A 115,343-nucleotide genomic window follows, 5' to 3' on the forward strand; every position below is an offset into this window, starting at 1 on the left:
ACCGCGGCAAAAGACTAGGCTTAAGATTTAATTTAATTGCTGGAATCTATAACATGGAGCTGAGTAAAAAATGACTTATGAAAGAACTCTAATATACAAATGTAAATTTTCGGGATTGTAACAGCTTTGGCATTACTTTTATTCAAAATATGTATTAGGTTTTACTACCGCTGTTTTTCTATCTATACATCAATTAAATTGGCTCATGTATTTAGTTAAATAATTTCATTAACAATAAAAAAACCCTGCTTACGCAGGGTTTTTTTGAATTAGTTCAGTGCTTATGCAGAGAATTGGTTCATTGTATTTTTCGCATCGTCACCCGCTTTAAGCGCGTTGTCGCCAGCGAAGATTTCTTTATGGTCATCACCGATGTCTGAACCAGCCATTGCTTGATGTTTAACACAAGCGATACCGCCACGGATTTCTTTACGTTGTACACCAGCAACATAAGCCAACATACCTTCAGAACCGAAGTAACCTTCTGCAAGCTCATGTGTAGAAAGCGCAGCAGTGTGGTAAGTCGGAAGTGTAATCAAATGATGGAATACACCTGCTTCACGAGAAGCATCAGCTTGGAACGTACGGATCTTCGCATCAGCATCAGCAGCTAATTCAGTATTGTCATACTCAGCGCTCATTAACTTAGCACGGTCGTAAGCAGATACGTCTTTACCTTCAGCAACCCAACGGTCGTAAGCTTGTTGACGGAAGTTTAACGTCCAATTGAATGATGGTGAGTTGTTATAAACAAGTTTTGCATTTGGCACAACTTCACGTACACGGTTCACCATGTGAGCGATTTCTTCAACGTTTGGCGTTGCAGTTTCGATCCAAAGAAGGTCAGCACCGTTCTGTAAGCTTGTTACACAGTCAAGTACAACACGGTCAATTTGAGTACCTTCACGGAATTGATATAGACCAGAAGCTAAACGCTTAGGTCGGTGTAATTTACCATCACGTTTGATTAGGATTTCGTCTTCTTGCGCTTCTGAAATATCAATTTCAGTAGTGTCTAAGTAGCTGATGTATTGAGAAGCGATATCGCCTGGCTCTTTAACCACTGGGATTTTTTGAGTCAAGTCAGCGCCTTCAGAGTCAGTACGTGCAACGATGATACCGTCGTCAAGACCCATTTCTAAGAATGCATAGCGAAGTGCATGGATTTTCGCAATGAAGTCTTCGTGTGGAACAGTTACTTTACCTGCTTGGTGACCACATTGTTTCGCGTCAGAAACTTGGTTTTCGATTTGAAGTGCACATGCACCCGCTTCGATCATTTTCTTCGCAAGTAAGTAAGTTGCTTCTTCGTTACCGAAACCAGCATCGATGTCGGCAATAATTGGCACAACGTGAGTTTGGAAGTTGTCGATTTGTGAAGTGATTTCAGCAGCTTTAGCAGTATCACCCGCTTCTTGCGCTTTTTTAAGTGCACGGAATAAGTCGTTTAATTCTTTTGCGTCTGCTTGACGTAAGAATGTGTAGATTTCCTCGATCAATGCAGGAACTGAAGTTTTTTCGTGCATAGATTGGTCAGGAAGTGGACCAAACTCAGAACGAAGTGCAGCAACCATCCAACCAGAAAGGTAGATGTAACGGCGTTCAGTAGTGCCGAAGTATTTTTTGTTCGCAATCATTTTTTGTTGTGCGATGAAACCATGCCAGCAACCCAAAGATTGAGTATATTTGCTAGAATCAGCATCATAAGCAGCCATATCACGACGCATAATCGCAGCTGTGTATTTCGCAATATCTAAACCAGTCTTGAAACGGTTTTGAAGTTGCATACGTGCAGCATCTTCAGGACTGATGTCTGCCCAAGTGTTGCCGAATTTTGCTTTTAATTCGCGGATTGCATCAATCGCTGTTTGGTATGTAGTCATGATATTTTACCCTGTATATAATTTTAGGATTTATCAATCGAAGGACTAAATCTACTCGGTATTAATTGTTCAGATTTAGAGCGCTTCGTTGCTATGGACTTAGCTTAGATTGACTCTAGAAATTAATCCAATATTTTCGTTTAATTCTCAGTATTTATTTAAAAAATATGTAGATTAAAGTCGTAATATAAATGAAATACCATCCTATAAATTATTGATTTTAATCAAATTTATAAAATAAGTATTTGTACACTTTTAACACAATTTGAGTAATTCTTATTCATTAGACTTAAGTATCAAGCTCAAAATTACGTTTAATTTTTCTTCAAACATCTTTAGATATTAACCTTCAATTGACTTTTCTGACAGAGCCTCGCTATTAAACTGTTAGTTTTAAATGAATATTTTTTAAACTGTGAACCATATTGATGGAATTACCAATAAAGCATTTAAATTGAGATAAACCTAAAAAAAATTTAGAACATAGCATGGTAATTTCAAAAACAACTAAAGCCCTATTTCTTAAATAAATGTATAGGGTCTGTCTTATGACAAAAAAACGTAAATTTGATGAATATATGTTAAATTCTGCTGAAAAAATCAGCATAAAAACACACAAACCTAAGCGCTTATGGCATAATTCCCCACGATTTCAAAAATTTATTTTCGGTATTTTTTTTATGAATCTTGAGCGGGTTGATCTCAATCTCTTAATTTACTTAGATGTTCTTTTGCGAGAGAAGAATGTTACACGTGCAGCAGAACAATTGGGTGTTACTCAGCCTGCAATGAGTAATATTTTACGTCGTCTTCGTAACTTATTTAATGATCCGCTTTTAATTCGCTCTTCTGAAGGAATGACTCCTACAGAAAGGGCTTTAGAACTACAGCCTCGTATTCGTGATGCCCTTTCTGATCTATCTATGATCTTAGAACCACGAACAGAATTTAGACCTTATACGTCAAATCGTGTTTTCCGCATCATGACTTCAGATTATGCTGAAGCTACACTTGTGCCTCGCTTAGTTAAGGCTCTGCGTTCAGAAGCACCAAATGTTGTTTTAGATTTTCTAACACCGAGTGATGTATCTTATCGTGATATGGAACAAGGTAAAGTTGATCTTGCCATCAACCGTTTCAACGAAATACCACAAAGTTTTCATCAGGTTCTGGTGTGGCGTGACAGCTTTTCATGCTTACTGAATAATAAGCATCCTGCCGTCAATAATTTGAATCTTAAAAGTTATCTAGATGCGCAACATATCTGGGTTTCTAAAACTGGGATGGGTGTAGGATTTGGTGTTAACCCAGAGAAACAAGCTGGTTTAGGTTGGATTGATCAAGCTTTAGAACGTATTGGTCAAAAACGCAAAATTTCGGTATTTACACGTCATTATCAAATGCCAGGTTTATTAGCGTCTAATGTCGATCTCATTGCGACATTACCGACGAAAATCGCTCGCCTACAAGCTAAAAGTCAAAACTTGATGCTCAAAGACCCTCCATTTTACATTCCTGAATTTGAACTCAAAATGGCGTGGTGCCCTCTATTACATCATCATCCTGCTCATCGTTGGTTACGTCAGTTGATTTTATATGTTGCTCGTCAAATGACTGAGGAAGAAAATCGTGAATTTCTTTCAAATAACAATACCCACTTCTCACAATTTTGATTGAGTAGAGCTGATTTAAATCAATACTTTAAAATTTTTTACTCAATAACTATGATATTGAGGTAGTGTAAAAATTCACTACCTCTATGTTTTTTGTGATAAAACTTTCCTCATAAATAATTTAAAAACAAAGGTGTTCGTGTGAGCCTCTTTCAGAATTTCGTGATCATTATGATTTTGATTGCTGGAGCTGGATTCTTATCATTAAGTGAAATCGCACTTGCAGGATCACGTAAAGTGAAACTGAAAATTTTGGCTGAGTCTGGTGATGATCGTGCACAAAAAGTGCTTACGCTTCAAGAGAATTCAGCTGATTTCTTTGCTGCCTCTCAAATCGGCTTAAATGCTATTGCAATTTTGGGGGGGATTTTAGGTGAAGCTGCATTTAGACCTTATTTTGTGATTTTGGTCGATCGTTTCTATGATGGTCCTTGGTCACAATCAATTGGTTTTGCATTGTCATTTACTTTAGTGACATCACTGTTTATTTTATTTGCTGATCTTATGCCTAAACGATTGGCAATGATTGCACCTGAAAAAATCGCTGTCTCTTTAATTAATCCTATTCAGGTATTCATTACTGTTTGTCGTCCATTAGCTTGGTTTATCAATGCAATTGCCAACCTATTATTCCGTTTATTCAAAGTAAATACTACTCGTGATGATAATATCACCTTTGATGATATTTCTGCGGTAATGGATGCAGGGGCACAAGCAGGTGTCTTACAAAAACAAGAACATCACTTTATTGAAAATGTATTTGAGCTTGAAGAGCGAAATGTTCCTTCGAGTATGACTACACGTGAAAACGTGGTTTTCTTTACCATCAATGAATCAGAAGAAAGTATTCGTCAAAAACTGGCTGAATTTCCCTATTCAAAATATTTAGTCTGCAATGAAAATATTGATCAAGTGATTGGCTATGTTGATGCTAAAGATATCTTGATTCGTATTTTAAATAATCAAAAATTTAATCAGTTGAATGAATCCACTATCCGTAATGTATTAACGATTCCAGATACACTTACACTATCAGAATTACTTGATCGCTTCAGATCTAGTAAAGAAAAGTTTGCCGTAGTCATCAATGAATATGCCTTGGTGGTTGGTGTTATTACCCTATCTGATATTATGATTACCGTGATGGGTGACTGGGTTACGCCAACGGATGAAGATCTTCAAATTATCAAGCGGGATGATCATTCTTGGCTGATTGAAGGCAGTACACCTATTGAAGATGTCAAGCATGCATTAGAAATTGATGAAATGCCTGATGATGAAAACTATGAAACTTTAGCTGGGTTTATGATGTTTAAACTTCGTAAGATTCCACGTCCTGCTGATAGTGTGGTATTTAATGGTTACAAATTTGAGGTGGTCGATGTTGACCATTTTAAAATTGACCAACTACTCGTGACCAGATTACTTGATGAAAAAGCAGAATTAGAATCAACTGTTGAATAAGACACTATCCACCACTCAGGTGGATTTTTTTATTCAGTTTATCTAATTAAACTTGAGATTTTTCACCTTCAAAAATTATTAAAATTAGAATTTATACTCAATTTTTATTACAACTATCACACTTAAAAATCATGTTTAATGTCTCCAATCACAAAATATAAATTCTAAACTTATGAATTTTAACTACTATTTTTTATAAAAATTATGGTTATTTTAATATTTTCTAAACAATATTTAGTTTAATCATAAATTTCTCTAAGATGGTCGGCGTTTTCGAAGATAACAAATACTGTAATAGAAACAATATTGATTAAAACGCTAATCTAAGGATAGATCCATGTTGACCTTGCTTGGTTTGGGCATGATTTTGTGCTTTATGTACCTCATTATGTCTAGACGTATGACTCCCCTCGTCGCACTCACGCTTATTCCCGTTCTTTTTGCGCTAATTGCATATGGATTAGGTTTTTTTGTAGATAGTTTGAACCATATTCAACTTAATGAACTTGGTGAAATGATGTTAGATGGTGTTAAAAAGTTAGCACCTACCGGCGTCATGTTGCTATTTGCTATCTTGTATTTTGCCATCATGATTGATACAGGTTTATTCGATCCATCAGTGAAATTTATTCTCAGATTGGTAAAAGGTGATCCCCTCAAAGTAGTATTAGGTACGATTACCTTAACATTGATCGTGTCTTTAGATGGTGATGGCTCTACCACTTATATGATCTGTGTTGCTGCCATGTTACCGCTTTACAAGCGATTAGGCATGAGCCCTTTAATTATGGCCTGTCTCATGATGTTAGCCAGTGGAATCATGAATTTAACGCCATGGGGTGGACCTACTGCACGTGCGGCAAGTGCACTCCATGTAGATCCTAGCGATGTGTTTGTTCCTATGATTTTACCGATGCTGTTCGCCATTGGTTGGTTGTACTTTTTAGGAACCATGTATGGCCGAATGGAGCGAAAAAGATTAGGCATCATGGAATTGGATATTAGCCATGGCGACAATATTCAAATTTCATCAAACCCAGAGGCAAATCGAGCGCATTTGAGATGGTTCAATGGATTATTGACTCTTGCACTGATGGCCAGCCTAGTCATGGGTATTTTGCCTATGCCTATTTTATTTATGATTGCATTGTGTATTGCTTTAGTCGTGAACTATCGTGATATTGATATGCAAAAAAGCTTAGTCGCTCATCATGCTGGTAGTGCTTTAAATGTCGTTGGTATTATTTTTGCCGCTGGTATTTTTACAGGTTTACTCACTGGCACGGGTATGGTCGATGCCATGTCAAAAGAGTTAGTAGCGATTATTCCAGATAGTATGGGTCCATATTTGGCACCAATCACAGCCGTTTTAAGCATGCCTTTAACGTTCTTTATGTCAAATGATGCTTTTTACTATGGTGTTCTGCCCATCTTATCTGAAGCTGCAGCACATTATGGCATCTCTCCTGTGGAAATGGCTCGTGCATCGATTGTTGGTCAACCCGTTCATCTGCTCTCACCCTTAGTTCCATCTACCTTTTTACTCTGCGGGCTTGCTGGGATTGAGTTTGGTCAACACCAAAAATTTACCATTAAATGGGCGATTATTACGTGCTTAGTGATGCTTGCAAGTGGATTAATATTTGGGATGTTCCCATTCTATTCTGCTATTTAATCGTATCTCTAGTTTCGGAGTGATTTTTTGATCACTCCAATCTCTTATTTATAAAGGCTTATTGAGCTTGAGTCTCATTCCAAATATTCAAGTTCCCCATGTTAGATAGAAGTTGATACCTCACCACTAAAAACTCTGTCAACAAGGTGGAATAATTCATTTTTGCTTCATTCAACACATTCTGAGCATTAAGCACTTCGAGTAAATTTCCTACACCCGCTTTATAACGTCCTTGGGCGGCTTCATAGGCTTCTGAAGCACTTTGATTCAATATCGTTAGCGCCTTAATATTGTCATGGATTGCATTTAGCTCATTATAGCTTTTCCAGATTTCAGCATTAATTTCAAGCTTCAATCTTTCTTGCTCTAATTGCTTTAATTTTAGGTTTTCTTGAGCAACGACAATTTGATTTTTTCGATTATAACCATCAAACAATGGGAAATTGACTTGCACACCCGCTTGTAGAGATTGGCTGTCACTGCCATAACTGTCACTCGTTTGTTTTTGCTGATCATAAATACCGTTAAAACTAACAGATGGATATCTAGACCGCTGTATTGCCTTAATTTTATTTTCAGCTGCGAGTGAATCATACTGTGCAGCTTTAAACTTTGGATGCATTTTTTCAGCATCCTGAATGAGCATTTCAATCGGTTTAAGATCTAGCTCTTTTGGAATTTTTAACTGATTATTAATTTTGAAATTTTGGTATGCAGGCTCACCTATTAATGATGCTAAAAGTCCTTTTGCAATTTTTAAATCACCTAAAAATTTAGTTTGATCTGACTTTGCTTTCGCCAAATTTGCGGACATTTGTAATGCATCTGATTTGATACCTACACCTGCACGATATCGAGCATTTGCAATTTCATAGTTTTTTTCTGCAAGTACAACCAACTCATTAATATTGTTTAATTTTAACTCAGCCTGAATAATTTGATAATAAGTCGAAATCGTTTTGATGATCATATTTTGCAAAGCAACATCATGCTGTGCCAAAGACATCGCTAATAATTTTTCGGCTTCTTCTGCTTGATAAAATCGACTACCAAAATCATAAAGTAGCCAATTGGCTCTTATTCCAAGTCCGTAACGGCGTAAGTCAGTGTCATAACTCAAAACAGGACGATCTTTTACTTGATTATCATCACGTGACCAATCGTAATTCAAGGTGCTATTCACTTGAGGATAATAATTTGCTTTAGAGATTTTAAGCTGAGCAGCTTGAATACGCGTTTGTACCCAAGCACTTTTTGTCTCAGGATTACGACAAACTGCACGTTCAATGGCATCAATGAGTTCTATTGGCTGTTCATTCTTGAGACTATTTTGAGATAAACAATGTTGAGGTTGACTTAACATTTTCTGATTTTGAAGATCAAGTGACACACTTTGATTGAGTTGTTGTTCTATTTGCTTACGTTTTGTCTCATTCTCGCGGGCTTTACGCTGAGCCGTGAGCTCATCAAACCATAAAGTCTCGCGTTGTTTTTTTTGATTTGGAGTCAGTTTTGACAACCAACTCTCTGCATAAGCCAACGAACTATGTCCGAATAGCGACCCAGCAACAACAATGAAAGCGATGTATGTAATTTTCATTTAGGTTGCAAATCCTTGGTCAACATATCACGGACGATCACGCCATCTTGTAAAGCGATAATCCGCTCAGCAGATGAAATCGTTTCTGGACGATGTGCAATAATCAATTTGGTAATATTCAAATGCTTGAGGTTTGCATTGACCTCTTGTTCTTTTAATACGTCTAAACTACTGGTCGCCTCATCCATAAATAAAATCTTTGGTTTTTTATAGATAGCACGAGCCAATAAAATTCGTTGTTTTTGTCCTCCTGACAACATATTACCAATATCCCCCACTAGGGTTTGATATCCCATTGGCATACGGCTAATGTCATCATGAATTGCGGCATAGGCTGCACATTCTTGTACCCATTGCATGTCAGGATTTGAATCAAAAAAACAAATGTTTTCTGCGATTGAACCAGCAAATAGAATGTCATCTTGTAACACTGTGGCAACTTGATCTCGTACAGCATTTAATCCTAATTGTTCAAAATCACGCCCCATAATTTTGACTTCACCTTCATTCTGTTTAAATACACCTAACAGAACATGTAGCAATGTGGTCTTACCGCAACCTGTTGCCCCCACAATGGCGACAGATTGATTTTGGGGTATCTTGAAACTAATCCCCTTGAGTACATAAGGGTCATTTTCTGAATATTTAAAGTGCAGATTTTCGACCTCAATTGCATTCTCAACCTGATCTACATTTGTGATTTCAGCATCGCCGTATAATTTTTCTTGTTCTGTTAACACAATATCGGATAAACGCTCTACATCAATTTGAAGCATTTTAACTTCGATAAACTTATCGATTAAACCTGCGACTCGGCCATCAAACTGACTTTTATAGGCCATAAAAGCCATCAGTACACCGACTGTAAAATTACCCTCCAATACCAATGTGGCACCTAACCAAATAATTAGAATGTTCTGAATACCAAATAAGACTCCATTTGCCAATGAGAAACCTAAACCTAACTTTTGGGTCGTTAATCCAGCATTAACTTGATTGACCATAAGATTTAACCATGTCGAACGGCGAACATCTTGTCGTTGGAACAGTTTTATGGTTTTTGCCCCACGCACGGTTTCCATAAAATGACTGCTTTGCTTCGCCGCATGAATAATTTGCGCCTCCGTCGCTCGTTTTAAAGGTGCATACCAAATCCATCTGATTAAGGCATACAAGCCCATCGTAAAAATTGCAATCCAAGCTAACTTTGGACTGTATATAAACATTAAAATCAACGTAAATACTGTCATTAATCCATCAAGAATCGCAGCTAAGAACGTTGTGGTGAGTGTGGTTTGAATGTTACCAATTGATCCAAATCGCGAAACAATGTCACCCAGGGATCGTCTTTCAAAATAAGATACAGGAACATTAATCATGTGATTAAAGACATTGGCTTGCCACTGCACACTTAAATGCGTGCTCATATACATCATGATCCAGGAACGGAGTAACCCGATAAACTGCTGAAGTAACATCAGCATGCCAAAGCCAATAGCTAGAATCGTTAAGAGATCTCGATCTGCAGATACGATCACATGGTCTATCACCCATTGCATAAAGAATGGGCTAATTAATGAAAAAACTTCCAAAGCTAAGGCCAAAATTAAAATTTGCCCGAGAGACTTCCATAAACCACGAACATGACCGATTAGACCTTTAAGCTGAATCTGATTTTTATCTTCCTTTTTTTCAAATTCAGTATCTGGCCAAAGCTCTAATGCAACACCCGTAAAATGTTCAGATACCTCATTGAGTGTCAGTACACGTTTACCAAATGCTGGATCTAAAATCGTGACTTTATTGGCACTGACTTCTTGCAATACCACAAAGTGGTTGAAATCCCAATGTAAAATACACGGGGTTTTAAGCTGATCTAAATCTTCTAAATCCAGCTTTAATGGGCGTGTTACCATTTTCAACTGATTACTAATTTTGATCAGCTGATTGAGATTTGAACCCTTTTGAGAAACTGAAAAACGACGTCTTAACGTTAATAAATCAGACTCATAGCCATAATAATGCGCAATCATCGCAATACAGGCTAATCCACATTCTGTCGCTTCCGTCTGTAAAATGGTTGGAATTTTCCGTCCAAATCCAAGAGAAATTTTGTCTAATATCTGCATGTTATTTCTTCTTATATCTTGCCAGTGATGCTATATAACGGTTCGAGTACCCATTCATATAGTTTTCTTTTTTCTTGCATGATATCTGCATCAAAGGCCATGCCCACTTTAAGAGGCTTACTTTCACCATAGGCTTTTACAAACTGTTGTTCTAATTTGACTTTGACTAAATACACAGGTTCACTTTGGTTAAGTGTTACACCCTGACTTAACTCGCCTAAATTGGTCAGTTCTTGTGGGTTCATCGTCGTCGCTGAGATTGAATGAATCACACCTTCACCTTGACCAAATTTTTGGTAAGGATAGGCTTGAAAACGAAGTTTTACGGTTTGACCAGTCCTTATAAATCCAATTGCTGAACTGGATACAAAAAGATGTGCTTCTAAATAAGAAGGCGTCGGAACAATATTCATGACAGGAATATTAGGAGAAATAAACTGACCAACCTCTGCATTAATCGATGCTATTTTTCCTGTCGCATTGGCTTGTAATAGCAAACTATCCCGCGCTTTATTTTCTAAAAATTCTTGCTGATTCGAAGCTAATTGACGATCGACCAAAGTCAGCTCACTTTCCAACTTCGATGCTAGTCCTTGCTGAGCCAATAATTTATTTTCTAATTCAGCTTGTTTAGTATTTTTTTCTCGCTCATAGCTCTGTAAAGCAACTTTTAGGCTGATATAGTTATCTTGCTTCAGTTGATATTCTTCAATCGAAATATATTCTTTATCTTTTAAATCTCGATAACGATGTGCATTTTCTTGTGCAAGTGCTAGACGTTGGCGTTGCTCGGCAATTAAGCCATCTAATTTTATTAAATCTAAACGTATAGATTGAATTTCTGCATTTAATTGTTGAACATTATTTAAATGTAAGTCTTTTAGTTTATTTTTTTCAGTATCTAAACTTTGTTTTTTTAACTCAATTTGTTTTTGTACAGACTCATTATAGTTACCTGTACTATTATAACGCGTCATTTTTAATGTAATTAATGGTGTCCCTTTCTCCACTAATTGACCTTCTTTGACGAATTTTTCACTGACTGTACCCCCTTCAGCACTATAAACTCGGATTAAACCTGTATTAGGAATCAATAATCCTTTAACACTCGTCCTCTTCGTATAGCTTCCAAAAAAAATAAAACTCACTAATAAAACAGTAAAAATGGCGACAACAATCGTGAGTACCGTAAATGAAAATGGTCGAATCAAAATGACTTCACCAATCCACTTTGACTTTTGTGCATCAATCGCTTTGTCTCTAAACAGCTTATTTGTCATATATATTTGTAATTAATTTTTCAAGTACGGGTTTTTATATTGAATTTTCATCAAGTTGACTACATTTCAACAGCGTGCTTAAAAGAGACAAACACAAACCAAAAGTTTTCAATAAAATAGTCATGATCTGTGTTGTCTCCTGTTCTATCCCACACTTCGCTCAGCTAAATCTGCTTTGAATAAACTCAGTTGGATACTGATTTCAATAGATTAAAAACGAAGCGTTCATCTTGTTTTATTTCAAAACTCGATTGACTAAAGGTGCTGTGAACAAAGCATGAGGATCATATTGCTTTAAAATATGACTACTCGACTGAATGGTTAAATGATTAGATTGACCCTGAGCATGGACGCGTGGAATTTCGTAATCGATATAAGTTGAACTATCCCAAGCTTTTTGATTGGTATAGCCCCACCCTTTAGACCATTCTGGTCGCATCAAAGAATCACCTTGATAACGTTGTGACATCCACTCCTCAACTTCTGTGTAAAATTGCGCTGAGAATGGCGTACCTGGCAAGGTTAAAATATCAAACCAAACGGCACAGTCCCATTCAGGATGATCAGGACAAGGTTTAATGGCTGATAATGCTGCTGTTTGAGCGCCGTGAACAATTGAATCTTCTGGATGATCCAAGCCCGTAACTCGAATTTCAACAGGTCCATTCATTGGGAAACGACCCATTTTTTGATATTGCTTCATCTTAATGCCGTAATAATCACAAAAATCAGCAATAACCCGTTGAACGTTTGCACGACTGGTAATGACAGCATAGCCATTTGCAGTAACACGCAAAGTTGTTGGTTTGACATACAGTAAAACGTTTTTTGACGTCCCCCATAAATCATAAGTTTGAGTAGAAGCCAAACCACCAGTCAAAATCGTCGTGATTCCAGATAATGGCGTACCATTTAAACCTAGTTTAGAGATTTCATACTGAGTAAAACCGAAGGTTGGCGTGAGATAAGTACTTTTATTGACGATGATTTTATGAATCAAATCAGTAATAGGTTTGATCAAATTATCTGAGAACCAATAATTGAATGGTTTGACTGTCTGTCGAGCAGTCAAAGGACGATACGGAGTAACAGTCCAAACTTTTAACCAAGGATAATCGGTGAATGGAAACCAAATTGCTTCTGCACGACCAGATTTATCCAGAAAATGAGAGAAGGTACGTCCAGCATGCTTATCTTGAGCGAATAGCTCATTGATATGAATGTCGGTATAGCTTTCACAACGAATATATTGATTTTTTGACGTTTGTAATTGTGCAGATAAAATAAATGCACGACCTATATGAACTAAAAATGCACGAATTTCTGGATCATTTCGCAGGAAGGTTTTCGCAACATATCGACCTTCTCGTTGGTCGAAAACAGCAGCAGTGATCGATACCACTAAATTACTGATCGAACCATAAGTTTGACCTTCTTGTTTTATTTCCCCTACGGCAGGTACACCTGTGCCATGACCATCAATGGCCAACACACCACCCAAAGTTAAATCTCCAGGTGCTGGTACTGCCACAAATCCACGATTACGGTATTCCATTGCGGTTAACAATGCTTCCATTTGAATGCCTGCTTCGGCAGTCACAATACCTTTTGCATCAATACTGACTTTGTTGATATGCGTTGGCATATCAATCAATAAAATTTTAGTAATCTTGTCTTGATCATCCAACAATAAAGGTGACCAATTATGTGACATCCCTTTGGGTCTGACTTTATAGCCATTTTGATAAGCCCAGTTAATGGCTTTTAAAACTTGTTCTTGATTTCTCGGTGATGCTGTCCATGCATTTTCATAACGAGATTCCCCAGACCAATTTTCATATTTCTGTTTAAAAATTGAGATTTCAGTTGGGAAATTTACTAATCTTTCTTGTAAAGGAAAAAACCAAGCTTCTGCCTTTTGTGTTGGAAGCCATGCTGAAACAGCACCAACAGCAGCTAAGCTACCCATTGTTTTTAGAAAGTTTCTTTTATCGTGATCTATTTGTTCTGATGAATTCTGCATTGTTATAGCCACCAAAAGTTTAGCTTTATTATTTCTGTTACTGAAAGCAGACCAGTACTCATGACCAGTCTGCCTTTAACACTTTATTTAAAACTTATGAAAGCCAAGCACGAACGCCATTTAAAGTCGGAAGAAGTTTATATTGACCTTCTGCCTTTTCTTTTTCGTAATGGTTTGGAGTTTCAGCTACATCGCCACCAAGTGCACGACCAAGACCAATTAATGTTTTTGATGCCACTAAACCAGTAGTATCAGCAGCTTGGTGTACTAGCCCTAAACCTACTGCACTGAATACAACACCAACTGATGAAATCAGTTTTGAATTAAGTGTTTGATTGAATAAGTTCACACCGTGGATGATTGAGTCACCAATCAATGTTCCAGCACCAGATACTTCATTGATTTCTTCTTGCTTTAATTCTACTAAGCTCATGATTAAAACCTCGTTATAAAGAATTTATGTTAGATACACCTAACTTTTGTTAAGCACTTTTAATATACAGAATGAATTGTGTATCAATAATGAAAAATGTAGGACACTATTTAATTATTTTGTGATTTAGTTAACATTAATTTTAATAATTCGAGTGACTCAATATTCTTGAAAATAACAGCCCAATTTCAAATAATAGATAGATCATTGTGCCCCCAATCGCCATTGATAATATGTCTGGCGGCGTTACAAACATGGCAATAAAAAAACAAAAGATAAAAATGTAAGGTCTATTTTTTTGGATGGTCTCAATGTCTACTAATCCAAAATACACCGTGATCATAATGACCAATGGCACTTGAAAAATCAGCCCTAAGACGAAGAAAAACTTAATACAAAACAATAAGTATTGTTGTATATCTGTCATAGGGGTCACACTATCTGGAGAAACTCCAATAAAGAATCCCAATACAGCGGGCAGAATAAAAAAGTATCCCAGTGCAATGCCCGAGTAAAACAACACAATACTTGATGGAAAAAAGAAAAAGAAAATTTTACGTTCTTTCAGATAAAGCGCATGTTTTAAAAAAACATATAATTTATAAAAAATAAAAGGAAAAAGGATGATCAGCGTGACAAAAAATACCAACTTAATGGGTGCTACAAATGTACTGGTAATATCTGTCGCAATCATATGCGCATTTGCAGGTAATTTAGCTTGTAGAGGCAGTGCGATTGCGTTATAAATTTTGTTCGCGAATGGCACTAATCCAACAAAAATAACTAAAAAGCCGATAACGACATGAATTAAATTTCGCCTAAATTCTTCAAAATAATCAGAAAAATGACTCAGTGTTTTTTTGAGGTCGGAAGTTTCAGACATATCTCACTCCCATTACATGTATATCAACACACGACCAATGCGCTAAATGAGTCATTAGAAAATCTGTTTTATAAGGTGCTGGCACATAAAACTTTTGGATTGGGAAATATTGTTTTTGTTTCTGATCAATTTGATCATCTAGATGCGCGAAATATTCCTGCATTTGAGTTTCAAGCTGTTTAACATTCTGAATTTCGTCTTTTAATTCTTCACGAAGTTGATGAAGCTCAAGTTCAAGATCTACTTTCTGTTTAATATCGGATTTTATTTCACTTATTTTTTTCAAGCTTCGAAGCGCAAAACGAATCGCATCGGGTAAACGATCAGGACCCAAGACCACAATTACAATCAGTCCAAGAAAGAGTAGTTCTCCAAACCCAACATCAAACATAGGTTAAAACACCACAATATTGCTTTGAATATCGTTTAAAAAAGATTATTGATGAGTGTCTTTTTTATCTTCGCGAACAGCATCTTTAAAATCTTTTACAGCGCCGCCGACATCTTTGCCAAAATTCTTTAATTTAGCTGTACCGAAAATGACCAAAATAATTATGGCAAACAGTGCGATATGACCAATTGAAAGACCCATCATTATAGTTATCCTTATTTTTTAATATTGCTTAATACTAACAGACCAACAATGCATAGAACTCTTGAAATGTCTAACAATCTCAGCATATATATTTGAGTCTGTTTAGATTTTTTATTCTGCTTTCAAAATATAAGCTACTGATAAAAATAAAAAAACCGATTTAAGCCTTTGCTTAAATCGGTTTTCAGTCACTTGGTTCGCTGAACTACGTTTTCAATTCTTTGTTTAACTTGAATAATAAAGGATTAACGACCATAGATTTCTAAAAGTTTATCTAAGGTTGCTTGATAATGAATATCGATATCTTCAGCTAAAATAGCATACGCATTATCTAACTGAACCATTGGCCAGCCTTCTTTCCAAAACGGAAAAATATTGTGTAGATCATGCGTTACGATTGCTTCTTCGCGTGTAATCGCCTGTGCAACCTGCGATAAAACTTGCGCTGTTTCAGCACCATCAATCTCTAGATAATCAATACCACGCGCTTTAAGAATACGAATTCTGTCTTTTTTATATTTAATTTTTTTTGCTTGTGCTTCATTTAAACCTAAAGCAAGTGTCACTGCTTCAACAAACTTTTCTTCAAAAGATTGATGTAATGCAACCAAGGCTTTTTTATGTGCTTCCTGACGCCCCTCTTTACCACCACTACGAATCAATTTATTCGCCTCAACATTAAGTTCGTCAGATTTCATAGACTGTAAAATATCTAAAATTTCGATATCACTTAAAGATTCAGCATTGTGGTGTGTCATGGGAGTACTTCAATTCAACTTAATCTTGCATTTTCTCATAATTCAACACAAATACATAATCTAATTCAAATTGAATCGATAAGCTTTCAAATGATTCTAAATATTTGGAATTATACTTCTGAGTTTTAGTGCAATATGTAAGTCAAAACGATGGGTAGTGTGATTGCAGCACCGATAATTTGCAGACTAATTACGCCAGCCATTAATTGACTGTCACCACCCAATACTTTTGTCAGAATATAAGCAGCTGAAGCCGTTGGTAATGCAAAATATAAAATAAAGATTTGCGTCTCTAAAGCATTGAAGCCCAGCATTTTACAGCCCAGCCAAGCCAAAATCGGCATTAAACATAAACGCGATAGCGTGTTGATCATTAGAGGAAATGATTCTTTTTTAAGAGCCACAAATTGCAATGCAGCACCGACACACATTAGTCCCATAGGTAAGCTACATATCGCAAGTTGGTAAATTAATGACTCTGCACCTTTCCATAATGGTAGCCCGGATACATTGTAGAGCACACCAACCAGGCAACCCAAAATTAAAGGATTTTTGAGTAACGATATAATCACTGCTCGAAAATTCATATTTTCATGATCGGTCAGTGCCAATACCGAGATGATATTCACAACAGGAATACTGATCGCCAACAGCAATGCAAAAATTGTCATGCCTTCTGCTGGAAAAAGCGAAGCAACTACTGCTAAACCAATATAGGTATTAAAACGTACATTGCTTTGAACATAGACTCCAAATCTTCGTGTTGGGGTCTGAAAAATTCTTTTTAGAATATATAAAACTGCACAAGCAATTGGAAAGACCACGAGTAAAATGACTAAAATTTTACTCACCATCTCCATATGAATATCAGCTTGAGCCAAATTACCAAAAAGCATGGCAGGAAAAAACACAAAATAGTTAAGTTTCTCTGCACCCGCCCAAAACTCGTCAGTTAAATATGATTTCTGTTTAAGAAAATATCCAATTAAAATGAGCCCTATCAGCGGCACTAAGGATAAAACAATGCTGTACATAAATGATGAGCCTAATCGAGTGCAGATCGCTCAGTCCTAATACGCTCAATCAACCACAGTGGTTTATTGCATGCATTTTGAACTGATCATTTTATATTACACTGCATCAAGCTGATCGTCTCAAAAATTCATCATTTACATCATGCATTGACTTGTTTTATATACGCTAAAATTTCAGGCAAAGTCTGGATTGTTTTATTTAACGGCGGTTGATGTTCAGCTAAGGATTGGTGAAACCCCGCCAAATATAGTCCATCTAATCCAGCCTGAGTAGCACCCCAATAATCATTCACTGGATGATCACCAACATAAAGACAATGGTCAGGTGCAATTCCTAATTGTTGACAAGTCATATGAAATATTTCTGCTTGAGGCTTTGACACACCTGCCTTCTCAGAACTCATGATCACATCAAAATGATGCGCGATTCCTAGACCTTCGATAATTTTATGTCGAGTGAAATGTCCTCCATTCGAAATGATTGCCAACTTAAATCCTTCGCTTCTAAGCTGATCAAGCGTCTGAATAGCATTTGGCATCATGACTGCGTTTAGTCCAAATTGATTAAACCAATAGTCACTTAATTCATCTAATTCTGGTGCTTTTTTCCATTTCAACTGCTTGAGTAATGCATGAGCGACTGAACCACCAATGGTAGGTTCAGTCATTCTTTCTCGGATGGGATAGCCACCATGATCAATATATCGAATCGTTTCGAGAATCTCAGCTTGCGCAGACGAGGCAGATTGATCGATTTGCTGTTTATAAGTATTAAATAATGCCCGACTAAAAGTTTGAACACTTAAATCTCGGTGTGTCAGTGTATTGTCCAAATCAAAAATAACAGCTTGAATTTTCATAGTGCTTAGAGGAGTGTATTCATTTGCCCATGCTATCAACTCTCCGCAATCTCGATTATTCATTTTTATTTCATCCTAAGCATGAAAATGAATAAAAGATAGATTACAGACTAATTCCATTGATGTTTGTTTTGAGCTGTATACCGACTCCATACTAAAATCGGTATGAACAAAAATAATCCTAATATACAGATCAAAATGAGATACGAGGTATAACCGAGCCAATCGCCTAATATGCCACTCAAGGTATACAGTGCTCCCGCAATGGAAGCCATCAATGCGACTTGGAAAGTAAAATCTGTTCCTGCAAATTCTTTCCGACTGTATTGCATCACCAAGGTTAGAATAATCACCAATAACATCGCAGCGAACATATCTTCTAAAGCATTGATGATATAGATCCACACGACGTTCAATTCAGAAGGTCGCGCCTCATAATGCGATAACCATGCAAATCCAATGAGACTCAATAATTTAAGCAGTGAAAAAGTAATTAAAGCACTTTCACGCGAATAAAACCTAAGTAGCCAACCTGCAATACCTGCTCCGATCAAAGCAGCAAATGCTCCAAGCATGGTCACATTGACACCAATTTGCGTCTTAGATAGTCCTAAATCGACCAACAATGGTTTAAGAATAGGTCCAGACAATCCATCCGTCACTTTAATGCTACACAATACAAAAAACCAAAGTCTGAGTTCTCGATTTTGAAAAAAATATTTTAAGTAATGACTTAAAGCTTTCACGAAACTTTGAGTTTTAGATGATGAATCATCATCTTGATGATTATTGATGCTTTGTGAAGCATGTTGAGGCTCACGATACAATAATACGGGTAGCGTATTAAATGCCACCAAAATAGCCAAGCATAAAAAAGTGGTTTGCCAAGTCAATGCATCTAATACCCACAATATCGCACCGCCTCCCACAATAAAGCCCAACCTTGAACCAATCACTTGGAACATATTGCCTAGATGCTGTTGTTCACCTTTTAGAATATTCACAGCTAAGCCATCGGTTGCTATATCTTGAGTCGCTCCGATACTATTCATCATCAACAATGCCACGAAAAATCCAAAGAGATATTGAGGTTGGTTCAGTGATTGAATGGGGATAAACGATAAGATTATCAACGTAATCATTGTGAGTAACTGAGTAGGTATAATCCAACTGCGGTAATGCCCTTGATTGAACAAATGATAGCGATCAACCAATGGAGCCCATAAAACTTTGAGTGCCCACGGAGCCATCAGCAATCCAAATCCACCAATATGCGTTAAGGAAACACCTTCAGCACGCAGAATCACGGGCAAAGCATGTGTCATAAATCCTACTGGCAATCCTTGCGCCCAATAGAGTGAAAATAAAAGCACATACATTTTGGTATTTGGTGACATGAAAGAGGTGTCCTGCAACTGATATCTTCTTAATCAATTCGTATTTAGATGTCCTTGTCACTTGATTCTTATTCTGCCAATGTATCTCATACACAAGGTCTTTATAATAAGTTTAAAAAGCAATTATACAACGCACAATGAACAATAGATTTCCAAAATTACCATCACAAGTTCCTCAACGCGGTTCAAAGTTGAGTCGAGCAGCGTTCAAACAGCTTTATCTTCGACAAGGCTGGTCTTTTGAAGGAGAATTTCCAAATTTCCCCAAAGCTGTCGCAATTGTGTCCCCGCATACATCAAATTATGATGGACTGTATGCCTTTCTCGCGATGCTTGGCATTGGCATTGAAGTCACAATCTTTGGAAAAGATAGTCTGTTCAAATCTCCACTCAAACATTTACTCAAATGGATCGGGGTGATTCCGGTAAAACGCGATACCCCCCAAGGCTTGACTCAACAAATTGTTCAAGCCATTCATGAACGAGATAAAATTTGGGTCGCAATGGCACCTGAAGGTACACGAAAAAGTGCTGAAAAGATTCGCAGCGGTTTTTATCACATTGCCTTAGGTGCAAATATACCAGTGGTAATGTTTGCATTTGATTATGATCATAAAGTCATTCGATGTTTAGGAAGCCTCGAAATGACGGGAGACTATGAATCTGATCTGCACAAAATATTAGAATATTATCGTGGAAAAATTTCTCCTAAAAATATGAGTCGTTTAGCATTACCCTTTAAAGAACTTTTGTAAAAATGCTAGAAAAATAGACAGCAATCTGTTGAGATATGCCTAAAATTTTGACACTTTTTAGCAGATTAATGTCTATGTCATTGCTCCTCAATCTTCCCAAAATCAGCTTCATTGGTCTGAGTTTATTGGCACTATCAGGCTGTAACTCTACTGTAAAAAATCCTACACAATCCACTCAAATTCAAGCACGCGAGCCAGTGATCGCCATTGCTCTAGGCGGTGGTGGTGCAAAAGGTTTTGCGCATATTGGTGTATTAAAGGTTTTAGAATCTCATGGTATAAAGCCCAAAATTGTTACGGGTACAAGTGCTGGAAGTTTTGTCGGTAGTATTTACGCTTCAGGCAAATCTCCCTATCAACTACAGCAAATTGCACTTCAACTGAAAGAGTCCGATATTCGTGATTTAACTTTAAATCGACAGGGTGTGGTCCTCGGTCAAAAGCTCCAAGATTATGTCAATCGACAGGTTGGGAACAAACCGATAGAACAATTCCCGATTCGATTTGCTGCAGTTGCCACACGTTTAGATAATGGTAAACGCGCTGATTTCGTCAAAGGTAATACAGGTCAAGCCGTAAGAGCGTCATGTAGTATCCCTAACGTCTTTGTTCCAACAACGATTGGCAAAACCAAATATGTTGATGGTGGACTCGTGAGTCCAATTCCAGTTCAAACTGCCAAAAATATGGGTGCAGATATTGTGATAGCAGTTGATATTTCTGCACGCCCTGCAGGCAATAAGCCGATGAGCATGTGGGGACTGTTGGATCAAACGATTAATATTATGGGTCAACAAAGTATCAATACTGAACTCAATGCAGCTACAGTCGTGATTCAGCCAAAAGTTGGCCATTTAGGAACTTTGGATTTGAAAGCCAGCAATGAGGCAATACTTGAAGGTGAGAAAGCAGCGCAACTGAAAATTAAATCAATAGATACCGCAATTGCCAATTTCAAAAAATCTCCTGCTGCTTTCAAACCTGCACCAACAGCTCGCTTTTAAGCATTTTTTATAGGCTTCTCTGCCCTAGTCTGTTATCTTGATATAGATGTTTTCGTCTATAACAAGATAACGATTAGAGTAGATGTATGGACTTATTGATTGAACCTTGGCATTGGTTTGTATTAGGTATTTTGCTCATCCTGTCTGAGCTCATTTTACCGGCCTTTGCTGCACTGTGGTTTGGTATAGCTGCTGTCATTATTAGCATACTGGTGTGGCTATTTCCTTCTATGGGGCTTCCAACTCAAATTATTTTATGGGTTGTCCTATCGATTTCATGTACGGTGGTTTGGTTTAAATTTATTAAACCACTTTCCGTTGATAAGACTAAAGCGGGTCTCTCACGTGAAGCGACCATCGGACAAGTTGGGATGGTGATTCAAATTGGTCATGAACCTGAATTAGTCAAAGTTCGTTTTCAGCTTCCAGTTCTAGGCTCTGACGAATGGAATTGCAGAACACTGAGCCCTGTTCAGGTCGGTGATCGTGTCAGAGTTACAGATATTTTAGGTAATGAGCTGGTCGTTCAAGCGCACAATAACCTCAACTCACCGTTATAAACAATAATTCTTAAAGGAGTAGAAATGTCTGGTTCAATTATTGCCATCGCATTTTTGGCATTCGTCGGGATCACTATTTTTAAAGGGGTTCGTATTGTTCCTCAAGGCTATAAATGGATCGTACAACGTCTGGGTAAATACCATACAACCTTAAGTCCAGGTCTAAACTTTGTGATTCCTTATGTTGATGAAGTCGCATATAAAGTCACGACAAAAGATATCGTTCTCGATATTCCATCTCAGGAAGTGATTACAAGAGATAACGCAGTTCTTTTAATGAACGCTGTTGCCTATATCAACATTACTACACCAGAAAAAGCAGTCTACGGTATCGAAAACTATACTTGGGCAATCCAAAACCTTGTCCAAACTTCTTTACGTTCAATCGTAGGTGAAATGGACTTGGATGATGCTTTATCTTCACGTGATCATATTAAAGCGAAGCTGAAAGCAGCAATTTCTGATGATATTTCAGATTGGGGAATTACGCTTAAGACGGTTGAAATCCAAGATATTCAACCATCAAGTACAATGCAATCTGCAATGGAAGCCCAAGCCGCAGCTGAACGTCAACGTCGTGCGACAGTGACACGTGCTGATGGTGAAAAACAAGCTGCGATTCTTGAAGCTGAAGGTCGTCTTGAAGCATCACGTCGCGATGCTGAGGCTCAAGTTGTACTCGCTGAAGCTTCAGAAAAAGCCATTAATATGGTTACCAATGCTGTAGGCGACAAAGAGATTCCTGTCGCTTATCTACTTGGTGAACAATATGTAAAAGCAATGCAGGATATGGCTAAATCTAATAATGCTAAAACTGTGGTATTGCCTGCTGACATCATGAATACGATTCGTGGGGTAATGGGTCGTAATAATCCTTAAATCGCTCAGACACTCTTCAAAATTTATAAGGCAGCTTCGGCTGCCTTTGTTATTGATATGACTCGAGATTCAATTCTTCAGCATTTATTTTAAATTTATGGTTAAATTTCGCATCCTGAAAGATTGCATGAAAACAATCTATCGTCTAACTGCATCATGGAAATTGTATGAGCACCTTTGATCCCACCTTAATCACTTTCTTGTTCTATATTGTCGCCATGGTTGTGATTGGTTTAATCGCGTATCGAGCGACCACGAACTTTTCAGATTATATTTTGGGTGGACGACGCTTGGGAAGTTTTGTAACAGCCCTTTCAGCTGGTGCTTCTGACATGAGTGGCTGGTTACTTATGGGTTTGCCAGGTGCTATTTATCTTTCTGGTCTATCAGAAATGTGGATTGCAATTGGTTTAATTATTGGTGCATGGCTCAACTGGCTGTTAGTGGCAGGACGTCTCAGAGTTCATACTGAAGTTCAACACAATGCCCTCACACTCCCAGATTACTTTTCCAATCGTTTTAATGATCAGAAAAAAATTCTACGAATCGTTTCTGCATTTGTCATTTTAATCTTCTTTGCCATTTATTGTGCTTCAGGCATGGTGGCAGGCGCTCGATTATTTGAAAGTATGTTTGATCTTTCTTACAGCACTGCCCTTTGGATTAGTGCAATTGCAACGATCAGTTACGTTTTTATTGGTGGGTTCTTGGCTGTTTCTTGGACAGACACCATCCAAGCGGGATTAATGATTTTTGCCTTATTGCTTACCCCCATCGTGGCTTTACTGACTTTTTCCGATTTATCTCAAGTGAATTTAGCACTTGAAGCAGCACGACCAGAAGCAAGCAGTTTAATAGGTAATTTAAGTACCGTCGCAATTATTTCATTACTGGCCTGGGGTTTAGGCTATTTCGGACAACCTCATATTCTTGTACGTTTTATGGCTGCTGATTCAGTTAAATCGATTCCTAATGCTCGTCGTATTGGTATGACTTGGATGATTCTGTGCCTTGGTGGTGCAGTGGCTGCTGGATATGTCGGTATTGCTTATTTTCAGCAAAATCCACAGTTCGCTAATATTGTGAATGCTAACCCTGAAACTGTATTTATGGAGTTAACGAAAGTTCTATTTAACCCATGGATCGCCGGCATTGTATTAGCTGCCATTTTGGCTGCGGTAATGAGTACATTGAGTTGTCAACTTCTTGTTTGTTCAAGCACTTTAACCGAAGATTTTTATAAATCTTTCATCCGTAAAACTGCTTCTCAAAAAGAACTGGTTTGGGTGGGTCGCTTGATGGTGCTACTGATTGCTTTACTTGCGATTGTTTTAGCGTCAAACCCTGAATCTAAAGTACTTGGTCTAGTTGCCTACGCTTGGGCAGGCTTTGGGGCAGCATTTGGCCCGCTCATTATTCTGTCTTTATTCTGGAAACGCATGACATTAAATGGCGCTTTGGCGGGGATGATCATTGGTGCAGTGACCGTTATTGTATGGAAAAATATTTGGGCTGATACTGGAATCTATGAAATCATTCCTGGCTTTATTTGCTCTCTCATCGCAATCATTGTTGTGAGTTTATTAGGTAAGCAACCGAACTCAGATGTTACTGACCGATTTGACGAAGCAGACCGATTATATAAAGCGACAAAATAACAAATGAAAAAGAGGACTTTCTGTCCTCTTTTTTTAACTCTTTCGAGCAAGTAAAAAAGCTGAAATTTGTTTAAGTTCAGATGCTGAATCACCAAAATAATCTAAAGCACTAATGGCTTGCTGATGAAGCTTATTTGCATATTCTTTTGCAGCATCTAAACCCAATAAAGCTGGGTATGTTGATTTTTCTACAAGTTCATCTTTTCCAGCGGTCTTTCCAAGCGTTTCGGTATCCGAAACTATATCTAAAATATCATCTTGTACTTGAAATGCTAAACCTAATACTTGACCAAATTCACGCAATTTCGGTATTCCTGCATCTACACCGTCCATCACTGTCACTGCTGACATCATGATTGCCGCCTGAATCAGTGCACCAGTTTTATTACGATGAATATTTTCCAATGCTTCCTGATCAATTTTCTTGCCTTCTGCTTGCAAATCTAGGACTTGACCACAAACCATCTTAGAAGATGATGTCGCCAATATCTGCATTTGCTTCAACACAATAGAAGGGTCTACAGTCACTTGTGTATCAAAAAGTCGACTTCCTAAAACCTCAAATGCCATCGACTGCAAGATATCTCCCGCAAGTAGTGCTGTATCTTCACCATATGCAACATGGCAAGTGGGTTGACCACGACGCAACAAATCATTATCCATACATGGTAAGTCGTCATGAGCAAGTGAATAGCAATGAATTAACTCGACTGCAACTGCTGCACGTCGCACAGCAGCAAAATTTTTATGATCTTCACTTAATTCTGCTGTTGCATACGCTAAAGCTGGACGAACCCGTTTTCCACCTAACATGACTGCATGATTTACAGCACTTTTCAAAGGCTCTGGAATGAAAAATGCATCTAGTGCAATTTTCAGATCCTGTTGGATTTGCTGTTGAGCACGTTGTAATACTTCACTATTCACAGAGATATGTACTGTCACTGCCGTCTTTGAACCTCAAGTTATACCGTTTCAAGTCGGTATATATAAAATTGTCCTTATTCTACAACCAATTGTGATTGCTACAAAACACAATGCTGATTTGTTTTATTTAGTGATAGATTTAAATGAAGAGTGACTATTCATCTAACACATGAATCGAGTTTCGACCCAATACATGTGCAATGTCAACCGCACGATCTAAGGTTTCTAATATTTGCTTTTCTGAGTACATTTTCTGGCAATTAGGATGAAAAATCCCAATCGCACACGTGAGTACCTCATCCTCTTGAGGATCGAAATAAATTTTTTCACGGACCAAGGTTTGTTTTAGGCGTTCAGCAATGGTGAGAATTTTCCAAGGAGTCGATTCTTGAATCACCAAGATAAAACTTGCAGAGTTCAAACGATAGACTTCTGCTAAATCTTGATTCAACTCCTCTTTAATCAGAGATCCAATACGACTCAAAATTTCATCACCAATGGTATAACTATTGAGCTGATTAAACTTTTTAAAATTTTCGACTTCAAACTTGATAAAAGAATAATTTTTACGCTCTTGAATAAGGAAGCGATCTTTTAAAAACTGTTCAAATGCCAGCTTATTGTTCATCCCAGTCACAGGGTCCAAATATAGCTCTTCAAACAACCTTTTATTATTTTGGATCAAGACACGTTCACGTCTTTTCAATTTTGTTATATCTGCACATACGATCAACACGCAATCCAAAGAGGATGATTTATCTCTTAAAGCACTAAAATAAATTTGAAAAAAATGCCCTTTTGAATAGAACTCATTTTCAATTTTGTATAAACGTGAATCATTTCGAAACAATTGCAGCGCATCTTGAAATAATTGGTAAACCGTCGTTGATACGAAACCTAATTTCTTTCCGAGTAAATAGAGTGCATCACTCTCATAGATATCAGCAAATAATTGATTTGCACTAATAAATACACCATCATGCTGAACTAGCGCCACAGGCACAGGGATTTTGGCAATCACAGATACCAAATCTAATTTATTTGTAGCATGAATTTGGTTTAGAAACTCTTGATCAATCTTGGGCGTATCCTGCTCAAAATTATTATCCTTCTTCATTGGTCTTTCTCATTTTAATTATTCGTGGAGCGAAGGCTATTCAGCAACTTAATTTTATGAATTCGGTGAATATAATCACGTTGACTTATTTCCTTAATATAACATGTCAAAATTGACATAGTCTCAATTATTTATGAGTGAATCGTACTGTTAGTAATGCTTTCAGGCTAATTTAGTATACTTATCACATATTTTAAGCGCGTAAAAAAACCACTCGAAAGTGGTTTTTTTATCTTAAACCGTATCGCCAGGAATTCGCACCCATCCTTCCATGAGTACTCGAGCACTGCGACTCATAATGGCCTTTTTTACCGTCCATTGGTCATTAATTTTTTCCGCTTCAGCGCCCACTCTGAGTGTTCCAGAAGGATGCCCAAATCTGACTGATTTTTTTTCACCACCACCTGAGGCTAAATTGACTAATGTTCCAGGAATTGCAGCGGCGGTTCCAATCGCTACAGCTGCGGTTCCCATCATTGCATGGTGTAGTTTACCCATAGATAAAGCACGAACCGTCAAGTCGATCTCATCAGCGTGTACTGCTTTTCCGCTAGATGAAATGTAATTTTTAGGCGCAGATACAAATGCAATTTTAGGTGTATGCTGACGTTGAACCGCTTCATCAATATGCTGAATAATACCCATCTTTACAGCACCATAAGCACGAATTTTTTCAAACTTGGCCAAGGCCTCGACATCATTATTGATATGATCCTGAAGTTCAGTTCCTTCATACCCCAAGTCTGAAGCACACATAAAAATGGTTGGAATACCCGCATTAATCAGCGTCACCTGAAAGCGACCAATATCTGGGACTTCCAGCTCATCAACCACATTTCCTGTGGGAAACATGGCAGCCCCATCCTCTCCATCATCTGCGGGATCTAAAAATTCTATTTGCACCTCTGCAGCTGGAAATGTTACCCCATCAAGCTCGAAATCACCTGTTTCCTGAACCTGACCATTTGTAATTGGGACATGCGCAATAATCGTTTTCTGAATATTGACCTGCCAAATCTTTACCGTACAAATTCCATTCTCTGGAATCTTTTCTGCACTCACGAGACCATTTGAAATCGCAAATGAGCCTACTGCTGCCGTAAGATTGCCACAGTTGCCACTCCAATCGACGAATGGTCGATCAATTGCAACCTGTCCAAAAAGATAATCTACATCATGATCAGATTGAGCGCTTTTAGAGAGAATGACTGTCTTACTGGTACTAGATGAAGCACCACCCATTCCATCAATTTGTTTGCCATAAGGATCAGGGCTTCCTATCACACGTAATAAGATTTGATCTCTTGCTTTACCTGGAACTTGAGCTTCTTTGGGTAAATCATTTAAGTTAAAGAAAACACCTTTACTCGTTCCTCCACGCATATAAGTGGCTGGAATTTTAATTTGTGGTGTTGAACTCATAGCTCATTCCTTCTCTTTTAATATTTGTTATCAATCGTGATTTTTAGTTCAACACAGTATAAATGATTTTTTATGTGAACATGAGCACTTAACACTATGGTATGAATTTCCATCAATTACGATAGATTAAATTTAATTCACTCTAACAAAAATAAACTCTAATAAAATTAAATGATTGATTAAAAAATAATTAAATCATTTTTCTATAATAATTTTATTTTATTTAAATCATAAAAAACATTCATGAACGCTGACGTACTAGGCTAATGCAATTTGATCTATTACAATCTTGTAACTTATTTCAATCGTCGGGCTGAATACTTTGAATAACAAGTCTTCACAACTTCAGCGTGGCTTAAAGAATCGTCATATCCAATTAATCGCTATGGGTGGTGCAATTGGTACAGGCTTATTTTTAGGTTCCGCACACGTGATCCAATCTGCCGGCCCATCTATTATTTTGGGTTATGCAATTGGTGGTTTAATCGCTTTTTTAATTATGCGCCAATTAGGCGAAATGATTGTTCATGAACCTGTTGCAGGATCATTTAGTCATTTTGCAAATAAATATTGGGGTAAGTTTCCTGGATTCCTAGCAGGTTGGAACTATTGGATTCTTTATATTTTGGTCGCGATGACCGAATTAACAGCTGTTGCAAAATATATTAACTATTGGTGGCCTCACATTCCTGCTTGGTCATCAGTTCTTTTCTTCTTTATTATCATTACCTTAGTTAACCTCTGTAATGTTAAATTTTATGGAGAATCAGAGTTTTGGCTGTCTATTATTAAAGTAGCAGCTGTCGTGTCGATGATTATCTTCGGTTTATTCTTGTTGTTTACAGCAGGATCTGACTCTACTGCATCATTCAGTAATCTTTGGACTCATGGTGGTTTCTTCCCTCATGGATTCGAAGGTTTATTCTTCATGTTGGCATTCCTGATGTTCGCCTTTGGTGGTATTGAACTGATTGGTATGGCGGCAGCTGAGGCTGAAAATCCAGAGAAAACGATTCCTAAAGCAATTAATCAAGTTGTTTTCCGTATTCTGATTTTCTATGTTGGGTCGCTTACAATTCTTCTTTCTTTAGTTCCATGGAATCAACTGCAACTTGGTGGTCTAGATAAAAGCCCATTCGTAATGATCTTCAGTCAACTGGGTATTGATTGGGCTGCTCACCTGCTCAACTTTATTATTTTGACTGCTGCGCTATCGGTATATAACAGTGGAATGTACGCGAATAGCCGTATGCTTTTTGGTTTAGCAAAACAAGGTAATGCCCCTAAAATTTTTGAAAAAACCAATAAACAAGGTGTACCTGTTCCAGCAGTATTGTTGTCAGCGGTGTTAATTTTCGGATGTGTTTTATTAAACTATTTTGCACCTGAAGATGCTTTAAGTAATTTAATTTATATTGTTGTTGGTGCTCTAGTACTTAACTGGGCGATGATTGCGTTGACTCACTTGAAATTTAAACAAGCGATGAAACTGTCAAATACCACTTCAAAATTTCCTGCTCTATGGTCACCAGCCAGTAACTATTTGGTTCTTGGGTTTATTATTGTCGTGCTTTACATCATGTGGACTCAGGGCTTAAGCGGTGCTGTGATCATGATTCCGATCTGGATTATCCTGATGTTGGTATTATTTAAATTACTTTACCGAAAATAGTAAGACGCATTAAAAAAGTTATTGCTAAGCAATAACTTTTTTTCAAAAATTTTTTGATCAGATTAGTATGCGTCCTTAGCTTAACTGGATAGAGCAGTTGCCTCCTAAGTGACCGGCGTGGGTTCGAGTCCCGCAGGGCGCACCATTTTCTTAGATTAATACACTTATCAACAAATTGACCCAAAATAAAAAAAATAATGTCATTTCAGTCAAATTTTTGTTGCATCTCATTACCTTTATGATATGTTGTTTGTAGAGCAAAAAATAAACATTTAAGCATAAATCGTTTATTTATCAGCTCTTAAGGAAATAACTAAAAAAATTCTATTAAATTAAAAATTCAAATTATCTAAGGATAGATAACATGAAATTAAAAACCATCAGTGCATCTGTATTATTTGCTTTATTACCGATTTCTGGGGCTTATGCAGCCGCTATGGATCGCTCAGGTCAATCGATAGGAGCATTTTTACAACCAAATAACTACTTTGAAGCAGGTATCTCCATTATTGACCCTGATGTATCTGGAAAAAATCAATTGGGTCCAATTAGTGATATGGCTGAGGATTATTACTTCCCAAGTGCTGCATTAAAACTGCAATTAAATGAAAAATTCTCTTTCGGCTTACTCTATGATCAACCCTTTGGAGCATCAGCCTATTACACAGATGGATTACTTCCAGGATTACTGCCAGATAGTACACTTCCTCTCTCTTCAACAGAGGTTAAAGTAAATTCAAATAACATATCAGCTATTGTTGGGTTTCAACCTAATGAAAATTTGAATATTTATGGCGGTGGTGTATATCAGGATGTGAGAGGTAATTTAACTTTATCTAGTTTAGCGAATTATCAGGCTCATTTTAAAAGAGATGAAGGTTATGGTTGGTTAGCTGGTGTTGCATATCAAATCCCTGAAATAGCGTTAAAAGCATCCTTAACATATAGATCTGAAATTGACCATAGTTTGGAAACTACGGAAGATGCCAATGGTTTGATAAACGCTTATTCAAGTTATTTTGGTTATCCTAGTTTTATTGTTGAGAGCATAGTTGGACCTCAAGTAGCTCAAGTACTAACTAATCTTAAAAATTTAGATTCGAGTGGGGCATTAAATACACCTTCTCAGAATACTAAAATCAGCACTCCACAATCAGTTAATTTAGACTTTCAAACAGGCATCATGGCAAACACCGTTGCTTTTGCAAATGTTCGATGGGTTGAATGGGGAGGTCTAAAAATTGATATTGATAAATTTAGATTGTTAACACAAGCTGTTACTGGTCAAGGACAAAATATTATTGAATATGATAAAGATCAATGGTCTGCAACGGTTGGCGTTGGTCGTAAGATTAATGAAAAATGGGGCGGTGCATTATCCGCAGGTTGGGATTCTGGAGCTGGGAATCCAGTAACCGCACTTGGACCAACAGAAGGCTACTGGAATCTAGGTTTGAGTGCTCAGTTTAGCCCTACTCCTGCAACCTTTATCGGTGGCGGTGTAAAATATTTTTGGTTAGGAGATGCTGATGGTCGATCTGTTGGTCGTGAAGTGGGTAAGTTTGAAGATAACAATGCTTGGGCATATGGTCTAAAAATAGGTTATCGTTTCTAAATGCCATTTATTTTTCAAAAGAGCACTTTTGTGCTCTTTTTTTATTTAATCATGAATGCCATTGACTGACTGTATAGTTCATTTAAGTATTAACGATAAGATAGTGTCATTCAAAATTAAATCACACATAAATTCAATAATTTATATAATAATAAAATTCCTATTATTTTTATCAGAATTAAAATTCAATTATAAATTTATTTCCTTAGAGTATTTACTCTGATTCTTAATGTGTTATTTTGTGAACATAAGATTTAGGATCAGTTTAAGATAACTAATCCTCAATTCAATTGGAAAATACAAAATAATTCATTGAAGAAGATCAGGGAAAATTCAAGTGAAATTAACAAAATTATCAGCTGCTGTATTATTCGGTTTAGCATCATCAGGCACTTTTGCTGCTGCATTAGATCGTTCTGGACAATCTATTTCATCATTCCTTCAACCAGGAAATTACTTCGAAGCTGGCATCTCAATTTTAGATCCATCTGTCTCTGGTAAAGACTTATCTGGTAATTACACTGGTGATATGGCTGGTGATTACTACTTTCCTTCTGCAGCATTAAAAATTCAAGCGACTGATAAAATCTCATTTGGTTTGATTTATGACCAGCCTTTCGGTGCTGATGCAGCATATAAAGGTAACAATAATTTTACCACACAAGGTTCTGATACAATTTTAGGCGCACTCCCAGTTTACCTTGGTGAAAAGCCAGCAAGTGCTCCTATAGGTGTAGGTTTAAATACTGGTGTAACAGGTGGCACATCAGTCGAAGTAGATACACAAAATATTTCCGCTATTATCGGCTTCCAACCTAACGAAAATTTTAATTTCTATGGCGGAGCTGTTTATCAGACTGTTAAAGGAAATGTAAAATTAAGAGGATCGACGTATAGTATCTTTAATGGATACGATGCTGATATTAAAGAAGACGGCGACTTCGGTTGGTTAGTCGGTGCAGCTTATCAAATTCCTGAAATCGCTTTAAAAGCCTCTTTAACATATAGATCTGAAATTAGTCATGACGTTGAAGTAAATGAAAGTATTCCTGCTGCAACCGCATTAGCAAATCCAGCAAATGCTCCTCAATTGATTAACCTCATTACAACTTTGACTGCACTTGGACAAATCGATCAAGATACAGCAGGTAGCCTACAAGGAGCAATCGGTGCTTTAGGTGCTGGCTTCAAACCTGGATCTACAAATGTTACTACTCCACAATCTGTCAACTTAGATCTACAAAGTGGCATTATGGCGAACACCGTAGCATTTGCAAACATACGTTGGGTGGATTGGTCTAGTTTCTCAATTAAGCCTAATAATTTCGGTCAATTGGCTGATGCACTTGGTAGTGCCGGACTTATCCCTGGCAAACCTAATGGATTTAACCTAGTTGATTATTCTAAAGATCAATGGTCTGTAACAACAGGTGTAGGTCGTAAATTTAACGAGCAATGGGCTGGTAATGTTTCAGTTGGATGGGATTCCGGTGCAGGCAATCCTGTAACGACACTTGGACCAACAGAAGGTTATTGGAACGTAGGTTTAGGTCTTCAATATAGCCCTACTCCAGCTACGTTTATTGCAGGTGGTGTTAAATACTTCTGGTTAGGTGATGCTGATGCTCAGACAGGTGCACATAGTGCAGCAGGCAAGTTTGAAGACAATGACGCTTTAGCTTACGGTCTTAAAATCGGCTATAAATTCTAATCATTCGTAAATAAAAAAGACCACATGATTGTGGTCTTTTTTTATTTTTATACAAGTATAAATTAATTGTTTGTTATATCATCATTTAAAATAAGAAAACGACTCAAACTACAATTCCTTTTTTGCTCAATAATACTTTTTAAAAACATGGACATAATTATTTAGCCTCATAATTTGATAATGAAGTAATATAAAATTGATTATATTTCAACCACTTCTGAGTATTTACTCTTTTTTTATTTGTGTTATTTTTCATGCAATTTTTTCGCCATATGGCATTCATGGATGAACATCATGAAATTTAAAGTACTTTCATACTCAGTCTTATTGTCTACGCTCCCATTAAGCTCAATTTACGCCGCAGGATTAGATCGTTCAGGTCAGTCGATTTCAGCATTTCTCCAATCAGGTAATTATGCAGAAGCTGGCATTTCTGTTTTAGATCCCACTGTTAAAGGTTCTTCCACAGTGATTAATAAAATCACTGGTCAGGATTTAACAGGCGAAAAAATTACAGATATGGGCAGTGATTATTATTTTGTAAACACTGCTCTTAAACTACAGGTTACTGACCAAGTTTCTTTAGGTTTAATTTACGATCAGCCTTTTGGTGCAGATGCATTATACGATGCTAAAAATCAATCATTTGGCAATAGTTTAAGTGGTACATCAGTTGAAGTTAAGACACAAAATTTAACTGCACTCATTGGTTATCAACCCACTGAAAATTGGAATTTTTATGCTGGTCCAGTATGGCAAACAGTTGAAGCTGATATCAATTTAAAAGGTAGTGCATACCAAGTCTTAAATGGCTATAACATCCATGTAGACCAAAAAGAAGCTTACGGCTGGATTGCAGGTACTGCATACCAAATTCCAAAAATTGCATTAAAAGCATCTATCACTTATCGCTCTGAGATTAAACACAAAGCTCAGTCGAATGAAACCTCGCTCCTTCCACTTTATGCCGATGCATTAAAAAAGCCTGAGTTTAATAGATTAGATAAGATCGCTGCAGTAACTGAAGCAGTTACTCCACAATCTGTAAATATTGATTTACAGTCTGGAATTGCAACAAACACTTTGGCGTTTGCTAACCTGCGTTGGGTTCATTGGGATCAATTTACGGTTACACCTAAATTACTTGGATTAGTTGGACAGGACCTCATTTCGTATTCTGATGATCAGTACTCTGCAACCGTAGGTGTTGCACATAAATTTAATGATCAATGGGCAGCAACCACAACTGTAGGCTATGACTCTGGAGCTGGAAACCCTGTAACCACTTTAGGTCCAACTGAAGGTTATTGGAGTGTAGGCTTAGGTGGTCAATTCAACCCATCACAGCAAAGCTTTATTCAAGCTGGTGTTAAATATTTCTGGTTAGGCGATGCAACTGCTCAAACGGGTGGCATAAATGTTGGAGAATTCAGCAACAATTATGCATTAGGTTATGGCATGAAAATCGGGTATCGATTCTAACAATTGTTATAAAAAAAGGACGCTAAAGCGTCCTTTTTTCAAAGTAATAACTTAGGCTGGAATATCACGTACAGAAGCGTTGCGGATCGCTTCTTTCAATGCAGCATAACCATTAATCGCAGGAAATTGTGGGAATTCTGCAATTACATTATCCGGCGCATCAAATAAGAAACCTTGATCTGCTTCACCGAGCATCGTAGTATCGTTGTACGAGTCGCCAGCAGCAATTACACGGAAATTTAAACCGTGTAAAGCTTGCACTGCTTTACGTTTTTGATCAGGTTGACGTAGTTTATAATTTGTAATCATACCATTTTCGTCAGTTTCTAATTTGTGACAGAAAATCGTAGGCCAACCTAACTGCTTCATCAATGGATGAGCAAATTCATAGAATGTGTCTGATAAAATGATGAGTTGGAAATGAGTACGTACCCACTCGACAAACTCCTTAGCGCCTTCAAACGGCCCCATATCTGCAATAACAGCTTGAATGTCATTTAAACCTAAACCATGCTGTTTAAGAATATTTAAACGCTGAGTCATGAGCACATCGTAGTCTGGAATATCTCGAGTTGTTGCTTCAAGCTCTTTAATTCCTGTTTTTTTTGCAAAATTAATCCAAATTTCAGGAACCAAAACGCCTTCAAGATCTAGACAAACGATTTCCATGATACTGCCCTCAGCATTAATAAAATTTGCAATATCATAGCCGAAGATTGTTGAATATCGATGTAATTTTTTAAATCTATTTTATTCATAAGTATTTATTTTTATTTCATAAGATAAATCTCTGAATTCAACTAAAATATACATCAAATATTTTAATATAGGACTTGTTGTTTCCAAGCCTATATCGCCAGGATTCTCATGACTACCATTCCAAGCATAGATTTAATTGATGCACTTGCATCAGAGTATGAAGATAAATCCCCTTCGGAAATTATAGCCTTAGCTTTAAATCAAACAGGTGAAATTGCCATTTCATTTTCAGGTGCTGAAGATGTTGTATTGATTGATATGGCTGCAAATTTAGGTAAACCTTTTCGCGTGTTTAGTCTAGATACAGGTCGCTTGCATTCAGAAACTTATCAATTTATTGAGACTGTTCGTAAGCACTATAATATCAACATTGAAATATGTTTCCCGGAAGCTGAAGCTGTTCAGAATCTAGTCAACGAAAAAGGACTGTTTAGCTTTTATCAAGATGATCATAAAGAGTGTTGTGGTATCCGTAAGGTTCAACCTCTTCGTAAAAAGTTAGCAACACTTGATGGTTGGATCACGGGTCAACGTAAAGATCAAAGTCCGGGTACACGTACTGAAATTCCAGTCATTCAAGCTGATCTAGGTTTTTCAGGTGAAGGTAAACAACTCATTAAATACAACCCTTTGGCGAATTGGACGAGTGCTGACGTTTGGAATTATATTCGCATGATGGAAATTCCATATAATCCATTGCATGAAAAAGGTTTTATTTCAATTGGATGTGAACCATGCACGCGTCCAGTACTTCCAAATCAGCACGAGCGTGAAGGTCGTTGGTGGTGGGAAGAAGCAACGCATAAAGAATGTGGTTTACATTCAGGTAATTTAAAAAAGTAAAAACTGTCTCACAAAGTTTTAAGCCACTGATTTAAAGTGGCTTTTTTGTACTGACCATTCATTAAAAAAATTTATGCCCCCTCCAACAAATACGTCTATACTGATCTCTTGGATTGATAATTCTAAAAAACAATTTTAGAAATTTGCAGTGAGGCAAACCTAGACTATGCGCCCATTACACCCGCTTGATTTTATTTTCTTATCTTTGGAAAAAAGACAACAGCCCATGCATGTTGGCGGATTATTTTTATTTGAAATTCCAGAAGATGCACCACCAACCTTTATTCAAGATTTAGTGGCAGATATTCGCAACTCAAAATCTATCCCAATTCCACCGTTTAATAATAAATTAAACGGACTGTTTTGGGACACAGACACTGAATTCGATCTTGATCATCACTTCAGACATATTGCTCTACCACATCCTGGTCGTATTCGTGAGCTACTCACCTACATTTCCCAAGAGCACAGTTCATTAATTGATCGAGCTAAGCCATTATGGATGTGTCATATCATTGAGGGCATTGAAGGCAATCGTTTCGCCATGTATTTCAAAATACATCATGGGATGGTCGATGGTATTGCAGGCATGCGTTTAATTGAAAAATCACTCTCTCATGATCCAAATGCAAGAAGTATCGTTCCGCCATGGTGTGTCGAAGGTCCGCGTGCTAAGCGACTTAAAACACCTAAAGTAAGCCGTGCAAAACAAATCTTGTCTAATTTGAAAGGTCAAGTGCAGTCTACACCAGGTGTATTCAAAGTGCTGTCTGAAACTGTCTTTAAAGATATGGGACGTAATCCGGACTATGTATCCAGTTTCCAAGCCCCAAGTAGTATTCTGAATCAAAAAGTCAGCTCATCGCGTCGTTTCGCTGCTCAGTCATATGAGTTTAAGCGCCTCAACCATATTTCAAAATCATTGGGTGTGACCATTAACGATATTGTTCTCGCGATTTGCTCTGGTGCTTTGCGTGAATACTTAATCAGTCAAAGTGCTTTACCTGAGAAACCATTAATCGCTATGGTTCCTGTCTCCGTTCGTACGGATGATTCAGACATGTCAAATCGTATTACGATGATTCTGGCGAACTTAGCGACACATAAAGCCGATCCATTAGAGCGACTCGATCTTATTCGTCGTAGCGTAATGAATGCGAAACAAAAATTCAAACGCATGACTTCAGATCAGATTCTCAACTATAGTGCCTTCGTATATGGTCCTGCAGGTTTAAATATCATCTCTGGTTTAGCACCTAAACGTCAGGCATTTAACCTCGTTATTTCTAACGTACCAGGACCTAAAGAGCCGCTATATTGGAACGGAGCACGTTTGGACGCACTTTACCCTGCTTCTATCGTACTTGATGGTCAAGCGTTGAATATCACAATGACCAGTTATATGGATAAATTAGAAGTCGGTTTAACCGCATGTCGAAATGCTTTGCCTAAGATGCAAAATTTATTGACCCATTTAGAAGATGAGATTCAACGATTTGAAAAAATTGTGGGTCTACCTGAAGATGACAAACCGCAGATTATGAAAAAGGCTACTAAGCGTAGTGCAGCAAAGAAACAAGTAGTAGCGGATATAGAAATTGCGAATGAAAAACCAGCTTAAGGTTGTATATTTCGATATTTACAAAAAAATTAAGGGGCTTTAAAAAGGCCCCTTAATTTTTAATATTACGACACTGCTTGATTAATTGCTGACAGAGAGAAACGACCATCGCTTGTGTAACTCGAACTTCTTGACCTTGATCGTTGAGCATCAAGCAAGCGCTTTTGTTTGAATCCACAATTTGACGATGGCTACCCGCTAATTGTTCCGTTAAATTCATACCCACTTTGACCTCACTTTGCTAAGACAACATCGCTGTCTTTGGCTATTCGATTTGATTTCTTAAGTATTGAGAAATCGAGATCGAATGTAAAATCTCAGTTGTAACAAGTGTTTAACGATATTCTGTTACAATTTCAATTCAAAATGATATCGTATTGCTCTTGCGTGTATAAATTTTCGACTTGGAACTTAATGACACGTTTCACAAAATGCTCTAAATCAGAGACGGCCGCAGCTTCTACGGTTAATAATCGATCCACAACCGATGGATGCGCAACGACAGTAAAGTCAGTCTGAGACTCAAAATCTCGAGCATATCTTAAGATCTCTCGAAAGATTTCGTAACAAACAGTCTCGGCACTTTTCACATAACCACGTCCCTGACACGTCGGACAAGACTCACATAACAAATGCTCAAGTGATTCACGCGTCCGTTTACGCGTCATTTCTACCAAGCCAAGCTCAGACACTTGGGTGATTTTAGTTTTTGCATGGTCACGTTCTAAGACTTTTTCAAATTGCTTAAGCACTTCATCACGGTGTGAGGCCTCTTGCATATCAATGAAGTCAATAATGATAATTCCACCTAAGTTGCGCAGTCTGAGTTGACGCACAATGACTTGTGTCGCTTCCATGTTGGTCTTAAAGACGGTGTCCTCAAGAGAGCGTCCACCTACATATGAGCCTGTATTGACGTCAATAGTGGTCATGGCCTCCGTCTGATCAATCATCAGATAACCACCAGACTTTAAAGCAACACGTGTTTGCAGTGCTTTTTGAATATCTGTTTCAACATTGTATAAGTCGAATATCGGACACTCACCAGGGTAATGTTTCAGACGATCAACCATATTTGGTACAAACTCAGCCACAAACTCTTGTAGCTTGCCAAACACTTCTCTTGAATCGACTTGAATTTTTACCGTATCTTCATTTGCCAGATCACGGATGATACGTTGAGGAAGTGGTAGCTCTTCAAAAATAAGAGATGGAACCACGACACTTTTTTGTTTGCGCTGAATAAATTCCCAAAGTTTTGCCAAATACGCCATATCTTGCGCAATAGCGGCCTCTTCGATCCCCTCTGCTGCAGTTCGGACAATGACAGAACCAGGTAACTTATGTTCAGCTTGAATCCGCTCAATGATCGAACGTAAACGATCACGCTCTTCTTCTGATTCGATTCGCTGCGACACGCCAGTATGATGTCCATAAGGCATCATCACCAAATAGCGAGAAGGAATGGAAAGATCAGTACTTAGACGCGCACCTTTTGTGCCTAACATATCTTTCATCACCTGCACTGTCAGAATCTGACCTGGTTGCAGAAGATCAAAGACATTTGGCGTCGGTTGATTACGAGGCCAAATCATGTCATTGATATGTAAAAAAGCAGTACGAGATAAGCCAATGTCTACAAATGCCGCTTGCATACCAGGCAATACACGTACAACTTTGGCTTTATAAATATTCCCGACTAAACCACGTTTAGCGTTGCGTTCAACAAATAGTTCGTTGACCGTCCCATTTTCAACTAACGCCACCCGACACTCCATTGGGGTGACGTTAATCAACAACTCGTCAGACATAAAAAACACTCAAAACATTATAAAAATTTTTTAAAAGGTTAATTTAGTGCCTTAACCATTTTTCAATATTTGATTCAGTAACTGTGATGTTTCATGTAAAGGCAAACCCACCACATTGGTGTAGCTACCTTCAATACGAGGAACGAACTTTGCGGCGATTCCTTGTATTGCGTAAGCCCCTGCTTTTCCTACAGGTTCCCCAGTTGACCAATATTCTTCCATATCATGATGACTGAGTGATTGAAAATCAACCTTTGTGCTCACTACCGTACTTATTGTTTTATGTTGTGAAGCCACACAAAGGCCACTGAGAACTTCATGCTGACGCCCTGACAAGGATTGCCAAATTTCAAACGCATGTTGCTTCGAGTCAGGTTTGCCAATAATTTGCCCATCTAAACTGAGGCTTGTATCTGCGGCAATGACCACCGCATCTGGAAATCGCGCTAAAACAACCTGAGCTTTTTGTTCTGCTAAACGTCGAACATAATCATGCGCTTGCTCACCATCATGTACAGACTCATCGATTTCTGGACTAAAAATATCAAATTTAAGTCCAAGCTGTGCAAGCAATTCTTTACGCCGAGGCGAGCTCGACGCCAGGATTAAATTCGCCATTTTCGAAGCAAATAATACAAGATGGGCCAAGTTAAAATACTACTCATTAGTGGCTGCCAATGACGAGTTATCGAAAATTGCATATCGGAAATAATTTGTGCAAAAAGGACATAAATCAAATGTGCCAATATAGCAACACTAGCGATTGCCCAAGTATTTCCAAACGTCATTAAACGGCGTTCACGCACAAACCAACGGATGGCGAATGTTAGTAAAACGAAGCTTAACGCATGTAAACCAAGGGGTGCATCAAGCAGTAAATCGGTAAATAACCCGACTGCAAAAGCAAACCAAACGCCACACCATGTCGGTTGAAGCAAGATCCAATACATCGTAATCATCAGCATGATCAGCGGTCGCCATCCTGCCAATGAATAAGACAGAGGATACACCACCAAGACTGAACCAATAATGATTGAAAGCACGATGATCCATAGTGGATCACGTGTTTTAACTGATGATATTTTTTTAGCGCTGAGCATGAGGTTGCTCCATGGCTAACGAGTCTGAGAACAGTACCACCACATGGTGTCCACCTGCTAACTGAGCTGCAGGTTTCACGTCTATCTGCGCAAACTCACCGGTATTTTCACGCTTAACTTTGGATACTGTTCCGACCAAATAACCCGCAGGAAAATGTTGTCCTAAACCTGAACTATACACCTTGTCCCCGACTTTGACGTTAGCGCTGGTCGGTACATATTCCATTTTCAGACGACCTAAATCACCAGTGCCTGACACAATGGCACGCATGCCAGAGTTTTCAAGACGTACTGATAGGGAGTGTTCTTTATCAGACAGCAACATGACACGGCTACTGTGCGGATAAACATTGATGATCTGACCCATGATACCGTTATCATCCAACACCGTTTGCCCGACACGCAGTTGGCTCGCAGCACCGCGGTTAATGATAATGATATGACGTAATGGATCAGCATCTGTGCCGATCACCTCAGAGATTTCCATACGACCGTCAATGATCAAAGGCGTATCCAATAATCCACGTAAGCGCGTATTTTCAGCGGAGAGTTCTGAGAGTTTTTGAAGGCGAACCTGAGCCTGAAGCAGCTCTGCCTGCATCGCAGTATTCTCACGACGCAGTTGCGCTTCAGACTTGGTTTGTTGACTGAGCCATTCTTTCGATAAAACGGGATAGCTTGCAATGGCATAAATGGGATTGTATGCCGCGTACAAGACATCTCTTGCTGGTTGAATCAAGTGTGGAGCGCGCCAATTAAACATTAACACGAACAAACACACGATGACTGCAATGATGAAAGAGCGAAAAGATGGCGGTTGTCTTGAAAACAGATTCGGTTGCACCGCCTCGTCCTTAAATTAAATTACAGAAAATTAACCAACAAACAGCATGTCATGGTTCGGGTTGTCGAAGAGTTCTAAGACTTTACCACCACCACGTGTTACGCAAGAAAGCGGATCTTCAGCAACTACTACTGGCAAACCTGTTTCTTGTGACAATAACTTGTCTAAGTTACGTAATAACGCACCACCACCAGTCAACACAATACCGCGCTCCGCGATATCTGATGACAACTCAGGAGGTGTTTGTTCAAGCGCAGATTTCACTGCAGAGACAATGCTTTGCAATGGATCAGTGATTGCTTGAGTAATTTCATCAGAAGTCACCGTAATTGCGCGCGGAACACCTTCCGCCAAGTTACGACCACGAACTTCGATTTCTAGCACTTTGCCATCTTCATCCGGAAGCGCCATACCCACTTCTTTCTTAATGGTTTCAGCCGTTGTTTCACCAATGACGCAACCGTGTGCTTTACGAACATAATGAATAATTTGTTCGTCAAATACATCACCACCAATGCGTAATGAGTCTGCATAGACACAACCTTGCAATGAAATGATTGCAATTTCAGTTGTACCACCACCCACGTCTACGACCATCGAACCACACGCTTGCTCAACTGGCATGCCTGCACCAATCGCTGCTGCCATTGGCTCTTCGATTAAACGTACATCACGTGCGCCTGCATTGAATACAGCCTCACGAATCGCACGACGCTCAACCAAAGTTGATTTACATGGCACACACACCACAACACGCGGCGCTGGTGGGAAAAGACGCTTTTCATGCACTTTACCAATAAATTGGTTTAACATGGTCTCAGTGACTTCGAAATCCGCAATCACGCCATCTTTCATTGGACGAATTGCAGAAATATTCGCAGGGGTACGACCAAGCATTTGCTTAGCATCCAAGCCAACAGCGGCAACTATTTTTTGTGAACCACTGTGACGAATTGCCACAACAGTCGGTTCATTTAATATAATGCCCCGTCCTGGCGCATAAATTAGTGTATTAGCGGTGCCTAAATCTATGGCTAGATCTGGCGAAAACAAGCCAATTAGTCGTTTTAGAATCACGGGTCGTTCTCAGTTCAACGTTATATAGACGTAAGATGGCAACTTTAACTAAATGTGATGCTTTGGACAAGTCAATCGCTTATTATAACGCATGATATTTTGAATATTTTTATTACTGATTAGGTGAGACAGCATGTCAGCATCAGATGCTCAGCAATCTGCAGATTTAAATGCACAAACCGTTTCAAGCATTGCACACTTAGCACGCTTGTCTTTGGATGACACTCAATCTGCTGAATATGCTCAAAGTTTGAATAAAATTTTAGGAATGATGGAAACCTTGAAAGGCATTGATACCGAAGGTGTTGAGCCACTAAAGAGTCCATTTGACCATCCGCAGCCATTACGTGAAGACGCTGTGTCTGAACAAAACCATCGTGAAGACTATCAAGCCGTTGCACCAGCTGTGCAAGACGGTTTGTATCTCGTTCCACGTGTAATTGAATAATTGTTCAGTTTTGCCCTATTTAAATTTTAGTTAAGAATTTTTCTCATGACAGATTTACATCGCTTATCGGTTCGTGAACTTATCGATGGTTTAGCAACCGCTAAATTCTCTTCACGTGAATTGACGCAACATTATTTAAACCGTATTGAAAAAATTGATGCGCAAGTCAAATCTTATGTCACTGTGACTGCTGAACAAGCATTGGCTCAAGCAGACGCAGCTGATGCAGCGATCAAAGCAGGTACAGCAACCGCTTTGACTGGTTTGCCTATTGCGCATAAAGATATTTTCTGTACGCAAGGCATTAAAACCACGGCTGGTTCTAAAATGCTAGACAACTTTATCTCTCCGTACGACGCAACCGTTGTAGCGAAAGGTAAAGCTGCGGGTCTAGTGACTTTAGGTAAAGTGAACATGGACGAATTTGCCATGGGCTCTACATCAGAGTCATCTTACTTTGGTGCAACGGCGAACCCTTGGGCGCTTGACCGTGTTCCGGGTGGTTCTTCAGGTGGTTCGGCTGCGGCAGTTGCAGCTGACCTTGCACCGTTTGCGACTGGTACAGATACAGGCGGTTCAATCCGTCAACCTGCATCTTTCTGTGGTCTTACAGGCTTAAAACCAACCTATGGTCGTGTATCACGTTTCGGTATGATTGCCTATGCATCATCACTTGACCAAGGCGGTCCAATGGCACGTTCGGCAGAAGACTGTGCGTACCTCATGAATGTGATGGCAGGACATGATGCAAAAGATTCAACCTCTGTACAAAAAGATGCTGATGACTACGTTGCAAACTTGAACTGCACGTCTGTAAAAGGATTACGCATTGGTATTCCAAAACAGTATTTTAATGTTGAAGGTTTAGCTGCTGACGTTAAAGCACGTGTTGAAGAATCTCTAAAAAAATTGGAAGAGATGGGCGCAACGCTTGTTGAAATTGACCTCAACATGACTGAGGCATATGTTCCAACCTATTACCTGATTGCCCCTGCTGAAGCATCTTCTAACTTGTCACGTTTTGACGGCGTACGTTATGGCTACCGCTGTGAAGATCCAAAAGACATCATGGACTTATATAAACGTTCTCGCTCTGAAGGTTTTGGTGCTGAAGTTCAACGCCGTATCTTGATTGGTACTTATGCGCTGTCTGCAGGTTATTACGATGCCTACTATGTCAAAGCACAAAAAGTACGTCGTTTAATCCAACAAGATTTCTTAAAAGCATTCGAGTCTGTTGACGTGATTGCTGCGCCTTCTGCGCCGACAACGGCGTATAAGATTGGTGCAAACCTTTCTCCAGTTGAAATGTACTTGGGCGATATCTATACCATCGCGGTCAACCTTGCTGGTCTTCCTGCGATTAACGCGCCTGTTGGTTTTGATCAAAATAATTTACCTGTTGGCTTACAGTTGATTGGTAACTACTGGTCAGAATCTCAATTGTTGTCTGTGGTGCACCAATACCAACAAGCAACTGATTGGCACACCAAACGCGCTGCAATTGCTGAGGAGAATGCATAATGGCGAAGAACAATGCAAAACCTAAGTCAAATTTGATTGATGGTTGGGAAGTCGTTATTGGTATTGAGATTCACACTCAACTTGCGACTAAATCTAAAATCTTTTCAGGTTCTTCAACTGAATTTGGTCAAGACCCAAATACACAAGCGAGCCTTGTTGATTTGGCAATGCCGGGCGTACTGCCTGTATTGAACAAAGAAGTGGTTGATCTTGCGATTCGCTTTGGTTTGGGTATCGATGCGTACATCGACCAAGCGTCTGTATTTGCACGTAAAAACTATTTCTACCCTGACTCTCCAAAAGGCTACCAAATCAGCCAAATGGACAACCCGATTGTGGGCTTGGGTCATATCGACATCCAACTTGAAGATGGTACAGTTAAACGCATTGGCGTGACACGTGCGCACCTTGAGGAAGATGCAGGTAAATCGATTCATGACCAATTTGAAGGGATGTCAGGTATCGACTTAAACCGTGCAGGGACACCACTTCTTGAGATTGTATCTGAACCAGATATGCGTTCGGTTGAAGAAGCAGTTGCTTACATTAAAGCGATTCACACCCTTGTGCGTTGGTTAGGCATCTCTGACGGTAACATGGCGGAAGGCTCTTTCCGTGCCGACTGTAACGTGTCTTTACGTCGTCCGGGTCAGCCGTTTGGTACACGTTGTGAATTGAAAAACCTCAACTCATTCCGTTTCATTGAACAAGCGATCAATGTTGAAATTGAACGTCAAATGGAAATCTTGGAATGGGATGGCACAATTGACCAAGAAACTCGTTTGTTCGACCCTGTGAAGATGGAAACACGTTCAATGCGTTCTAAAGAAGAAGCGAACGATTACCGCTACTTCCCTGATCCTGACTTGTTGCCTGTGATCATTGCAGATGAACAAATTGAAGCGATTAAAGCGACGATGCCTGAGCTTCCTGCTGCACGTCGTGCACGTTTCGTAGCAGACTTTGGTGTAACTGAGTACGATGCTCACGTATTGACGCTAACTCGTGAAATGTCAGAGTTTTATGAAGAAGTCGTAAAAGCTGCGGGCGGTGCTGCACAAGGTAAGATTGCTGCAAACTGGGTGATGGGTGAATTCTCAGGTGCTTTAAACAAAGCTGGCTTAGAATTGTCTGACTCTCCTGTAACGGCTGAGAAACTTGGCGGTATGATTGCACGTATTGTGGACAACACCATTAACGGTAAGATCGCGAAACAAGTATTCGGCTTTATGTGGGAAGAAGGCAAAACTGCGGACGAGATTATCGCTGAAAAAGGCTTGAAACAGGAAACTGATACAGGCGCAATTGAAGCAATTATTAAGGACGTGCTTGCAGCCAACGAGAAGATGGTTGAAGAGTATAAATCTGGTAAAGAGAAAGCCTTTAACGGTCTAGTTGGTCAAGTGATGAAAGCAGCGAAAGGTAAAGCTAACCCTGCGCAAGTGAATGAATTGATGAAGAAATTGATTGGTTAAGGCTAATCATTCTTAAAAAGAAAACCCGCTTTAGAGCGGGTTTTTTTAAACGTAATATTGATAAATACCATAAGCTAAAACGGCAAATCATCATCATTATGCTTAATAATATCTAAAATCAATGAATTATATTTTTTTGCATAATTAATTGATATTTTATCATTAAAATTTATGTAAAATCTTTCTTTTTCAAAAGAATAACTTGCTTCAGAAATTAAAGGAATTCTACTTTCAATCATATTAAGTATAGTGGCTAACTTGTCAGAGTATTGCAGTTTATAATCAATAATTAAATTATCAGTACTTAGAATAGCATCACGATTATCTGAATTAATATGATTTAAGTTTTTAATTTGTGATTCCAAAATGGTCATTTTATTTAAAACTTTTTCGATGGCTTCACTTTCACCAATAGACTTGTTTTCAACCCTAGCTACTTCGAACTTTCCGAAATAGCTTAAAAATGATTGATAATCTTCTCGTTGAGATGCTTCATAAGTTTTTAAAATCTTTTTACTTAAATCATCAATAAACTTTTCAACTGTACTATGTCTTAAATCTTTTCTGTAAGGCTCGTGCTGAATATTCCCTGTATCAAATGAATAGTCTGTTTTATCATCCTTGACAATCACAACAGGCTTGTTAAATGCTAATCGCATTCCCAATTCAAACATTACATTTGCATTTTTATTACTTACATCACAAACAATAATTGCATCGTTGTAAATATTATTAATGATTGAGCCATGAATAACTGTGCTTTCCTCTGAATCGCTTACGATACGAGGAATAAAACCTGCTTTCTCAATGGCTTTATGTAATATATGGCGTACATCAGACCAATGATCAGCGGTGTACTCAGTAGACATTGCTGCGATTGGCATAATGATGCCACAGGTCTGTTTAGTAGCTTTCTGATCTTTTAAAGATATTTCTTCCCCATTTTGAAGATCAATTTTTTTATTCATACTATTAACCAAAAATATTTTCTTAAAATAATATCTAAATTACTAATAATTAACTAGTTAATTATATTTTTATTACCCTCGCCCAAACCATCTCCCACAGGGAGAGGTTTTATTAATTTATTAAGCAAGATTTCAAGCATTGCTTTTAAATCGAAGCGCAAGTGATGAGAATCCTCAAAATATATTTTGAGTTCGCAAGGGAGAGGTAAAACAAAAAAATAAAAGAAAACACTGTTCTATTTTTCGATCTTCATTTGCCTGCTTTCACTCTTCTATACTGATTTCATCATCAATAAGAATGAAACAAATCATGAAATCAACAGTACTCAACGCCCAAAGCTACGGACAACCCGAAGTCCTCGAGTTTACAGACTACACATTCTCACCATTAAACCCTGACATGGCACGCATCCAAGTCAAAGCCGCAGGGATTAACTCCATTGATGCACGTCGCATGACAGGTGAATTCAAACATGCACAACTTCCACAAACCTTTGGAACTGAGTTTGCAGGTGTAATCGTAGACGTAGCTGAAAACAGTGCATGGAAAGTCGGTGACGAAGTGCTGGGTTCTGGTGGAGCATTTACCCATGCCACAGTGATAGACGTTCCCCTCGCCAATTTAGTCGCAAAACCTAAAAATCTGGAATGGTCGATTGCAGGCTCGATTGCAGGAGCAGCTCAAACTGCGATGACTATTTTAGATGAAATTGGTCCAATGCAAAGCTTATTGGTACACGGTGGATCAGGTGGTGTGGGATCAATCACCATTCAATTGGCAGTGAGTCGCGGCATTACAGTTGTGGCAACAGCATCAGCAAAAAACCAAGACTATATCCGCAGTTTAGGGGCGATTCCTGTCGTGTACGGCGAAGGTTTAATTGAGCGTCTGAAACAAGTCCACCCAGATCAATTTGATGCTTCGATTGATATGGCAGGTAACGAAGATGCCACTCAAGCCTCATTGGCTACAGTGAAAAATGGCGGATTTATGGGTACGATTGCAGGACGCAAACTCTCATCTGCTAAAATTCAAGCAGTATGGGTTAAACGTAATGTTTCCAATTTAAAACACGTGGTCGAAGGTGTTGCAAATAGTACCTTCAATTGGACAGTTAGTCGTGAATATCCTTTTACAGAAGCTCAGCAAGCCTATCGAGACATTTTAGAGGGACATACGCAAGGTAAAAGTGTACTGCTATTCAAATAATTTCTGTTCGTACAATGTGAAAAGGCAGGATATCATCCTGCCTTTTCTCTAGTTTGAATTATGATATTGAGTCGCTCTACCTTACATTCATCAATCGATAACTCATTTATTTAATTCCCATTTATTAAAATAAGAGATTAACGAATGATCCCAAGCTTGTTCCAAATATCAGGGGTGAGGAATGTCGTCACCAATTTATTTAAATCAATATAACGCACCACCCCTTTCAGCTGATTATTCACTTCAGGGTTTTTAATGATTTCTTCGCCTGCACTACGACCCAATGCTTGGAAACTTTCACCAACAGCTTGAATACCCTCAGCTTGAATCACCGCTTTGGTCTGTGTTGAACATTGTTCTACGATCACACGTTGCAAGACTTGCGCTAACTTTTGATCCAATGCAGTACGTTGTTCAGCACTGACATTACTAAAGCCTTTTAAATCAGGATGAGTAGACAGTGCTGAATATGTCCACTGTAGTACTGTCGTTTTATCAGCAGCGGTCGTCGACTTGACCAAACAATCACTCAATTGATCTACAGCTGCTCCCGCATTCGAAAATGTCGATACGCCCATGATCAAAGCCGATGCACACAGTGTACGTAAAGCAGTTTTATTCATTTTTAATGTCATCACTTAAACTCAATTTTCATCGTTGTCATTATGTTTTTGTTGTATCACATCCTGAACGCATTTCCCTACAGATTCACTGTAAAACAAGTAAGCACATGAAAATTTAGGTAGTAAATTTGCTAAATCATGCACATGAATGATCATATATTGACAATAAAGCTTCAAAACCAGTGGGAATAGACGTCAAATTCAAACTATCAATTTTTTAAATAGTTTTCACCAAAATATATAAATTGGATAAGTATTTAAAAATCAGTAATGATCTTATTCAGGGCAAAAAACTCGGAATTGAATCATGGAAAGAAGAATTAAGATTGCGCTCATTGGTGGTGGTATTGCTGGATTAGCTTTAATGACCAACCTGGTAAAAAATAAAAAATTTGATGTGCATTTATATGAGTCAGCAGCACAGTTTTCAGAAATTGGCGCAGGCATTTCATTTGGTGCCAATGCTGTTAAAGCAATTGAGCTTCTAGGCTTGGGTGAAGAATATCACGCCATTGCGGATACAGTTGCTGCGCCTTATCAAGATATCTGGTTCCAATGGCGTAATGGCTATACCGATGAATACCTATCGGCTTCAATCGCACCTCAAGTCGGTCAATCTTCAGTGCATCGTGCTGATTTTTTAGATGCACTTATTCCATTCGTTCCTTCACAAAATGCACATTTCAATAAACGTGTGCAATCTGTTGAAGCTTCGAGCGCTGGAGTACGTTTAACCTTTCAAGATGGTGAAGTGGTTGAAGCAGATTACGTGATTGGTTGTGATGGTATCCATTCTGTTGTGCGTGATCATGTATTGGCATCACATCAACTTCCAAAAGTCGATCCTCAGTTTTCAGGAACATGGGCTTATCGCGGCATTATCAAGTATTTAGATTTTAAACAGGTCATTGCAGAACTTGGACACGATCCTGAACTTGCAGATGTCCCACAAATGTTATTGGGGAAAGACAAACACATCTTAACTTTCCCTATTCGTAAAGGTGAAGAAATCAATATTGTTGCCTTTAAGTCAGATCGCAAGAATACAACTCTGCCAGAAGGGACTCCTTGGACACGACCAACAACCAAAACTGAAATGCTGGCTGATTTTGCGAATTGGAGTGAGAGCTGTCGCGCATTACTGAACTTAATTGAAAAGCCTACAATCTGGGCCCTTCATGAGATTGAGCCACTTAAGACCTATCAAAACAGCAAACACAATGTCATTTTGATTGGTGATGCAGCACATGCGATGTTGCCACACCAAGGAGCTGGTGCTGGTCAAGGTCTTGAAGATGCTTTAATTCTCTCTGCATTATTCAAACATCTGGAACATCACTCAGTGCAAATCTGCACTGAAGATCTTGCACAACTCTCTCATGTCTATGAGCAACTGCGTAAAGAGCGTGCCATTCGTGTACAAAATACGTCGCGCGAATCTGGTGAGATTTACGAATTATATTCACCCCTATATCCAGACTTTGACAGTGTAGGTCAACATTTGGCACACCGTTTTGATTGGTTATGGCAACACGATTTAGAGAAAGACGTTGAACTTGCACAACAACGCTTAGGCCAAGCAATAGAGAAACATCTCGTGGCTGAAGCCATATAAATAAGCAAAAACATTAACAGGACTGTTATCAACCGATTCATTGACCAGGGAGGTCTCCATGAATACGTTAAATGCAAATGAAATTATTGATCATGCCAAACTCAAAGCCATTCACTGGCGAGTCATCTTACTCAGCGCATTGATTATTATTTTTGATGGCTATGACTTAGTCATCTACGGTGTGGCATTGCCTAAACTCATGCAAGAATGGGCAATCGATCCAATGACGGCGGGCTTCTTAGGAAGTCTTGCCCTCTTTGGCATGATGTTTGGAGCCATCATTTTTGGCAGTATGAGTGACAAACTTGAAAAATATGGCTTTAGTCGAAAAAAACTGATTGCAGTTTGTATTGTCATTTTTAGTGGTTTTACCGTGATGTGTGGCCTAGCGAGCAATCCTCAAGAGTTCGGGATCTATCGCTTTATTGCTGGCTTAGGTCTAGGTGGCGTGATGCCTAACGTTATTACACTAATGACAGAGTATGCGCCTAAGCGTTTACGCTCCACCTTAGTGTCATTGATGTTTAGTGGTTACGCTGTAGGCGGAATGTGTTCTGCCATTTTAGGCATGTGGCTAGTACCGCAATTTGGCTGGAAAATCATGTTTATGATTGCAGGTATTCCACTCATTCTATTGCCAATCATTTGGAAGTTATTGCCTGAATCCATCGATTACTTGGTTCGTCAAAATAAGCATAAAGAAGCTGCTCACATCTTAGAACAAATTGACACAAATCTAAGAATTCCTGCTGATATGCGCATTAGTCTGCATCAAGAAAACCAAGAATCGTCTAAATCACCAGTGAAAGACTTATTTACTGAAAGTCGTGGTGTAACTACTGTTCTATTCTGGGCAAGTGTCTTTATGGCATTGGTATTGGTATACGCGCTTGGTAACTGGTTACCTAAACTGATGATGGAAGCTGGCTACAACCTCTCAACCAGTTTAGTGTTCCTATTTGCGCTCAATATTGGTGGTATGCTGGGTGCAATTTTTGGTGGTTTTTTTGCTGATAAATTCAGTTTACCTAAAGTTCTTTGTACCTTGTTTGTGAGCGGCGCAATTTCCCTATTCTTGTTAAGCTATAACTTGCCAACCATGGTGCTTTACTTCTGTGTAGCAGTCGCAGGTGCAGCATCGATTGGCGGACAAATTTTATTGTTGGCTTATATGTCACAGTATTATTCATCTAACATACGTGCGACAGGTCTAGGTATGGCACTTGGCGTAGGTCGTTTAGGCGCAATTTTGGGTCCAATCTTATGTGGATGGTTACTTAGCCTTAATTTGCCAGTGCAATATAATTTCATTGCCTTATCTATCCCTTGTATGATTGCAGTGATCAGTGTGACTGCGATCCATCTCCGCAATAAAAAAATTGCAGGCGCAGCAAACGACGTTAAAAACGTGGCTTATGAGTAGATGATTCATCAATAACATCTAAGTCATTAAAAATAAAAGAGAGAGTTAACTCTCTCTTTTTTTGTTACAGTGATTATTCGATATAGCGACTGTCTCTAAATATTTACAAGGAATGTAAAGTTGATCGATTTAAGTCTGATTAAAGTTTTTATTATTATTTATCAAACTCAAAATATCAGTCACGCCGCAGAGCGCTTGAATCTCAGCCAACCTTCCGTCACCTATAATTTAAATCGACTGCGGAAAATGCTGAATGATCAGCTTTTTGTACGTGACAAGTTTGGTGTTAAACCCACAAAGCTTGCACAAAGTCTTTATCCAAGTTTCTACGAAGCGATTGTTAAAATTGATATGGCGATTGATTCTGCCAAGCATTTTGACCCGTTAACCTCTTCAAAAGTATTTCGTTTAGGCATTTCTGATTTAGGAGAAATTTGTTTACTTCCCTCGCTGATTGAATATTTAGAACAACATGCTCCCAATATCAAACTTGAAATTGAGGAAATTCACTCTGAAAAAGTAGAGGAATGGCTGGTTGAAGGCTTTTTGGATGTGGCTGTTTTTAATAGCAGTCACACCATTATGCCAAATATTGAATCTCGAAATTTGTTTGAGGAGCGTTATGTTTGTATCGCAAACAGAGAGCATCCGCGCATACAACACAAGCTCAGCATGGAAGCGTATTTATCGGAAAAACATGTTGCGATCAAATCGAGTACTGGTCATATTGAAATTGATCAGCGTTTAAAAGAACTCGGTCATTCTCGTCAGATCATGCTTGAAGTCCCCCACTTCAGTGTTTTGCAGAACGTGGTAAAACACTCAGAACTTCTGGTTACTCTGCCTTCGAGAGCCGCGAAGGTTTATCAGCAGCATACGGATATACAAATTTTTGAACTCCCTTTTGAGGTTCGTCCATTCAATGTCAGTGTTAACTGGTATAACCATAAGGATGACTTAGACGCACGTAAGTGGTTTTGTAAGATTCTAAAAAATATTTTCAGCACGCTCTAAGTTCCCACTCAGACATAAAAAGGCTCGTCTATACGAGCCTTTTTTTAATAATTTAAATCCATGATGGGCACTACTTTTCCAAAATAGATTCAAATGCTTTTAGACGTTTACGGATAGAAAGTAGCTCAATAATCGTTTTCCACGAACTCACCAAGTATTGGAATGACTCACGAACACGATTGAATACACCCATAATTTGTTGGATCAATCCCAGTGTCAACAGGCCTGCTGCAATCGCGGGGAACAACACAAATAACATATAGAGATTGTCCAGTTGTCCATACCAACGTGCAAACAAGTTGAAATAGGCATAATGGAAATACAATTTAAAATAGTTAGCACGAATATTCTTAAAAAGTTGTTTTAAGGTTGCAGGTTGCGCACGATTTTCATGGTCTTCGCCGTATACCAACTCTTTACGATATGCCGCTTCCACTTTTTGATTATTAAATTCTAATCCTGGCAGTTTCATACCCACCACCATTAATAAGACAGTTCCAAATACCGCCCATCCAATCGCTGCCCATACTAAAGAATATTGCAACTCACCAATAAATGGTAAAACAGGCACTTTCGCAGACAATGCAAATAATAAAGGAAGAAAGGCAATTAACATCAGTACTGCACGTACTAACTCGACCCCTAAATCCTCAACGATCGTTGCAAAACGCATGGTGTCTTCCTGTACACGTTGCGAAGCACCTTCGATATGACGCAATTTCTCCCAATGCTGAACATAGTATTCGTTCATTGCTGTACGCCATCTAAAAATATAGTGACTGGTAAAGAATGCGCTGATGACCCCTGATGTCACTGAAATACTGGCCAAGCTGATAAAGGTCCATGATTCCGCATAGAGTTTATCCACCTCACCACCACCAGAATTTAAAATCTGTTGAATAGAATCCCAAAATGGTACATACCATGCATTCACAGCAACGCTGACTTGCACCGTTAACCAAATATTAAAAAGGATAAATGCAGAACCCCATACCGACCAACGCTGCCACGGATTGTCTGATTTTATTTTCCAAAACAGTGCAAATAAGGCGGTCGCCACCAAGAACCATAGATAGAACCACAAAAATTGCGGTGACCAAAAACGACTGATATTAATCGCAAGTTCAGCTTCTGCATAACCTTGAGGAAAACCTAAATATTCGCCCCATTGTTTTCCATCCGCAAAAAACCATAAAGCGAGATTAATAAAAAACCATAAGACGACAGAGAGAAAAAACCACTTTGGGTTCGGAAAAAATGACTTAAACATTCAGCGCTTATATCCCTAATTTTGTTTGAATGAATTTTCTGAATAGTAATCCTAATTCTGCTGAGTCTGTGCGTTTTTTAGAAATTTTTTGTTATATCTATTGCACGCTCAGGATTGTTGTAACATAAAAAAGCCCCGCAATGCAGGGCTTTTCATCGCCTTTAATTAATCGCGAGTTTTTACATCGTACAATTCAATTTCAAAGATTAGATTAGAATTGGCTGGGATAATATTCCCCATTTTACGCTCACCATAAGCCAAATGTGCAGGCACAATCAGTTTACGCTTACCCCCAACTTTCATTCCAATAATACCTTGATCCCAACCTTTAATGACACGACCTGTACCAATCACAGTCTCAAAGTAATTACCACGGTCTAATGATGAATCAAACTTCGTACCATCTTCCAACCAACCAGTATAATGAGTGGTAATTAAAGCACCTTTTACAGCCTCTTTACCTTCACCTACCACCAAGTCAATAATTTCTAATTCAGCCGTCATGTGCTTACTCCAAATTTAATCTTTAAAATCTTAGTGGCTTACTGTAATTGAGTCCACTCAATCTCAGCTTGACCTTGATCTGAAATCAATGTCCACTCGCCATCCATCACATTTAATTGCAGTTGCATTGTACGTTCGCACAATGCTTGGATTTGTGCCGTTGTTTTTTCACTGAGTTGCCAGATTTGCACATTTTTCAATGTTTTCAATTTACTGTTGCGCTTATACCATTCATCCACTGATGATCCATAAGTGACCACCGCAACTTCCTTACAACGCGCACTCGCTTTTTTTACTTTATCTTCGTCTGGACTACCCACTTCAATCCATTTTTCTAACTGACCTGTTAAATCTTTCTGCCAAAGTGCTGGCTCATCAGTTTCAAATAAATCTTTAGTAAATTCTAAATGCTCATCTGCAAAACGAGCATATGCCAATACTCGAACCATCAAACGTTCAATCGTTTCCGACGGATGTAGAGCCATCGTTAACTGATAGTCGCCATATTGATGAACATCCATATTGGCTATGTTTAAATCTGCTTTATAAATCGTCGCTTTTAACGCCATAAGGGGTATCCTCAAATTTGGTGCTAAGCATACCCGATTCAGCGTACATTGAGAAAATGCTTTTCAATCCGTCTGTATTCTTAGTTGAATAGTCTAACGATTTTATTGATCATCGATTCGCGCCTTAAGAATTGATTGCTCTAAATGCTCCCAATCTTGATTCTGCTGGGTTATCACTTCAATCCGATTATCCACATTCTCTTCGCCTGATTTGTAATTGAATTGATCAGGATTAAAATTGAATGTCATCCAACCTTGGTTGGTATTGAAGATGCCTTTAATACGTACCCAGTGTTTTAGCTCACAAAGGATGTCTAATAATTCATAAAAATCAAACTGCCAACGTTTTGGAAGCTTCCATCCTGCCACAATATACCCTTGAGCCTGTTCGACGTAATGATACGGCAGTTGCTTTACGGCTGGCATTTCCTCATCAGCTTTGAACTGACGTTGAACCTTGAATAAGGGTTTCATTGAACGCTGAATTCCTACATAAGGATAATCAATTTGTTCTAAGCGAATATTGCCTTGATCAGCTTCAAGCCAATGCTGAATATAAGCTAAATATTGTTGTTTTAAATCAGCCAATTGTTTTCGATCCATGTCATTCATGTCTGAAGCATGTGACACAACCACGACTTGAGCCGCTTTTAACTGATCTTGATATAAGCTTTGCTTCATCCAATCTGGGTCATGTAAACGAGATCCATCAATCACTGTGACTACAGAACGCATCTCAACTAGATGTTGCCAATGTGGTTCAGTCAACTGTTCAACCAATTGTGCAGGATGACCCAATCCTGTCGGCTCTATAAAGAGTCGATCTGGTTGGGATTCTTGTAATAACCGAGACAATGCAATTTGCATTGGCAATTGACTTGTACAACACAGACATCCACCCAATAGCTCTTTGATTTCATAGCCATCGTCATTTGGCAATAACTGTTGATCAACGCCAATTTGACCAAACTCATTCATCAATACAGCCCATCGCTCATTTTTAGGTTTAAATTTGAGAAGTTGTTGTAAAAGCGTGGTTTTCCCTGCACCTAAAAAACCTGTAATGATATGTGTAGGCACTGACTGAGTTGCAAGTACTTTCAAAATGAATCTCTGAATTTGAAGAGGTGTACGGATTCTTGTCGGAATTTATCTAAAACACAAGTCTAGGATAATTTTCCTCATAATTTATATGAATGCATGAATTCAAAAAGACTAAATGATTGGAATTAAATAGGATAAGTGAACTGTTGAATCAAAATTGAAAATATTTAAATCTATTTCACAGATCATTACTCTGAATTTAATTCAAAACTTCAATTTTGATTTTCTAATCGAATCTTTTCAAATGTAAAACTACGTAAAAAAATTGCTGTTTTTTTCTACACCATGACATATTTTTTGACAACTTTATGAGGCATATTGACTCTCATTAAGACAAAAAAACTACATTACACCTTGGTTTGTTAGTCGTGCGTTAACTATCGTGTTTCACTTTGTTGCATTGATTGCCCAATTGAGCTTCTGGACTTAGGATGAATTTCGTTGACTCGCTAACCGTATTAGATGCGATTCAGCTTTTAACATTTTACGCGATGATCTAGATTTAATTTCATATTCGCTTCTCTCCTCGGAAAGCTTATGAGATTAAATTCTAATTTATTTTATTGAATAAGGATGCCACTCATGAATTTAGTTAAAACTTTATTAGCAACTACACTTGCCTTCACAGCTTTCTCAACATTTGCTGCAACAGAAGCAAAAGATGAAAAAAAACAGGAAGTGTTGATTTCTTCTCAAGAACAACCAGTGAATGCTGAAACTACTGCTGCTGGTCAACCAACAGCTGCTCAACCGGGTACTGAGGTTGCAGCTGAAGAAGGTACTGAAGCTCCTGTAGCTCAACCTGCTCAGTAATTAATCAAAAATAAATTGACTGAATTTTAGACCAAGTCTTCCCCCGATGGCTTGATCTGATTAAAAGTAGAGCTTTGCTACAGCTCTACTTTTTTATGCCTGTTTTTTTTGAATAATTCTCTATAAATTACGATAAACACATATACATAATTCTCATAAAACGATATAAATAATATATAAATCACATATTTTAATCAAAAAGCCAATTTAGTTCTAAGCACGTAACATGAAAATGAAGAAATTTCTTGGGATATCTATACTCAGCCTATGGCTGGTTGCATGTTCCAAACCTTTACCAGAGGATAAACTGGATTATGTAGGACATTGGATTAGCGCGGACAGTCGTGTTCAATTGAATATTACTGCTAATGGTCGTATAGAATATAGTAACAATCAGCTCAGTAAAAAAACCGCCGTTTCAGCTCCAATTAAACAGTTTTCAGATACTGGATTTGAAACAGGTTTAGGTCCTATCAACACGAAATTTATTGTCACTCGTCAACCCTACAAGGATGCACAAGGCAACTGGTACATGATTGTCGATGGACATACCCTCGCCAAGCTACAAAATCCATAAAAAAAGACTTCACCATGTGAAGTCTTTTTTCTTAAACGGATTTCTTATATATGCTGCAAGAAGGATGATGATTTTCATTCAAACGAGCAATTTTACGGTGCTCAGCAGCTTCAAAACGACAACGTTTCCAGTCATTATCTAGGTTTAGCGGTGGAATTTGTTTTGGTTTCCCATTCTCATCCACAGCGACCATTGTGAAATAACAACTATTGGTATGTCGTACCGTACGTTTTTGAATATTTTGTGCTTCAACGCGGATCCCAATTTCCATTGAGGTACGCCCCACATGATTCACACTGGCTAAAAAAGTCACCAACTCACCCACGTGGATTGGTTCTTTAAAGTTCACTTTATCAACAGATAAAGTTACCACATAAGAACCTGAATATCGACTTGCACACGCATAAGCAACTTGGTCAAGCAGCTTTAAAATTGTTCCACCATGTACATTACCTGAGAAATTCGCCATATCCGGCGTCATTAATACAGACATCGTTAATTCAGACTGATCATCTGCAAGCGGTAACGCTTGGTTAAATTCGGACATAAATATTAGAACTCAATCATGACAGGAGATTTAATACACTATTATAACTTTTTTCTTGATTATAAAATGTTTAAATCAGAAACAAACTCCAATAATTTCAAGACTTGATAGCTTAAAAGTATCAGAGGAAATCATTCACTCTCTGAAGCTATGATAAATTTGCTTAAAATTTATTCATCTTTGACTAAACGAAGCATCTCAGCAGAAATATTATCGTATTTTAACTTTAACGATGCTTGATTCTTGACTTGGATTTCATAAGTTTCATCATAGTTAATTCGTATTATTTCGAATGTAATATCTGAATTTGACGCTAAATAAACAATTTGACCAACTTGAAAAACTGACACACTACACCTTAATTTATATTTCATCTTTTTAAGGGTTAGATAAAGTACTAACCCTCGTTTTTATCACCCCAATATACCAATCATTCAATTTATAACAATGATTTTACTTATTTTTTATAAATATTTTATGAGACAATTAAGATCTGATTTAATTTAGCAATTTAAACAAACAGCTCTTTTACTATCATCATGGGCAGGATACTGATGAGCATCATATTGTCCTATCGTCCGATGACGTACCTGTTCTAATAAACTAACCTTATTCAATGCTGCAGTCATACCTGCTTGAATCGTATTTTCACGACCCTTAACATCAAAGATATGTGCTTTTTCTCTTAGATCTGGCTGTATCACAATATCTGCATTTTTTAGCTCGTTATACGCGATCTTATTTTGCATAATATTTATATTTTGATTAAACATCCCCCACACATTCGAGGTTTCCGTGTGCTCTGGCTGGGCCAAAATATCAACAGCAATGACAATATCTGCCCCTAATTCTCTCGCCACATTGACTGGTACAGGGCTCACTAAACCGCCATCAACATAATCCTTATCAGCAATTTTTACGGGAATAAACATGCTTGGAATAGAGATAGAAGCTCTCACTGCTTGCCCAGTATTACCATAGTTAAATACTGTTAAATTTCCATTTTTTAACTCTGTTGCCACCACATACATTGGAATAGGAAGCTGTTCTAAGGGCATAAAGTCCACTTGTTTATTGACATAGTTCTCAACCTTAGCGCCATCAAAAAATCCTTGAATACCAATGTTAAAATCACGTACATCACTGACTTGCATATTTAATGCAACTTCACGTAACGATTTTGCTGATTTTCCACTGGCATATATTGACCCGACTATACTCCCTGCGCTGGTACCAACAATAAAATCAGGCTTGATTCCACGTTGCTCTAAAACTTCTATGACGCCAATATGCGCATAGCCTCGCGCTCCCCCACTCCCAAGCACCAATGCGATACTTGGAGCATCAGTTTTCTTATGCTTATTTTTAATGATATGAGATGAAGCATCCACCAAAGGTGTAGACACAGATTTTGAAAGCTGAGCTTTGGCTACAACCTGTTGACAGCCTTGTAAGCAAATCAAAGATAAGAGGGAAATCAGGAGTACAAACTTCTTCATTGCATCAGAAATTAAAAATCTAAACTGAATGAAAGCATATCATTGACAGGTCGTCTGTATGAATTTTTTATGACAAAAAGCCCCAGATGAGGGGCTTTTTGTAAATGACACTTTCTTAAAAAATCTTCAGATTAAGCAAAGAATTTTAGAATCATCTGAATCACTGTTGCGTTGATTAAGTCAACAAAGAAGGCGCCACATAAAGGTACTATTAAGAATGCTTTATGTGAAGGACCATACATATTTGTAATCGCCTGCATGTTTGCAACTGCTGTTGGTGTTGCTCCCATACCGAAACCACAGTGACCTGCTGCAAGAACTGCTGCATCGTAGTTTTTACCCATCACACGGAAAGTGACAAATGCTGCGTACAATGCCATAGTTAAGGTTTGAGCTGTTAAGATCACAACCAATGGGCCTGCAAGATCAGCCAATTGCCACAACTTAAGTGAAAGAAGTGCCATTGCTAGGTATAACGATAACGAGGCATTACCAAATACATCAATTGCACGATCGAAGATTTCCACTTTCATGAGACCTTCGAGGATGTTACGCAGGATAACACCACCACCTAATGCCCAAACGAAAGTTGGAAGCTCAAACCAAGTGCCTTTACTATAACCTGTCATAAATTCAGCAAATGCCAAACACGCAGCAAATAAACCTAATGTGGTAATCGCATTATCCGCAGTGATTAAACGAACTTGATTACGGTTTTCAAAAGGCACAAACTCGCCTTGATCATTCGGATTTGCAATTGCATTCGCATCACGTGTGTCTTTTTCAACCGAATTCGTCACTGGTGATGAGAGCTGGTGCTTATTAATCAATAATTTTGCTAATGGACCACCAATCAAACCACCAATAATCAAACCAAATGTCGCACTTGCCATACCCAGTGCTAAAGCACCTTGAATACCATGCTCTACTTCTAAAATCTCACCCCATGCACCAGCAGTACCATGACCACCAGTTAAGGTAATAGAACCTGCAATTAAACCAATAAGTGGATCAATACCAAGTAACGTTGCAAGGCTCATACCGACAAAGTTTTGTACGATAATAAATGATGCGACACAGATCAGGAAGATCACCAGTCCCATACCACCTTCTTTGAGTTTGGCGAAGTTTGCACTCAAACCAATCGACGCAAAAAACACCAACATGAAACTGGTTTGCAATTCACTACTCGTAGTAATGCTGTAACCCCACAAATTGTGAACAATTAACGAAACTATGGCAGCCACCAAACCACCAGCTACAGGCTCTGGGATATTATATTTTTTTAAGAAGTCGATTTTGTTGACAAGAAAACGGCCAAGCAATAAAACTATTACTGCAGCAATTAACGTGTAAAAAGCGTTAAAAGTAAATTCCATCATTAATTCTCAGCAAATACAGATGACTGTTAATTCATATTATGCTTGTTTTTTAATCAATAAGATTTATTTCGAATCTCACATCCAAAAATAAACATATCCTTATTCAATATTGATTATCTAAAAGACTAGATAAAATTTTTAATTGAGTAACAATATATTAATTCCTCGATTTCATTGGATTCAATCTTGTTAATAAAAAACATACACTTTTCAAAATAAATCAGTAGCACAAAACGCACTCTATTCTTAGACATGCGTTTTGCTAGATACAATTGATTTATGGCTCAAACAAACACTTAAATATGTTTTAGTGAACTTAAAATGATTAAGAAATTCCTGATGATCAGGACTGCTCACTGTTTAAGCCGAACATTATGCACTTTTTTTTATAATTCGCATTACTTTTGTTTATTCAATCAGCAAAATTCAGACATTCTTTAGTCTGAACTGATGAATGACAAGTGAAAAAAACCGAGACTATGCTCGGTTTTTTATAAATCATGCTTAGAAGCTGTATTTCGCCATTAGGCCTACACGGTCATCATTATAGCTCTGACCTGCGAAAGTCTCACGCTTACCATTGATATATTCAACACCTAGATCAACAGGTTTCACAGGTGTGTAAATGAAGTTAATCCAGGCTTGTTGAACAGTTTCATTTGCACTTGGGTTAGTTTTAGCATATCCCGTGCTGTCATCAGCATAATGTGCGCCATAAGCCAGTGTTGAGCGTAACTGAGGTGAGAACTTATATGTAGCACCCACTTGCGTTGCAATAAACTCATTTTGTTCAATGTTGTTATTTGCATCGACAACATAAGCACTATTTGAGCCATATAAATAGTTGCTGTTTCCTTTTACATAAGACACGTCAGCAGATACTTTGAGTGGTTCGCTAATTTGGTAATTTGTACCGATCGCTACACCAAAACCAGTCTTATCATCACCAGCGGTATCAGATTTATAATTTTCGATTAAGGCACGAGCTGAAGCATTACCTTTACCCTCTGCATAAGCTTGCGTGACTTTTGCAGTTAAAGTTGGAAGACGGTATTTAATACCATCTCCAGTAGAATTACCCTCTTCAGCTGAAATAAATAATTGAGTTGTTGGCGCTAATTTGTGAGACCAACGCACTTGCGGTAAACGGTTTGTTCCGCCACCAATGTTGGTACCAAAATCGATCATTTCTGGAGCATGATTTGACAAGAAGTTTGAAGTAGTTTGACCGAATAACCAATTATTTAGTGTTAAATACGCATGACGAATACGTAATGCTTCATTTGAGCCTGCAAAGTCCACTTCTACTTTACCACCAACGTCTGCCCCTTCTACTTTAGATTTGAAATCTAAACCAAGACGTGTTGTTTTAGCCGTTGCACGTAATTTATCTTCAACTAACGGATTATTACTCGTTCCAACGCTGTTTACAGCATTAAAGTCATTGTCAGCACCTTCAATGATATAGTTCGCATCCCCACGTACAAAACCATATAGATTCACTTCAGCACCTGCTTTAGTTTTCAAGTTTGTAGGCGCTGCTGCTACTGGTTGAGCTTTAACTTCAGCCAATTGTACTTGCTGCTGTTGTTGTACTTGATGTTGCTGTTGAATTAAAGCTTTTAACGCTTCAACTTCTTGGCGTAATTTTTGAATTTCATCTTTTTCAGTCGCTGCTTGTGCAGTAGAAACTGCAAAAGTTGCAACTGCGATTGCTAAACTTTTCTTTAAAAATGTTTGATGTTTTGATTGACTCATTAAAAATCTCCAATTATTTCATCTTACATCCGTGCATATATGCTTGGTCAACCTGCTGAATCCCAATCACAACGTTTGATTAATTTAAAATAATCAACGATGCACTAAACTGCTTTTTTTAAAATTTGATGAATTGATTAAAATAAATACGTAACATAATGTGTATTCGTTGTAACTTAATCTAGCAACTTATGTTTCATAATTAAATGTTTTTTATTGTCAAAACCAATTTTCTCAATCACAATTTCTGATGATGAATTGAAAAAAGTTTATATCTGTATAATTTATAAAATCTTTATTTAAAAGCATATTCAAAATTATACCTTAGTCGTAGAGACATCATTGATCATCCAAAATTATTCAAATAGGAGTTGCAATGTCCACAGAACATACTCAAGCCGTTGATGAAGTGATCACTGGCCGCCAATCTATACGTGCCTTTTTAGATCACCCCGTAGACACAAAACTTATCCAAGAAATCTTAGAAGTCGCATCAAGAGCACCTTCTGGCACAAATACTCAACCCTGGAAAGTCTATGTGGTGACAGGCGCACGTCGTCAACGGTTAATTGATCAAGTTTGTCATGCACAAATGCAACTTTATCAAAACCCTGAACTTGCTCAACAATACACAGAGACTTATGCTTATTATCCAGAAACATGGATTTCCCCGTATATCGATCGTCGTCGTGAAAATGGTTGGGGACTTTATGGATTGCTGGGCATTCAAAAAGGTGAAAAGGAGAAGATGGCTGCACAACATCTTAGAAACTATCAATTGTTTGATGCACCTGTTGGCATTTTCTTTACCGTGGATAAAGCCATGGGCATTGGCTCTAAAATGGATATTTCCATGATGATTCAAAATGTTATGCTTGCAGCAAAAGCACGTGGTTTAGATACATGCCCTCAAGCGGCATGGAATCATTTTCATCAAATCGTCACTGATGTTCTGGATGCTCCTGCCAACGAAGAACTCGTTTGTGGGATGGCTTTAGGCTATGCCGACCCAGATGCGCTTGTGAATACTTTCAGAACACCTCGAGTTCCAGTTGAAGAGTTTGCTGTTTTCTTGGAAGACTGATTTTTTAAGGATTAAAACGCTCATTCAGTTAGGGTGGTTTTATAAAGACAAACAGTTAATTTCAAGCATATAATTTCTATTTAAATTAGATGAATATTCAACTTATATTCATCTCCCCCTATCCTCTATTCATAAAGGATTCTGGTTTGAACAAATGGCTGATTCAGCTTAAAAAAGCGACCTATAATACTTCATTTATGTATAACCTGCGGATGATCGTCGCTTTCGCAGGTACCGCGTTTATTCCCTATCTGTTAGATCAGCAATTGATGACGATTCCATTAACATTAGGGGTTGTTGCTGCTGGTCTGAGCGACATCGATGATCGCTTCTCAGTACGTATCATGAATCTGATTTATACCTATATTGGTTTCTTTATTGCGGCAGCTTCTGTTCAACTGTTATTCCCATATCCTGTACTTTTTGCTTCAGGCCTGATCATCTCTTGTATTGGTCTCATTTTACTGGGCTCATTAGGCAGACGTTATGCCACCATCTCATATGGTTGCTTAGTGATTTCTGTCTATGCCATGCTAGGTGTTGATATTTTTGACGAATGGTACATGCAACCCAGTCTTTTGGTGATTGGTGCCATTTGGTATGGGATCTTGTCTACGCTTAGTTTCTTGCTTTTTCCAGCTCGACAAGTTCAAGATCAGCTCTCGAAAAGCTATTCTTCACTCGGTGATTTCCTTTTTGCTAAATCTAATCTCTTTGATGTGGATATGACAGCGAATAGCTACCAAAAAAGTATGATTAGCTTGTCACTGGAAAATGGGAAATTAGTGGGTATCTTCAATGATATGAAAACCACACTCCTTACCCGACTAAAAGGAGACCGTGGTCAAACTGATACCCGTCGCAGCTTACAATATTATTTTATTGCACAGGATATTCACGAGCGCGCTGACTCAGCGCATATTGATTATCAACAATTAACCAAAGCCTTTGAACATAGTGATATTTTATTTCGCTTCCAACGCATTTTGACACTGCAAGCAAAAGCCTGTAAAGATTTAAGCGAAAGCATCCTAAATCGTACAACTTACCAGCATAATCCACGTTTTGAACATGCATTTAGTAATCTCAGAAAGTCATTAGAAAAAATTCGTGATGAACAAAAACATGATCTTATCTGGGTCAATGCTCTTTTTGCCTTACTCCAGAACTTAAAAGCCATCGATGCTCAATTACGAAATCTTGAAACTGAACGGCATATTAAGTTTGATCGCACTAAACATTTAGAAAACCAACTTAAAGATGACGATCTGAAAGGTTGGGAAGATATCGTTTCTCGTATCAAACAAAATTTAACACCTGAATCCGTTCTCTTTCGACATGCAATTCGTGTTTCCATCGTACTTTTCATCGGATATGTATTTGTTCAAGTCACCAATATCGAATACGGTTATTGGGTACTCTTAACAGCCCTATTTGTTAGTCAACCAAACTTCAACGCCACAAAACGTCGACTCAGACTCAGGATCATGGGAACACTCGGTGGCATTATTCTTGGTTTTGCAATTCTGTATTTCGTTCCTTCTGTTGAAGGTCAACTCTTATTATTAATTGTGAGTGGTGTCCTATTTTTTGAATTACGCAGTAAGCAATATGCGCAAGCCACTGCCTTTATTACGATCTTAGCCTTAATTAATTTCAATTTGGACGGTTTAGGTTTCCAAGCGGCATTTCCTCGAATGTTAGATACTTTAATTGGCTGTGCATTGGCATGGTTTGGGGTGAGCTTTATTTTTCCAGATTGGAAATTCAGACGACTCCCCCATTCAATCAGACGTTCACTCGAAGCTCAATGCCAGTATCTTACTGAAGTCGTACAACAGTACCATCATGGACGTAATAATAGTTTGAACTACCGCGTAGTCCGCCGCACTGCACATAATCGTGATGCGGATGTCGCATCACTCATATCGACATTAGCAACAGAACCTGATTTTGATCCAACGCAAAAATCTCTAGCATTTGAGTTCCTCTGTCTCAATCATACGTTTATCAGCTATATTGCTGCGCTAGGTGCACACCGTGAAAAAATTCAAGATCAGTCAACATTAGAACTACTTCAACAAGCGTTAAATGATATCCAAGGTGCTTTTTTGCGAGATGAATTCCCTGAGCTAAATCTGACAAATTTGGAGTCCGCGATTCGTGAACGTTTGAATAAAGATGATCAGGATTCACATAAATCATTGATTGTTTTACAGCAACTTTCTTTAATGCTTGGTGTATTAAGACGATTGAGTACCTTAAAACAAAGTTTAAGTCATGAACATGATACTCAATCCAGCGCATTGGCATCACTGTAAATGTTGAATTTTCAAGGCAGTAAATTAGTACAATATACTCCCTGATTGTATTAATTTAATGCTAAACTCTGCTCAGATATACACATTTTGTTAACGAAACTATGACTGCAAAAAACTTATACGCCTACACTTTACAACCCGTTCCTTACGAGGTTACTGAAGCTGAACAACGCCATGCGCAACTCGCAATCTGGCGCAGCACAAATAAAATTGGAACTAAAGCTTGGGCTATTATGGGTGCAATTACTGCGCTTGCAATTTTGGGTCTAATTTTTATTAAAAATTACTCTACTGTATTTTGCTGGGTGGCTTTAGTCTGTGTGCTGACATACTTTTTAGTACGAAAGTTTGGACTAGAATGGTACGCTAAACGCAAAATGAATGAGTTTCCAGTACAAGAAATTAGTGGAATTAAATTAGGTGTTCAGCCTCATGGTATCGTGATGCGTCAAAAAATGGGACTACAAGAAGGTGTAGGTTCAATTGGTTGGAAAGATATCTATGAGTGGTATAACACGCCAGATTTCATTTTGGTGAACTTTAAAGTTAAAGGTCAGCAAGGTGCTTATATCCTGCCAAAACGAATGAACAGCAAAAATTTCTCTTTCGAGACCATCCGTAAACATCTTAAAGAAAGCGTTGGTGAGCCAAAATCACTGTAAATACGGCTTTATATTAAAACCTCCAACTTTGGAGGTTTTTTTATCACAATTTTTTATATGAGAATGAGAATAAATATTATCTTCAAATACATTCCACTTTTTTTGAGTTAGGTTATAATCGCACCATTCAAAAATTCCAATTCACTCAGACCCTTATGTTCAAGAAAATATTTTTCCAGTTACACTGGTTTTTCGGAATAACAGCAGGCCTTATTTTGGCACTTATGGGTGTCACTGGGGCAATATATTCTTATGAGCAGCAAATTATCAAGCTGATCAATCAGGAAAGTTATACAGTTGTTGCTGAACAACGCCCAAAATTAACGCCAGCTGAAATTTATCAACATTTCCAGCAGGAGCATCCTGATCTTAAAATCAATAGCATTACGATTGCTGCTCAACCTACTGACTCATCGAGTATCAATGTTGCGAAGGAAGGTGAACGTCGTGGTTTAACCATGATGATCAATCCCTACAGTGCTGAATTACTTCCTGAAATTAAAGGTCGAAAATTCTTTGCATTCGTACAACAACTTCATCGTAACTTGACAGTCGGACCTGTTGGAAAACAAATTACCGGTGCATGTACACTGATTCTTATTTTCTTTGTCCTCAGTGGCTTATATCTACGTTGGCCGAAAAAACACAGTTTCAAACAATGGTTTTCAGTTAAACCCAAATTAAAAGGTCGAAACTTTATTTGGGATTTACATGCAGTCGTTGGAACATGGGTGGCCATTTTCTATCTCATGTTGGCTTGTACAGGTTTATATTGGTCATATGACTGGTGGCGCAACGGCATGTTTAAAGTGCTTGGTGTTGAGCGCCCGCAACCCCAAATGCAAGCGGGTGGTCCTGGTTCAAATGCTGGACCAAACGCTCAACGTGAAGGACGTAAAGGACGTGAAGAGCGTAAATCACTCCAAACAGAACAGATTCAATTTGCGCTCAACCAATCTTGGTCTACATTTAATCAACAGTTTAAAAATCAATTTTCTTCCGTAACCTTCACCATTCCTAAACGTGCAAACGGTGAATTAGAACTGAGTTTCGTTGATCCTGTTCCGCAACATGAACGCGCTCGTAACAAAGCGACTGTCGACTTAAATACGAATCAATTGAAAGATGTTGAATTGTACGAAGACAAAAAGCTCAATGAAAAAATTATGAGCAGCATGTTACCTGTACACCGTGGCAGCTTCTTTGGTCCTATTTACCAGTTCTTCGCGATGTTAGCTGCACTCGCTATGCCGTTATTCTTTGTGACGGGTTGGATGCTCTATCTCAAACGCCGCAAGCAAAAACAATTGACCCGTGAAGCGAAGCAAAATTTAGCAGTGGTTGATGTTGATCCAAATGCCAAACCTTGGCTCATCGCTTATGCAAGTCAAACTGGTGTATCCGAGCAATTGGCTTGGCGTACAGCTTCAATTCTGCAAACAGCACGCCAACCCGTCACTGTTAAATCAGTGCAAAGCCTGACCACTGATGAGCTACAAACAGCATCTCAAATTCTAGTGGTCGCGAGTACTTACGGTACAGGTGAAGCTCCAGACTTAGCTGCAAGCTTTGAAAAGAAATTGATGTCTCATCCACTGAATCTAAGTCACGCTCAATTCGCAGTTATGGCACTTGGTTCACGTGAATATCCTGACACTTATTGTAGTTTTGGTCATCGTATTTATGATTGGTTCAATGCATCTGGTGCAACTCCGCTCTTTAATGTGATTGAAGTAGACAATGCCAATAACCAAGATATTCAAAAATGGACAGATGCACTCGCACAAGCTGCTCAATTGGAATTAGCAACACTATCTATTGATAAAGTCTTTGATCAATGGAAACTGCAAAAACGTACACTGCTTAATCCAAACAGTTTGGGTCAACCAGCTTATAATTTAGAGCTTGAGTCTAATCACGACGCGATCTGGCAAGCTGGAGATATTGCGGAAATTCAACCCAGCAATAGCATTGAACGTATTCAAGCATTTTTACAACAGCACAACTTAGATGAGGCTTTAGTTCTCGCAACTACAGGTCAAACCTTAGTTGAAAGCCTGTGGAATAAAAATTTAAATAGCGAGATTCAGCCATTTGCTACAGCTGAGGAACTCGTTGAGCAGCTTGAAAATTTACCTACTCGTGAATATTCGATCGCAAGTATTCCAACTCAAGGCATGATGCGCTTGGTGGTACGTCAACAACGTGATGAACAGCAGCAACTCGGCTTAGGCTCAGGCTGGTTAACACATCATGTTGCGGTTGGTGCTCAGGTACAACTTCGTATTCGAACCAATGAATCATTCCATTTAATTGATGATAATCGACCGATTATCTGTATCGGTAACGGGACAGGAATCGCAGGGCTAATGAGCTTAATTTCAGCTCGCGTACGCTTAGACTACACTGACAACTGGCTCATCTTCGGTGAACGCCAACGCGAACATGATTTCTTTTATAAAGAAACAATCGAAGCTTGGCAAAATACAGCGATGTTAAAGCGTATTGATCTTGCGTTCTCTCGAGACCAACCAGAAAAAGTCTATGTACACCATATTCTGCGTCAAAATGCGGATGAAGTCGTTAAATGGATTCATCAAGGTGCTGTCATCTATGTGTGCGGCAGTATCAATGGTATGGCAAGCGATGTTGATCTAGCTTTAATTGAAATCTTAGGTGAAACTACTGTAGATGAATTAAGACAAGCTGGTCGCTACCGTAGAGACGTTTACTAACACGGTTATTATGATCAAAACCGAGCACGATTTTTATTTAATCTGCTCGGTTTTTTTATGCGATATACTTTTTCTCATTTCCCACTAGTGATGACATCGAATGTATATAAGGATTTTAAAATTTTTCGCTTGGTTAATAGCATTGATACTATTAATCGATGGAATCATTTTAATCAGTCAAAATAAAATTCATTTAGGTACTGTACTTCCAGCATTTATTGGCATAATGATTATTGTATGTCTGTTTTTTAATAAGAAAATCCAACACTACCGTTTGAATCATTCTAACTTTAACTTGTTTTGGAAAATGGGATGGACAATTTTTTCCATCTGGTTAATCAGCTTGGCTATTTTTTTTTATTTTTTAGCTAAATCAAATCATTCCCCCATTATGAATACACCACCTGATGCGATTATTATTTTGGGTAGTGGTTTAATCAATAACCAACCCTCCCCAACGCTTCAGGCTCGATTAGACCAAGGTGCAACGATCGCCGCTCAATATTCCAGTAGTTCTATTATTGTAACTGGCGGTTTAGGTTTTGATCAGAAAATTACTGAAGCTGCAGTGATGAAAGCATATTTGATCGACAAGTATCGTATTCACCCACAGCGTATATTTGAAGAAAGTCAAAGCACCAGCACCGAACTCAATCTAAAAAACAGTGTTCCGCTGCTAAACAGAATAGGCTTAAACCAAGATAGTCATATTGTGGTTGTCACCAGTGATTTTCATACCCCACGTGCTGCAGCCATTGCCCGATTTCAAGGTTATACCCAAATCACATCAGTCAGTGCTGAAACTCCTTTAACCACACGATATAACGCATGGCTTAGAGAATATTTTGCTTATATTAGTGGTTGGATTTTAAGAGAATACTAAATTTTCTATTTATCATGTATTCGGATTTTTCGAGGCGAAGGAACCCCTTCTCTATTTAATTTTTCAGGTTGATCGATCGATAACTGGTATAGATAAGCTTTTAGGTCAATTAGAAATTGTCGCCCCGATACCAAAACATTTTGACCTTCTGGCATCAAGTTCAGTGACAAATGCGTATTGTGTTGTCGAATATAAGGAACAACTTGTTCAATAAATGGTATCAGTTGGATTTCCTCCACATGATATTTTTCCCACTTATCACGAACCAATAATTGTGCCATACCTTTACTTTGCCAAACAGCAAGCGTGCGCTGACCAGATGGAGTGGAGCACAATGCCCAGCCATCATTATATAAACTATAAACTTTAGCCTGAGCGACAATTGTTTCCATAAATTGTTGGTATTGTTCTTTTGGAGAGACAACTGTAGAGGCAATAGAGGTACTTGAAGGCTTACGCTGGTATGGATTTCTCATAATTCTATTATAAACATGAATTCATCATATTTTATATAAATTATAGAAACTTAAAAGACTTTTTATAGAAAGAATATGGTGGGCGCTGACGGGATCGAACCGCCGACATTCTGCTTGTAAGGCAGACGCTCTACCAACTGAGCTAAGCGCCCTTGAGGAATAAAAATAGCACCGCTATTTTTAAGATGCAAGAAAGAAATCTTGCTGATTTAAACCATTATATCTAGACAAGGGATCTAGAAAATGGCGCAGCGGACGGGACTCGAACCCGCGACCCTCGGCGTGACAGGCCGATATTCTAACCAACTGAACTACCGCTGCAACGGTAACTGCTTACGCAATTAGGGTCATATAAGCTTTGCAGCTTGAATATGGTGGGCGCTGACGGGATCGAACCGCCGACATTCTGCTTGTAAGGCAGACGCTCTACCAACTGAGCTAAGCGCCCTTATTAGGCTTTGATTTTTAGGATGGCGCAGCGGACGGGACTCGAACCCGCGACCCTCGGCGTGACAGGCCGATATTCTAACCAACTGAACTACCGCTGCATCACAAAAAATCTGGTGGGCGCTGACGGGATCGAACCGCCGACATTCTGCTTGTAAGGCAGACGCTCTACCAACTGAGCTAAGCGCCCTTAATAAGGTCATTACATAAAATGGCGCAGCGGACGGGACTCGAACCCGCGACCCTCGGCGTGACAGGCCGATATTCTAACCAACTGAACTACCGCTGCACTTATGTAATATCTCTATTAAAGTACAAACAATCTATTAAGTTTAAAGTGGCGCAGCGGACGGGACTCGAACCCGCGACCCTCGGCGTGACAGGCCGATATTCTAACCAACTGAACTACCGCTGCACTAAAACTTAACGTAAAGGCTTGGTGGGCGCTGACGGGATCGAACCGCCGACATTCTGCTTGTAAGGCAGACGCTCTACCAACTGAGCTAAGCGCCCTTTACGACTTCATCGTTTGTGTGGTGCATTATAGAGAATCCTCAGATACTGTCAAACGCTTTTCTACAGGTTTCTCAGTTTTTCAGTTTGAATGATTAAAAAATAGATCATTTCTCTTGAAAAATCGCTTTTTTGTCTATTATTTGCCTGATTAGAGATATGTTTTTATTTTTATTCAAAGTTTTTATCACAACACATTTTACGATTCTGATTTAAATTTGATCCAATTGGATCTCTTGTTCTGAAATATAGACTAAAGCGCCTTCGTCCAATATATCAAATAGCTCAATGACATCTGCACTGTGCATTCGAATACATCCATGTGATTTAGGAATACCTAAAGGTTCTGACTCTGGCGTACCATGAATATAGATATATCGATTATAGGTATCACAACCCTCCCCTTGATTAAAACCAGGTTCTAAACCTGCTAACCAAAGAATTCGAGTTAGAATCCAGTCACGTTCTGGAGATTGCTCACCAAGTTCCACATCATAGATCTCCCCAGTCCAAATACGTGCTTTAAAAACAGCATTGATTGGGTGGTCATCGCCAATTTTTTGTTCAATGCGATGCCATCCTCTTGGTGTTTTACCTGAATTTTCCTGTTCACCTATACCGTTCAATCCAGTAGACACCAAATAGCTTTTTTTCATACGTGGTACATATAGAACTTGTTTCGCCATATCAATCAGGATATCCGCCTGACTTAGGGTATAACTTTCAAGATTTGGGTTCATACAAAACTCAGCGTTAAATTATTTTTAATCATTTATTTAAACAATATTTTTTGATTCAGGTCTTAACCACAACCAAATCGCGACAATTAGCATGGTGAGATTCGTAAAAATTTTTACTAAATCAGGAGCATTGGTATAAAGCATAAGAATACCGCTGATCAACATCATCATCGAGGCGAGCCATTTTGCTTTGCGTGGAACCGTGCCATGCTCACGCCAATTTCGCAGTGTTGGTCCATATTTAGGATGATTGAGTAGCCAATCATCAACCTGTGGCCAACCTTTTGAAGCAGCCCATGCGGCAAGAATTAAAAAGACTGTGGTTGGCAATCCTGGCAATAGCGCACCAATAAAACCTAGAGTCACAAAAATAATGACCAAGCTCCGCCAAAACACGATTTTCATACCGCAACTCATTCAGTTGAATCTCACTAGTATATATGCTTTTGTGGTAGTGTCTGATTGTAAATTTATTTTCAATTTTGAATTCTAGTTGGAGAAACGGTGCAATCTGATTTTTATGAGCCATGGCAGAACTTTCATCATACAATTGTACGTCAACTGGCTTTTGTCATCGCAAGTCCTAATATTATTCGTTTTGCGCCTAAAGAATTAACGATCGTTCATCCTTTTGAATTGCACCATGAACAATTTTGGCAAACTCAGTACGAAAAATATATCTCCAGACTGCATGATCTAGATCAAAACCCACAAGAGCTGATTGATTTTATTCAGCAACTTAAAAGTACGCGTCTAGGTTTGCGCTTTGAATATTTAATGTGGTTCTGGCTGCAAGATGATCAACGCGATCAAGCTGATTTTTCGCTGTTAGATCACAGTGTTCAAATCATTGACGGCCGCCATACTTTGGGTGAAATTGACTTTGTGATATTAAATCATCACACCCAAGAAATTGAACAATGGGAAGTTGCACTGAAATTTTATTTAGCAGAACAAGACTTTCAACTTCAACATTGGTACGGATTAAATCGAAGCGACACTCTATTTAGAAAGCTCAATCATTTTACGCAAAAGCAATTTCAATTTACTCAAGCCAATACTTATAAAATTGATCGAAAAATTGCGGTGATGAAAGGTCAACTCTACTTTCCGTATCATACCGAACTTCAGACCATACCCAACTGGGTCAGCCCACATCGTCGTATAGGCACATGGGGACATCAATTACGATCATCTTTTTATCGACTGGAAAGACAGGAATGGATTTGTCCGAATGCGAGTCAGACTTCAAATGAAGCACATTGGTGGAGCAATGGGCTTTATCACAATGTACAGACAAATCAGTTTTATATGTACCGTCAACCAGCATTAAAGCTTCCTTACGTGTAGTTCGTGTAATAAAAAAATGTATCGAATACAATTAATAACATTCTGATAATAAAACTCTCATATTCTTCTAAATGATTAATTTTTATTCTGATTAAGCATCAAAATAATTTACAATCATTGGAGATAATGATGAAAAAAGTATTAGCCGCTTCATTCGTAGTTGCATTTGTATTAACTGGTTGTAATACATTCAAAGGTTTTGGACAAGACGTTTCAAAAGCTGGGGAAACTGTAACAAATACTGCTGAAAAAACTTCAAACGAAATTCGTAACAACTAATTCGAAGTTGAAGCTAAAAGCCCTATTTTTTAATAGGGCTTTTTTTATTTAAATTTGATTCCCTTGAATGATTAATATTTTGCATCAAATTCAACATACTTTATGATAGTTCGACTTTGACCAATTCGATTTCTTTCCATGACCCAATCTGCAACACTCGATTTAAGCTTACAATTACTTCGCCAACCTTCAGTGACTCCAGTCGATCATAACTGTCAAAATATTATGGCTGATCGATTATCAAAGATTGGTTTTAACATTGAAAATATGCGTTTTGAAGATGTAGATAACTTATGGGCTCGTCGCGGGACTGAATCACCTGTGTTTTGTTTTGCGGGTCATACTGATGTTGTTCCTACAGGCAATCTAGAAGCGTGGAACTCCGATCCATTCGCCCCAGAAATTAGAGATGGAAAGTTATACGGGCGTGGCAGTGCAGATATGAAAACGGCGTTGGCAGCCATGGTAATTGCCTCTGAACGTTTCGTTGCTAAGCATCCAGACCACAAAGGTTCGATTGCTTTTTTGATCACTTCAGATGAAGAAGGTCCATCTATCAATGGAACAGTGAAAGTTGTAGAAACTTTAGAAGCACGCCAAGAAAAAATGACATGGTGTTTAGTTGGTGAACCGTCAAGTACGAATACTTTAGGTGACATTGTTAAAAATGGCCGTCGTGGGTCTCTCAATGCCAATTTAACAGTGAAAGGTAAGCAAGGGCATGTGGCCTATCCACATTTGGCCATTAACCCAATTCATACAGCCTCAAAAGCAATTGCTGAATTATGTGAGACAGAATGGGATCAAGGCAATGAGTATTTCCCTGCAACGTCTTTCCAAATCTCGAATATTTCTGCTGGAACGGGTGCAACCAATGTTGTGCCTGGCACGATGAACTTATTATTTAACTTCCGCTATTCTACAGAAGTTACTGCTGATGAATTAAAAGCACGTACACATGAAATTTTAGATCGCCACGGCGTTGAGTATGATATCGAGTGGACACTATCAGGTTTACCATTCCTTACCCCTGTTGGAGAGCTCGTCAATGCTGCCAAAAAAGCGATTTTGGATGTGACTGGTACGACAACAGAATTATCAACCAGTGGTGGTACATCAGATGGCCGCTTTATCGCACCAACTGGAGCTCAGGTTCTCGAACTGGGAGTACTTAATGCCACGATCCACCAGATTAATGAGCATGTTGAAATCGCACATTTGGAACCTTTGGCTGAAATTTATGAAAAAATCTTAATTGAGCTATTGGCATAACATTAAAATTTAAGAGCAATGAAATATAAAAAAGGATGCGAATGCATCCTTTTTTAATTCGCTTAAAATACTTCAATCCTGTTTTAAAAGCTGGTTGATCTGCTCAATCAACACTGCTTCTTGGAAAGGTTTACCCATATAAGCCGATACACCAAGTTCAAGAGCATGTTGTTTATGCTTATCCCCCACCCGTGAAGTGATCATAACCACAGGTAAGTTCTGCAAATGTGGTTGATTTCTCAGCCATTGCATCACTTCAAAACCATCCATTCTTGGCATTTCAACATCAATTAACATTAAGGCAGGTGTTGAATACTGTAAATATTCAAGTGCTTCAATGCCATCTGTAGCTGTGACAATCTGGTAACCATAACGCTCAAGTAGTTTAGATGTCACTTTACGGACTGTGACCGAATCATCAACCACTAAAATCGTAGGTGCTTCATTGTCATGCTCTAAATTAGAGGGCTTCGACTCTAGATGTATAGACCAATCCTGCTGAGTGAGATATTGAACCACACGATTTACATTTAAAATTGGGCAAATTTCTCCACTACCCATAATGGTTACACCGCTGAGATAATCAATTTGATGGATCAGCCTCCCAGTCTGTTTCACAATAATTTGTGAATTAGTTCCTAAGACTTCATCAACGAATAAAGCCACAGGTTGAGACTGGTGCATATTCACCAAAATCACTGGAACTTTTTGGGTTTCTGAATATGGTGAATTTCTTTTTATATTTTGATTTAACAACACGAAGTCAGCCAAATCGTTTAATTGATAACTTGCTTCATGCACTCTCAACAACTGACTCTGTTGTTTCGCGTGATTTAAATCATGTCTATCGATCATTTCAACACGTTGTATTTGATGTAACGGTAAGGCAAAGAATTGGTCCGCAACTTTTACCATCAATGCTTCTGTAATAATTGAAGATTTAGGAATTCTGATTTCAAAACAAGTTCCTTGTCCTCTTTCCGAAGAAACATGAACATGCCCACCCAGTGCCTGTATTTCACTTTTAACGACATCTAAACCGACACCACGTCCTGAAACGGTTGTTAATTTTGCAGCAGTGGTAAAGCCTGGTCTAAAAATCAATTGTAATAGTTCAGTTTCAGAATAATCCCGTTCAGTATTGAGCCAACCAAATTCAACAGCTTTTTGCTTAATCTCTTGTGAATCAATTCCTCGACCATCATCCTTGATCAAAATACTCAGCTCATTGTGATGATTCACCAGTGTCAGTTGCATGACTGCTTGTTCAGGTTTATTTAATTTCAACCGCTGTTCTGCTGACTCAATTCCGTGATCAATCGCATTACGCAGAATATGCTCAAGTGAGGTGATCAACTTTTCAAGAATACTACGATCTAATTCGATGTCTGCATGTTCAATCTGTAACTGAACAGATTTATTCAGATTCATCGAAAGTTGCTTGCATAAGCGTTCAAGACGCATTTTTATCGTCTTGAATGGTACGACACGAGTACGCATCAACGAGTGTTGGATGTTGTTTTGTATTCTTGCCTGCTGAATCAATATACTTTCTGCAGATTGAAGCTTTTCATGCAGAGAGTTTCTGATATCTAACAAGTCTGATGTTGACTCTGATATTGATTTTGAGAGTTGATTAAGTGATGAATATTGATCCATTTCTAAGGGATCAAATCCATGCTCGGCGGAATTATGTGATCTACGTTGTAATAAAATTTGGGATTCTAATTCCCCTTCCATCCGTCTCAATTGTGAAGTAAGGCGCTGAATGGTTTGATCCATTTCTACCAAATTTGACCGATATGATTTTAATTCTACTTCGACTTGCGAACGTTGAATCAAATCCTCCCCAATCAAATTAAGGGTTGCTTCAATTACAGCAGTAGAGACTGATAGTGTCTCGTTCGCTACGGCAGATTGCACAAACTTTTGCAAATTGCCACTCATTGGAGGCGGTAAAACACTCTCCTTAGCGTTAGATGGTTCATTCTGATGTGAGTTTTGCTGAATGGAAGAAGAGTCAAACTTTGATGAATTATTATGCGTAGTGACTAAATCTCTTAAATTGGTTTCAAGGTCCGCTGATAAAGTTGAATGAATACTAAAATCTGAAGACATGTGGTGACTGATATCATTTTGCATCGAATGTACTAAGTTCAGCTTCGAGTCACCACCCTTAAGATTTAAATGTCCAAGCTCAATTAAACCCTGAATAAGCCTTGATGCCTGCTCCACCGGATAATCGACAGACTCAACTTTAATGATATTGACACGCCGTACCAAATCCTGCTGTAAGGCTTTAATCAAAATAATGAAACTTTTTATATCAATTTGATGCTCTGAAATGAGTTGAATATATACAGATTCAAGCTCATGGATTAGATTTGCAAAGTAATCTGCTTGCAACATGTATGCACCACCTTTCAACGTGTGCAATTGCCGCATAATTTTTTGGATACACGTAGCATCTTCTTGATACTCTAACCATGTATTGAACAAGTCTTCGATTTGAGACAAGATTTCTTCCGCTTCCTCGACAAAAAAACCACTTACTTCGCGATCTAAGCCCTGTTTTGCTTTCGCTGAATCTTTGAGTGCGTAATCTATATTGAGTAATGTCAGAATTGTTTCATCTAAGGAGCGAGCAGATACTTCGCTCTCCTGCTCTATAGTGGAAATGCAATTTGATTGATTGGAAAAGCTGAAGTATTCATGATTAAGTTGTTTTAAATCACCTAATAGCTGCTGAGAAGCCTCATTATTTTGAGCCAATTGACCTATAGCAAGTTCATCAAATATTTCTAAGAGTTTTTCATGCCCTTGTTGTAAAACTCGCTGGACATTTGAGTAGGCAATTGAATTCGGTTCTCTTGCAATGTTGGAGTGAATTGAACTCAAAATTTCTGAAATTTTTTGAAGGAGATCAAAATCAACTTTAATGGCAAATTTAGCAATTGAACTGAGTTGTTGACTCAGTAAGGTCGAACGTTCAGTAGTACGTGTAGAGCTAACGAGGTTAGAAATACCATCTTGTACAAAGGTATCTATAAGGAAAACATCTTCTACACCCAAATCTACAATTTTCTTGAGTAACTCTTGCGGATCAAGATTTGGATCGTTCTGTGTAATCTGTTCTGAGAAGTCTCTCAATGCGATTAAAAATGTATGCTCTAATGCCTGAAACTGTTGTTGCCTCGTTACGTTGTCACCTGTTGTTTGCAAGCTTTCTAAGTAATACTTGATTAAATCAATATACTGCGTTGTGAGTGCTTGCAATTGTTTATTGTTGGCATCAAGAGATGGATTACGTTGTATTATTTTTTCGAATGACTGACTCAATACTTCAATTTTCTCAAGTCCAACAATTGCAGAACTCCCCCTGAGAGAATGGACAACACGTGCAAGCGTATCCACCTGAAATTGTTGATTGGATTTATCTAACATATCTTGCAGGGATTTCAATTGTTCTGAAGCTTCAGCATAAAAACTTTGCAGAACCTCGTTATCCCATATTTGAGTATTCTCAATTGTGGCTGCTGCTGAGAGTGAATTTGAGTCACTCAAACAATGACATTCAATCCTGAAATATAGATCTAGCTGTGTGAGATGAGCGTTGATCGCCAACAAAGGATGCAATGATTGATCTATGATATTTGAATGTTCTAATTGCCGACCTAAAAGCAATAGAGGTTTAACATCTAATTGAATCGCTTGTTTCGCTATTAAACTAGGCACAATGATGTAGCGATATATACGAGAGATCAGCTCAACATACTCAAGGACCAGTTGACTCCATGAACGTTGCTGATCAAGCCTAATATTCAGTATTGTCTCAACGGTCCATGCAAGCTCAGAAACTGAGTTGAATCCAAGCATTCGACCTGAACCCTTTAAGGTATGAAAATTACGGCGCAATGCTTGCCAAATATTTACCTGTTCTAAATCATTCGATAAGACTTGAAAATTTTCTGATATTTCTAGAAGTAATTCCTTAAGCTCTTCAGCAAAGGTGGTAATAAGCTCCTCATCTTCAAAATTTAATTCATCCTGAGGAAGCTGCATATCTATATATGCACGATAGAGTGCTTCTGAAAGATATAATTGTATTTTATTAGGATTATTATTTTTCATGGCTCAATCACTCAGGTAATTTAAAGTTTGCAACTGATTTCCTTAAAGAATCAGCCATTTGAGTGAGTTCTGCTATCGATTGAGCAGTATCTAAGGTTGAAGCGTGATTTTCTCGTGTGACATCTTGCACAAGCGACATTGTTTTCGCAATTTGCCCCGCAGCAGCTGACTGAACTTTTGAAGATGCTGAAATATTCGCAATCAGTTGAGCCAACTGTTTTGAAATCAACTGAATATCTGCAAGTGCTGCTCCTGCATCTTGAGCAAGTCCAGTCCCCTTAACCACCTCAGAAGTTGTTTGCTCCATAGAGCGAACAGCCTCATGCGTATCTAATTGAATATTTTTTACTAATATCTCAATATGTTTGGTCGCAGCAGTTGAACGTTCAGCTAAACGCTGCACCTCATCAGCAACACCAGCGAAACCTCGTCCAGCATCGCCAGCCATTGCGGCTTGAATGGCTGCATTTAATGCCAACAGATGCGTTTGCCCTGCAATGTCTTCAATGGTTGCAACAAAGTTTCCAATCTCTTGAGTAGATTCACCCAGCCTTTTAATTTTTTTAGATGTTTCTTGAATCTGCCCTCGTATTTGATCCATTCCATCTATTGATCGTTCAACCACTTCCCCACCCTTCGCTGCGATAAGTACCGCGCGCTGAGCAACTTTTGCAGATTGCGCTGCATTTTCAGAAACGTGATCAATTGAGTCTGCCATGTCATGAATGGCGAGCGATGTATTTTGGATTTCACGAGCTTGCAGCTCTGAAGATTGAGCCAATTGTGAACTCATATGCTGAGTTTGATGAATATATTGGGTAACTTGTTGAGAAGCCTGATTAATTCTCATCACCAAATCACGTAAATGATCTATCGCTACATTAATTGAATCCGCGATTGTCCCCGTGAAATCTGCAGAAACCGCAGCATATTTGGTCAAATCGCCTTCAGCTAAATCTCCAATTTCATCTAAAAGCCGATAAATCGCGGTTTGATTCTTCTTATCTTTATCCACTAGCTCAATCAAACGCAGACGATCTTCTTGGCTTCTCAAAATAAAAAGTTTAATTACAGCAAAGGTGAAGCTCGATAAACTAATCAACAATAAAAGTGACAGTAAAATCAGTAACCACGTAGAACCTGTGCGAATTTCATTGAGAGCAACTTGAATTTTTTGTAACTGAGACTCCGTGATATTGCTTTGAGACTCTAACCATAGTCGATCTACTTCATTTAAAGCCGGACTATAAAAATAAACTGATTTTACATTTTCAAGTTGTGAACTAAAAATAAGCTGAGAGTTTTTGAGAATCTGTAATGTGTAATCTGTAGGATTATCCTCAAACTGTTGAATCTGAATAATCATCATTTGATTGAGATATTTCAGTTCCCCCACCCCACGACTTTGCTCCACCGTACGTGGGAGATTAAACATGAGAAACAATAAAATCAGAAAAGCACAAACGAGGCTAATAATAGCCATGATTAAATAAGACTTCGTTTGGGCAGATTGCCCAAACAGCTCTGAAAACTGTTCAAGTTTTAACTTAAGTGAAGCTTTCCATCCCTGTGTGTTGGAATCTGAATCATTCACATTCCGACTGGTCTTTTTTAACCGTAAACTCACTCAGCTCCCCCAAAAAACTATTGCTGACTAGACATTAAATTGAATTAGATGTGAACATATGCTTTAGGCGATCATGCTCATATAGCTGACTCATCATCAGCACAGCTACAGGTGTTGAATGATCGAGAAAATAACCTTGGCAAAATGATCTATATGGTTCTGCGATCAAATCCGAACCGGCGCTATAGGTATTATTCTTATAATGTTTTACACCGAGGACTTCATCCACAAGTAATCCAACACAGTCTTGCCCCACGTTAAAACATAAAATTTTAACATTAGCGTGTAATTGTGTGGTTTTACCCAAAGCAAATTGCTTTAGATCTAATACGGTCACTACTCGACCTCGCAAATTCGCCAAACCTAAATACCACGGCGGCGTAAGTGGTAAAGAAGTAATGCTCAGTAAAGGGCTAACCTCCGCAATATCACCAAGTGGGGTAATAATTTGTTGCTGCTCAACTTTAAAACATACACCAGACCAGAGGTCCTGATTTTGTACATCACGGTACTCATTTGCTTGAGCCGAATTAGCATTACTGGCTTGCGTTAACCAGTGTTGTTGATCACTTTCATCTTGAATGATCATGCTGTGCCTGTATTTAAATATTGCTGAATGACATCCAGTAATCTTGATTCATCTACAGGTTTGATCAGGTAGTCGACAGCGCCTTGTCTTTTGCCCCAAATTCGATCCGTATCCTGATCTTTGGTACTGACAATGACAACTGGAATATGCTTCGTTACATCAGCTCTTGCAATTTGCCGAGTTGCTTGAAATCCATTCACACCAGGCATCACCACATCCATAAGTACAAGATCTGGTTGCTCTGCTTGCGCTAAGGTAACACCATCTGCACCATTGGTTGCTTCTAGCACTTCATAGCCATTTTTGGACAGAATTTCTTTAAATCTAAACATTTCTGTTGGAGAGTCATCTACCACTAAGATACGTGTCATATTTTATTTTCCCAGTACTTAACGTGAAGCGACAAGTTTACGAATCGCATTCAATAGCTCATCTTTACTGAATGGTTTCGTGAGGTATTCATCAGATCCAACAACTCGTCCTTTTGCCTGATCAAACATACCATCTTTACTGGATAACATGACCACTGGAATATGTTGGAAATTTTGTGAGTTTTTTAACAGTGCGCACGTTTGATACCCATCTAAACGCGGCATCATAATATCTACAAAAATAATATCAGGTCGAGTTTCAGCAATTTTAGATAATGCTTCAAATCCATCTACTGCAGTTACAACGTCATATCCTTCACGCTGTAATAAAGTTTCTGCGGTCCGACGAATCGTTTTTGAATCATCAATGACCATCACTTTAATATTTTGCAGATTATCATCCATTGAATGATCCTTCCTGAGATGAGATTTAAAGAAAAATGAAACGCTTAATTTAGAGAATAACCATTATTTTCTAACATAACATTACATTGATTTTCAATGCAGTTGAGTACTCGCGGAGAGATTGTGTCACAAAGCTTCATAGAATTTAAGGGTGAATCAGATTAAGCGTAAATTATTTAACGGTTTATATTTATAAATTTACCAGAACCACATAAAATGCTTGTTATTAAAAGCAAAAATTAAAAAATTGAATTGATATCACGGGGGCCAATTCCAATGTTTAATCTTTCGCACAAATCAAGAATTGGGTTAAAGCATCTTCATCATAAAACATTCTTAGTGATCATGATGACATTTGGTTTATGTATCAGTGAAGCAATTGCTAATACCACAGTGACCAAACCGTCTTGGTATCGTTATTATGATAAAAATGGCGTAGCTAATATTAGTAGTTCGGTAACACCAGAGCATATTCGTCACGGTTATGAAGCACTTGACCGTAATATGCAAGTGATTAAAAAAAATCGACCTTATGATGCCGATAAAGAACAGCAACAAAGTGCTGTACGTACGCAACAAGCCAAACAACATGAACAAGATCTACGCTTAAAACGCGCTTATGGTTCTAGTAAAGTGGCTGCGAACAAACGTGATGATATGTTGAAAAACATCAACAAACAAATCACCTTTCAAAAACAACAGTACCAACAACTGGAGCAAGATCGAATATTGTTTAAAAAGCAGGAACAGACCTATATCAAGAAAGGGAACCCTGTCCCTAAAAACTTACAAGATCGAATCACTTATAATGCACAGAATATGAGTAATATCCAAAAAAATATTGAATCTTTACAAACAAACTATCGAAATACTCAGTCACAATACGACAATATTATCAAGCGCTTAAAAACTCTTGAATAAAGAAGAGTTTGTCTGAATGGAAAGGAATTATCACATGCCGAATGCGACTCGTCACAGCAGTCAGTATAAGAAATATCTCGTATTAGGAACGCTGTGTACGAGTTGTCTTTTAGCCGCTTGTCAAAAAAATGACGAAAGTGTACAGCCAACCTCATCTACCCCTCAAAAAATTGAATTAATACAACAGGACTTAGTCAAAGTTGAAAATGGGGTCTCAAATCTGAAATTTGCTTTCACAGGCACCATACGCGCTGTGAATCAAAGTACAATTCAAGCGCAAGTGACTGCCACTGCTAGTCAAGTCTCTGTACAAGTCGGTGAAAGGGTGAGTAAAGGACAAGTCTTGGTACGTTTAAATAATCAAGATAATACAGCCCGACTCGCACAAGCTCGCGCTAATCTTGCTTCTGCACAAGCGCAGGCACAACAAGCTGCAAATATGGTCACTCGAAAAAAACGACTTTATGATCAAGGATTTATTTCTAAGGTTGAATATGAACAAAGTCAAGTGGAGCATAAAGCCCAACTCGAAACTGTACGAGCTCAGCAAGCAAATGTGGATATCGCACTGAAAGCCGATGCTGATGGATTAATTCGTAGCCCCATTTCTGGCGTAATTACCAAACGTCAAGTCGAACCAGGTCAAACCGTTTCAATGGGTCAAACATTATTTGAAATCGTAGATCCACAAAAATTGGAGATTCAAGCAAAACTCCCTGTCGAATCTCAACATGCGCTCAACATTGGAAACAACATTGAATATAAAATTCAAGGGACTACCCAAAATTATACTGCCAAGTTAACACGCATTTCCCCAATGGCCGATCAAATCAGTCGTCAGGTTGATTTTTTTGCTCAACCGAATGAATCAATCAATTCACTGAGTATTGGTGCTTTTGTCGAAGGTTTCATTTTAGATGACAAACAAATTCAGGGGCAAAAAGTTCCTCTTGATACTATTCAAGATGCAGATGGCAAACCTTATCTGTGGATCATCCGTGATCAGAAAATTCAGAAAGCTAATATTCGAATTCTGGATCGACAACCCAACGAGAATATTGCAATGATCAGTGGTCTTCAGCCAACGGATTACATCAGTAGAATTAAGTTTAATAATGATGACTTAAATAAAACAGTCTCAATTGCTTCAAAGTAAGACAGGATCTGAACTATGTGGTTAACTCGAATCAGTGTGAAATATCCTGTCTTTACGATCATGATGATGCTATGCCTGATGGTATTGGGCTTATCATCATGGCAACGAATGGGAGTTGAAGAATTCCCTGATGTCGATTTCCCATTTGTGGTCGTGTATACCACTTATCCAGGTGCTTCTCCTGAAACTGTTGAATCTGAAATTACCAAAAAGATGGAAGATCAGATCAATACGATCTCAGGTGTTAAACAAGTGATATCGCAGTCGAGTGAAGGACTCTCTACAATTATCACTGAGTTTAATTTGGATGTTCCTTCAACCGTTGCAGCGCAAGATATTCGAGACAAAATTGCGCCAGTGACAGCAGAATTTCGTGATGAAATTACTGATCCTATTGTTGAGCGCTATGACCCTTCCGCAGGTGCCATCATGTCGGTGGTATTTGAGTCTGAGAATATGTCACTCCGAGAGCTCAGCTCTTATTTAGATCAAAAAATTGTTCCTCAATTGAGAACTGTTCGTGGGGTAGGTACAGTTAACCTGCTAGGTGACTCGCAGCGTCAAATTCGTATTGAAGTTAATCCACAAAAATTACAAAGTCTTGGTGTTGGCATTGATCAAGTCATTAACACACTAAAAGGCGAAAACATTGAAGTCCCTGGGGGCACACTCAAACAGTCAAATTCAGAGCTGGTTGTTGAAATTAAATCAAGAGTAATTCATCCCCAATCCTTTGGGGATCTCATCGTCGCGAGTAAAAATGGCACGCCAATCTACTTAAAACAAGTAGCTGAAATTTACGACAGCCAAGCTGAACTCGAGTCGAGTGCATTCATTAACGGTCAAAATGCTGTCGCGTTGGATATTCTCAGAAGCTCTGATTCAAATGTAATTGACGTTGTAGATGCGGCTTATAAAACACTAAACCGTATAGAACAACAACTCCCGCAAGGAACAACATTGAAAGTAGTTGTCGATACATCTCGAGGCATACGAGCAAGTATTGGTGATGTTGCCCGTACAATTATTGAAGGTGGTGTACTTGCGGTTGTCATCGTTCTACTTTTTTTAGGTTCATTTAGATCGACGATTATTACAGGCCTTACCCTGCCAATCGCCTTACTTGGAACATTAACGTTCATTTGGGCTTTTGGTTTTACCATCAATATGATGACTCTTCTTGCCCTGTCTTTAAGTATTGGCCTTCTTATTGATGATGCAATTGTGGTACGTGAAAATATTGTTCGCCATGCTGATATGGGGAAAGATCATGTGACTGCTGCTTTAGATGGAACCAAAGAAATTGGGCTGGCAGTTCTCGCAACCACTTTAACTATTGTTGCGGTGTTCTTACCAGTTGCATTCATGGGCGGTATTATCGGTCGTTTCTTCTACCAATTTGGCGTGACAGTGAGCACCGCCGTACTGATCTCAATGTTTGTCAGTTTTACGCTCGATCCAATGCTCTCAGCTCACTGGGCTGAACGTCATCATCCAAATAAAAAACCGAGCGCATTGAAACGCTTCTTCAATGGGATCTCAAATAAACTTGATTCATTAAATGAAGTGTACGAGAAGCTGCTAAAACTGGCTCTAAGATTCCGCTTTCTAACAATTGTCGTTGCTGTTGCCTCACTGTTTGGCGCGCTCGCGCTATCAAAAATGGTGGGAACAGAGTTTGTACCTGTTCCAGATAAAGGTGAAATTCGGATCAAATTTGAAACGCCCGTAGATGCTTCACTCGAATACTCTCAGGCAAAGTTAAAACAAGTTGAATCTATTATTCGACAGCATCCAGAAGTTAAAGGAACGTACGGCGTTATTAATGGGGTGACTGATCGCGGGAAAAACCACGTAAGCATCCGAGTCAGTTTAAGTCCTCGCCAAGAGCGCTCTCAGACACTGACTGATTTAACCAATGAGTTTCGTGATCGACTACAAACAGTGGCGGGTATTACCCTCACCTCTATTGCTTCAGCAGATGAAACTGTGTCTGGTGGTCAAAAGCCTGTCATGATTTCCATCAAAGGACCTGAGCTAGATGAATTACAAAAAATTTCTGATCGTTTCATGGTGGAAATGGCAAAAATTGATGGTGTCGTCGATTTAGAAAGCTCGCTCAAAGAGCCTAAACCTACCCTTGAAGTGCATGTAAATCGTGTACTTGCAAACGATTTAGGATTATCAGTCAGCCAAATTGCCAATGTGATCCGCCCTCTCCTTGCTGGTGATGATGTAACGACGTGGAAAGACGAAAAAGGTGAAACCTATGATGTCAATTTGCGCCTCTCTGAAGATCAACGTACGCTTCCAAGTGACATCAATAATTTATATTTAAAATCGCAAAAAGTGGATGCGAATAATCAACCGATCTTGGTTCCGCTCTCAAGCGTAACAAGCACACAAGAAAGTTATGGTGCATCTCAAATCAACCGTCGTGATTTAGCACGTGAAGTCATGGTTGAAGCCAATACTTCAGGTCGACCTGCAGGTGATATTGGTCGAGATATTAAAGCATTGCAAGATAACTTCGAGATGCCTGCCGGCTATGGTTTTGAAACACAAGGTGCAAACGCAGATATGGAAGAATCGATTGGGTACGCTGTTACAGCTGTTACACTTTCTATTGTATTTATCTATATTGTTTTAGGCTCTCAATTCAATAGTTTTATTCATCCTGCGGCGATCATGGCCTCATTACCATTGTCATTGGTCGGGGTATTCCTTGCATTATTCTTATTTAACTCAACAATGAATTTATTTTCCATTATTGGCATCATCATGTTAATGGGATTAGTAACCAAGAATGCGATTCTCCTCATTGACTTTATTAAGAAAGCTATTGATCGCGGTGAGACACGTTTTGATGCCATTATTGCTGCAGGTAAAACACGACTGAGACCCATTCTGATGACCACAAGTGCGATGGTCATGGGTATGGTGCCATTGGCATTAGGCTTGGGTGAAGGAGGTGAACAAAGTGCTCCGATGGCGCATGCTGTCATTGGGGGCGTCATTACTTCTACCCTGCTGACCTTAGTTGTCGTTCCCGTTATCTTTACCTACTTAGATGACTTTAAGAATTTTATGGTACGTCAAACACGAAAATTCATGTCATAATGTAGAGAATTGTCATGAGGTGTCATTCAAAATGTTCACCTCATTTTTTATCGTATAATCTTATGCTTTAACGCTCATTATTAGGACAAATTCCATGCGCGCGAGTCGCTTTTTATTTGCAACGTTAAGAGAAACCCCAAGTGATGCTGAAGTAATCTCTCATCAGCTGATGCTTCGTGCGGGTATGATTCGTAAATTGGCTTCAGGATTATATTCTTGGTTGCCAATGGGCGTACGTGTGTTAAATAAAGTCGAAGCGATTGTTCGCGAAGAAATGGACCGTGCTGGTTCACTACAAGTATTGATGCCTGTGACCCAACCAGCAAGTTTATGGGAAGAATCTGGTCGCTATGTGCAATATGGTCCAGAACTTTTACGCTTTAATGACCGTCACAACAACCCGTTTGTTCTCGGCCCTACACATGAAGAAGTCATTACTGATTTAGCGCGTAACGAACTCAAAAGTTATAAACAATTACCCGCTAATTTCTACCAAGTTCAAACTAAATTCCGTGATGAAGTTCGTCCTCGTTTTGGCGTTATGCGCTCTCGTGAATTTGTGATGAAAGATGCTTATTCATTCCATGCAGATCAAGATTCATTACAAGAAACTTACGACACGATGTACGATGCCTATTGCCGTATTTTTACTCGTTTAGGTTTAGACTTCCGTCCAGTTCAGGCGGATACAGGTTCAATTGGCGGTTCAGGTTCGCATGAATTCCATGTATTGGCATCTAGCGGTGAAGATGATATTGCATTCTCAACTGAATCAGATTACGCAGCCAATATCGAAATGGCTGAAGCGATTCTTGTAGGTGAACGTGCTGCACCAACTCAAGAATTAAAAATTGTTGAAACACCAAATCAAAAAACTATAGCTGATGTATCTGCTTTCTTAGGTACCGATGCAAAACAGTCTGTCAAAGCTTTGTTGGTACAAGGAATCGCTGAAGAAGGTAAAACTGCGCCTGTCGTAGCACTATTCCTTCGTGGGGATCATGAGCTAAACGAAATCAAAGCTGAGAAACATCCGCTGATTGCATCACCACTTACATTTGCAACTGAAGAACAACTGAGTGCTTTAGGCTTAACCGCTGGTTTTGTTGGTCCTCAAGGTCTGGTCGAAAAAGGGATTAATGTCATCGTTGACCGAGCAGCGTCAGTATTGTCTGACTTTGTTGCAGGTGCAAACGAAGCAGGCAAACATGCGACAGGTGTGAACTGGGAGCGTGATGCTCAATTCACTGAAGTTTATGATCTTCGCAATGTTGTTGAGGGTGATCCATCTCCAGATGGTAAAGGTGTACTTCAAATTAAACGTGGTATTGAAGTTGGTCATATTTTCCAATTAGGTCAAAAATACTCTGAAGCTCTGGGCTGCAAAGTATTAGGTAAGGATGGTAAACCATTCACTGTAACAATGGGTTGTTATGGTATTGGGGTGACTCGCGTAGTCGCGGCTGCCATTGAACAAAATTACGATGAAAAAGGAATTATTTGGCCTGCTGCTATCGCGCCTTTCCATATCGCAATCGTTCCGATGAATGCTCATAAATCACCTCGTACTGTAGAGGCTGCTGAAGCACTTTATGCAGAACTTCAAGCTGCTGGTTATGACGTGCTTTTAGATGACCGTGATGAACGACCAGGCGTTAAATTCTCCGATATCGAAATAACAGGTATTCCGCACCGAATTGTTATCGGTGAAAAAGGTTTAGATGCTGGTACTTTTGAGTACAAAGGTCGTTCTGATACTGAATCAAGCAACCTGAGTAAAGAAGAAATACTCACTAAAATCGCCCAATAATTTGAGCATAAAAAATCCCGCGATTCGCGGGATTTTTTATAGACCGTTGATATTCACTTTCAAATCTTTCACAGATGTACCAATAGCCCCAAAGCTCCCCATTGAACCATTCGCTAAACCATTAAAGACCGTCGGACTACTCGCCCCCTCACGTCCCAACATCACATTGTTGAGACCAACATTCATTTTACTAGATTGTCCTGTATTTCCGATGTAAATACCTGAAGGTGCAACACCTGCATGGAAACCAGATAATGAAAAACCATTGTTTTGATCAGTAGCTTTAGCCTGAAAATCGAATTTTGCAGAAGAATTACCAGATACGAATGCAATAGGACAGCCTGAGCCTGTGCCACAGATTGATTGAATTGCGCCTCCAAACTGGACCATGTAGCCTTGAGGCACATTTCCTAATTGAACATTGATCTGAGGACGTTGGGATTGATTTAATGTAATTTCAAAGTTTCGATCAGCACTGCCTATTTCTAAAATTTTAGCGACACCGGGCACCAACTGCTTCAGATCATTATAAATCGATTTAGTTTGCGTAGTGCTAGACACCTGATTACTGCTGGCGATATAGAGTGCGAATGGACTCAATTTAAACCCAGTAATTTGCTCCGCAAAAGTGATACCTATATTGGCAAATGGCGTGCCATTACCTCCGTCTGTATCAATTTTTGCATTGATTGTAGACGAACCAGGGGTATGACCTAAAAATTGAACCTGAATTGGATTACCAGTTGGACCTGCGACCACTAAGCCAGCAGCTTGTGAATAATTTTTTCCTAATATTGGATCTTTAATTCCATCTTGATCAATGATCGCAACCTGTGTGAACTCGATCTTATCCATTCCAATACCAATACTAATCCCATCTTGACCAGTAGTAGACGAAAGAGACTGATCATCTAATGGTTGCATAGCAAAACACGGGAATCCCACCGCAGTGGTCAAAATAAGTAAACTGAATCGTTTTGTTTTTATCATATTCATGAGTCTATCCCTCAACTTTCCATATTTACTTATTAATTTCGAGGTGTAATGCGCAATTCACTATTCAAGCGACCGCCAGTAATGGCCAATTCGCCTAAACGAGCGCCAGCACCTACAGTTGGAGGATAGAAGTTGATGTCTCTTGCTCTAAAAACACCCGAAGTTGTCTTTTGAGGATTGAACATCAAGGCAGCATTCACACCAAATTGTCCCGCACCATTTTGATCTTTACTAACAACCAATGCATTATTAAATGCAATTTTACCTGTCAAACGGTCTAAACCAAGTGTTGAACCATTATGAGGATCGGTAATTTGGAAGGTGTTATTGTCACCTTTCAGCTCTAATTCACCTACAAAAGATAAGTTCTGACCATCTTCAGCAGCATTATTTGGAATTAAAGAAAAATCAACATCACCACCAAGACGTGATTTCACCACAAACATCACATCATCAGCTAAAGCAAAATTGTTATCTGGTGATGAACTTCGCGTAGCACATCCTGCTGCTCCACTATTTAATTTACAGGTTTTATAAATGGTACCTGGCAGATATCCCGCAGCAACTTCTGTTGATAAAACAATCAACATATCGCGCAAGCTGACATTTACACTACCATTTTCTACGCCCATATTTCCTGTTCCCTTCGCGTACAGATCAATATTACGTAAACCCATATAGTAATCTGTTGAAGTTGCCGTATCTCCACTGCCTACCTTACCTCCATCAACCACTAAAATTGACGTGGTTTTATTGCCTAGCGCTTGACCATTAGCTCGATCTACCCCAGAGGTACTCATTGCAAAAGACAAACCAATTCTTGAGGTATTACCCGCTGTAGCAATCATGTTTTTAACAACATCGGAGCCTGCTAATGTGTAATAAAAAGCTTGATCTGCACGAACTGATGTTCCATATAGAGCAAGATTGGCATTCAGATTATAAAAAGGCAGTGCCAAGCCCCACTCATTTTTAACATTTGTATTCGCAAACAAGTTAGCTCCTGGTGTTCCTGCACTATTGGTAAAACGTCCACGGCGGGAAATAGACTGAAATTCAGCACCACGAATCGCAGCAATCAAGCTGTATGGATTATCACCTGTTACTGCATTATGAATTTGGTGCTGATAATCAGTTGCTAAGGTTAAATAACTTCCATTACCAAAACGACTTTTTTGGAACACTTCGTTTTCAGGTAAGCGCAGTGTTTTTGTATCTGCTAAATTGAGATACACATTACCACTGTCAAAAGATGCTCGAGTATTTGGTCTTAACCCTGTTAAGTTACTAAACTCAAAACCGTATGCATTTAGACCTGCCCCACCAATTTCTAAAGTCGTTGCTTGGCCATCACTTCCGAGCATTGAATCATTGTCTTTGGTAAAGTCAGCTTTCATACGGAATCCGATTCCAGAATCACCAATTACACTATTACTGGATGAAGCCGTTGGACTATTGGCATTTCCTAGAACACTTTCCTTGCCTTTTGTACCACGAAATTGCAACGATGAATTGACCATTCGCCCGCTGGCACCTACACGGATGAGTCCTTTAGCTCCTTGAGGATTATTTGTATTGCTATTTAAAGCATATGGGTCATTTGAGCTCACGTTCTTATTCAACATTACTTCGATATTTAGACCTGAGTTTGTTGTTTCACCCTCAGCACCTGACTTACCATTGCCATAGGTTCCTGTGTTAATAAATCCTGCATTTTTTGAAGCCGAATTTGCAACACGGTTTAAATCCACATAACCCAAATTATCATTAGGCGTACTACTCATACCGGCAACATTATCTGTCGACCCTGTACGTGTATTCGACTGCATTCTCAATCCCTCAACCTCATCGACAAAAATGGCACCACGTGCTTTGAAGTTGAAATTGAAGTTGTTTAAAACAAGTTGGTTGAGTTGATTTCGTGCATCAGTCTGCCCTAAATAGATATTGGCATTCTTAATCCCTAGTGCGATTTCGCTAAGGTTCTCTTTGCTGAATAATCCATGAATCGTTCTAAGCGATAAATCAGTATTCGAAGTAGTTTGTAAAGCCAATTGACCCATTGAAAAACTACAACGGCTTGAACTCTCATTATCACAAATTCTAAGATTATTCATGGTCACTAAAGCAGGTGTCACACTGGCATTGAAGTCTAACCCTGCTTGGTTCGCATTGCTTCCAGCGTTAATTTTAATGTCTGCCCCTAGTGTTTGATTAGATACATTACTTTTTCGAATAAAGACATTATCTGCTGTTGCCTGCAATGTATTATTGGTTGCTCCACTACTGCCACGACCTGCTTGATCTTGCCAATAGACCTGATCCATGTTGGCTTCAGTCAATGTTGTCGAGATATGAACACCATCTTGACCATTCACATTTCGCAAAGCTTCGTCATGCATCACTTCTAAAGCAATGGCATGACCGCTTGCAAGCAAGATACTCAGGCTTAATGCATTCATAACCAGCAATGAGCTGTGATTATATTTTTTATTGTTCATCACATTTCCTTATGCATGTCTAATTTCAACAACGCTGGTGACTGCCGTCACAACCAAACATCATGACGTTACCCTGAACAGCTAAATTACCATTCATTTTTAAACCCATAAAACCAGTTTCTCGCCCATGGTCATATGCAGAACGAGGAGCATTAGATGAATCATAACGTGTCACTTGCAGGTAACCATAGTCAGCAGGACTTGTTCCTACACCCTCAGTGGTGGCATTACTGGTAAATTTATCCTGACCAAAAGCCAAAGCATCAAAACCAAAATTACGAATTTGAATTGGCTTAGATGCATCAAAGCTTAGTTGCATCGCTGCTTTAAGCTGATCAGTACCAGAATCATTTTTATAGCTGATATCTACACCATCCAAGCCAATCTTTTGAATATTTAGAGTACCCTGAATCCCTTTAAAAACAAGCCATAATTTAAAACCATCTGTACTACTTGCTTGACCATCTTTGATATAGCGATTATTGACAGCAAGCGCGAGACGACAATATTCCACATCCTTACACAGTGCATCATCAAAAACATAACGTTGAACATTATTCTCAGTCACTAACTTTTGGTTTAAAGAAAGTTTTAATGAGAGATCAGCTCCAGCTTGTCCTTCAACATTTTTTAAAGCTTCATCTGACATGGGCTCAAGTGCATAAGTCATTGATGCTATAACACTGAATAGGACAGCGACTAATGAATTTTTCATGAATGCTCTCCTATAATCCTTTTGTGGTGATTTTCATATGCTGAATAAGAACACCATCAATGACCGCAGAACCCATATTTTTAAAATTTGACGGTGGCAATGCGGCATTAGGCGTTTGGGGAATTGGATTGACTGCACCAAAACTTATACCTACTGCATCTGATCCTTTATAAGCACTTAAAGTATTATTCGCAGCGTTATAAGAAGTACTTCCAATAGTGATACTGCTATGTGTTGCATTCGTCCCTTGATAGCCATTCAACCCATTGGTACCACATTTATAAAAGTTACAGGTTGAGCCCGCATATTCTGTCGAGTTTGGATTGCTATAATCTGTGTATATTTTTTTATAAATTTCAGGTTTATTTGGAATACGCGTGAGTTCCAAACTAAAGTTTTTACCATCAGAGCCTAGAATCAAAGGCTGATAGAGTGAACCCAATACGATATTGGCATTCAAATTATGAATAAAGATACCCTCATTGGCATCAAATACTGGTGCCAGAGTATTGTTGATGGCAGGGGTTTGTAAATTAGGAGTGTCTGATGTTTCACGCGTACTCAGTCTAAGAATATTGGCTGTTTTATTCCCCGTCGTCAGATTTTGACCATCACCTGAGTTCAAACGCACAAGTCCAGCAACACCCAAGGTGTTGTTATAAAATGCACTCATGCCTGCTTGGTTATTTGCACCATTTAAAGTTTGAAAGATTTTTATATTACTTCCATTAATGGAAAAATTATTCCAAATGGCCTGTAAACGAAGTCGATTAGCACGATCCGCATTACTCGTTCCTGCTTTTTCCCCCAATTGGTAAAGTAGTGGATCCCCTTCTTTACGAGAAGGATCAAGCACAAAAGCATCCGCCCACATGGCCATCTTTAATTTATAAGCATCAAGACCATTAGCTGCATCTGTAGGACGAACTGTGTCCATTAATGGAGCTTCAAGCGTCAAGAATGGAACCTGACAGCTAGGATCATTACTTATACATGTTTTATTTAAATCAAAATTTGGAACCTGATTTTCAGTACCGACTCGAAGTAGCCATGGATTGGTTGCTGTTCCCCATGATCCTATACGTGCATCTTTGTCTGTCGCAGCTAAGCGCGTATTATGATTATTATCAGATTTAGATAATGCGAGACCATATACGAACAAATCAGCCTTACCGACGGAATGATCTTCTGACCCTACTGTTCCATTTTTATTGGTATCCAATGCCGCATCTGTTAAAGGACCCACTGGAATGAGATGAATATATCCAGTATCTTTTTGGCGATTCATTAAATCTGCCGCAGTTGAATTTTCCCCTTGAAAAACAAAATAAGCATCTTGAGGAATCATGGCGACACCCTCACCAGTCGTCGCACTTAAATTTTCATCCGAAAGAGGCTGCAATGCGTAGACCGAAACCGTAGTAAGCGTCATTAAACTTGCAAGTAAAGTCTGATTAAATATGTTCGTATAATTAAGTGCCATCTCGACCTTCCCGTATACGATGCCTTGCACCATATTTATATTTTTAATTGTTCAGAGAAGAATTCCATGCTTCTCTTTTAATATTAAGATTACATCACAGTTTATAGTATATAAATGAAGTGGAATTTGCAAAAAATTGCGATTGGGTTGGCATTTTTTCCGATAAATGAATAAGCTCAATTTTTCAGACACTTATAAAAAAAGCAAACTCATTGAGTTTGCTTTTTGCATGAAGTCTTACAATTCAATACTTAGGTTTTAGGTAAAGTTACACCTGTTTGACCTTGGTATTTTCCACCACGATCTTTATAAGATGTTTCACACACTTCATCAGACTCAAAGAATAACATTTGAGCAACACCTTCACCAGCATAAATACGTGCAGGTAAATTGGTTGTATTTGAAAATTCCAAGGTCACATGACCTTCCCACTCTGGCTCAAGTGGCGTCACGTTTACAATAATACCGCAACGCGCATAGGTTGATTTACCTAAACACACCGTTAAGACATTACGTGGGATACGGAAGTATTCTACTGTACGAGCAAGTGCAAATGAGTTAGGTGGAATAATACACACGTCAGCTTCGATATCGATAAAACTTTTATCATCGAAATTTTTTGGGTCAACAATAGCAGAGTGAACGTTTGTGAACACTTTGAACTCACGCGCACAACGAACATCATAACCATAGCTTGAAACGCCATATGAAATGAGTTTTTGACCATTTTCGTCTAAACGAACTTGGTTTTCTGCATACGGTTCAATCATGCCGTGTTTTTCGCTCATTTCGCGAATCCAACGATCAGACTTAATAGCCATTTATTTATTCCCAGAATACATATTCAATTACTGCGCTGTACTTTAACTGAAAACCCCGTCAATGGAAATAACCCACGATTTGTATTCCTGTTCAGTCTGCTGCGGTGAATCATCTTAAAGACTTAACAATGCCGAATAACTCATTGGAATTGAGAAACTCATCAGGACTAAGGATGCTGTTTTTTGCATATTGGACTGGTTTAACCATTTAATTTTATTATTGGCTAACAGCGACCCAATGAGTGTCCAAATAAAAGCGATGGGTAGGATCAATAAAATAAACATCAACATGTGCGCAATATAATAATCTACACTCACCCAAACAATTGCAGGGAAAATAGCCGAGGCAAAAAGCAAAGCTTTAGGATTGAGTAAAGTTGCACAGAATAATTCAGAAGCTTTGATGGTGGGCTGGTTCAACTGATGTTCTACGTTGGCAGTGCGCCATAATTTGATGGCCAGATAGATAATATAGAATGAACTAAATAATTTTAATATCACTGGCAAAATTGGCAAATGAGTGGTGACACGACCAATTAAAAACCCCCATGCAGTGATGGCAATAAGATAGCCTAATGCTTCCGCGGGTATTAAGCGAAATGACTTTTTAATACCTACCTGTATGCCTGAAGATGCAAGTAAAGTATTGGTTGGTCCGGGTGTGAATAAAATCGTGGTAACCAACGCAATAAAGAGCCATGAAATCATAGGATGACCTCGCTGATAATGCGCTCAGATTAATCAGGATTATTTCAATTGGCAAAATATTATTTGTGTGAAAATTTCTCAAGAATGAAACACAATTTTTTTTGTAATATTTTTCATCAGGTTAGTTTGTCATTTAAATTATAACTCTGAAGTCACACGATGTAATCGAAACGAAAAACATGATGTACTTTTGCAAAAATGCTTATAGCACGTTCTTCATCGATGAAATTCAGCATCACAGTCCATTCACGCTGTGATGCTGAGTTCAAGCATTAATTTGACTGTTGTTCAGCTTCTTGAACCTGAATATTTAAAGATTTCTTTTGGAATTCTTCAGGATAATCAACATAAGGAATAATGGCAGCAGAAGCTGTCGTTGACAGAATGAGAGAAATCATAACCATCTTCATTGCAGTGATTGAACGCATTTCTATACCCATATAACGTGAAATTTCAAAAAATATTTTAGGTAGAAAAATTAGAGTAAATAATCCTAAAACGACGAACGGTCAACAAAAAAACCTGCCTAAGTAAGACTTAGACAGGTTTAACATTGAGTCTTTTCAAATAGTTAGAAAATCCGACTTTGATCTCTTTCAGCTTTAGGCAATGCAGCTGCAATCTTCTGTGCAATTTCAATATAACTATCTGCGGCATCATCACCAATCAATACAGATGGTTTACCTTCATCGGCATGCTCTCGGATTTTCGCATTCAATGGTAAACGTCCAAGTAATGGAATATCGTATTGTTCCGATAACTTATCGCCACCACCAGTACCAAAGATTTGCTCTTCATGGCCACAGTTTGAACAAATATGTGTCGACATATTTTCCACCACGCCCATCACAGGAATTTGAACACGGTTAAACAATTCAATACCTTTGGTCGCATCCATCAATGCGACATTTTGTGGTGTCGTCACGATCACTGCACCGGTCACTGGAATACGTTGTGCCAGAGTTAATTGAATATCCCCTGTTCCTGGTGGCATGTCGATCATTAATACATCAAGATCAGGCCAAAGGGTTTGGTTGAACAGTTGCATCAATGCGCCTGTTGCTTTTGGACCACGCCAAGCCACAGGAGTATTGTGATCTCCTGTCAGATGACCAATCGACAACACCGCCATACCAAAAGCATCCAACGGTACAAAATGTTCTGCCTCGATCATTGGGGTTTTACCGGCATTGCCAAGCATCGTTGGGATACTTGGACCATAGATATCTGCATCCAACACACCTACTTTCAGCCCGAGCTTTTGTAATGCCAGAGCTAAATTTACCGTAGTGGTTGATTTCCCTACACCACCCTTACCTGACGAAACTAAAATCACGTTCTGGATACGTGGATGCTTAGGTACATCACGTTGCTGTGGTGCAGCTTTTTGAATCGGGGCTTCTTCTTGTTGAGGTTGGTAATTCGCATTCGCTTGTTTTACCGCATCTTGGCTTGCAGATGCATCTACAACAGGAGGCAGATTGGATTTTGGGGCTTCGGCTTTTTTGCTTGAACAGCTTTCACCTGCTGCATGGTTGTGCCCACAACCACCTTGTTGTTGAGCATGACTTCCTGTTTTCTGCTGAATGACATGCATATTCAGCTCTTTAATCCCACACTTTTCCAAAGCATCAGCGAGTTCATCGTGAATTTGCTGTAACTGATCTTTTTCACTTGGCACGGTATTAATGGTAATTTGCAGTACATCACCTTCAACATTGACCTGTGTGATTCGATCTTTCAAAAAATTGTCAGAATTCGGCAAAACGTAGTGTTGTAATACGTGTTGTACAGCCTCTTCATTCACCTCCTTTGAGGGTGAAAAAACAGATTTGAGTGAAGAAAGCCACGACATACCGTACTCCAAGTCTGGACAGAAACTGATAAAGGAATAGTTTAACGAGAAATATCAACAAGGTTAAGCAACAATATATTGATCCCCGTTTGAATAGAAATATGTTAGTCGAATTCCAACTAAATTAGTCAGCTTTTTTATTATTTTTATTGGTGTATTTCCGATGCTGTCATTGATAAGGGCTATAAACTTGATTTCACTGTTAAACACCTTGATTCATGTTGCAAGTGATTCATTCCTTCAACAAATACCAACACAATAGCGAATTTTTCACATTAAAATTGAAAAGAATATAAAACCAAGATAACACTTCGATATGTCTTTAAAACAAATAAATCTGAAACTTAAATTAAAAACACGCTCAATAACTGCCTTAATGAGCACAATGCTCCTTCTACCAATTTTAGGCTATGCCGCCAATGAATCCCGAAGTTTTCGTACTCCTTCAGGACAAATCATCAGCTTAGGTGACTCTTATGCAAAATTAAGCTCACACATGAAGCAGACGCCGACTTCAACACAACATTATGAATGGAAAGAAGGAAAAAATCGTTTTACGGCTTATAGCTATACCTACGAATTTCATGATCTGATTTACACGTTTACTGTGGTGAATAATGAAATTAGAAAAATCGAATGGATTAGAAAAAATTAAAAAAAAAGCTCATCTGATGATGAGCTTTTTTGTGATCAATTTACTTTTTCAGTTGATCAATTTTCTCTGATGCTTTTGCTTTAAGATCCGCAAATTTTTCACTCGCTTGATCTTTAAGGTCATGCAATTTATCTGCTGCTTGCTCTTTTAAATCTACCGCTTTATGTTTTAAATCATCTAAAGTTGAATGCGCTTCAGAAGAATTTTGCTGCGTGTCATGTTTAAGATCATTCAGTTTTTTTTCACCTTCAAGCTTGGCTTCTGCTGCACCATGCTTCACTTGATCCAATGCTTTCTCGCCTTTCAGCTCAGCTTCTTTCGCCTTCAATTTCAGATCATCGCCGAGTTCTGAAGCTTTGTTTTTTAAGTCATCAATTTTATTATTCGACATCTTCAATCCTCTTTATCGCTTTGATAGTGAATCTTAGTTATATCGAAGATTTGCAGTGCTCATCGTAAATGTTTCGAATCACTACAATTTCTCACATGATGATGTAGAACAACACTACGCTGTAACTTTTGATTTGAAAATGATGAATTTAGGAGCGAATACTCGACATAAAGTTCAATGCAGAAAACAACCAAATAAATAAAATAAAGCTTCGTGCTTGTGTGAAATGCTCGACATCCGTGCCATGCAAAATATTATGACGTGTCGCAGTCACATTCGAGCTTGAATCCATTTTATAAGCCGCGAGTTCTGCAAAGTACGGATTAAGCTCAATGGCAATCTTAGATTTATGCCAGAGGCTCTTAATTTCATTGCCTTTCAAACCCGGTACAATTTTATAAACATCGACTAACTTCGTGCCATTTTGCTTTAAGAAACCTTGTTGAATCAGCACATCTGTCAGTAAACCTTCAAGTTGGGCATAAAGTAATGGTACACAACCTGCATAACAGCCGAGTTTATATATTTTAAAAGCTTCTATAATCACAGGACGACGCAAGGCTTTATTCTGCTCATCGATCTGCATAGCATCGAAAGCGGTCAACACATCTTTTTGAAAAGCTTCAGTGTTAATAACATCAAGTAAGTTAAAACTTTGCACATCTTCATAAGCATGAATTTGTTGCCAAAAGCGCATCAGATTTAACGCATCATTGGCAACTTTCGAACCGACAGGTTGATCCAACTGATCGGCAAGCACATTAAAATATTCATCTTGCTGGGCAAGTTCACGTAAATGATTGACTAAAAGTGTATGTTCGCCTTGTGAGATTTGATCAAGATAATCCTGTGCCTGATTAAGAATTTGCTTACCCAGAGTTGGTAAGCCCTGCACATTCAATTTGATGCGTTTTACAGGTTGCTCATCTTCATAATCATCAAAATCGTCATACATCGTCAAACACTCAGGTGAATAGCAGGATATCTATTATCCCTGATAAGTATGTAACAAAGTAGCCTTTCCACGTGCTCTAACTTTGTTAATAAATAAGAATTCATCAAAAGGCTTATGCAAGTCTCGCCTATCTCATGTAAAATTATCGCCCATTGCATAAAATACGAATGAGAGAGTCAGATCCGTGCGTAATATCTTAGTCACTAACGCCCTTCCATACGCCAATGGCCCGATCCATATGGGTCACTTACTCGGTTATATCCAAGCAGATATTTGGGTACGTGCGATGCGTGCAATGGGTCATAACGTGACTTATGTCTGCGCGGACGATGCTCACGGCACAGCAATTATGCTACGTGCCGAAGCCAACGGCATTACTCCAGAACAGCAAATTGCCAATGTGCAAAAAGAACATGAGCGTGACTTTGCCGGCTTCAAGGTTGATTTCGATCACTACGACTCAACCAACAGCGCTGAAAACCAAGCACGTGCTTCTGAGATTTATATTAAGAACCGTGAAGCAGGAAATATTGCAGTTCGTCCTGTAACCCAGTTATTCGACCCTGAAAAAGGCATGTTCTTGTCTGACCGTTTTATTAAAGGCACCTGCCCGAAATGTAAAGCGGAAGATCAATACGGCGACTCATGTGAAGTATGTGGTACAACCTACAACGCAACTGAATTACTCAATCCAAAATCAACTTTGAGCGGTGCGACACCTGTCGAGAAATCTTCAGATCACTACTTCTTTAAACTGCCTAACTTTGGTGAATACCTACAAAAATGGACACGTGACGAAGGTCGTTTACCTGTATCGATTGCCAACAAACTTGATGAATGGTTTGAAGCAGGTTTGTCAGATTGGGATATCTCGCGTGATGCGCCTTACTTTGGTTTTGAAATCCCTGATGCACCGAACAAATATTTCTACGTTTGGGTGGATGCGCCAATCGGCTATATGTCGAGCTTTGAAAATTACATCAAAACTAAACGTCCTGACTTAAGCTTTGATGACTATTGGAAAAAAGATTCTAAAAATGAGGTGTATCACTTCATTGGTAAAGACATCGTGTATTTCCACGCATTGTTCTGGCCTGCAATGCTTGAAGGTGCCAACTACCGTACACCGACAAGCCTATTCGTAAACGGTTTCTTGACTGTAAACGGTCAGAAGATGTCAAAATCTCGTGGTACGTTCATTAAAGCGGAAACGTATTTAGAGCATTTAAACCCTGAATATTTACGTTACTACTTTGCGTCTAAACTTTCTGACAAAGTTGAAGATTCTGACTTGAACCTTGATGATTTCGTTCAAAAAGTGAATTCTGACCTTGTTGGTAAAGTGGTGAACATCGCAAGTCGTTGTGCGAAATTCATTAACACGAAATTTGACAATAAATTGTCTGCGACTTGTGCAGAGCCTGAGTTGGTTCAAAGCTTTATTGATGCTGGTGATTCAATTGCTCAGGCTTATGAAGCTCGTGAGTTCTCAACTGCGATTCGTGAAATCATGGCGCTTGCGGACAAAGCTAACCAATATATTGATGAGAAAAAGCCTTGGGCTTTAGCAAAAATTGAAGGCGAAGAACAACAAGTTCATGATGTGTGTTCAGTGGGTATTAACCTATTCCGTCAATTGGCGGTGTACCTTGCGCCTGTATTGCCAACATTGGCAGAACAAGTTCAAGCGTTCTTACAGCTTGACAGCTTCAACTTTGAATCTCGTAAGCAAATCTTGGTTGCACATGAAATTGCATTGTTCCAACCATTGATGCAACGTGTTGATCCGAAAGCGGTTGCTGCCATGGTGGATGCATCTAAAGATTCTTTAGCTGCCCCTGCTGAAGCACCAAAAGCTGAGAAGAAAAAAGAGAAAGCCAAAGAGAAGAAAGCTGAGCCGAAAGTGGGTGAAGCTGAAATTATCGGTATCGAAGACTTTATGAAAGTTGACCTACGTGTAGCGGAAGTTCTTGAAGCCGCTCACGTTGAAGGTTCGGATAAACTTTTACAACTCACTTTAAATGTTGGTGAAGCTGAACCACGTAACGTGTTTAGCGGTATTCGTGAGTTCTATAAGCCTGAAGACTTAAAAGGCAAATTGGTGGTAATGGTTGCTAACCTTGCACCACGTAAGATGCGTTTTGGTATTTCTAACGGTATGGTGTTAGCTGCGGGTAATGGCGAAGGTGTTTGGGTGATTTCACCTGAATCTGGTGCTAAACCGGGTGATAAAGTTTCTTAATTTTTAGACACTTATAAAAAGCCCTGCTATATTCTTAGTGGGGCTTTTTTATACAAATGATTTAAATGAAACTAACATTACAAGAAATTAATGATGTCATAAATGCTATTTCTAACTCTATTGATGCTGAACAATATGATGAAGCATTGTTAGATTCGGAGAAGATCTTAAATGAACTCGAAAAGTATGAAACTTCCGAATCAGTATTACATTTATTGTTTAATTTAGCAGCGCAGTTTATAGACGTAGGTACATCTTTAAGAAATAAAAATGCTGTTTCTAAAGGTATCCAAATTTTAGAAACCAACTCAGAGCATTATGAAACTCAATCAAATATTAACTATTATTATAATTTAGCAAATGGAAAATTATCTTTAGCAAATGACTGTGGTTATTCCGAAGAAAAAGTAAATTTTAAAAATTTAGATTTATATAATGATGTTAAAAACCTATATTGGAAAGCATATAAATTAATTAAAAAGGAAAATAACTACGATTTATACCAGCAAAATATAATTAATCTTGCAAATACTCTCAAACAACAATTTCGTTTTTCAGAAGCTTTACAACTCTATAATTCCGTAATTGAACAAAATACTCCCTACCCTCAAGCATGGTTAAATCGAACATCATGTTTAGAGCAATTCGACCAATTATTAGATCATCGCACTGAAAAAATGATTACTGAAATAATCAAAGGATATAAGTTTGCTAGCGAATCTCCTTTAATACCTAAGGCTTGGATTCCCTATTACAATAGTAAAATAGATTATTTAACTCAAAAATTAAGTTCCAAAAATTTAGATATTGACGAATTAGAAACCCATAAAGAATATTACTCAATGAGTGAATTTCGACAATGGTGCATAGATGAAAATTTAACACTAAATGTCCATGGAATGTATTGTTCATGCATCGCTAATGAACGAGATAATCTCACTTTATTAGGAGGTGTGATTTCTTCTGACAAAATTCTTCAATACGAACAATACTTAAACCGTATTAAAGCTGAGTTCTCTTTGGTTCGCGTTCTCTACTATGAATCTAAATCTACCGAGAGCTCGAAGCTTGATTTTGAAAGTTGTTACTCAGAATTATATGATCAAGAGATTATTAACATAAGATCTGAAAAATTAAGAACTTGTTTTAGATTATGCTTTTCTATACTAGATAAGTTAGCAATTTTTCTTTGCCAATATTTTGGATTAACAATTAATAAAAATACGGCTTTTAATAATTTTTGGCATACAAATAAAGTAAAACTTGAAGAAAAAGAAAATTTTGCTTTGATTGCGATCAATAGTCTTATATATGATCTGAATGAAAAAAGTGGGCAATTTGGATTTTATAAAAATTGGCGAAATGCATTAGAACATCACATTTTATTTTTAGTTCCTGATTCATATGAGTTCACTAATGACTCAACTCATACTTATGTAAAAATCAACGAATTTGAAAGTAGCCTTGAAAATTTACTTCAATTTACTCGATCTGCCATCTTTTCAACAGTATTTGCAATTGTTGAAGATTTTCGCCAAAAACGACCTCATGATAGTAAAAATGTAATAAAAATTACGGTTCATAAAAAAGATTTTAATCAAATTTATTAAGTAGCTAAAACAGTATTTAATCACATGACATGCGACATGGATGTCGCCCGTTCGTTAGGGGAACACGGACGTGCCCTCTAACGAACAAAGGGGTTTTGTTACTTTTGCCCCGACAAAAGTAAGGCAAACATTTTAATTATTAGAATTCCCTCATCCCAACCTTCTCCCAAAGGGAGAAGGAGCATTCCACTAGTTTTAATTTTTCGCGATAAATATGATAAAAAGAAGCAATCCCTTAAAACCGAAAAGAACATATGAAAACTTTAAAACCCTTATTCTTTATATTTGCTCTAAGCACCACAGCCCTCACCACCCAAGCAGTTGAACCCACTACCATCCCAGCGCAAAAACAAGTCGCTGGCTACTACCATCACCAAATCGGTAATACCCAAATCACCGCCCTACTCGATGGTACAAACTACCTCAATCCATCTATGTTTAAAGGCTTAAGCGACAGTGAAAAAACCGAGATTCTTAAAAAATACGCTGCGGTGAATGACAAAGGCATCCAAACCTCAGTCAATGCCTTTCTCATTAATACAGGCAATCAACTTTTAATGGTCGACAGCGGTGCGGCTAGCTGCTTTGGCACTCATTTAGGTTCAATCTATAACAACCTTAAAGCATCGGGCTATGAGCCTACGCAAGTGAATGGCATCTTCCTCACTCACTTACACCCTGACCATGTTTGCGGTATTTCAAACAATGGCGTAGCGAATTATCCAAACGCCACCCTGCATATTTCAAAAACGGAATATGACTATTGGATGAGTCCAAATACGGTTAAAAAACTACCAAAAGACAAACAAGCAGGTTTTTTAGGAACAGTAGAAAAAATCAAAGCAGCGCTTGCACCATATGAAAAAGCCAAACAGATTAAAGTCTTCTCAGACAAATCTTTACGCTTCGGCGATGTCGAATTTAAACCATCCTTTGGTCATACACCAGGACATTACAGCTTTAAATTGAAAGCTGATGGACAAGAAGTGGTGTTTATTGGTGACATCGTACATTCACATACCTTGCAGTTCGACAAACCTGAAACCGCGATTGAGTTTGATATCGATCCACAAACGGCAATCCAAACTCGCTTAAAGTACTTTGCTGAATATGCCAAAGATGGACAGTTGATTGCAGCACCGCATTTACCATTCCCGGGGCTTGGGCACATTTATTCCAAAGATGGACAAAGCTATCAGTGGGTGCCAGTTCACTTTAAAGATTAAACTAAAGTCACGCAATGGTTGAAATTTCAAGTATTTTTATTTAAAGTTCCCTCGCTTAAAAACGGGGGTAAACTAATGAAAAAATTATTAATTTCAATTATCGCAGCAACTTCAGTATTGGCGACAGGCTGTTCAGTTCGTATGGCGGATATGACAGTTGCTTCAACTAAAAACTACAATCTTAACTCTAATCAGTTCGTGAAAGGTGAACGTGTAACAGGTGAAGATAAGGTCCCAGTTGTCTTGTTCCCTTTAGGGGTTCCAAACTTTAAAACTGCTGTAGATCGTGCTATTGAAAAAAATCGTTGCGCTGTGGCTCTTTCTGATGTGGTGATCACTCAATTGAATCAAGCATTCATTGTTGGTCAAATTGGTTATCGTGTAGAAGGTACACAAGTAATTGACCGTTCACAGCCTGAATGTAAGAAATAAGATTTTAAAAAAGCCTCTAATACGTTTAGAGGCTTTTTTATGGGCATATTTAAATCAAAAATTAGGTGTCTAAATTTACGTTCTGTCTTCGGTCGATATATTCAACATAACCTCGCCCCTTACGTTCAGTTCCATTCAGCAAACCACTCCACTGATAAGAACTCACATAACCTGCAGCTAAACCATAACAATATTCCGTATCTGCCACCGCAAGAATATCTAACACTTTCTCACCTTGATGATGTGCAATCCATCTGAAAGACTGAGGCACCTCCATTTCAAAACCGTCAGGTGTTATTTTCGGATCAGGCTTTAATGCGATCACTTGAAAAGCAACCTCACCATCATATTGAATAGAAGTACCATCAATATGGCGATAAGACACGGCGGTATAAGTAGGTTCACCTGCAAAACCGATATAGGCCAAGACCAATTGTGACTCATCATCTATGTTGATGACTTGATAACTAAAACTGTCTAAAGGCACCAATCCTGTGGTCGGTTTAATGGGAGTCGGCAACATTGAGCTTGAGACTGCTTTCCAATGTTCCAGTGTACATAACCCTTTAACTTCAACACGTTTTCCATGTTGGGTCAAATGACCGTCATATTGCATCAATACACTAAAGTGCTGATATAACATGCTATGTGCAAACCACGTAATGGCAGGCGTTGGGGTTAACCAAAGATCAACTTGCAGATCATCACGTTCAGATACTAGATGATAACTCCCTTCTATTTCAGCAAGGAAAGATTCTCGACCAAACTCAACCTTAAATGGCTTTTGATGGAATACAATTTCGTCTTGAATGTTATAAATGCGAAAGGCTTCTTCATCTGTCGATAAGGCTGTTCCATGGACCAAAGTAGCGGTATTTTCAGGACTAAGACCCGAAATCGACTTGGGTAAATGCGTTATCTTCGCACCGACATCACCAATGACAGAAGCATAGGACAGATATCGAAAAGGCTCAGGCAAATCTGGAATCATGATTCCATAATGCGTACTCGCGAATTGACGATGAAAAACATGCGCGTCTAAATTATATTCGCGCGGTAAAAGTGCTTGTTCTTCTGGCTCTACTGCACCCAAAAGGTTTTTGGCCATTTGACCCAATTGATAGTAGAACTTTTGTTGTAGACTTTTATTTTTTGAATGACTACTGAGGAGAGAATACATAACAAACTCACAAACAATGAGAGATGTTTACACCCTAAACAACCTCTCCTCAGTTCTTTATAGCTGATCAGGACTGGCAAATGTGAATTCAGGTCAGATCATAAAAATTGTTAGACAAGATTAAAAATGTGATCTACTTCACACCAAAAATCAATTTCAATCCGAGCACAGACATCACAATGCCCGCACCACGATCAAATACTTTCTTAAATTTTAAATACACCGCACGTGGCTTTTCTGCTGATAAAGCAACCGCCACCAACGAGCACCAACCAGCATCGATAAAAAAGCACAGCATTGGTAACACAAAGTAAAAATACAACGGAATCTCTTTGGGTAATAAAGCTGTGAAAATACTGGCAAGTACAATGGCAATTTTAGGATTCGACAATTGAGTAATTAAGCCTGTGGTAAATGCACGTCGTAAACTCATCGGATGCGATGCAGAATGATCAGCTTCGATTGGATCTTTGGCATGTTTAATAATTTTATATGCCAAAAACAATAAATATAATCCACCGCAGATTTTCAAAGCCAAATATGCTGAAGGCACTGCAAGTAAGAATGCCTGTAAGCCTAATACTGCCAATAAACCAAAAATCGCAGCACCGAGACCAGTTCCCAGTGCAGTAAATAAACCATGTTTACGCGAAATAGCGATTGAATTTTTAGCGACATAGATTGAAGTCGGCCCCGGACTCATTGCGCCCAGTAAAAGTGCTGCTGCAATCGAACCTAAAATCCAAATTGATTCCACATTAATTCCATAGTAGATGATTGATTTATCGCGTTATTCTACTTGGAAGCCTTATGAATATTTCCCTAATTATTTGAGTGATTTTTTTAAATATTAAAATTATTCACTATTTATTTTATTATTTTTAGCGAATTAGTTTACTGTATAAATTAAATACAATTGATTTTATAAAAATAGCCAAGTCATGCTAATCATCATCTGACAGTGCTTCATTATATGCAGTTTCGTGCGGAGACAAACGATAGTCCCTTTCCTGTACAGGTACGCCAGCAATAATCATACTTCGTGCTTCAGTTTTCGGTTTGTTTAGAAAGTCCTGCTCACAGCCTAAGGCCGTTAAAACAAACAAACCCAATAATAAAATGGATAGAGATTGCTTCATCCCACCCTCCCAAAATTCCGTTTTCTTTCAGATTAGCACTTTTGATTATTTTTTAAACATATTTTTCACTGTTTTTCAATTTCTCCAAGTAAGAGCTAAGATTCGAAATCCGATATACTCTTAAAAAACCAAATACTCGCACTATGTTTGATACGATTGCCCAACAGGTTCAAGATCAGGAAATTTCTTTAAATGGTTTAAACATCACCGTTCGCCGTTTAGACCAAATTCATCCACATATCTCTGGAAATAAGTTTTATAAACTGAAATACAATTTTATTGAGGCAAAACGTCAAGGCTTTGAGAATGTAATGACCTTTGGTGGGGCTTATTCAAATCATATTGCCGCCACAGCGTTTGCTGCGCATCAATTTGGCTTTCAGTCTATTGGGATCATTCGTGGTGAAGAACTCAAAAACTCAGCCCGCAATCACACCCTCGCCACCGCAGAACGTTTTGGTATGGCGCTGCATTTTATCTCACGAGAAGCATATCGACACAAAAATGATCCTGAGTTTTTAGCTCACTTAGCGCAACGCTTTCCTGAAAGTTATTTAATTCCAGAAGGTGGTACCAACTCACTTGCCATTCAGGGCACCCAAGAAATTTTAAAAGATGCTGATCAGACCTTTGACTTCATTTGTTGTGCTGTCGGAACAGGCGGTACGATTTCAGGATTGATTGAGCGCAGTTTAAACCATCAAAGAATTATTGGATTTTCTGCATTGAAAGGCAATTTTCTGAATGATGAAGTAAAACTACTGACGGGTAAAAAAAACTGGCATATCACTGATGATTATTGCTTCGGAGGCTATGCCAAGACCCGATCTGAACTGATTCAATTTATTGAAAAGTTTGAATATGAATACCGTATTCCACTTGAACAAGTCTATACCGGAAAAATGATGTTTGGCATTCAATATCTTATACAACAAAACTATTTCCCCAAAAACGCTAAAGTTTTAGTCATTCATTCGGGCGGGCTTCAAGGTCGAACGATTTAGTTGATCTTGCTTCTGCTGCTGTTCGCTTGAATTAATCCGATAATGCTCAGTTCATCTTAATTTACCGTTATAATTGCGCTGTTTCGTTTTTTGATTATTTTCATGTCTTCCAAGCAATACGATGTTTTAGTAATAGGTGCGGGTGCATCTGGTTTAATGACCGCATATATGGCTGCTCAACGTGGGCGTCGTGTCGTGGTGGTTGAAAAAGCCAATAAAGTGGGGAAAAAAATTCTCATGTCAGGTGGCGGTAAATGTAACTTTACCAATCTGTATGTTGAGCCTGATAACTATATTTCACATAACCCGCATTTTGTTATCTCAGCACTCACTCGTTATACCAATTGGGATTTCATTGGCTTGGTCTGCGAATATGGCATTGAATACGAAGAACGTAAACACGGTCAGCTCTTTACCCTCAACGGCGCGAAAGAAATCTTAGCCATGTTACTTGCTGAATGTGATAAAACTGGTCTAGTCGACATCAAAACCAGTTGCGAGGTGAAAGCCGTCAACGCCCTTGAGGAGCACGGTTTTCAAGTGGCAACCAATTTAGGTTTTTTTGAAGTTGAATCTGTCGTGGTCGCATCTGGTGGTCTCTCAATTCCGACGCTTGGTGGCTCAGGCATTGGCTATGAGATTGCTAAACAATTTGGACACTATGTTTATCCGACTCGTGCAGGTCTAGTCCCCTTTACTTTTTCTGATGGTTTCAAAGAAGTGACGACACGACTCAGTGGCAATGCTGTTGAAGCGACATTAAGCAATCATCTCAATAGCTTTACTGAAGCACTCTTGTTTACGCACCGTGGTTTAAGTGGTCCAAGTTCTTTACAGCTCTCAAACTATTGGGATGTGGGTCAAAGTTTTAAAGTCGACTTTTTACCAAGTATCGATCTCTTCAATTTTTTTAAAACTAAAAAACAAAATCAACCTAAAGTGTTACTTCGCACCTTACTCGCTGAACACTTACCGAAAAGTGTCGTAGTTGAATTGCAACAGTTGATTTGGGTGGATCAAGCTGAAATATCAATCGGGAATATCAGTGATGAGAAGCTAGAGGCGATTGCCCAGCGTCTTCATGCATTTGAAGTTAAGCCTTCTGGTACTGAAGGATACCGTACGGCTGAGGTTACGTTAGGTGGAGTTGATACCACGGAAGTTTCCTCAAAAACAATGGAAAGTAAAAAGCAAAAAGGACTTTTCTTCGTCGGAGAAATACTCGATGTAACGGGACATTTAGGTGGATTTAACTTTCAATGGGCTTGGTCATCTGCACATGCTGCCTCTGAATATGTCTAATTAAAAAACCAGTATTGTTCATTTTGTAATTAAAGGGGGCATCCTTTGCCCTCTTTGACTATCATCCCTATTGATCAATCGAATGCTTCATTATTCATTTATCTTTTCTAAATGCAGCAATTTATGAGGGTCTTTGGGCGTTGGTATCAGTTGAATCAAGCATTTGTGTGGTTGGATCTGTTACTGCATCATCAATAGATGGTGTATTGAGTCTGTTGTTTTCAGTAGCTTTTGAATTTGCAAAAACAAAGCGGTAAGCGCTTGCTAAAAAACCCACGGTGATACCCGCAATCACTATTGGGGCAAATAATTTATTAAATTTCTTACTCATAATTTTTTACTCTTTTTCATGAGGATCAGCCAAACCATGCTGACTGATCCCGACACAAAATTACATGTTATTTAGGGTCATTTTTAGGCGGCGTATTTTGATCCGACTCTCCTGTAGATCCATAAGGATTATTCAATGGTTGAGTTGGTGCCTCTACATCAATTTGCGTGGGTGGAATGTCTTCGTCTTGATATTCTTCCGCGACAGTTGAAGCATCCATTTGCTCAGTAAGTGGTGGCGTGACTTGTTCAGGCTGATTTGGTCTTGGCTTATTCGCGTCAGATTTCGCTTTATCGATTAAGTCAGTCAACAATCGCTCTGCAGGTTGGCGACCACCTAGACCAAATGCAAGTGCAAAAGCGACAGCAACCGCTCCAAGTGTTAATCCAAAGGCTAAATTTACGATCGAGTCAGCGATTCCCATTGCACGCAAGCCCATTGCCACGACTAAACCAATGATCAGTACTCGGACAAGATTCGCTAACCAATGTGCGCTATTGGTCTCACCACGTTTCACCACATTGGCAACTAGATTTGCTAGCCAGAAACCAATGACGAGGATAACCGCACCTAAAAGTACATTCGCTCCGAAGTAAATGAACATCGCAATCAAATCACTAATTTGATCGAATCCTAGTCGATTTGCAGCTTCAGACACCGCAAAGAGCATGGTGAAGAATACAATCAAATGACCGACAACTTTTGATATTTTGGTTTGACCCAAAAATCGTTGCATATCGAGCTTTTGAGGAATGTTATCAACACCTGTCCCAGCGATCACTTCAACCACAAGATTAGATACGAAACGTGAGACCACATAAGCAATGATCAGGATTAAACCTGCTGCGATGATATGCGGAATTGCATTCATGATTTCATACAACATAGCCGTTGCTGGTTGTGAAATCGCGTCTACACCCAAAGCCTCAAACGCAATAATCAGTGAAGTAATGATGACTAAGGCGAATACAAATGATCCTAATAGCTTAGGCAGATTGGAATTTTTAAAAACTCCGATTTTTTCAGCTTGCTGTTGAACATTCAAACTTGAAAGTAGCCCTTCGACAATACCGCGTACAATTTTTGCCAAAATGTAACCAACAAATAAAATCACACCTGCCATAAAGATATTCGGCAAGTATGCAACGGCTTCAGTCACCATATTCTGAACTGGATATAACAAACCATTTAAGCCCAAAATAGACAGCACGATCGGTAAGAACAGCAATAAAATGAGCCAGTAAACAATTTCACTGATATTTTGGCTAAATGAGCTCACACCTACGTCTTGACTGAGTTTTTCATCCAGTTGTGTACGACTGAGTAGTCGAGTTAATCCAACTTTGACCAAATTGGCTACGATCCATCCAATAAAACCAACTGCTACTGCAGCCAATAATTGTGGGATAAATAGTAAGAATTGTTGAACCATATTACTAAACGGACCACTCACACTGGTCAGGTTTAAAACATTGAGTGAACCGATAACAGCAATAATGAGAATCAGCCAGAAAACGACTCTGGAGATGATATTTTCTATATTTGAGCGATGTCCTGTCGCGCTACTCAATTTTTGATTGGTATTTAATTTTGCAAGTACCTTCTTAACCCCTGCGGCAACGATTAAAGCGATGATCCATCCTATGAGTAAAATGGCCACTGCAGCAATAATTGGTTGGAATTGCTCCCAATAATACATTGCATCAAAGCCCCCATTTCGAGTGAAGCCGTTATATTCATCATTCATTGGTTACGCCTCTTCTTATGTTAAGTGTTCTGAATTACGATTGATTTAATTCTTTTCCCTAGATCATTTTTCGATCGCGTCATCACACCATAAATTTCGAATATTTTTTAATCAACTCAAAGCATCATAAATACAACACATTGTTGCAAATCAAGAAAAAACCCAGCCTAAGCTGGGTTTAAACATGAAAAGTGTAGTGGTTTATTGATCGTTTGCGACTGCAGTAACGGTATTATCCACTGCTGAATCTGTTGCCGTTGCTGTATCTGCATTATCCTGAGTTGCAGGAATAGTCGTATCAGCAGGAATTTGACCTGGTGTTGGTTCACGATCAGCGAGCATATAGAAAATGAAGGCTGCTAAAAAAATACCAACGATAATCAGAATATACACTGGGATCTTACTTTTCTTCTTTTGATCATTATGGGTCGGATGATTGGATTGATCTACCATGATGCCCCTCTTATGTATTTTGATGATTTTTTATACTAGCAATCTATCATGTTGTTTTGTGTGAAAAAACATTATCAATTCGTACCGATCAAAGCACATGAGCTGTGATGCAAAATAGAGTATAATATGCACCCTCCTCATTTTTATTGTCGATCTGTATGACCTATCGCCGACAAAGTGTCTCTTTAGATTTAGACACAGATGTCACTCATGCCTGTTCTTTGCATCATACCCGTGATGGGCATTTGATTGGAATTATTGAGTTTACGAAACCAAGCTATGTGCTGAAGTGGGGTGACTTAGAGTATTTCCGCCGTCGCACTGAAGAGTTTTCGGTGATGCCCTTTCCTGAATGTGTCAACGGCATGATCATCGACATTCGTAACATCGCTTGCTTCTTAGATAATGAAGTGCCCATTATTCCTTGGCGTTTACTTGAGGAAGAATGCCCAATTCGTTTAGTGGTTCCACACGATCGCTTGGAACATTATGCAGGTTTATTTGAACCGACTTGGCTCACGAGTGATGTCGATACTGCGATTCAAGAGATTCGTCAATTTATGGATATGTTTGTCCATTAAGTATGTCGCATAGTATTCCTATGTAATTTAGAAAAAAACCTCCGAGATGGAGGTTTTTTGTGCCGTAATTCTCCTCGTAGGATAGGGTGATTAGGACTTACCAATAGTTCTCTACTGCAATATTTCCTTCACCACGGCGATTCATGGTCAGGCCGCGAGCTTTCAGTGCCTCTTTTGTATCTTCAACCATTTGGGGATTCCCGCACAACATGATATGTGACGTTTGCGGATTAAAATCGACACCTACGGTTTTCTCTAACGCTCTATTTTCGATTAATACTGGCAATCGATCATGCAATGGTGCATTTGGATCACGTGTAATAATTGGCACAAATTTAAATCCTGTATGACCTTCACCAAAGGTATCCGCGACTTCCTGAATTCGGTCTACGTAAGCCAATTCACTTGCTGTTCTCACACTGTAAACCAAATGAATATTTTTATATTTTTGCCATACTTCAAAGTCTTGCAACATAGAAATAAATGGTGCGAGCCCCGTGCCTGTCGCCAATAACCACAGGTCATTTGGCATAGGTAACTGGTAACGTGCTAAGGTCAAAAATCCATAAGGAATCTTTTCCAAATAAAGTTCATCACCAACTTTGAGATGTTGTAAATTTGATGTAAAAGCACCATCTGGTACAACAATTGAAAAGAATTCTAAAGTTTCATCAAAAGGCGATGAAACGACAGAATACGCACGTACCACCAAATCATCGCCAACTTTCAAACCAATACGCGCGAACTGCCCTGCGGTAAATTTAAAATGTGCAGGACGCGTCATGGTAAAGCTAAATAAAGTGTTGGTCCAACGATGTACAGAAAGGACTTTTTCTACGCTAAATTTTTCAATTGACATAATTTCTACGTGGCATGACAGACTGCGCTCATGGTAGCATGACAATATAATTTATTAATATTTTTTCACATTAAGGCTTCATTCATGCGCATGACATTACGCCAACTGGCTGTTTTCGTAGCTGTCGCTCAAGAGGGTACAGTAACTAAAGCAAGTGATGCTGTACGACTCACACAAAGTGCTGCAAGTATGGCGTTAGCAGATCTTGAAGATGGTCTCGGTGCACCATTATTTGATCGCTTAGGAAAACGACTTCAACTGAATGACTTGGGTCGTTTTTTACTCCCACAGGCGCTTGAAATTTTAGGTCGATGTGAATCATTTGAACAAGCGGCAAAAGGCGAGCTTCAAAGTATTGATCTTCGTATTGGGGCGACTTTGACCATTAGTGATTATTT

General features: G+C 38.6%; 101 protein-coding genes, 9 tRNA genes and 2 pseudogenes (1 of these 112 running past the window's edge). 45 read left to right on the forward strand and 67 right to left on the reverse strand.

What is annotated here, in order from left to right:
- Positions 1–281: 281 nt before the first annotated feature.
- The gene (locus tag AC1M9P_RS07725) at positions 282–1,883 is read right to left on the reverse strand and encodes an isocitrate lyase (RefSeq protein WP_035267987.1); all 1,602 of its coding nucleotides are present in this window, start codon (positions 1,881–1,883) and stop codon (positions 282–284) included.
- A gap of 680 nt (positions 1,884–2,563) precedes the next feature.
- On the opposite strand from AC1M9P_RS07725, the gene AC1M9P_RS07730 reads away from it, so the two are divergent.
- From AC1M9P_RS07730 to AC1M9P_RS07740, 3 genes are all read left to right on the forward strand, one after another.
- Positions 2,564–3,556 carry a LysR family transcriptional regulator gene (locus AC1M9P_RS07730; RefSeq protein ID WP_035268043.1) on the forward strand — a complete coding sequence of 331 codons (993 nt, stop codon included), beginning with the start codon at positions 2,564–2,566 and terminating at the stop codon, positions 3,554–3,556.
- A gap of 141 nt (positions 3,557–3,697) precedes the next feature.
- On the forward strand, positions 3,698–5,020 hold the full coding sequence (gene paeA / locus AC1M9P_RS07735) for a polyamine export protein PaeA (protein WP_035267989.1): 1,323 nt from the start codon (positions 3,698–3,700) through the stop codon (positions 5,018–5,020).
- A gap of 337 nt (positions 5,021–5,357) precedes the next feature.
- A complete protein-coding gene (locus tag AC1M9P_RS07740; protein WP_092767019.1) occupies positions 5,358–6,695 on the forward strand; it encodes a CitMHS family transporter in 1,338 nt (445 codons plus the stop codon).
- Between the two features lie 58 nt (positions 6,696–6,753).
- Here AC1M9P_RS07740 and AC1M9P_RS07745 read toward each other — a convergent pair whose 3' ends face one another.
- The 12 genes and pseudogenes from AC1M9P_RS07745 to AC1M9P_RS07800 all read right to left on the reverse strand — a co-directional run bounded on the left by AC1M9P_RS07745 (position 6,754) and on the right by AC1M9P_RS07800 (position 19,687).
- Complete coding sequence (locus AC1M9P_RS07745) at positions 6,754–8,295, reverse strand: TolC family protein (protein ID WP_481587241.1); 1,542 nt, start codon at positions 8,293–8,295, stop codon at positions 6,754–6,756.
- Positions 8,292–10,424, reverse strand: a complete 2,133-nt coding sequence (locus AC1M9P_RS07750; RefSeq protein ID WP_481587242.1) for a peptidase domain-containing ABC transporter — start codon at positions 10,422–10,424, stop codon at positions 8,292–8,294. The genes AC1M9P_RS07745 and AC1M9P_RS07750 overlap by 4 nt, the downstream gene beginning before the upstream one ends.
- Before the next feature lie 11 nt (positions 10,425–10,435).
- On the reverse strand, positions 10,436–11,704 hold the full coding sequence (locus AC1M9P_RS07755; RefSeq protein ID WP_481587243.1) for an HlyD family secretion protein: 1,269 nt from the start codon (positions 11,702–11,704) through the stop codon (positions 10,436–10,438).
- A 235-nt stretch (positions 11,705–11,939) separates the two neighbouring features.
- Entirely contained in the window at positions 11,940–13,727 is a 1,788-nt protein-coding gene (locus AC1M9P_RS07760) for a cholesterol oxidase substrate-binding domain-containing protein (RefSeq protein ID WP_481587244.1), read from the reverse strand.
- 94 nt (positions 13,728–13,821) lie between these two features.
- Positions 13,822–14,160: a hypothetical protein gene (locus tag AC1M9P_RS07765; protein WP_035268003.1), complete on the reverse strand. Its 339-nt coding sequence runs from the start codon at positions 14,158–14,160 to the stop codon at positions 13,822–13,824.
- A 142-nt stretch (positions 14,161–14,302) separates the two neighbouring features.
- On the reverse strand, positions 14,303–15,043 hold the full coding sequence (gene tatC / locus AC1M9P_RS07770) for a twin-arginine translocase subunit TatC (protein WP_481587245.1): 741 nt from the start codon (positions 15,041–15,043) through the stop codon (positions 14,303–14,305).
- On the reverse strand, positions 15,036–15,434 hold the full coding sequence (gene tatB, locus AC1M9P_RS07775) for a Sec-independent protein translocase protein TatB (protein WP_051586589.1): 399 nt from the start codon (positions 15,432–15,434) through the stop codon (positions 15,036–15,038). Before tatB ends, tatC begins: the two co-directional genes overlap by 8 nt.
- A gap of 54 nt (positions 15,435–15,488) precedes the next feature.
- Positions 15,489–15,638, reverse strand: a pseudogene (tatA, locus tag AC1M9P_RS07780) (twin-arginine translocase TatA/TatE family subunit); the annotation flags it as partial.
- A gap of 245 nt (positions 15,639–15,883) precedes the next feature.
- The gene (locus AC1M9P_RS07785; RefSeq protein ID WP_179998562.1) at positions 15,884–16,396 is read right to left on the reverse strand and encodes a hypothetical protein; all 513 of its coding nucleotides are present in this window, start codon (positions 16,394–16,396) and stop codon (positions 15,884–15,886) included.
- Between the two features lie 125 nt (positions 16,397–16,521).
- Positions 16,522–17,430, reverse strand: coding sequence for an AEC family transporter (locus AC1M9P_RS07790; RefSeq protein ID WP_481587246.1), 909 nt, complete (start codon positions 17,428–17,430; stop codon positions 16,522–16,524).
- A 140-nt stretch (positions 17,431–17,570) separates the two neighbouring features.
- Positions 17,571–18,290 carry an HAD family hydrolase gene (locus AC1M9P_RS07795; protein WP_481587325.1) on the reverse strand — a complete coding sequence of 240 codons (720 nt, stop codon included), beginning with the start codon at positions 18,288–18,290 and terminating at the stop codon, positions 17,571–17,573.
- Positions 18,291–18,400: 110 nt separating this feature from the next.
- Positions 18,401–19,687, reverse strand: coding sequence for an MFS transporter (locus AC1M9P_RS07800; RefSeq protein WP_481587247.1), 1,287 nt, complete (start codon positions 19,685–19,687; stop codon positions 18,401–18,403).
- A 137-nt stretch (positions 19,688–19,824) separates the two neighbouring features.
- Between AC1M9P_RS07800 and AC1M9P_RS07805 the strand changes: the two genes are divergently transcribed.
- From AC1M9P_RS07805 to putP, 5 genes are all read left to right on the forward strand, one after another.
- Positions 19,825–20,442, forward strand: a complete 618-nt coding sequence (locus AC1M9P_RS07805) for a lysophospholipid acyltransferase family protein (protein ID WP_481587248.1) — start codon at positions 19,825–19,827, stop codon at positions 20,440–20,442.
- A 74-nt stretch (positions 20,443–20,516) separates the two neighbouring features.
- Positions 20,517–21,446 (forward strand): patatin-like phospholipase family protein, encoded by a 930-nt coding sequence (locus tag AC1M9P_RS07810; protein ID WP_051586590.1) that lies wholly within the window; start codon positions 20,517–20,519, stop codon positions 21,444–21,446.
- Between the two features lie 86 nt (positions 21,447–21,532).
- Complete coding sequence (locus AC1M9P_RS07815; RefSeq protein ID WP_180028098.1) at positions 21,533–22,006, forward strand: NfeD family protein; 474 nt, start codon at positions 21,533–21,535, stop codon at positions 22,004–22,006.
- A gap of 24 nt (positions 22,007–22,030) precedes the next feature.
- Positions 22,031–22,885, forward strand: a complete 855-nt coding sequence (locus tag AC1M9P_RS07820) for an SPFH domain-containing protein (RefSeq protein ID WP_481587249.1) — start codon at positions 22,031–22,033, stop codon at positions 22,883–22,885.
- Between the two features lie 167 nt (positions 22,886–23,052).
- Positions 23,053–24,543 carry a sodium/proline symporter PutP gene (putP, locus tag AC1M9P_RS07825; protein ID WP_481587250.1) on the forward strand — a complete coding sequence of 497 codons (1,491 nt, stop codon included), beginning with the start codon at positions 23,053–23,055 and terminating at the stop codon, positions 24,541–24,543.
- 33 nt (positions 24,544–24,576) lie between these two features.
- Here the strand turns inward: putP and AC1M9P_RS07830 are convergent, their stop codons facing one another.
- From AC1M9P_RS07830 to prpF, 3 genes are all read right to left on the reverse strand, one after another.
- Entirely contained in the window at positions 24,577–25,488 is a 912-nt protein-coding gene (locus AC1M9P_RS07830) for a polyprenyl synthetase family protein (protein WP_035268035.1), read from the reverse strand.
- Between the two features lie 136 nt (positions 25,489–25,624).
- The gene (locus AC1M9P_RS07835; RefSeq protein WP_051586591.1) at positions 25,625–26,587 is read right to left on the reverse strand and encodes a GGDEF domain-containing protein; all 963 of its coding nucleotides are present in this window, start codon (positions 26,585–26,587) and stop codon (positions 25,625–25,627) included.
- A 234-nt stretch (positions 26,588–26,821) separates the two neighbouring features.
- Positions 26,822–28,009, reverse strand: coding sequence for a 2-methylaconitate cis-trans isomerase PrpF (gene prpF, locus AC1M9P_RS07840; protein WP_035268039.1), 1,188 nt, complete (start codon positions 28,007–28,009; stop codon positions 26,822–26,824).
- A 322-nt stretch (positions 28,010–28,331) separates the two neighbouring features.
- On the opposite strand from prpF, the gene AC1M9P_RS07845 reads away from it, so the two are divergent.
- The 5 genes from AC1M9P_RS07845 to AC1M9P_RS07865 all read left to right on the forward strand — a co-directional run bounded on the left by AC1M9P_RS07845 (position 28,332) and on the right by AC1M9P_RS07865 (position 34,489).
- Complete coding sequence (locus AC1M9P_RS07845; protein ID WP_092767004.1) at positions 28,332–29,681, forward strand: amino acid permease; 1,350 nt, start codon at positions 28,332–28,334, stop codon at positions 29,679–29,681.
- Positions 29,682–29,750: 69 nt separating this feature from the next.
- Positions 29,751–29,826, forward strand: a tRNA-Arg gene (locus AC1M9P_RS07850).
- Between the two features lie 219 nt (positions 29,827–30,045).
- Positions 30,046–31,296 (forward strand): OmpP1/FadL family transporter, encoded by a 1,251-nt coding sequence (locus AC1M9P_RS07855; RefSeq protein ID WP_481587251.1) that lies wholly within the window; start codon positions 30,046–30,048, stop codon positions 31,294–31,296.
- Between the two features lie 337 nt (positions 31,297–31,633).
- Positions 31,634–33,007, forward strand: coding sequence for an OmpP1/FadL family transporter (locus tag AC1M9P_RS07860; protein WP_481587252.1), 1,374 nt, complete (start codon positions 31,634–31,636; stop codon positions 33,005–33,007).
- 294 nt (positions 33,008–33,301) lie between these two features.
- Entirely contained in the window at positions 33,302–34,489 is a 1,188-nt protein-coding gene (locus AC1M9P_RS07865) for an OmpP1/FadL family transporter (RefSeq protein ID WP_481587253.1), read from the forward strand.
- Positions 34,490–34,540: 51 nt separating this feature from the next.
- On the opposite strand, the gene thrH is transcribed toward AC1M9P_RS07865, so the two are convergent.
- Positions 34,541–35,158, reverse strand: coding sequence for a bifunctional phosphoserine phosphatase/homoserine phosphotransferase ThrH (gene thrH, locus AC1M9P_RS07870; protein WP_035269809.1), 618 nt, complete (start codon positions 35,156–35,158; stop codon positions 34,541–34,543).
- Positions 35,159–35,356: 198 nt separating this feature from the next.
- On the opposite strand from thrH, the gene AC1M9P_RS07875 reads away from it, so the two are divergent.
- Together AC1M9P_RS07875 and AC1M9P_RS07880 are read left to right on the forward strand one after the other, a co-directional pair.
- Positions 35,357–36,091: a phosphoadenylyl-sulfate reductase gene (locus AC1M9P_RS07875; RefSeq protein WP_035269807.1), complete on the forward strand. Its 735-nt coding sequence runs from the start codon at positions 35,357–35,359 to the stop codon at positions 36,089–36,091.
- A gap of 166 nt (positions 36,092–36,257) precedes the next feature.
- Positions 36,258–37,712, forward strand: a complete 1,455-nt coding sequence (locus tag AC1M9P_RS07880; RefSeq protein ID WP_481587254.1) for a WS/DGAT/MGAT family O-acyltransferase — start codon at positions 36,258–36,260, stop codon at positions 37,710–37,712.
- Positions 37,713–37,764: 52 nt separating this feature from the next.
- Here AC1M9P_RS07880 and AC1M9P_RS07885 read toward each other — a convergent pair whose 3' ends face one another.
- The 6 genes from AC1M9P_RS07885 to AC1M9P_RS07910 all read right to left on the reverse strand — a co-directional run bounded on the left by AC1M9P_RS07885 (position 37,765) and on the right by AC1M9P_RS07910 (position 42,544).
- Positions 37,765–37,932 (reverse strand): PA1571 family protein, encoded by a 168-nt coding sequence (locus AC1M9P_RS07885; protein WP_171076802.1) that lies wholly within the window; start codon positions 37,930–37,932, stop codon positions 37,765–37,767.
- Positions 37,933–38,068: 136 nt separating this feature from the next.
- Complete coding sequence (gene rng, locus AC1M9P_RS07890) at positions 38,069–39,523, reverse strand: ribonuclease G (RefSeq protein ID WP_035269804.1); 1,455 nt, start codon at positions 39,521–39,523, stop codon at positions 38,069–38,071.
- A 51-nt stretch (positions 39,524–39,574) separates the two neighbouring features.
- Positions 39,575–40,141, reverse strand: a complete 567-nt coding sequence (locus AC1M9P_RS07895) for a Maf family nucleotide pyrophosphatase (RefSeq protein WP_481587255.1) — start codon at positions 40,139–40,141, stop codon at positions 39,575–39,577.
- Positions 40,129–40,623 (reverse strand): rod shape-determining protein MreD, encoded by a 495-nt coding sequence (gene mreD / locus AC1M9P_RS07900; protein ID WP_481587256.1) that lies wholly within the window; start codon positions 40,621–40,623, stop codon positions 40,129–40,131. The genes AC1M9P_RS07895 and mreD overlap by 13 nt, the downstream gene beginning before the upstream one ends.
- Positions 40,610–41,467, reverse strand: coding sequence for a rod shape-determining protein MreC (gene mreC / locus AC1M9P_RS07905; RefSeq protein ID WP_035269796.1), 858 nt, complete (start codon positions 41,465–41,467; stop codon positions 40,610–40,612). Before mreC ends, mreD begins: the two co-directional genes overlap by 14 nt.
- 30 nt (positions 41,468–41,497) lie before the next feature.
- Positions 41,498–42,544 (reverse strand): rod shape-determining protein, encoded by a 1,047-nt coding sequence (locus AC1M9P_RS07910; RefSeq protein ID WP_035269793.1) that lies wholly within the window; start codon positions 42,542–42,544, stop codon positions 41,498–41,500.
- 133 nt (positions 42,545–42,677) lie between these two features.
- Between AC1M9P_RS07910 and gatC the strand changes: the two genes are divergently transcribed.
- From gatC to gatB, 3 genes are read left to right on the forward strand one after another with little or no spacing between them, the layout of a single operon-like run.
- Positions 42,678–42,992, forward strand: a complete 315-nt coding sequence (gatC, locus tag AC1M9P_RS07915) for an Asp-tRNA(Asn)/Glu-tRNA(Gln) amidotransferase subunit GatC (protein WP_180028088.1) — start codon at positions 42,678–42,680, stop codon at positions 42,990–42,992.
- Positions 42,993–43,037: 45 nt separating this feature from the next.
- Entirely contained in the window at positions 43,038–44,516 is a 1,479-nt protein-coding gene (gene gatA / locus AC1M9P_RS07920; RefSeq protein ID WP_481587257.1) for an Asp-tRNA(Asn)/Glu-tRNA(Gln) amidotransferase subunit GatA, read from the forward strand.
- Positions 44,516–45,991 (forward strand): Asp-tRNA(Asn)/Glu-tRNA(Gln) amidotransferase subunit GatB, encoded by a 1,476-nt coding sequence (gene gatB / locus AC1M9P_RS07925; protein ID WP_481587258.1) that lies wholly within the window; start codon positions 44,516–44,518, stop codon positions 45,989–45,991. The genes gatA and gatB overlap by 1 nt, the downstream gene beginning before the upstream one ends.
- A gap of 74 nt (positions 45,992–46,065) precedes the next feature.
- Here gatB and AC1M9P_RS07930 read toward each other — a convergent pair whose 3' ends face one another.
- Positions 46,066–46,959, reverse strand: coding sequence for a hypothetical protein (locus AC1M9P_RS07930; protein ID WP_179998581.1), 894 nt, complete (start codon positions 46,957–46,959; stop codon positions 46,066–46,068).
- A gap of 310 nt (positions 46,960–47,269) precedes the next feature.
- On the opposite strand from AC1M9P_RS07930, the gene AC1M9P_RS07935 reads away from it, so the two are divergent.
- Complete coding sequence (locus tag AC1M9P_RS07935) at positions 47,270–48,169, forward strand: NADP-dependent oxidoreductase (RefSeq protein ID WP_481587259.1); 900 nt, start codon at positions 47,270–47,272, stop codon at positions 48,167–48,169.
- Between the two features lie 137 nt (positions 48,170–48,306).
- Here AC1M9P_RS07935 and AC1M9P_RS07940 read toward each other — a convergent pair whose 3' ends face one another.
- Positions 48,307–48,792, reverse strand: coding sequence for a hypothetical protein (locus AC1M9P_RS07940; protein ID WP_481587260.1), 486 nt, complete (start codon positions 48,790–48,792; stop codon positions 48,307–48,309).
- Between the two features lie 307 nt (positions 48,793–49,099).
- Here AC1M9P_RS07940 and salA point away from each other — a divergent pair, with 307 nt between their 5' ends.
- The 3 genes from salA to AC1M9P_RS07955 all read left to right on the forward strand — a co-directional run bounded on the left by salA (position 49,100) and on the right by AC1M9P_RS07955 (position 52,844).
- Complete coding sequence (gene salA / locus AC1M9P_RS07945) at positions 49,100–50,407, forward strand: salicylate 1-monooxygenase (RefSeq protein ID WP_481587261.1); 1,308 nt, start codon at positions 49,100–49,102, stop codon at positions 50,405–50,407.
- A 58-nt stretch (positions 50,408–50,465) separates the two neighbouring features.
- Positions 50,466–51,830: an aromatic acid/H+ symport family MFS transporter gene (locus AC1M9P_RS07950; RefSeq protein ID WP_481587262.1), complete on the forward strand. Its 1,365-nt coding sequence runs from the start codon at positions 50,466–50,468 to the stop codon at positions 51,828–51,830.
- A gap of 123 nt (positions 51,831–51,953) precedes the next feature.
- Positions 51,954–52,844, forward strand: a complete 891-nt coding sequence (locus AC1M9P_RS07955; protein ID WP_481587326.1) for a LysR family transcriptional regulator — start codon at positions 51,954–51,956, stop codon at positions 52,842–52,844.
- Positions 52,845–52,914: 70 nt separating this feature from the next.
- Here the strand turns inward: AC1M9P_RS07955 and sbmA are convergent, their stop codons facing one another.
- From sbmA to AC1M9P_RS07975, 4 genes are all read right to left on the reverse strand, one after another.
- Entirely contained in the window at positions 52,915–54,114 is a 1,200-nt protein-coding gene (sbmA, locus tag AC1M9P_RS07960) for a peptide antibiotic transporter SbmA (RefSeq protein WP_035268365.1), read from the reverse strand.
- A 165-nt stretch (positions 54,115–54,279) separates the two neighbouring features.
- Positions 54,280–54,618 carry an FKBP-type peptidyl-prolyl cis-trans isomerase gene (locus AC1M9P_RS07965; protein ID WP_035268363.1) on the reverse strand — a complete coding sequence of 113 codons (339 nt, stop codon included), beginning with the start codon at positions 54,616–54,618 and terminating at the stop codon, positions 54,280–54,282.
- A 38-nt stretch (positions 54,619–54,656) separates the two neighbouring features.
- A complete protein-coding gene (locus tag AC1M9P_RS07970; RefSeq protein ID WP_035268360.1) occupies positions 54,657–55,187 on the reverse strand; it encodes a YaeQ family protein in 531 nt (176 codons plus the stop codon).
- Between the two features lie 102 nt (positions 55,188–55,289).
- Complete coding sequence (locus AC1M9P_RS07975) at positions 55,290–56,291, reverse strand: CobW family GTP-binding protein (protein WP_481587263.1); 1,002 nt, start codon at positions 56,289–56,291, stop codon at positions 55,290–55,292.
- A gap of 582 nt (positions 56,292–56,873) precedes the next feature.
- On the opposite strand from AC1M9P_RS07975, the gene AC1M9P_RS07980 reads away from it, so the two are divergent.
- Together AC1M9P_RS07980 and AC1M9P_RS07985 are read left to right on the forward strand one after the other, a co-directional pair.
- On the forward strand, positions 56,874–57,104 hold the full coding sequence (locus AC1M9P_RS07980; RefSeq protein WP_035268355.1) for a hypothetical protein: 231 nt from the start codon (positions 56,874–56,876) through the stop codon (positions 57,102–57,104).
- Between the two features lie 226 nt (positions 57,105–57,330).
- Positions 57,331–57,681, forward strand: a complete 351-nt coding sequence (locus AC1M9P_RS07985) for a hypothetical protein (RefSeq protein ID WP_481587264.1) — start codon at positions 57,331–57,333, stop codon at positions 57,679–57,681.
- A 31-nt stretch (positions 57,682–57,712) separates the two neighbouring features.
- On the opposite strand, the gene AC1M9P_RS07990 is transcribed toward AC1M9P_RS07985, so the two are convergent.
- From AC1M9P_RS07990 to AC1M9P_RS08010, 5 genes are all read right to left on the reverse strand, one after another.
- Entirely contained in the window at positions 57,713–58,228 is a 516-nt protein-coding gene (locus AC1M9P_RS07990; RefSeq protein ID WP_179998589.1) for an acyl-CoA thioesterase, read from the reverse strand.
- A 170-nt stretch (positions 58,229–58,398) separates the two neighbouring features.
- On the reverse strand, positions 58,399–58,578 hold the full coding sequence (locus AC1M9P_RS07995; RefSeq protein ID WP_035268348.1) for a hypothetical protein: 180 nt from the start codon (positions 58,576–58,578) through the stop codon (positions 58,399–58,401).
- A 153-nt stretch (positions 58,579–58,731) separates the two neighbouring features.
- Positions 58,732–59,727, reverse strand: a complete 996-nt coding sequence (locus AC1M9P_RS08000) for a patatin-like phospholipase family protein (RefSeq protein WP_481587265.1) — start codon at positions 59,725–59,727, stop codon at positions 58,732–58,734.
- A gap of 131 nt (positions 59,728–59,858) precedes the next feature.
- Complete coding sequence (gene gltS / locus AC1M9P_RS08005) at positions 59,859–61,106, reverse strand: sodium/glutamate symporter (RefSeq protein WP_180028146.1); 1,248 nt, start codon at positions 61,104–61,106, stop codon at positions 59,859–59,861.
- Between the two features lie 507 nt (positions 61,107–61,613).
- The gene (locus tag AC1M9P_RS08010) at positions 61,614–62,867 is read right to left on the reverse strand and encodes a DcaP family trimeric outer membrane transporter (RefSeq protein ID WP_481587266.1); all 1,254 of its coding nucleotides are present in this window, start codon (positions 62,865–62,867) and stop codon (positions 61,614–61,616) included.
- A 376-nt stretch (positions 62,868–63,243) separates the two neighbouring features.
- On the opposite strand from AC1M9P_RS08010, the gene AC1M9P_RS08015 reads away from it, so the two are divergent.
- The 5 genes from AC1M9P_RS08015 to AC1M9P_RS08035 all read left to right on the forward strand — a co-directional run bounded on the left by AC1M9P_RS08015 (position 63,244) and on the right by AC1M9P_RS08035 (position 70,552).
- Positions 63,244–63,951, forward strand: a complete 708-nt coding sequence (locus AC1M9P_RS08015; protein ID WP_481587267.1) for a nitroreductase — start codon at positions 63,244–63,246, stop codon at positions 63,949–63,951.
- Positions 63,952–64,097: 146 nt separating this feature from the next.
- A complete protein-coding gene (gene yccS / locus AC1M9P_RS08020; RefSeq protein ID WP_481587268.1) occupies positions 64,098–66,272 on the forward strand; it encodes a YccS family putative transporter in 2,175 nt (724 codons plus the stop codon).
- Between the two features lie 101 nt (positions 66,273–66,373).
- Complete coding sequence (locus AC1M9P_RS08025) at positions 66,374–66,934, forward strand: YcxB family protein (RefSeq protein WP_481587269.1); 561 nt, start codon at positions 66,374–66,376, stop codon at positions 66,932–66,934.
- Between the two features lie 155 nt (positions 66,935–67,089).
- The gene (locus AC1M9P_RS08030; protein ID WP_481587270.1) at positions 67,090–69,669 is read left to right on the forward strand and encodes a PepSY domain-containing protein; all 2,580 of its coding nucleotides are present in this window, start codon (positions 67,090–67,092) and stop codon (positions 69,667–69,669) included.
- Between the two features lie 142 nt (positions 69,670–69,811).
- Positions 69,812–70,552, forward strand: a complete 741-nt coding sequence (locus AC1M9P_RS08035; RefSeq protein ID WP_481587271.1) for a YdcF family protein — start codon at positions 69,812–69,814, stop codon at positions 70,550–70,552.
- Between the two features lie 5 nt (positions 70,553–70,557).
- Here AC1M9P_RS08035 and AC1M9P_RS08040 read toward each other — a convergent pair whose 3' ends face one another.
- From AC1M9P_RS08040 to AC1M9P_RS08090, 11 genes are all read right to left on the reverse strand, one after another.
- Complete coding sequence (locus tag AC1M9P_RS08040; protein ID WP_035268330.1) at positions 70,558–71,028, reverse strand: DUF2750 domain-containing protein; 471 nt, start codon at positions 71,026–71,028, stop codon at positions 70,558–70,560.
- Between the two features lie 76 nt (positions 71,029–71,104).
- Positions 71,105–71,180 (reverse strand) — tRNA-Val (locus AC1M9P_RS08045).
- Positions 71,181–71,272: 92 nt separating this feature from the next.
- A tRNA-Asp gene (locus AC1M9P_RS08050) sits at positions 71,273–71,349 on the reverse strand.
- 51 nt (positions 71,350–71,400) lie between these two features.
- A tRNA-Val gene (locus AC1M9P_RS08055) sits at positions 71,401–71,476 on the reverse strand.
- Between the two features lie 23 nt (positions 71,477–71,499).
- Positions 71,500–71,576 (reverse strand) — tRNA-Asp (locus AC1M9P_RS08060).
- Between the two features lie 13 nt (positions 71,577–71,589).
- A tRNA-Val gene (locus tag AC1M9P_RS08065) sits at positions 71,590–71,665 on the reverse strand.
- A gap of 22 nt (positions 71,666–71,687) precedes the next feature.
- Positions 71,688–71,764: transfer RNA gene (locus tag AC1M9P_RS08070), tRNA-Asp, on the reverse strand.
- 49 nt (positions 71,765–71,813) lie between these two features.
- Positions 71,814–71,890, reverse strand: a tRNA-Asp gene (locus tag AC1M9P_RS08075).
- A 22-nt stretch (positions 71,891–71,912) separates the two neighbouring features.
- Positions 71,913–71,988, reverse strand: a tRNA-Val gene (locus AC1M9P_RS08080).
- A 212-nt stretch (positions 71,989–72,200) separates the two neighbouring features.
- Positions 72,201–72,728, reverse strand: coding sequence for a cell wall-recycling L,D-carboxypeptidase ElsL (elsL, locus tag AC1M9P_RS08085; protein ID WP_481587272.1), 528 nt, complete (start codon positions 72,726–72,728; stop codon positions 72,201–72,203).
- 36 nt (positions 72,729–72,764) lie between these two features.
- Entirely contained in the window at positions 72,765–73,133 is a 369-nt protein-coding gene (locus AC1M9P_RS08090; RefSeq protein ID WP_035269059.1) for a YbaN family protein, read from the reverse strand.
- Positions 73,134–73,232: 99 nt separating this feature from the next.
- On the opposite strand from AC1M9P_RS08090, the gene AC1M9P_RS08095 reads away from it, so the two are divergent.
- From AC1M9P_RS08095 to dapE, 3 genes are all read left to right on the forward strand, one after another.
- On the forward strand, positions 73,233–74,078 hold the full coding sequence (locus AC1M9P_RS08095; RefSeq protein ID WP_481587273.1) for a DUF1853 family protein: 846 nt from the start codon (positions 73,233–73,235) through the stop codon (positions 74,076–74,078).
- Between the two features lie 126 nt (positions 74,079–74,204).
- A complete protein-coding gene (locus tag AC1M9P_RS08100; RefSeq protein ID WP_092766976.1) occupies positions 74,205–74,357 on the forward strand; it encodes an entericidin A/B family lipoprotein in 153 nt (50 codons plus the stop codon).
- A gap of 138 nt (positions 74,358–74,495) precedes the next feature.
- The gene (gene dapE, locus AC1M9P_RS08105; protein ID WP_035269063.1) at positions 74,496–75,629 is read left to right on the forward strand and encodes a succinyl-diaminopimelate desuccinylase; all 1,134 of its coding nucleotides are present in this window, start codon (positions 74,496–74,498) and stop codon (positions 75,627–75,629) included.
- A gap of 72 nt (positions 75,630–75,701) precedes the next feature.
- Here the strand turns inward: dapE and AC1M9P_RS08110 are convergent, their stop codons facing one another.
- From AC1M9P_RS08110 to pilG, 5 genes are read right to left on the reverse strand one after another with little or no spacing between them, the layout of a single operon-like run.
- Positions 75,702–79,760 carry a hybrid sensor histidine kinase/response regulator gene (locus tag AC1M9P_RS08110; protein WP_481587274.1) on the reverse strand — a complete coding sequence of 1,353 codons (4,059 nt, stop codon included), beginning with the start codon at positions 79,758–79,760 and terminating at the stop codon, positions 75,702–75,704.
- A gap of 7 nt (positions 79,761–79,767) precedes the next feature.
- Positions 79,768–81,387: a methyl-accepting chemotaxis protein gene (locus AC1M9P_RS08115; RefSeq protein WP_481587275.1), complete on the reverse strand. Its 1,620-nt coding sequence runs from the start codon at positions 81,385–81,387 to the stop codon at positions 79,768–79,770.
- Between the two features lie 34 nt (positions 81,388–81,421).
- The gene (locus AC1M9P_RS08120; protein ID WP_481587276.1) at positions 81,422–81,976 is read right to left on the reverse strand and encodes a chemotaxis protein CheW; all 555 of its coding nucleotides are present in this window, start codon (positions 81,974–81,976) and stop codon (positions 81,422–81,424) included.
- The gene (locus AC1M9P_RS08125; protein ID WP_035269071.1) at positions 81,973–82,347 is read right to left on the reverse strand and encodes a response regulator; all 375 of its coding nucleotides are present in this window, start codon (positions 82,345–82,347) and stop codon (positions 81,973–81,975) included. Before AC1M9P_RS08125 ends, AC1M9P_RS08120 begins: the two co-directional genes overlap by 4 nt.
- 18 nt (positions 82,348–82,365) lie before the next feature.
- Positions 82,366–82,752 carry a twitching motility response regulator PilG gene (pilG, locus tag AC1M9P_RS08130; protein ID WP_035269072.1) on the reverse strand — a complete coding sequence of 129 codons (387 nt, stop codon included), beginning with the start codon at positions 82,750–82,752 and terminating at the stop codon, positions 82,366–82,368.
- A 276-nt stretch (positions 82,753–83,028) separates the two neighbouring features.
- On the opposite strand from pilG, the gene AC1M9P_RS08135 reads away from it, so the two are divergent.
- From AC1M9P_RS08135 to AC1M9P_RS08150, 4 genes are all read left to right on the forward strand, one after another.
- Positions 83,029–83,673, forward strand: a complete 645-nt coding sequence (locus tag AC1M9P_RS08135; RefSeq protein WP_257227584.1) for a hypothetical protein — start codon at positions 83,029–83,031, stop codon at positions 83,671–83,673.
- 34 nt (positions 83,674–83,707) lie between these two features.
- Positions 83,708–84,829 (forward strand): efflux RND transporter periplasmic adaptor subunit, encoded by a 1,122-nt coding sequence (locus AC1M9P_RS08140; protein WP_481587277.1) that lies wholly within the window; start codon positions 83,708–83,710, stop codon positions 84,827–84,829.
- 15 nt (positions 84,830–84,844) lie between these two features.
- Positions 84,845–87,949, forward strand: coding sequence for an efflux RND transporter permease subunit (locus AC1M9P_RS08145; protein ID WP_481587278.1), 3,105 nt, complete (start codon positions 84,845–84,847; stop codon positions 87,947–87,949).
- Between the two features lie 94 nt (positions 87,950–88,043).
- Positions 88,044–89,759 carry a proline--tRNA ligase gene (locus tag AC1M9P_RS08150; protein ID WP_481587279.1) on the forward strand — a complete coding sequence of 572 codons (1,716 nt, stop codon included), beginning with the start codon at positions 88,044–88,046 and terminating at the stop codon, positions 89,757–89,759.
- A gap of 36 nt (positions 89,760–89,795) precedes the next feature.
- On the opposite strand, the gene AC1M9P_RS08155 is transcribed toward AC1M9P_RS08150, so the two are convergent.
- The 8 genes and pseudogenes from AC1M9P_RS08155 to apbC all read right to left on the reverse strand — a co-directional run bounded on the left by AC1M9P_RS08155 (position 89,796) and on the right by apbC (position 98,838).
- Complete coding sequence (locus AC1M9P_RS08155; protein WP_481587280.1) at positions 89,796–90,755, reverse strand: DUF6160 family protein; 960 nt, start codon at positions 90,753–90,755, stop codon at positions 89,796–89,798.
- Positions 90,756–90,787: 32 nt separating this feature from the next.
- Positions 90,788–93,256, reverse strand: coding sequence for a DUF6160 family protein (locus tag AC1M9P_RS08160; RefSeq protein ID WP_481587281.1), 2,469 nt, complete (start codon positions 93,254–93,256; stop codon positions 90,788–90,790).
- Positions 93,257–93,281: 25 nt separating this feature from the next.
- On the reverse strand, positions 93,282–93,971 hold the full coding sequence (locus tag AC1M9P_RS08165; RefSeq protein WP_481587282.1) for a hypothetical protein: 690 nt from the start codon (positions 93,969–93,971) through the stop codon (positions 93,282–93,284).
- Between the two features lie 106 nt (positions 93,972–94,077).
- Positions 94,078–95,487, reverse strand: a pseudogene (locus tag AC1M9P_RS08170) (hypothetical protein); the annotation flags it as partial.
- A gap of 218 nt (positions 95,488–95,705) precedes the next feature.
- Entirely contained in the window at positions 95,706–96,275 is a 570-nt protein-coding gene (gene dcd, locus AC1M9P_RS08175) for a dCTP deaminase (RefSeq protein WP_004694514.1), read from the reverse strand.
- A gap of 114 nt (positions 96,276–96,389) precedes the next feature.
- Complete coding sequence (locus tag AC1M9P_RS08180; protein ID WP_035269555.1) at positions 96,390–96,983, reverse strand: LysE family translocator; 594 nt, start codon at positions 96,981–96,983, stop codon at positions 96,390–96,392.
- A 272-nt stretch (positions 96,984–97,255) separates the two neighbouring features.
- Positions 97,256–97,411: a hypothetical protein gene (locus tag AC1M9P_RS08185; protein ID WP_179999384.1), complete on the reverse strand. Its 156-nt coding sequence runs from the start codon at positions 97,409–97,411 to the stop codon at positions 97,256–97,258.
- A 143-nt stretch (positions 97,412–97,554) separates the two neighbouring features.
- On the reverse strand, positions 97,555–98,838 hold the full coding sequence (gene apbC, locus AC1M9P_RS08190; protein WP_481587283.1) for an iron-sulfur cluster carrier protein ApbC: 1,284 nt from the start codon (positions 98,836–98,838) through the stop codon (positions 97,555–97,557).
- 376 nt (positions 98,839–99,214) lie between these two features.
- Here apbC and AC1M9P_RS08195 point away from each other — a divergent pair, with 376 nt between their 5' ends.
- Positions 99,215–99,493 (forward strand): hypothetical protein, encoded by a 279-nt coding sequence (locus AC1M9P_RS08195; protein WP_481587284.1) that lies wholly within the window; start codon positions 99,215–99,217, stop codon positions 99,491–99,493.
- A 40-nt stretch (positions 99,494–99,533) separates the two neighbouring features.
- On the opposite strand, the gene AC1M9P_RS08200 is transcribed toward AC1M9P_RS08195, so the two are convergent.
- Together AC1M9P_RS08200 and AC1M9P_RS08205 are read right to left on the reverse strand one after the other, a co-directional pair.
- Positions 99,534–99,884, reverse strand: coding sequence for a hypothetical protein (locus AC1M9P_RS08200; RefSeq protein WP_092766966.1), 351 nt, complete (start codon positions 99,882–99,884; stop codon positions 99,534–99,536).
- A gap of 148 nt (positions 99,885–100,032) precedes the next feature.
- Positions 100,033–100,839 (reverse strand): hypothetical protein, encoded by an 807-nt coding sequence (locus tag AC1M9P_RS08205; RefSeq protein WP_481587285.1) that lies wholly within the window; start codon positions 100,837–100,839, stop codon positions 100,033–100,035.
- Positions 100,840–101,023: 184 nt separating this feature from the next.
- Between AC1M9P_RS08205 and metG the strand changes: the two genes are divergently transcribed.
- The 4 genes from metG (at position 101,024) to AC1M9P_RS08225 (ending at position 106,349) form a co-directional block, all read left to right on the forward strand.
- Positions 101,024–103,081 (forward strand): methionine--tRNA ligase, encoded by a 2,058-nt coding sequence (metG, locus tag AC1M9P_RS08210; protein ID WP_481587286.1) that lies wholly within the window; start codon positions 101,024–101,026, stop codon positions 103,079–103,081.
- 65 nt (positions 103,082–103,146) lie between these two features.
- Positions 103,147–104,691: an LA2681 family HEPN domain-containing protein gene (locus AC1M9P_RS08215; RefSeq protein ID WP_481587287.1), complete on the forward strand. Its 1,545-nt coding sequence runs from the start codon at positions 103,147–103,149 to the stop codon at positions 104,689–104,691.
- A 254-nt stretch (positions 104,692–104,945) separates the two neighbouring features.
- Entirely contained in the window at positions 104,946–105,917 is a 972-nt protein-coding gene (locus tag AC1M9P_RS08220) for an MBL fold metallo-hydrolase (protein WP_481587288.1), read from the forward strand.
- A gap of 75 nt (positions 105,918–105,992) precedes the next feature.
- Positions 105,993–106,349: a hypothetical protein gene (locus tag AC1M9P_RS08225; RefSeq protein WP_035267298.1), complete on the forward strand. Its 357-nt coding sequence runs from the start codon at positions 105,993–105,995 to the stop codon at positions 106,347–106,349.
- A gap of 61 nt (positions 106,350–106,410) precedes the next feature.
- Here AC1M9P_RS08225 and AC1M9P_RS08230 read toward each other — a convergent pair whose 3' ends face one another.
- The 3 genes from AC1M9P_RS08230 to AC1M9P_RS08240 form a co-directional block, all read right to left on the reverse strand.
- The gene (locus AC1M9P_RS08230) at positions 106,411–107,529 is read right to left on the reverse strand and encodes a DUF6670 family protein (protein WP_481587289.1); all 1,119 of its coding nucleotides are present in this window, start codon (positions 107,527–107,529) and stop codon (positions 106,411–106,413) included.
- 133 nt (positions 107,530–107,662) lie between these two features.
- Positions 107,663–108,286, reverse strand: coding sequence for a LysE family translocator (locus tag AC1M9P_RS08235; RefSeq protein ID WP_180028051.1), 624 nt, complete (start codon positions 108,284–108,286; stop codon positions 107,663–107,665).
- A gap of 187 nt (positions 108,287–108,473) precedes the next feature.
- Positions 108,474–108,668 (reverse strand): NF038215 family lipoprotein, encoded by a 195-nt coding sequence (locus AC1M9P_RS08240; protein WP_035267295.1) that lies wholly within the window; start codon positions 108,666–108,668, stop codon positions 108,474–108,476.
- A gap of 143 nt (positions 108,669–108,811) precedes the next feature.
- Here AC1M9P_RS08240 and AC1M9P_RS08245 point away from each other — a divergent pair, with 143 nt between their 5' ends.
- Complete coding sequence (locus AC1M9P_RS08245; RefSeq protein WP_481587290.1) at positions 108,812–109,672, forward strand: 1-aminocyclopropane-1-carboxylate deaminase/D-cysteine desulfhydrase; 861 nt, start codon at positions 108,812–108,814, stop codon at positions 109,670–109,672.
- Positions 109,673–109,774: 102 nt separating this feature from the next.
- Entirely contained in the window at positions 109,775–110,974 is a 1,200-nt protein-coding gene (locus AC1M9P_RS08250) for a BaiN/RdsA family NAD(P)/FAD-dependent oxidoreductase (protein WP_481587291.1), read from the forward strand.
- A gap of 121 nt (positions 110,975–111,095) precedes the next feature.
- On the opposite strand, the gene AC1M9P_RS08255 is transcribed toward AC1M9P_RS08250, so the two are convergent.
- From AC1M9P_RS08255 to AC1M9P_RS08265, 3 genes are all read right to left on the reverse strand, one after another.
- A complete protein-coding gene (locus tag AC1M9P_RS08255; RefSeq protein ID WP_092766956.1) occupies positions 111,096–111,305 on the reverse strand; it encodes a hypothetical protein in 210 nt (69 codons plus the stop codon).
- A gap of 67 nt (positions 111,306–111,372) precedes the next feature.
- Positions 111,373–113,052 carry a mechanosensitive ion channel gene (locus AC1M9P_RS08260; protein WP_481587292.1) on the reverse strand — a complete coding sequence of 560 codons (1,680 nt, stop codon included), beginning with the start codon at positions 113,050–113,052 and terminating at the stop codon, positions 111,373–111,375.
- Between the two features lie 201 nt (positions 113,053–113,253).
- Positions 113,254–113,505, reverse strand: coding sequence for a hypothetical protein (locus tag AC1M9P_RS08265; protein WP_035267289.1), 252 nt, complete (start codon positions 113,503–113,505; stop codon positions 113,254–113,256).
- Between the two features lie 158 nt (positions 113,506–113,663).
- Between AC1M9P_RS08265 and AC1M9P_RS08270 the strand changes: the two genes are divergently transcribed.
- A complete protein-coding gene (locus AC1M9P_RS08270) occupies positions 113,664–114,086 on the forward strand; it encodes a hypothetical protein (protein WP_035267287.1) in 423 nt (140 codons plus the stop codon).
- Positions 114,087–114,183: 97 nt separating this feature from the next.
- Here the strand turns inward: AC1M9P_RS08270 and AC1M9P_RS08275 are convergent, their stop codons facing one another.
- The gene (locus AC1M9P_RS08275) at positions 114,184–114,945 is read right to left on the reverse strand and encodes a ferredoxin--NADP reductase (RefSeq protein WP_035267285.1); all 762 of its coding nucleotides are present in this window, start codon (positions 114,943–114,945) and stop codon (positions 114,184–114,186) included.
- Positions 114,946–115,029: 84 nt separating this feature from the next.
- On the opposite strand from AC1M9P_RS08275, the gene gigC reads away from it, so the two are divergent.
- Positions 115,030–115,343 carry the start of a LysR family transcriptional regulator GigC gene (gigC, locus tag AC1M9P_RS08280; RefSeq protein ID WP_481587293.1) on the forward strand. Its footprint extends 565 nt past the window's final position, so the window shows 314 of its 879 coding nt (coding positions 1–314); the start codon lies at positions 115,030–115,032; the stop codon falls past the right edge of the window.

Source organism: Acinetobacter sp. 25-47-122 (assembly GCF_056779695.1).

What these genes read in the sequence shown, in the direction of transcription:
- AC1M9P_RS07725 (WP_035267987.1), bottom strand. Translation starts at nt 1,883, where the DNA reads ATGACTACATACCAAACAGCGATTGATGCAATCCGCGAATTAAAAGCA.
- AC1M9P_RS07730 (WP_035268043.1), top strand. Translation starts at nt 2,564, where the DNA reads ATGAATCTTGAGCGGGTTGATCTCAATCTCTTAATTTACTTAGATGTT.
- AC1M9P_RS07740 (WP_092767019.1), top strand. Translation starts at nt 5,358, where the DNA reads ATGTTGACCTTGCTTGGTTTGGGCATGATTTTGTGCTTTATGTACCTC.
- AC1M9P_RS07745 (WP_481587241.1), bottom strand. Translation starts at nt 8,295, where the DNA reads ATGAAAATTACATACATCGCTTTCATTGTTGTTGCTGGGTCGCTATTC.
- AC1M9P_RS07750 (WP_481587242.1), bottom strand. Translation starts at nt 10,424, where the DNA reads ATGCAGATATTAGACAAAATTTCTCTTGGATTTGGACGGAAAATTCCA.
- AC1M9P_RS07755 (WP_481587243.1), bottom strand. Translation starts at nt 11,704, where the DNA reads ATGACAAATAAGCTGTTTAGAGACAAAGCGATTGATGCACAAAAGTCA.
- AC1M9P_RS07760 (WP_481587244.1), bottom strand. Translation starts at nt 13,727, where the DNA reads ATGCAGAATTCATCAGAACAAATAGATCACGATAAAAGAAACTTTCTA.
- AC1M9P_RS07765 (WP_035268003.1), bottom strand. Translation starts at nt 14,160, where the DNA reads ATGAGCTTAGTAGAATTAAAGCAAGAAGAAATCAATGAAGTATCTGGT.
- tatC (WP_481587245.1), bottom strand. Translation starts at nt 15,043, where the DNA reads ATGTCTGAAACTTCCGACCTCAAAAAAACACTGAGTCATTTTTCTGAT.
- tatB (WP_051586589.1), bottom strand. Translation starts at nt 15,434, where the DNA reads ATGTTTGATGTTGGGTTTGGAGAACTACTCTTTCTTGGACTGATTGTA.
- AC1M9P_RS07785 (WP_179998562.1), bottom strand. Translation starts at nt 16,396, where the DNA reads ATGACACACCACAATGCTGAATCTTTAAGTGATATCGAAATTTTAGAT.
- AC1M9P_RS07790 (WP_481587246.1), bottom strand. Translation starts at nt 17,430, where the DNA reads ATGTACAGCATTGTTTTATCCTTAGTGCCGCTGATAGGGCTCATTTTA.
- AC1M9P_RS07795 (WP_481587325.1), bottom strand. Translation starts at nt 18,290, where the DNA reads ATGAAAATTCAAGCTGTTATTTTTGATTTGGACAATACACTGACACAC.
- AC1M9P_RS07800 (WP_481587247.1), bottom strand. Translation starts at nt 19,687, where the DNA reads ATGTCACCAAATACCAAAATGTATGTGCTTTTATTTTCACTCTATTGG.
- AC1M9P_RS07805 (WP_481587248.1), top strand. Translation starts at nt 19,825, where the DNA reads ATGAACAATAGATTTCCAAAATTACCATCACAAGTTCCTCAACGCGGT.
- AC1M9P_RS07810 (WP_051586590.1), top strand. Translation starts at nt 20,517, where the DNA reads ATGTCATTGCTCCTCAATCTTCCCAAAATCAGCTTCATTGGTCTGAGT.
- AC1M9P_RS07815 (WP_180028098.1), top strand. Translation starts at nt 21,533, where the DNA reads ATGGACTTATTGATTGAACCTTGGCATTGGTTTGTATTAGGTATTTTG.
- AC1M9P_RS07820 (WP_481587249.1), top strand. Translation starts at nt 22,031, where the DNA reads ATGTCTGGTTCAATTATTGCCATCGCATTTTTGGCATTCGTCGGGATC.
- putP (WP_481587250.1), top strand. Translation starts at nt 23,053, where the DNA reads ATGAGCACCTTTGATCCCACCTTAATCACTTTCTTGTTCTATATTGTC.
- AC1M9P_RS07835 (WP_051586591.1), bottom strand. Translation starts at nt 26,587, where the DNA reads ATGAAGAAGGATAATAATTTTGAGCAGGATACGCCCAAGATTGATCAA.
- prpF (WP_035268039.1), bottom strand. Translation starts at nt 28,009, where the DNA reads ATGAGTTCAACACCACAAATTAAAATTCCAGCCACTTATATGCGTGGA.
- AC1M9P_RS07855 (WP_481587251.1), top strand. Translation starts at nt 30,046, where the DNA reads ATGAAATTAAAAACCATCAGTGCATCTGTATTATTTGCTTTATTACCG.
- AC1M9P_RS07865 (WP_481587253.1), top strand. Translation starts at nt 33,302, where the DNA reads ATGAAATTTAAAGTACTTTCATACTCAGTCTTATTGTCTACGCTCCCA.
- thrH (WP_035269809.1), bottom strand. Translation starts at nt 35,158, where the DNA reads ATGGAAATCGTTTGTCTAGATCTTGAAGGCGTTTTGGTTCCTGAAATT.
- AC1M9P_RS07875 (WP_035269807.1), top strand. Translation starts at nt 35,357, where the DNA reads ATGACTACCATTCCAAGCATAGATTTAATTGATGCACTTGCATCAGAG.
- AC1M9P_RS07880 (WP_481587254.1), top strand. Translation starts at nt 36,258, where the DNA reads ATGCGCCCATTACACCCGCTTGATTTTATTTTCTTATCTTTGGAAAAA.
- AC1M9P_RS07885 (WP_171076802.1), bottom strand. Translation starts at nt 37,932, where the DNA reads ATGAATTTAACGGAACAATTAGCGGGTAGCCATCGTCAAATTGTGGAT.
- rng (WP_035269804.1), bottom strand. Translation starts at nt 39,523, where the DNA reads ATGTCTGACGAGTTGTTGATTAACGTCACCCCAATGGAGTGTCGGGTG.
- AC1M9P_RS07895 (WP_481587255.1), bottom strand. Translation starts at nt 40,141, where the DNA reads ATGGCGAATTTAATCCTGGCGTCGAGCTCGCCTCGGCGTAAAGAATTG.
- mreD (WP_481587256.1), bottom strand. Translation starts at nt 40,623, where the DNA reads ATGCTCAGCGCTAAAAAAATATCATCAGTTAAAACACGTGATCCACTA.
- gatC (WP_180028088.1), top strand. Translation starts at nt 42,678, where the DNA reads ATGTCAGCATCAGATGCTCAGCAATCTGCAGATTTAAATGCACAAACC.
- gatA (WP_481587257.1), top strand. Translation starts at nt 43,038, where the DNA reads ATGACAGATTTACATCGCTTATCGGTTCGTGAACTTATCGATGGTTTA.
- gatB (WP_481587258.1), top strand. Translation starts at nt 44,516, where the DNA reads ATGGCGAAGAACAATGCAAAACCTAAGTCAAATTTGATTGATGGTTGG.
- AC1M9P_RS07930 (WP_179998581.1), bottom strand. Translation starts at nt 46,959, where the DNA reads ATGAATAAAAAAATTGATCTTCAAAATGGGGAAGAAATATCTTTAAAA.
- AC1M9P_RS07935 (WP_481587259.1), top strand. Translation starts at nt 47,270, where the DNA reads ATGAAATCAACAGTACTCAACGCCCAAAGCTACGGACAACCCGAAGTC.
- AC1M9P_RS07940 (WP_481587260.1), bottom strand. Translation starts at nt 48,792, where the DNA reads ATGAATAAAACTGCTTTACGTACACTGTGTGCATCGGCTTTGATCATG.
- salA (WP_481587261.1), top strand. Translation starts at nt 49,100, where the DNA reads ATGGAAAGAAGAATTAAGATTGCGCTCATTGGTGGTGGTATTGCTGGA.
- AC1M9P_RS07950 (WP_481587262.1), top strand. Translation starts at nt 50,466, where the DNA reads ATGAATACGTTAAATGCAAATGAAATTATTGATCATGCCAAACTCAAA.
- sbmA (WP_035268365.1), bottom strand. Translation starts at nt 54,114, where the DNA reads ATGTTTAAGTCATTTTTTCCGAACCCAAAGTGGTTTTTTCTCTCTGTC.
- AC1M9P_RS07965 (WP_035268363.1), bottom strand. Translation starts at nt 54,618, where the DNA reads ATGACGGCTGAATTAGAAATTATTGACTTGGTGGTAGGTGAAGGTAAA.
- AC1M9P_RS07970 (WP_035268360.1), bottom strand. Translation starts at nt 55,187, where the DNA reads ATGGCGTTAAAAGCGACGATTTATAAAGCAGATTTAAACATAGCCAAT.
- AC1M9P_RS07980 (WP_035268355.1), top strand. Translation starts at nt 56,874, where the DNA reads ATGAATTTAGTTAAAACTTTATTAGCAACTACACTTGCCTTCACAGCT.
- AC1M9P_RS07985 (WP_481587264.1), top strand. Translation starts at nt 57,331, where the DNA reads ATGAAAATGAAGAAATTTCTTGGGATATCTATACTCAGCCTATGGCTG.
- AC1M9P_RS07990 (WP_179998589.1), bottom strand. Translation starts at nt 58,228, where the DNA reads ATGTCCGAATTTAACCAAGCGTTACCGCTTGCAGATGATCAGTCTGAA.
- AC1M9P_RS08000 (WP_481587265.1), bottom strand. Translation starts at nt 59,727, where the DNA reads ATGAAGAAGTTTGTACTCCTGATTTCCCTCTTATCTTTGATTTGCTTA.
- gltS (WP_180028146.1), bottom strand. Translation starts at nt 61,106, where the DNA reads ATGGAATTTACTTTTAACGCTTTTTACACGTTAATTGCTGCAGTAATA.
- AC1M9P_RS08010 (WP_481587266.1), bottom strand. Translation starts at nt 62,867, where the DNA reads ATGAGTCAATCAAAACATCAAACATTTTTAAAGAAAAGTTTAGCAATC.
- AC1M9P_RS08015 (WP_481587267.1), top strand. Translation starts at nt 63,244, where the DNA reads ATGTCCACAGAACATACTCAAGCCGTTGATGAAGTGATCACTGGCCGC.
- AC1M9P_RS08025 (WP_481587269.1), top strand. Translation starts at nt 66,374, where the DNA reads ATGACTGCAAAAAACTTATACGCCTACACTTTACAACCCGTTCCTTAC.
- AC1M9P_RS08030 (WP_481587270.1), top strand. Translation starts at nt 67,090, where the DNA reads ATGTTCAAGAAAATATTTTTCCAGTTACACTGGTTTTTCGGAATAACA.
- AC1M9P_RS08040 (WP_035268330.1), bottom strand. Translation starts at nt 71,028, where the DNA reads ATGAGAAATCCATACCAGCGTAAGCCTTCAAGTACCTCTATTGCCTCT.
- elsL (WP_481587272.1), bottom strand. Translation starts at nt 72,728, where the DNA reads ATGAACCCAAATCTTGAAAGTTATACCCTAAGTCAGGCGGATATCCTG.
- AC1M9P_RS08090 (WP_035269059.1), bottom strand. Translation starts at nt 73,133, where the DNA reads ATGAAAATCGTGTTTTGGCGGAGCTTGGTCATTATTTTTGTGACTCTA.
- AC1M9P_RS08100 (WP_092766976.1), top strand. Translation starts at nt 74,205, where the DNA reads ATGATGAAAAAAGTATTAGCCGCTTCATTCGTAGTTGCATTTGTATTA.
- dapE (WP_035269063.1), top strand. Translation starts at nt 74,496, where the DNA reads ATGACCCAATCTGCAACACTCGATTTAAGCTTACAATTACTTCGCCAA.
- AC1M9P_RS08110 (WP_481587274.1), bottom strand. Translation starts at nt 79,760, where the DNA reads ATGAAAAATAATAATCCTAATAAAATACAATTATATCTTTCAGAAGCA.
- AC1M9P_RS08120 (WP_481587276.1), bottom strand. Translation starts at nt 81,976, where the DNA reads ATGATCATTCAAGATGAAAGTGATCAACAACACTGGTTAACGCAAGCC.
- AC1M9P_RS08125 (WP_035269071.1), bottom strand. Translation starts at nt 82,347, where the DNA reads ATGACACGTATCTTAGTGGTAGATGACTCTCCAACAGAAATGTTTAGA.
- pilG (WP_035269072.1), bottom strand. Translation starts at nt 82,752, where the DNA reads ATGGATGATAATCTGCAAAATATTAAAGTGATGGTCATTGATGATTCA.
- AC1M9P_RS08135 (WP_257227584.1), top strand. Translation starts at nt 83,029, where the DNA reads ATGTTTAATCTTTCGCACAAATCAAGAATTGGGTTAAAGCATCTTCAT.
- AC1M9P_RS08140 (WP_481587277.1), top strand. Translation starts at nt 83,708, where the DNA reads ATGCCGAATGCGACTCGTCACAGCAGTCAGTATAAGAAATATCTCGTA.
- AC1M9P_RS08145 (WP_481587278.1), top strand. Translation starts at nt 84,845, where the DNA reads ATGTGGTTAACTCGAATCAGTGTGAAATATCCTGTCTTTACGATCATG.
- AC1M9P_RS08150 (WP_481587279.1), top strand. Translation starts at nt 88,044, where the DNA reads ATGCGCGCGAGTCGCTTTTTATTTGCAACGTTAAGAGAAACCCCAAGT.
- AC1M9P_RS08155 (WP_481587280.1), bottom strand. Translation starts at nt 90,755, where the DNA reads ATGAATATGATAAAAACAAAACGATTCAGTTTACTTATTTTGACCACT.
- AC1M9P_RS08160 (WP_481587281.1), bottom strand. Translation starts at nt 93,256, where the DNA reads ATGAACAATAAAAAATATAATCACAGCTCATTGCTGGTTATGAATGCA.
- AC1M9P_RS08165 (WP_481587282.1), bottom strand. Translation starts at nt 93,971, where the DNA reads ATGAAAAATTCATTAGTCGCTGTCCTATTCAGTGTTATAGCATCAATG.
- dcd (WP_004694514.1), bottom strand. Translation starts at nt 96,275, where the DNA reads ATGGCTATTAAGTCTGATCGTTGGATTCGCGAAATGAGCGAAAAACAC.
- AC1M9P_RS08180 (WP_035269555.1), bottom strand. Translation starts at nt 96,983, where the DNA reads ATGATTTCATGGCTCTTTATTGCGTTGGTTACCACGATTTTATTCACA.
- AC1M9P_RS08185 (WP_179999384.1), bottom strand. Translation starts at nt 97,411, where the DNA reads ATGCGTTCAATCACTGCAATGAAGATGGTTATGATTTCTCTCATTCTG.
- apbC (WP_481587283.1), bottom strand. Translation starts at nt 98,838, where the DNA reads ATGTCGTGGCTTTCTTCACTCAAATCTGTTTTTTCACCCTCAAAGGAG.
- AC1M9P_RS08195 (WP_481587284.1), top strand. Translation starts at nt 99,215, where the DNA reads ATGAGCACAATGCTCCTTCTACCAATTTTAGGCTATGCCGCCAATGAA.
- AC1M9P_RS08200 (WP_092766966.1), bottom strand. Translation starts at nt 99,884, where the DNA reads ATGTCGAATAATAAAATTGATGACTTAAAAAACAAAGCTTCAGAACTC.
- AC1M9P_RS08205 (WP_481587285.1), bottom strand. Translation starts at nt 100,839, where the DNA reads ATGTATGACGATTTTGATGATTATGAAGATGAGCAACCTGTAAAACGC.
- AC1M9P_RS08215 (WP_481587287.1), top strand. Translation starts at nt 103,147, where the DNA reads ATGAAACTAACATTACAAGAAATTAATGATGTCATAAATGCTATTTCT.
- AC1M9P_RS08220 (WP_481587288.1), top strand. Translation starts at nt 104,946, where the DNA reads ATGAAAACTTTAAAACCCTTATTCTTTATATTTGCTCTAAGCACCACA.
- AC1M9P_RS08225 (WP_035267298.1), top strand. Translation starts at nt 105,993, where the DNA reads ATGAAAAAATTATTAATTTCAATTATCGCAGCAACTTCAGTATTGGCG.
- AC1M9P_RS08230 (WP_481587289.1), bottom strand. Translation starts at nt 107,529, where the DNA reads ATGTATTCTCTCCTCAGTAGTCATTCAAAAAATAAAAGTCTACAACAA.
- AC1M9P_RS08240 (WP_035267295.1), bottom strand. Translation starts at nt 108,668, where the DNA reads ATGAAGCAATCTCTATCCATTTTATTATTGGGTTTGTTTGTTTTAACG.
- AC1M9P_RS08245 (WP_481587290.1), top strand. Translation starts at nt 108,812, where the DNA reads ATGTTTGATACGATTGCCCAACAGGTTCAAGATCAGGAAATTTCTTTA.
- AC1M9P_RS08250 (WP_481587291.1), top strand. Translation starts at nt 109,775, where the DNA reads ATGTCTTCCAAGCAATACGATGTTTTAGTAATAGGTGCGGGTGCATCT.
- AC1M9P_RS08255 (WP_092766956.1), bottom strand. Translation starts at nt 111,305, where the DNA reads ATGAGTAAGAAATTTAATAAATTATTTGCCCCAATAGTGATTGCGGGT.
- AC1M9P_RS08260 (WP_481587292.1), bottom strand. Translation starts at nt 113,052, where the DNA reads ATGAATGATGAATATAACGGCTTCACTCGAAATGGGGGCTTTGATGCA.
- AC1M9P_RS08265 (WP_035267289.1), bottom strand. Translation starts at nt 113,505, where the DNA reads ATGGTAGATCAATCCAATCATCCGACCCATAATGATCAAAAGAAGAAA.
- AC1M9P_RS08270 (WP_035267287.1), top strand. Translation starts at nt 113,664, where the DNA reads ATGACCTATCGCCGACAAAGTGTCTCTTTAGATTTAGACACAGATGTC.
- AC1M9P_RS08275 (WP_035267285.1), bottom strand. Translation starts at nt 114,945, where the DNA reads ATGTCAATTGAAAAATTTAGCGTAGAAAAAGTCCTTTCTGTACATCGT.